Source organism: Streptomyces sp. NPDC048473 (assembly GCF_043200155.1).
GTDB lineage: Bacteria > Actinomycetota > Actinomycetes > Streptomycetales > Streptomycetaceae > Streptomyces.
In genome coordinates this window covers 57,672-173,014 of record NZ_JBICXE010000007.1, presented here as the reverse complement: position 1 = coordinate 173,014, position 115,343 = coordinate 57,672, and the positions used below count along the sequence as shown (strand labels likewise).

Annotated in this window: 89 protein-coding genes and 5 pseudogenes (2 of these 94 cut by a window edge); 32 read left to right on the top strand and 62 right to left on the bottom strand. The window is 70.3% G+C overall.

The annotated features are described in order from the left end of the window. From ACGFU7_RS15175 to sucC, 3 genes are all read right to left on the bottom strand, one after another. A protein-coding gene (locus ACGFU7_RS15175; RefSeq protein WP_393695859.1) for an aldehyde dehydrogenase family protein crosses the window boundary here: on the bottom strand, positions 1–262 show its start. Its footprint begins 1,298 nt before the window's first position; the window shows 262 of its 1,560 coding nt (coding positions 1–262); it begins with the start codon at positions 260–262; its stop codon lies off the left edge, out of view. A 297-nt stretch (positions 263–559) separates the two neighbouring features. Then, a complete protein-coding gene (gene sucD, locus ACGFU7_RS15170) occupies positions 560–1,441 on the bottom strand; it encodes a succinate--CoA ligase subunit alpha (RefSeq protein WP_393695857.1) in 882 nt (293 codons plus the stop codon). Between the two features lie 26 nt (positions 1,442–1,467). Next, a complete protein-coding gene (sucC, locus tag ACGFU7_RS15165; RefSeq protein ID WP_393695855.1) occupies positions 1,468–2,601 on the bottom strand; it encodes an ADP-forming succinate--CoA ligase subunit beta in 1,134 nt (377 codons plus the stop codon). A 164-nt stretch (positions 2,602–2,765) separates the two neighbouring features. On the opposite strand from sucC, the gene ACGFU7_RS15160 reads away from it, so the two are divergent. The 4 genes from ACGFU7_RS15160 to ACGFU7_RS15145 all read left to right on the top strand — a co-directional run bounded on the left by ACGFU7_RS15160 (position 2,766) and on the right by ACGFU7_RS15145 (position 9,302). Then, on the top strand, positions 2,766–4,448 hold the full coding sequence (locus ACGFU7_RS15160; RefSeq protein ID WP_393695853.1) for a thiamine pyrophosphate-binding protein: 1,683 nt from the start codon (positions 2,766–2,768) through the stop codon (positions 4,446–4,448). 16 nt (positions 4,449–4,464) lie between these two features. Then, positions 4,465–5,694: a formyl-CoA transferase gene (gene frc, locus ACGFU7_RS15155; protein ID WP_393695851.1), complete on the top strand. Its 1,230-nt coding sequence runs from the start codon at positions 4,465–4,467 to the stop codon at positions 5,692–5,694. A 2-nt stretch (positions 5,695–5,696) separates the two neighbouring features. Next, entirely contained in the window at positions 5,697–7,835 is a 2,139-nt protein-coding gene (locus ACGFU7_RS15150) for an acetate--CoA ligase family protein (protein ID WP_393695849.1), read from the top strand. Positions 7,836–7,904: 69 nt separating this feature from the next. Beyond that, positions 7,905–9,302 (top strand): OFA family MFS transporter, encoded by a 1,398-nt coding sequence (locus ACGFU7_RS15145; protein ID WP_393695847.1) that lies wholly within the window; start codon positions 7,905–7,907, stop codon positions 9,300–9,302. Between the two features lie 299 nt (positions 9,303–9,601). Here the strand turns inward: ACGFU7_RS15145 and ACGFU7_RS15140 are convergent, their stop codons facing one another. The 19 genes from ACGFU7_RS15140 to ACGFU7_RS15050 all read right to left on the bottom strand — a co-directional run bounded on the left by ACGFU7_RS15140 (position 9,602) and on the right by ACGFU7_RS15050 (position 33,204). Continuing rightward, positions 9,602–10,759: a sugar phosphate isomerase/epimerase family protein gene (locus tag ACGFU7_RS15140; RefSeq protein ID WP_393695846.1), complete on the bottom strand. Its 1,158-nt coding sequence runs from the start codon at positions 10,757–10,759 to the stop codon at positions 9,602–9,604. Positions 10,760–10,808: 49 nt separating this feature from the next. Further along, entirely contained in the window at positions 10,809–12,227 is a 1,419-nt protein-coding gene (locus ACGFU7_RS15135; RefSeq protein WP_393695844.1) for an alkaline phosphatase family protein, read from the bottom strand. Beyond that, positions 12,224–13,399, bottom strand: coding sequence for a metabolite traffic protein EboE (gene eboE, locus ACGFU7_RS15130; RefSeq protein ID WP_393695843.1), 1,176 nt, complete (start codon positions 13,397–13,399; stop codon positions 12,224–12,226). Before eboE ends, ACGFU7_RS15135 begins: the two co-directional genes overlap by 4 nt. Positions 13,400–13,403: 4 nt before the next feature. Then, positions 13,404–14,252 (bottom strand): TatD family hydrolase, encoded by an 849-nt coding sequence (locus tag ACGFU7_RS15125; RefSeq protein ID WP_393695841.1) that lies wholly within the window; start codon positions 14,250–14,252, stop codon positions 13,404–13,406. Then, the gene (locus ACGFU7_RS15120; RefSeq protein ID WP_393696168.1) at positions 14,252–14,911 is read right to left on the bottom strand and encodes an EboA domain-containing protein; all 660 of its coding nucleotides are present in this window, start codon (positions 14,909–14,911) and stop codon (positions 14,252–14,254) included. Before ACGFU7_RS15120 ends, ACGFU7_RS15125 begins: the two co-directional genes overlap by 1 nt. Before the next feature lie 28 nt (positions 14,912–14,939). After that, positions 14,940–15,797 carry a sugar phosphate isomerase/epimerase family protein gene (locus ACGFU7_RS15115; protein ID WP_393695839.1) on the bottom strand — a complete coding sequence of 286 codons (858 nt, stop codon included), beginning with the start codon at positions 15,795–15,797 and terminating at the stop codon, positions 14,940–14,942. Continuing rightward, the gene (locus ACGFU7_RS15110) at positions 15,794–16,858 is read right to left on the bottom strand and encodes an SCO3242 family prenyltransferase (RefSeq protein ID WP_393695837.1); all 1,065 of its coding nucleotides are present in this window, start codon (positions 16,856–16,858) and stop codon (positions 15,794–15,796) included. The genes ACGFU7_RS15115 and ACGFU7_RS15110 overlap by 4 nt, the downstream gene beginning before the upstream one ends. Beyond that, positions 16,855–17,973, bottom strand: coding sequence for an inositol-3-phosphate synthase (locus ACGFU7_RS15105; protein ID WP_393695835.1), 1,119 nt, complete (start codon positions 17,971–17,973; stop codon positions 16,855–16,857). Before ACGFU7_RS15105 ends, ACGFU7_RS15110 begins: the two co-directional genes overlap by 4 nt. A 130-nt stretch (positions 17,974–18,103) precedes the next feature. After that, entirely contained in the window at positions 18,104–21,838 is a 3,735-nt protein-coding gene (locus ACGFU7_RS15100; protein ID WP_393695833.1) for a ThuA domain-containing protein, read from the bottom strand. A gap of 354 nt (positions 21,839–22,192) precedes the next feature. Then, complete coding sequence (locus tag ACGFU7_RS15095) at positions 22,193–23,197, bottom strand: sugar phosphate isomerase/epimerase family protein (RefSeq protein WP_393695831.1); 1,005 nt, start codon at positions 23,195–23,197, stop codon at positions 22,193–22,195. Between the two features lie 12 nt (positions 23,198–23,209). Next, the gene (locus tag ACGFU7_RS15090) at positions 23,210–24,451 is read right to left on the bottom strand and encodes a Gfo/Idh/MocA family protein (protein ID WP_393695829.1); all 1,242 of its coding nucleotides are present in this window, start codon (positions 24,449–24,451) and stop codon (positions 23,210–23,212) included. A 68-nt stretch (positions 24,452–24,519) separates the two neighbouring features. Next, entirely contained in the window at positions 24,520–25,557 is a 1,038-nt protein-coding gene (locus tag ACGFU7_RS15085; RefSeq protein WP_393695827.1) for a substrate-binding domain-containing protein, read from the bottom strand. Positions 25,558–25,677: 120 nt separating this feature from the next. Further along, a complete protein-coding gene (locus ACGFU7_RS15080) occupies positions 25,678–26,727 on the bottom strand; it encodes an ABC transporter permease (RefSeq protein WP_393695825.1) in 1,050 nt (349 codons plus the stop codon). Beyond that, on the bottom strand, positions 26,724–28,250 hold the full coding sequence (locus tag ACGFU7_RS15075; RefSeq protein WP_393695823.1) for a sugar ABC transporter ATP-binding protein: 1,527 nt from the start codon (positions 28,248–28,250) through the stop codon (positions 26,724–26,726). The genes ACGFU7_RS15080 and ACGFU7_RS15075 overlap by 4 nt, the downstream gene beginning before the upstream one ends. 259 nt (positions 28,251–28,509) lie before the next feature. Further along, positions 28,510–29,691, bottom strand: coding sequence for an ROK family protein (locus tag ACGFU7_RS15070; RefSeq protein WP_393695821.1), 1,182 nt, complete (start codon positions 29,689–29,691; stop codon positions 28,510–28,512). Positions 29,692–29,899: 208 nt separating this feature from the next. Next, the gene (locus tag ACGFU7_RS15065; RefSeq protein WP_393695819.1) at positions 29,900–30,559 is read right to left on the bottom strand and encodes an NUDIX domain-containing protein; all 660 of its coding nucleotides are present in this window, start codon (positions 30,557–30,559) and stop codon (positions 29,900–29,902) included. Positions 30,560–30,589: 30 nt separating this feature from the next. Further along, positions 30,590–31,375, bottom strand: coding sequence for a DeoR/GlpR family DNA-binding transcription regulator (locus tag ACGFU7_RS15060; RefSeq protein WP_393695818.1), 786 nt, complete (start codon positions 31,373–31,375; stop codon positions 30,590–30,592). Positions 31,376–31,511: 136 nt separating this feature from the next. After that, complete coding sequence (locus ACGFU7_RS15055) at positions 31,512–32,189, bottom strand: GntR family transcriptional regulator (RefSeq protein ID WP_393695816.1); 678 nt, start codon at positions 32,187–32,189, stop codon at positions 31,512–31,514. Positions 32,190–32,253: 64 nt separating this feature from the next. Continuing rightward, positions 32,254–33,204, bottom strand: coding sequence for a beta-ketoacyl-ACP synthase III (locus ACGFU7_RS15050; RefSeq protein WP_393695814.1), 951 nt, complete (start codon positions 33,202–33,204; stop codon positions 32,254–32,256). A 166-nt stretch (positions 33,205–33,370) separates the two neighbouring features. On the opposite strand from ACGFU7_RS15050, the gene ACGFU7_RS15045 reads away from it, so the two are divergent. Genes ACGFU7_RS15045 through fdhD form a run of 5 tightly spaced genes read left to right on the top strand, consistent with a single transcriptional unit; the run spans position 33,371 to position 39,927 of the window. Then, a complete protein-coding gene (locus tag ACGFU7_RS15045) occupies positions 33,371–34,429 on the top strand; it encodes a 2-dehydropantoate 2-reductase (RefSeq protein WP_393696166.1) in 1,059 nt (352 codons plus the stop codon). Continuing rightward, complete coding sequence (locus tag ACGFU7_RS15040) at positions 34,426–36,363, top strand: molybdopterin oxidoreductase family protein (RefSeq protein ID WP_393695812.1); 1,938 nt, start codon at positions 34,426–34,428, stop codon at positions 36,361–36,363. The genes ACGFU7_RS15045 and ACGFU7_RS15040 overlap by 4 nt, the downstream gene beginning before the upstream one ends. After that, positions 36,354–38,216 carry an NAD(P)H-dependent oxidoreductase subunit E gene (locus ACGFU7_RS15035; protein ID WP_393695810.1) on the top strand — a complete coding sequence of 621 codons (1,863 nt, stop codon included), beginning with the start codon at positions 36,354–36,356 and terminating at the stop codon, positions 38,214–38,216. Before ACGFU7_RS15040 ends, ACGFU7_RS15035 begins: the two co-directional genes overlap by 10 nt. Then, positions 38,213–39,073 carry a 2Fe-2S iron-sulfur cluster-binding protein gene (locus tag ACGFU7_RS15030; protein WP_393695808.1) on the top strand — a complete coding sequence of 287 codons (861 nt, stop codon included), beginning with the start codon at positions 38,213–38,215 and terminating at the stop codon, positions 39,071–39,073. The genes ACGFU7_RS15035 and ACGFU7_RS15030 overlap by 4 nt, the downstream gene beginning before the upstream one ends. 5 nt (positions 39,074–39,078) lie before the next feature. Then, complete coding sequence (gene fdhD / locus ACGFU7_RS15025; RefSeq protein WP_393695806.1) at positions 39,079–39,927, top strand: formate dehydrogenase accessory sulfurtransferase FdhD; 849 nt, start codon at positions 39,079–39,081, stop codon at positions 39,925–39,927. Between the two features lie 97 nt (positions 39,928–40,024). Here the strand turns inward: fdhD and ACGFU7_RS15020 are convergent, their stop codons facing one another. Next, the gene (locus ACGFU7_RS15020; RefSeq protein ID WP_393695804.1) at positions 40,025–41,053 is read right to left on the bottom strand and encodes a bile acid:sodium symporter family protein; all 1,029 of its coding nucleotides are present in this window, start codon (positions 41,051–41,053) and stop codon (positions 40,025–40,027) included. Between the two features lie 118 nt (positions 41,054–41,171). Here ACGFU7_RS15020 and ACGFU7_RS15015 point away from each other — a divergent pair, with 118 nt between their 5' ends. Both ACGFU7_RS15015 and ACGFU7_RS15010 read left to right on the top strand, forming a co-directional pair. Then, entirely contained in the window at positions 41,172–42,074 is a 903-nt protein-coding gene (locus ACGFU7_RS15015; RefSeq protein WP_393695802.1) for a LysR substrate-binding domain-containing protein, read from the top strand. A gap of 367 nt (positions 42,075–42,441) precedes the next feature. Beyond that, positions 42,442–44,241, top strand: a complete 1,800-nt coding sequence (locus ACGFU7_RS15010) for an AMP-dependent synthetase/ligase (RefSeq protein WP_393696164.1) — start codon at positions 42,442–42,444, stop codon at positions 44,239–44,241. Positions 44,242–44,273: 32 nt separating this feature from the next. Here the strand turns inward: ACGFU7_RS15010 and ACGFU7_RS15005 are convergent, their stop codons facing one another. The 3 genes from ACGFU7_RS15005 to ACGFU7_RS14995 form a co-directional block, all read right to left on the bottom strand. Further along, complete coding sequence (locus ACGFU7_RS15005; protein ID WP_393695800.1) at positions 44,274–46,283, bottom strand: PQQ-dependent sugar dehydrogenase; 2,010 nt, start codon at positions 46,281–46,283, stop codon at positions 44,274–44,276. A gap of 65 nt (positions 46,284–46,348) precedes the next feature. Further along, the gene (locus ACGFU7_RS15000) at positions 46,349–47,989 is read right to left on the bottom strand and encodes a glycosyl hydrolase family 8 (RefSeq protein ID WP_393695798.1); all 1,641 of its coding nucleotides are present in this window, start codon (positions 47,987–47,989) and stop codon (positions 46,349–46,351) included. A 9-nt stretch (positions 47,990–47,998) separates the two neighbouring features. Further along, positions 47,999–49,045 carry a chitinase gene (locus ACGFU7_RS14995; RefSeq protein ID WP_393695796.1) on the bottom strand — a complete coding sequence of 349 codons (1,047 nt, stop codon included), beginning with the start codon at positions 49,043–49,045 and terminating at the stop codon, positions 47,999–48,001. Between the two features lie 319 nt (positions 49,046–49,364). Here ACGFU7_RS14995 and ACGFU7_RS14990 point away from each other — a divergent pair, with 319 nt between their 5' ends. Together ACGFU7_RS14990 and ACGFU7_RS14985 are read left to right on the top strand one after the other, a co-directional pair. After that, positions 49,365–50,201, top strand: coding sequence for an aldo/keto reductase (locus ACGFU7_RS14990; RefSeq protein ID WP_393695794.1), 837 nt, complete (start codon positions 49,365–49,367; stop codon positions 50,199–50,201). An 87-nt stretch (positions 50,202–50,288) separates the two neighbouring features. Beyond that, entirely contained in the window at positions 50,289–50,771 is a 483-nt protein-coding gene (locus ACGFU7_RS14985; protein ID WP_393695792.1) for an RICIN domain-containing protein, read from the top strand. Positions 50,772–51,127: 356 nt separating this feature from the next. On the opposite strand, the gene ACGFU7_RS14980 is transcribed toward ACGFU7_RS14985, so the two are convergent. The 4 genes and pseudogenes from ACGFU7_RS14980 to ACGFU7_RS14965 form a co-directional block, all read right to left on the bottom strand. Continuing rightward, positions 51,128–51,712, bottom strand: a complete 585-nt coding sequence (locus ACGFU7_RS14980) for a hypothetical protein (RefSeq protein WP_393695790.1) — start codon at positions 51,710–51,712, stop codon at positions 51,128–51,130. Positions 51,713–52,268: 556 nt separating this feature from the next. Then, entirely contained in the window at positions 52,269–53,345 is a 1,077-nt protein-coding gene (locus ACGFU7_RS14975) for a CaiB/BaiF CoA transferase family protein (RefSeq protein WP_393695788.1), read from the bottom strand. A gap of 170 nt (positions 53,346–53,515) precedes the next feature. Continuing rightward, positions 53,516–53,980, bottom strand: a pseudogene (locus ACGFU7_RS14970) (aldehyde dehydrogenase family protein); the annotation flags it as partial. Positions 53,981–54,062: 82 nt separating this feature from the next. Beyond that, positions 54,063–55,040 carry a class I SAM-dependent methyltransferase gene (locus tag ACGFU7_RS14965; RefSeq protein ID WP_393695786.1) on the bottom strand — a complete coding sequence of 326 codons (978 nt, stop codon included), beginning with the start codon at positions 55,038–55,040 and terminating at the stop codon, positions 54,063–54,065. Between ACGFU7_RS14965 and ACGFU7_RS14960 the strand changes: the two are divergent. Continuing rightward, positions 55,039–55,871 (top strand): annotated as a pseudogene (locus tag ACGFU7_RS14960) (NmrA family transcriptional regulator). The gene ACGFU7_RS14965 and the pseudogene ACGFU7_RS14960 sit on opposite strands and share 2 nt — an antisense overlap. Here ACGFU7_RS14960 and ACGFU7_RS14955 read toward each other — a convergent pair. Next, entirely contained in the window at positions 55,838–56,581 is a 744-nt protein-coding gene (locus ACGFU7_RS14955) for a class I SAM-dependent methyltransferase (protein WP_393695784.1), read from the bottom strand. The pseudogene ACGFU7_RS14960 and the gene ACGFU7_RS14955 sit on opposite strands and share 34 nt — an antisense overlap. A gap of 78 nt (positions 56,582–56,659) precedes the next feature. Between ACGFU7_RS14955 and ACGFU7_RS14950 the strand changes: the two are divergent. After that, positions 56,660–57,623, top strand: a pseudogene (locus tag ACGFU7_RS14950) (LysR family transcriptional regulator). A 197-nt stretch (positions 57,624–57,820) separates the two neighbouring features. Here the strand turns inward: ACGFU7_RS14950 and ACGFU7_RS14945 are convergent. After that, positions 57,821–58,126 carry a 4a-hydroxytetrahydrobiopterin dehydratase gene (locus ACGFU7_RS14945; RefSeq protein WP_114247647.1) on the bottom strand — a complete coding sequence of 102 codons (306 nt, stop codon included), beginning with the start codon at positions 58,124–58,126 and terminating at the stop codon, positions 57,821–57,823. A 63-nt stretch (positions 58,127–58,189) separates the two neighbouring features. Between ACGFU7_RS14945 and ACGFU7_RS14940 the strand changes: the two genes are divergently transcribed. Beyond that, entirely contained in the window at positions 58,190–59,053 is an 864-nt protein-coding gene (locus ACGFU7_RS14940) for a helix-turn-helix domain-containing protein (protein WP_393695782.1), read from the top strand. On the opposite strand, the gene ACGFU7_RS14935 is transcribed toward ACGFU7_RS14940, so the two are convergent. The 10 genes from ACGFU7_RS14935 to ACGFU7_RS14890 all read right to left on the bottom strand — a co-directional run bounded on the left by ACGFU7_RS14935 (position 59,043) and on the right by ACGFU7_RS14890 (position 72,305). After that, complete coding sequence (locus ACGFU7_RS14935; protein ID WP_393696162.1) at positions 59,043–59,786, bottom strand: YoaK family protein; 744 nt, start codon at positions 59,784–59,786, stop codon at positions 59,043–59,045. The genes ACGFU7_RS14940 and ACGFU7_RS14935 overlap by 11 nt on opposite strands. Before the next feature lie 137 nt (positions 59,787–59,923). Beyond that, complete coding sequence (gene secD, locus ACGFU7_RS14930; protein WP_393695780.1) at positions 59,924–62,239, bottom strand: protein translocase subunit SecD; 2,316 nt, start codon at positions 62,237–62,239, stop codon at positions 59,924–59,926. Positions 62,240–62,269: 30 nt separating this feature from the next. Beyond that, positions 62,270–62,839, bottom strand: a complete 570-nt coding sequence (locus ACGFU7_RS14925) for a hypothetical protein (RefSeq protein WP_393695778.1) — start codon at positions 62,837–62,839, stop codon at positions 62,270–62,272. A gap of 29 nt (positions 62,840–62,868) precedes the next feature. After that, a complete protein-coding gene (locus tag ACGFU7_RS14920) occupies positions 62,869–63,693 on the bottom strand; it encodes a rod shape-determining protein MreC (RefSeq protein ID WP_393695776.1) in 825 nt (274 codons plus the stop codon). A 157-nt stretch (positions 63,694–63,850) separates the two neighbouring features. After that, a complete protein-coding gene (gene ligA, locus ACGFU7_RS14915; RefSeq protein WP_393695775.1) occupies positions 63,851–65,962 on the bottom strand; it encodes an NAD-dependent DNA ligase LigA in 2,112 nt (703 codons plus the stop codon). Positions 65,963–66,009: 47 nt separating this feature from the next. Then, positions 66,010–68,109 (bottom strand): phage holin family protein, encoded by a 2,100-nt coding sequence (locus ACGFU7_RS14910; RefSeq protein ID WP_393695773.1) that lies wholly within the window; start codon positions 68,107–68,109, stop codon positions 66,010–66,012. Positions 68,110–68,209: 100 nt separating this feature from the next. Continuing rightward, positions 68,210–68,623 (bottom strand): hypothetical protein, encoded by a 414-nt coding sequence (locus ACGFU7_RS14905; RefSeq protein WP_393695772.1) that lies wholly within the window; start codon positions 68,621–68,623, stop codon positions 68,210–68,212. Positions 68,624–68,789: 166 nt separating this feature from the next. Beyond that, the gene (locus ACGFU7_RS14900) at positions 68,790–70,229 is read right to left on the bottom strand and encodes a gamma-aminobutyraldehyde dehydrogenase (protein ID WP_393695770.1); all 1,440 of its coding nucleotides are present in this window, start codon (positions 70,227–70,229) and stop codon (positions 68,790–68,792) included. Between the two features lie 84 nt (positions 70,230–70,313). Continuing rightward, positions 70,314–70,715, bottom strand: coding sequence for a YybH family protein (locus ACGFU7_RS14895; RefSeq protein ID WP_393695768.1), 402 nt, complete (start codon positions 70,713–70,715; stop codon positions 70,314–70,316). A gap of 48 nt (positions 70,716–70,763) precedes the next feature. Beyond that, positions 70,764–72,305 (bottom strand): purine-cytosine permease family protein, encoded by a 1,542-nt coding sequence (locus tag ACGFU7_RS14890; protein ID WP_393695766.1) that lies wholly within the window; start codon positions 72,303–72,305, stop codon positions 70,764–70,766. Positions 72,306–72,403: 98 nt separating this feature from the next. Between ACGFU7_RS14890 and ACGFU7_RS14885 the strand changes: the two genes are divergently transcribed. The 3 genes from ACGFU7_RS14885 (at position 72,404) to ACGFU7_RS14875 (ending at position 75,368) form a co-directional block, all read left to right on the top strand. Next, on the top strand, positions 72,404–73,855 hold the full coding sequence (locus ACGFU7_RS14885; protein WP_393695764.1) for a PucR family transcriptional regulator: 1,452 nt from the start codon (positions 72,404–72,406) through the stop codon (positions 73,853–73,855). Positions 73,856–73,968: 113 nt separating this feature from the next. After that, the gene (locus tag ACGFU7_RS14880) at positions 73,969–74,751 is read left to right on the top strand and encodes an MBL fold metallo-hydrolase (RefSeq protein ID WP_393695762.1); all 783 of its coding nucleotides are present in this window, start codon (positions 73,969–73,971) and stop codon (positions 74,749–74,751) included. Next, positions 74,748–75,368 carry a DedA family protein gene (locus ACGFU7_RS14875; protein ID WP_393695760.1) on the top strand — a complete coding sequence of 207 codons (621 nt, stop codon included), beginning with the start codon at positions 74,748–74,750 and terminating at the stop codon, positions 75,366–75,368. Before ACGFU7_RS14880 ends, ACGFU7_RS14875 begins: the two co-directional genes overlap by 4 nt. On the opposite strand, the gene ACGFU7_RS14870 is transcribed toward ACGFU7_RS14875, so the two are convergent. From ACGFU7_RS14870 to ACGFU7_RS14855, 4 genes are all read right to left on the bottom strand, one after another. Further along, positions 75,358–76,416, bottom strand: coding sequence for an MBL fold metallo-hydrolase (locus ACGFU7_RS14870; protein WP_393695758.1), 1,059 nt, complete (start codon positions 76,414–76,416; stop codon positions 75,358–75,360). The genes ACGFU7_RS14875 and ACGFU7_RS14870 overlap by 11 nt on opposite strands. Before the next feature lie 26 nt (positions 76,417–76,442). After that, entirely contained in the window at positions 76,443–77,711 is a 1,269-nt protein-coding gene (locus ACGFU7_RS14865; RefSeq protein ID WP_393695756.1) for an aminotransferase class I/II-fold pyridoxal phosphate-dependent enzyme, read from the bottom strand. Between the two features lie 134 nt (positions 77,712–77,845). Continuing rightward, positions 77,846–78,676 carry an SMP-30/gluconolactonase/LRE family protein gene (locus ACGFU7_RS14860; RefSeq protein WP_393696160.1) on the bottom strand — a complete coding sequence of 277 codons (831 nt, stop codon included), beginning with the start codon at positions 78,674–78,676 and terminating at the stop codon, positions 77,846–77,848. Positions 78,677–78,913: 237 nt separating this feature from the next. Further along, positions 78,914–79,498, bottom strand: a complete 585-nt coding sequence (locus ACGFU7_RS14855; RefSeq protein WP_393695754.1) for a TIGR03086 family metal-binding protein — start codon at positions 79,496–79,498, stop codon at positions 78,914–78,916. Positions 79,499–79,580: 82 nt separating this feature from the next. On the opposite strand from ACGFU7_RS14855, the gene ACGFU7_RS14850 reads away from it, so the two are divergent. The 3 genes and pseudogenes from ACGFU7_RS14850 to ACGFU7_RS14840 all read left to right on the top strand — a co-directional run. Next, positions 79,581–81,086: a bifunctional phosphatase PAP2/diacylglycerol kinase family protein gene (locus tag ACGFU7_RS14850; protein ID WP_393695752.1), complete on the top strand. Its 1,506-nt coding sequence runs from the start codon at positions 79,581–79,583 to the stop codon at positions 81,084–81,086. Between the two features lie 209 nt (positions 81,087–81,295). After that, complete coding sequence (locus ACGFU7_RS14845; RefSeq protein WP_393695750.1) at positions 81,296–82,105, top strand: methyltransferase domain-containing protein; 810 nt, start codon at positions 81,296–81,298, stop codon at positions 82,103–82,105. A gap of 24 nt (positions 82,106–82,129) precedes the next feature. After that, a pseudogene (locus tag ACGFU7_RS14840) lies at positions 82,130–82,477 on the top strand (VOC family protein); the annotation flags it as partial. A gap of 64 nt (positions 82,478–82,541) precedes the next feature. Here ACGFU7_RS14840 and ACGFU7_RS14835 read toward each other — a convergent pair. After that, positions 82,542–84,512, bottom strand: coding sequence for a DUF5107 domain-containing protein (locus tag ACGFU7_RS14835; RefSeq protein ID WP_393695748.1), 1,971 nt, complete (start codon positions 84,510–84,512; stop codon positions 82,542–82,544). 255 nt (positions 84,513–84,767) lie between these two features. Between ACGFU7_RS14835 and ACGFU7_RS14830 the strand changes: the two genes are divergently transcribed. Then, entirely contained in the window at positions 84,768–85,154 is a 387-nt protein-coding gene (locus tag ACGFU7_RS14830; protein ID WP_393695746.1) for a DUF6204 family protein, read from the top strand. Here ACGFU7_RS14830 and asnB read toward each other — a convergent pair. Together asnB and ACGFU7_RS14820 are read right to left on the bottom strand one after the other, a co-directional pair. Continuing rightward, positions 85,147–86,994 carry an asparagine synthase (glutamine-hydrolyzing) gene (gene asnB / locus ACGFU7_RS14825; RefSeq protein WP_393695744.1) on the bottom strand — a complete coding sequence of 616 codons (1,848 nt, stop codon included), beginning with the start codon at positions 86,992–86,994 and terminating at the stop codon, positions 85,147–85,149. The genes ACGFU7_RS14830 and asnB overlap by 8 nt on opposite strands. Before the next feature lie 333 nt (positions 86,995–87,327). Continuing rightward, the gene (locus ACGFU7_RS14820) at positions 87,328–90,963 is read right to left on the bottom strand and encodes a hypothetical protein (protein ID WP_393695742.1); all 3,636 of its coding nucleotides are present in this window, start codon (positions 90,961–90,963) and stop codon (positions 87,328–87,330) included. Positions 90,964–91,343: 380 nt separating this feature from the next. On the opposite strand from ACGFU7_RS14820, the gene ACGFU7_RS14815 reads away from it, so the two are divergent. Together ACGFU7_RS14815 and ACGFU7_RS14810 are read left to right on the top strand one after the other, a co-directional pair. Next, positions 91,344–92,651 carry a glycosyltransferase family 39 protein gene (locus tag ACGFU7_RS14815; protein ID WP_393695740.1) on the top strand — a complete coding sequence of 436 codons (1,308 nt, stop codon included), beginning with the start codon at positions 91,344–91,346 and terminating at the stop codon, positions 92,649–92,651. A gap of 173 nt (positions 92,652–92,824) precedes the next feature. Further along, on the top strand, positions 92,825–93,550 hold the full coding sequence (locus tag ACGFU7_RS14810; RefSeq protein WP_393695738.1) for a carbon-nitrogen hydrolase family protein: 726 nt from the start codon (positions 92,825–92,827) through the stop codon (positions 93,548–93,550). Here the strand turns inward: ACGFU7_RS14810 and ACGFU7_RS14805 are convergent. From ACGFU7_RS14805 to ACGFU7_RS14780, 6 genes are all read right to left on the bottom strand, one after another. Beyond that, the gene (locus ACGFU7_RS14805; RefSeq protein ID WP_393695736.1) at positions 93,547–94,116 is read right to left on the bottom strand and encodes a GNAT family N-acetyltransferase; all 570 of its coding nucleotides are present in this window, start codon (positions 94,114–94,116) and stop codon (positions 93,547–93,549) included. The two genes, ACGFU7_RS14810 and ACGFU7_RS14805, sit on opposite strands and share 4 nt — an antisense overlap. A 49-nt stretch (positions 94,117–94,165) precedes the next feature. Continuing rightward, entirely contained in the window at positions 94,166–95,995 is a 1,830-nt protein-coding gene (locus tag ACGFU7_RS14800) for a CocE/NonD family hydrolase (RefSeq protein WP_393695734.1), read from the bottom strand. A 127-nt stretch (positions 95,996–96,122) separates the two neighbouring features. Further along, the gene (locus tag ACGFU7_RS14795) at positions 96,123–97,067 is read right to left on the bottom strand and encodes an LD-carboxypeptidase (protein ID WP_393695732.1); all 945 of its coding nucleotides are present in this window, start codon (positions 97,065–97,067) and stop codon (positions 96,123–96,125) included. Further along, a complete protein-coding gene (locus ACGFU7_RS14790; protein WP_393695730.1) occupies positions 97,064–99,052 on the bottom strand; it encodes a prolyl oligopeptidase family serine peptidase in 1,989 nt (662 codons plus the stop codon). Before ACGFU7_RS14790 ends, ACGFU7_RS14795 begins: the two co-directional genes overlap by 4 nt. Positions 99,053–99,074: 22 nt before the next feature. Then, positions 99,075–100,436 (bottom strand): M20/M25/M40 family metallo-hydrolase, encoded by a 1,362-nt coding sequence (locus ACGFU7_RS14785; RefSeq protein ID WP_393695728.1) that lies wholly within the window; start codon positions 100,434–100,436, stop codon positions 99,075–99,077. After that, the gene (locus tag ACGFU7_RS14780) at positions 100,429–101,262 is read right to left on the bottom strand and encodes a M55 family metallopeptidase (protein WP_393695727.1); all 834 of its coding nucleotides are present in this window, start codon (positions 101,260–101,262) and stop codon (positions 100,429–100,431) included. Before ACGFU7_RS14780 ends, ACGFU7_RS14785 begins: the two co-directional genes overlap by 8 nt. 216 nt (positions 101,263–101,478) lie before the next feature. On the opposite strand from ACGFU7_RS14780, the gene ACGFU7_RS14775 reads away from it, so the two are divergent. Genes ACGFU7_RS14775 through ACGFU7_RS14765 form a run of 3 tightly spaced genes read left to right on the top strand, consistent with a single transcriptional unit; the run spans position 101,479 to position 103,845 of the window. Then, positions 101,479–102,423 (top strand): ABC transporter ATP-binding protein, encoded by a 945-nt coding sequence (locus ACGFU7_RS14775; RefSeq protein ID WP_393695725.1) that lies wholly within the window; start codon positions 101,479–101,481, stop codon positions 102,421–102,423. Beyond that, the gene (locus tag ACGFU7_RS14770) at positions 102,420–103,394 is read left to right on the top strand and encodes an ABC transporter permease (protein WP_393695724.1); all 975 of its coding nucleotides are present in this window, start codon (positions 102,420–102,422) and stop codon (positions 103,392–103,394) included. The genes ACGFU7_RS14775 and ACGFU7_RS14770 overlap by 4 nt, the downstream gene beginning before the upstream one ends. Before the next feature lie 55 nt (positions 103,395–103,449). Next, on the top strand, positions 103,450–103,845 hold the full coding sequence (locus tag ACGFU7_RS14765) for a GntR family transcriptional regulator (protein ID WP_393695722.1): 396 nt from the start codon (positions 103,450–103,452) through the stop codon (positions 103,843–103,845). Positions 103,846–103,938: 93 nt separating this feature from the next. Here the strand turns inward: ACGFU7_RS14765 and ACGFU7_RS14760 are convergent, their stop codons facing one another. The 3 genes from ACGFU7_RS14760 to ACGFU7_RS14750 all read right to left on the bottom strand — a co-directional run bounded on the left by ACGFU7_RS14760 (position 103,939) and on the right by ACGFU7_RS14750 (position 106,048). Beyond that, positions 103,939–104,496: a DinB family protein gene (locus ACGFU7_RS14760; RefSeq protein WP_393695720.1), complete on the bottom strand. Its 558-nt coding sequence runs from the start codon at positions 104,494–104,496 to the stop codon at positions 103,939–103,941. Positions 104,497–104,527: 31 nt separating this feature from the next. Next, positions 104,528–104,959: an alpha/beta fold hydrolase gene (locus tag ACGFU7_RS14755; RefSeq protein ID WP_393695718.1), complete on the bottom strand. Its 432-nt coding sequence runs from the start codon at positions 104,957–104,959 to the stop codon at positions 104,528–104,530. 87 nt (positions 104,960–105,046) lie between these two features. Further along, positions 105,047–106,048, bottom strand: coding sequence for an aldo/keto reductase (locus tag ACGFU7_RS14750; protein WP_393695717.1), 1,002 nt, complete (start codon positions 106,046–106,048; stop codon positions 105,047–105,049). A gap of 112 nt (positions 106,049–106,160) precedes the next feature. Between ACGFU7_RS14750 and ACGFU7_RS14745 the strand changes: the two genes are divergently transcribed. Then, positions 106,161–107,051, top strand: coding sequence for a LysR family transcriptional regulator (locus ACGFU7_RS14745; protein ID WP_393695715.1), 891 nt, complete (start codon positions 106,161–106,163; stop codon positions 107,049–107,051). 25 nt (positions 107,052–107,076) lie between these two features. On the opposite strand, the gene ACGFU7_RS14740 is transcribed toward ACGFU7_RS14745, so the two are convergent. Beyond that, the gene (locus tag ACGFU7_RS14740) at positions 107,077–108,132 is read right to left on the bottom strand and encodes a chitinase (RefSeq protein WP_393695713.1); all 1,056 of its coding nucleotides are present in this window, start codon (positions 108,130–108,132) and stop codon (positions 107,077–107,079) included. Positions 108,133–108,440: 308 nt separating this feature from the next. On the opposite strand from ACGFU7_RS14740, the gene ACGFU7_RS14735 reads away from it, so the two are divergent. Genes ACGFU7_RS14735 through ACGFU7_RS14725 form a run of 3 tightly spaced genes read left to right on the top strand, consistent with a single transcriptional unit; the run spans position 108,441 to position 112,287 of the window. Further along, positions 108,441–108,863: a hypothetical protein gene (locus ACGFU7_RS14735; RefSeq protein ID WP_393695711.1), complete on the top strand. Its 423-nt coding sequence runs from the start codon at positions 108,441–108,443 to the stop codon at positions 108,861–108,863. Next, positions 108,860–111,145 (top strand): bifunctional polysaccharide deacetylase/glycosyltransferase family 2 protein, encoded by a 2,286-nt coding sequence (locus tag ACGFU7_RS14730; RefSeq protein ID WP_393695709.1) that lies wholly within the window; start codon positions 108,860–108,862, stop codon positions 111,143–111,145. The genes ACGFU7_RS14735 and ACGFU7_RS14730 overlap by 4 nt, the downstream gene beginning before the upstream one ends. Next, a complete protein-coding gene (locus ACGFU7_RS14725) occupies positions 111,145–112,287 on the top strand; it encodes an acyltransferase (RefSeq protein ID WP_393695707.1) in 1,143 nt (380 codons plus the stop codon). Before ACGFU7_RS14730 ends, ACGFU7_RS14725 begins: the two co-directional genes overlap by 1 nt. Before the next feature lie 27 nt (positions 112,288–112,314). Here ACGFU7_RS14725 and ACGFU7_RS14720 read toward each other — a convergent pair whose 3' ends face one another. The 3 genes and pseudogenes from ACGFU7_RS14720 to ACGFU7_RS14710 form a co-directional block, all read right to left on the bottom strand. Further along, positions 112,315–113,046 carry a methyltransferase domain-containing protein gene (locus tag ACGFU7_RS14720; protein ID WP_393695705.1) on the bottom strand — a complete coding sequence of 244 codons (732 nt, stop codon included), beginning with the start codon at positions 113,044–113,046 and terminating at the stop codon, positions 112,315–112,317. A gap of 111 nt (positions 113,047–113,157) precedes the next feature. Next, positions 113,158–113,295 (bottom strand): annotated as a pseudogene (locus ACGFU7_RS14715) (ATP-binding protein); the annotation flags it as partial. Positions 113,296–113,394: 99 nt separating this feature from the next. Then, positions 113,395–115,343, bottom strand: partial view of an MFS transporter gene (locus ACGFU7_RS14710; protein ID WP_393695703.1) — the 3' portion only. 493 nt of this gene lie beyond the right edge of the window; the window shows 1,949 of its 2,442 coding nt (coding positions 494–2,442); its start codon lies beyond the right edge, outside the window; its stop codon occupies positions 113,395–113,397.

Here is a 115,343-nt window from a genome sequence, read left to right as displayed (position 1 = left end):
GGTGCTGGTCGAGGGAGGCGCGGACCGCCTGCTGGGCGGTGGGAGCGTCGAGGCGGGGAGGACCGGCGACAGGGGTGCCGTCCACAGGGCTGATGGCGGGCAGGGCGCGGCCGTCCTGCTGCCAGGTGGACGCCCAGAGGTTCAGGACGCGGTCGTCGTGGAAGGCCTCGGGGGCGGTGGTGAGGCAGCGGTGCCAGGCGTCGGTCCAGGCTGTGCCTGGTTTGAGGGTGAGGGCCGGGCTCGGGGTGATTGTCGGGGCCATGTTGTTCTCCGCTCTCGGTGCACAGTCGGGGCGGGAGCTTGGGATGGCGCGTACCGGACGGTAGCGATCCGGGTGGTCGTCGGCACGGGCGTCGGGGTGGAGGTGAGGGACGTCACGTGGGTGGGCGATGCGGGTGGTGGGGGTGGGTGGGGGGGGTGGGAAGGTGGTGCGGGTGGGCACCTGCGGCGGGCCTTCCCCTACCCGCCCCTTCCCGTAACCGGGGCTCCGCCCCGGACCCCGCTCCTCAAAGGCCGGAGGGGCTGGGTTCGTCGGCCGGGTCTGCCGGACGGGCTGGGACTACCGGCCCAGGCACTCCCGTACCAGGCGGGCCGTCTCCGTCGGGGTCGAGCCCACCGCGACTCCGGCCGCCTCCAGTGCCCGCTTCTTCGCCTCGGCCGTCCCCGACGAGCCTGACACGATCGCGCCCGCGTGTCCCATCGTCTTGCCCTCGGGTGCAGTGAATCCCGCGATGTAGCCGATCACCGGCTTGGCGATGTGCTGCGCGATGTGCGCGGCGGCCCGTTCCTCCGCGTCGCCGCCTATCTCGCCGATGAGAACGATCAGTTCGGTGTCGGGGTCGGCCTCGAAGGCGGTGAGGCAGTCGATGTGCGTGGTGCCGATCACCGGGTCGCCGCCGATGCCCACGGCCGAGGAGAAGCCGATGTCCCGGAGTTCGTGCATCAGCTGGTAGGTGAGCGTGCCGGACTTGGAGACCAGACCGATACGGCCCGGATCGGGGGCGATGTCGGCGGGGATGATGCCCGCGTTCGACTGGCCGGGCGTGATCACGCCGGGGCAGTTCGGGCCGATGATGCGGGTGCCGCGGGCGCGGGCATGGGCGTGGAAGGCGACCGCGTCATGGACCGGGATGCCTTCGGTGATGACCACCGCCAGGTCGATCCCGGCGTCGGCCGCTTCGATGACGGCCGCCTTGGCGAAGGGCGGCGGGACGAAGAGGACCGTGACGTCCGCTCCCGTCGCGTCCATTCCTTCCTGCACGGAGCCGAAGACCGGCACCTCCGTACCGTCGAGGTCGACCGTACGGCCGGCCTTGCGCGGGTTGACTCCGCCGACGATCCGGGGGCCGGCGGCGAGCATTCTGCGGGTGTGCTTCATGCCCTCGACGCCGGTCATGCCCTGGACGAGGACCTTGCTCTCCTTGGTGAGGAAGACGGCCATGTCGCTCTCCTTTCGGTTCGCAAGGACTAGTTGGCGTCGGCCAGGCGGGCCGCCCGGCGCGCGGCGCCGTCCATCGTGGTGGCCTGCTCGACCAGGGGGTGCGGGTGTGCGTCGAGGATCGCGCGGCCCTGGGCCGCGTTGTTGCCGTCGAGGCGGACGACGAGCGGTTTGGTCAGGCGTACGGACTCCAGCGCCCGGACGATGCCTTCGGCCACCGCGTCGCAGGCCGTGATGCCTCCGAAGACATTGACGAAGACGGATTTCACGGCGGGGTCGGAGAGGATCACCGACAGGCCGTCGGCCATGACGCCGGCCGAGGCGCCGCCGCCGATGTCCAGGAAGTCGGCGGGGCGGGCGCCGCAGCCGGCGACCACGTCGAGGGTGGACATGACCAGTCCGGCGCCGTTGCCGATGATGCCGACCTCGCCGTCCAGCTTGACGTAGTTGAGGCCCTTGGCGGCAGCTGCCGCCTCCAGCGGGTCGCCGTGTACGTCGTCCGCCTCGCTCCCCCAACGGGACTGGCGGAAACGCGCGTTGTCGTCGAGGGTGACCTTTCCGTCGAGTGCGAGGATCTGTCCGTCGGCCGCACGGACCAGCGGGTTGACTTCGACCAGCAGGGCGTCCTCATGGGTGAGCACCTGCCACAACCGACGCAGTACGGCGGCAGCTTCACGGGGAAGCCCGGCTGCCGCCGCGATCTGTGCGGCCTTCGCTTCCGTGACCCCTTCCGCCGGGTCCACCGCGATACGCGTCACCGCTTCCGGGCGGTTCGCCGCGACCTCCTCGATCTCCATGCCGCCCTCGGCGGAGGCGATGGCGAGGAACGTGCCCGCCGCCCTGTCCAGCACATAGCCGACGTAGAACTCGGACTCGATGTCGACGGGTTCGGCGATCATGACCGTGCGTACCGTGTGACCTTTGATGTTCATACCCAGGATCTGACGTGCGGTCAGTCCGGCCGCCGACGGATCTGCGGCGGTTTTCACCCCGCCCGCCTTGCCCCGGCCGCCGGTCTTCACCTGGGCCTTGACGACGACCCGGCCACCGAGCCGCCCTGCCGCCTCCGCTGCCGCGCCCGCACTGTCGACGACCTCGGCACGCGGTACCGCTATGCCGTGTTCTGCGAAGAGTTGCCGTGCCTGGTGCTCGTAGAGATCCATAGCCACTCCCGATCGTGCCGATTGTGAAAGTGCCGCACGCCCCCTGGACACCACCCACCGGATGCGGGATAACAAGGTTCATACAGTATTCGTCGACTGTATGCAATGTACCGCGGGAGCACTGGAGCGGCTTCCGCACCCCCTACGAAGGGACAGGGATCGCCATGCCCGAGGACAGCCAGGAACTCATTTCCGGTGGGCACTTGGTCGCCAAGGCATTGAAGGCCGAGGGGGTGGAACGCATCTACACCCTCTGCGGCGGCCACATCATCGACATCTACGACGGCTGCGTCGACGAGGGCATCGAAGTCGTCGACGTACGTCACGAGCAGGTCGCCGCCCATGCTGCCGACGGCTACGCCCGGATCACCGGCAAGCCCGGCTGCGCCGTCGTGACCGCCGGGCCGGGGACGACGGACGCGGTGACGGGTGTCGCGAACGCCTTCCGTGCCGAGTCCCCCATGTTGCTGATCGGTGGTCAGGGGGCGCACAGCCAGCACAAGATGGGCTCGCTGCAGGACCTGCCGCATGTCGAGATGATGTCGCCCATCTCCAAGTTCGCAGCCACCGTGCCCGATACCGCCCGCGCCGCGGACATGGTGTCGATGGCGTTCCGCGAGTGCTACCACGGGGCGCCGGGGCCGTCCTTCCTGGAGATCCCGCGCGATGTACTGGATGCCAAGGTGCCGGTGGCGAAGGCCAGGGTGCCGGAGGCCGGGCAGTACCGGGCCTCGACCCGTACGGCCGGTGACCCCGAGGCCGTGGAGAGGCTCGCCGATCTCCTCGTACATGCCGAGAAGCCGGCGATCCTGCTGGGCAGTCAGGTGTGGACGACACGGGCGACGGACTGTGCGGTGGAACTCGTACGCACCCTGAACATCCCCGCGTACATGAACGGGGCCGGCCGCGGCACCCTGCCGCCCGGCGATCCGCACCACTTCCAGCTGTCACGGCGGTACGCCTTCTCCAACGCCGATCTGATCGTGATCGTGGGGACGCCGTTCGACTTCCGCATGGGGTACGGCAAGCGGCTCTCCCCCGACGCCACCGTCGTACAGATCGACCTCGACTACCGCACCGTCGGCAAGAACCGGGACATCGACCTCGGGATCGTCGGCGACGCGGGGATGGTCCTCAAGGCGGTCACGGAGGCGGCGAGCGGGCGGCTGAACGGTGGGGCCGTCAGGCGCAAGGCCTGGCTGGAGGAGCTCCGTACCGCCGAACAGACCGCGATCGAGAAGCGGTTGCCCAGCCTGAAGTCGGATGCCTCGCCGATCCATCCGTACCGGCTGGTCAGCGAGATCAATGACTTCCTCACCGAGGACTCGATCTACATCGGGGACGGCGGCGACATCGTCACCTTCTCCGGGCAGGTCGTGCAGCCGAAGTCGCCCGGCCACTGGATGGACCCGGGTCCCCTCGGCACGCTCGGTGTCGGCGTGCCGTTCGTGCTGGCGGCAAAGCAGGCGCGTCCCGACAAGGAGGTCGTGGCGCTCTTCGGCGACGGCGCGTTCTCCCTGACCGGCTGGGACTTCGAGACGCTGGTCCGCTACAGCCTCCCGTTCGTCGGGATCGTCGGCAACAACTCCTCCATGAATCAGATCCGTTACGGCCAGAAGGCCAAGTACGGGGACGATCGCGAGCGGGTCGGCAACACCCTCGGCGATGTCCACTACGACAAGTTCGCCCAGATGCTGGGAGGTTACGGCGAAGAGGTCCGCGACCCCGCCGACATCGCACCCGCGCTGCAGCGCGCCCGCGAGTCGGGGCTGCCGTCGCTGATCAACGTCTGGGTCGACCCGGACGCGTACGCCCCCGGAACCATGAACCAGACCATGTACAAGTAGCAGAGGAGCCGTTGGCATGACCAAAGCTCTTGAGGGCGTGCGCGTCCTCGACATGACGCACGTACAGTCCGGTCCCTCCGCCACCCAGCTGCTCGCCTGGCTCGGCGCGGACGTGGTGAAGCTCGAAGCGCCGAGCGGCGACATCACCCGCAAACAGCTGCGCGATCTGCCGGATGTCGACTCCCTCTACTTCACGATGCTCAACTGCAACAAGCGGAGCATCACTCTCAACACGAAGAGCGAGCGCGGGAAGGAGATCCTCACCGAGCTGATCCGCCGCTCGGATGTGATGGTGGAGAACTTCGGGCCCGGCGCGGTCGACCGGATGGGGTTCACCTGGGAGAGGATCCAGGAGATCAACCCGCGGATCGTCTACGCCTCCATCAAGGGTTTCGGCGAGGGCCCGTACACCAACTTCAAGGCGTACGAGGTGGTCGCCCAGGCCATGGGCGGTTCGATGTCCACCACCGGTTTCGAGGACGGTCCGCCGCTCGCCACCGGTGCGCAGATCGGCGACTCGGGGACCGGGATTCACGCGGTGGCCGGCATTCTGGCCGCACTGTTCCAGCGCGAGAACACCGGGCGCGGCCAGCGCGTCAATGTCGCCATGCAGCACGCGGTGCTCAATCTGTGCCGGGTGAAGCTGCGCGATCAACAGCGGCTCGCACACGGCCCGTTGGCCGAGTACCCGAACGAGGACTTCGGTGACGAGGTGCCGCGCAGCGGCAACGCCAGCGGTGGCGGACAGCCCGGATGGGCGGTGAAGTGCGCGCCCGGAGGGCCCAACGACTATGTGTACGTCATTGTGCAACCGGTCGGCTGGCAGCCGCTCGCCTCACTCATCGGACGCCCGGAACTGGTGGACGACCCCGAGTGGGCGACGCCCGAGGCCCGGCTGCCCAAGCTCGGCAAGATGTTCCAGCTCATCGAGGAGTGGTCCTCGACGCTGCCCAAGTGGGACGTGCTGGAGCAGCTGAACACCCACAACATCCCGTGCGGTCCGATCCTGTCCACCAAGGAGATCGTCGAGGACGAGTCGCTGGTCGCCAACGAGATGGTCGTCCGGGTCGAGCATCCGCAGCGAGGCACGTTCACCACCGTCGGATCCCCGCTGAAACTCTCCGACTCGCCTGTGGATGTGGTGACTTCGCCGCTGCTCGGCGAGCACAACGAAGAGGTGTACATCGGCGAGCTGGGCCTCGGCGACGAGGAGCTGCGGCTGCTGAAGACGAACGGAGTCATCTGAGCATGGTCGAATCACAGGACCGAGAGACCGTACGGGCGTTGCTCGACTCCGTCCGGGCCGCCGGGCGCAGCGCACTCACCGCCCCCGAGGGCAAGATCGTCGCGGATGCGTACGGAATCGCCGTGCCCGGCGAGGAGTTGGCCCAGGACATCGACGAGGCGGTGGCGTACGCGGACCGGCTCGGCGGGCCGGTCGTGCTGAAGATCGTCTCCCCCGATGTGCTGCACAAGACGGACGCCGGTGGTGTCGTCGTCGGTGTGGAGGGTGCCTCTGAGGTACGGGCCGCGTTCTGCCGGATCATCGAGAACGTGCGGGCGTACGCGCCCGACGCCCGGATCGACGGTGTGCAGGTGCAACAGCTGGTGCCGCCCGGGCAGGAGGTCATCATCGGTGCGGTGACCGACCCGACGTTCGGGAAGGTCGTCGCCTTCGGGCTCGGCGGCGTACTGGTGGAGGTGCTGAAGGACGTCACCTTCCGCCTGGCGCCGGTCACCGCCGACGAGGCACAGTCGATGCTCGACTCGATCGGCGCGGCGGAGATCCTGCGCGGGGTGCGCGGCGCGCCGCCGGTGGACCGGTGGGCGCTGGCCGAGCAGATCCGGCGGGTCTCCCAACTGGTCACCGATTTCCCGGAGATCGCGGAGGTCGATCTCAATCCGGTCATCGCCGCGCCGGAGGGTGCGGTCGCGGCCGACATCCGCATCCTGCTGACGACCGGGGCCGTCAAGGTGCGGCGCAGTTACGGCCGGGAGGAGATCCTCGCCTCGATGCGCCGGCTGATGGAGCCGCGCTCGGTCGCCGTGATCGGCGCCTCCAACGAGCAGGGCAAGATCGGCAATTCGGTGATGCGCAATCTCATCGACGGAGGTTTCTCCGGGGAGATCCATCCGGTGAACCCCCGGGCCGATGACATTCTGGGCCGCCAGGCATACAAGAGTGTCACCGACGTTCCCGGTGAGGTGGATGTGGCGGTCTTCGCGATCCCCGCCAAGTTCGTGGCCGCGGCGCTGGAGGAGGTGGGACGCAAGGGCGTACCGAACGCGGTCCTGATCCCTTCCGGCTTCGCCGAGACCGGTGAGCAGGACCTGCAGGACGAGATCGTGGCGATCGGCGAACGGTACGGCGTACGTCTGCTCGGGCCGAACATCTACGGCTACTACTCGACGTGGCAGGACCTCTGTGCCACCTTCTGCACGCCGTACGACGTCAAGGGCGGGGTGGCGCTGACCTCCCAGTCCGGTGGCATCGGCATGGCGATCCTGGGCTTCGCGCGTTCGACGAAGACCGGTGTCTCGGCGATCGTGGGGCTCGGGAACAAGTCGGACATCGACGAGGACGATCTGCTGACCTGGTTCGGCGAGGATCCCAACACCAAGTGCATCGCCATGCACTTGGAGGATCTCAAGGACGGGCGCGCGTTCGTGGCGGCGGCTCGGGCGACCGTACCGAAGAAGCCGATCGTGGTGCTGAAGGCGGGCCGTACGAGTGCGGGGGCCAAGGCGGCCGGTTCGCACACGGGTGCGCTGGCGGGGGACGACGCGGTGTACGACGACATCCTGCGCCAGGCGGGGGTGATCAGGGCGCCGGGGCTGAACGAGATGCTGGAGTACGCACGGGCGCTGCCGGTGCTGCCGACGCCGAAGGGCGACAACGTCGTCATCATCACGGGCGCCGGCGGTTCGGGGGTGCTGCTGTCGGACGCGATCGTCGACAACGGGCTTTCGCTGATGGAGATCCCGCCGGATCTGGACACAGCGTTCAAGGCGTTCATTCCGCCGTTCGGTGCGGCGGGCAACCCGATCGACATCACGGGCGGCGAGCCGCCGTCGACGTACGAGGCGACGATCCGCCTCGGCATGGAGGACCCGCGCATCCATGCGCTGGTCCTGGGCTACTGGCACACGATCGTCACCCCGCCGATGGTCTTCGCCGAGCTGACCGCCCGGGTGGTCCAGGAGTTCCGGGACCGCGAGATCGTCAAGCCCGTGGTGGCGTCGCTGGCCGGTGACACGGAGGTCGAGGAGGCCTGCGCGTATCTCTTCGAGCGCGGGGTCGTGGCGTACCCCTATACCACCGAGAAGCCGGTCGCGGTGCTCGGTGCGAAGTACCGCTGGGCAAGGGCCGCGGGGCTGCTGACCTGACCCTTCCCAGGCACGAAGAGTTTGGACAGGGGGCGCTGGCCAGGTTCTTTCGAAGCCAAGGGGAGATTCATGAGCACATACGAACGACCGGGCGGCACGCCAGGTGTCGCGTTCCGGGAAGTGACGGACAACAAGGGCCGCGTCTATCGCGTCGGCGAGACGGACCGGGATCTCCTCGGTCACAGCCGCAAGCTCATGGTGTACCTGCCATGGATCGCGATGATGGCCATCAGTGTGTCCGAGTACGCATACGGCTCCGCGGAGGACACCCTCTCCGAAGCCCATGGCTGGACGCAGAGCAACACCTTCTGGATCCTGAGCGTCTGGGTCTTCTTCCAGGCGGGGATCGCCTTCCCCGCAGGGTGGTTGCGCGAGAAGGGGATACTCACCGCGCGGCGGGCCATGTTCATCGGAGCCGCACTCTGTCTCGTCGGCTTCGTCGCACTCTCGCACCTGGACAACGTGTTCGCCGCGATATGCGGCTTCGGCGTCATCGGCGGTCTGGGCTCCGGGCTCATATACGCCACCTGCATCAATATGGTGGGCAAGTGGTTCCCGGAGCGGCGCGGTGCGAAGACGGGATTCGTGAACGGCGGTTTCGCCTATGGTGCGTTGCCCTTCATCTTCATCTTCAACTACGCGTTCGACACCAGTAACTACAACGAGGTTCTGGACCTCATCGGCGTCTATGTACTGGTCGTGGTGGCGATCTGCGCCTGGTTCTTCAAGGACCCGCCGAAGAACTGGTGGCCCGCCGACATCGATCCGCTGAATTTCACGGGCAATACGAAGAGCGCGGCGAGCCTGGCGAAGAACCCTCCGGCGGTGAAGCAGTACACACCGAAGGAGGCCATCAGGACAGGCATGCTTCCGCTGATGTGGCTCACCATCGTGCTGACCGCGGGTGTGTCCATCTTCGGTATTTCGTTCCAGGTGGACTTCGCCAAGGAGGTGGGTTTCGGCCCGCTGGTCGCGGCCTCCTCCATGGGCATCATGTCCGTCATCAACGGTGTCGGCCGTGCCGTCGTCGGCTGGCTGTCGGACCTCTGGGGCCGCAAGCTGACCCTCGTGTTCGTCATCGTCGTGCTGGGTCTGTCCCAGTTCGGTGTGATCTGGGCCGGCAATATGCACAGCGAGTGGCTGTTCCTGTTCTTCGCCTTCCTCTCCGGCTTCGGCGGCGGCGCCTTCTACCCGATGTTCGCCGCTCTGACCCCGGACTACTTCGGGGAGAACTACAACGCCACCAATTACGGACTCGTGTACAGCGGAAAGCTGATCAGTGGTCTGTTCGGAGGCGGTCTCGGCTCCATGGTGGTCGACTCGTGGGGATACAACGGCGCCTACGCACTGGCCGGTGGGATCTCCATGGTGGCGGCCTGCATCGCCCTGATGCTGAAGCAGCCGGGACGGCCGCGGGTGCGGGACATCGCCCCGAATCCGCAGCCGATCAGCCGGGAAGTCGTCTGACCCGGCGCCGCAGGAGCTGATCTGCGGGCAGGTGGGCTCCGGTACGGGCAGCATGGTGGTGGAGGCGTGGGTCCACAAGGGCGCGTTCATCATCGCCGGATCCGGGAGAACGACCGGTGGATTACCGACCGCCCCCGGGGTCGGTCGCGCAGTTCGGGGTGCTGGTCAGGCACCGTACGCTCCTGGTGACTGCCGTGGAGCGTACGGTGCCTGACGTCACCGGGCGGGCGTTTGCGCTGTTCCCCGGTGTCAGGAATCCGGGGTGAGGCACGGACCGACCCTCCGGTGCCGCCTTGGTCCTACTTGCGCAGCGCCGCCAGGTTGTCGTAGCCGATCCGCGCATGTTTCAGGGACTGCGCGAGGTCGGTCGAGCTCGGTGCGTTGTCCTGCTCGACCATCGGGTTGCGGTAGTTCGCCTCCCCGACGCGGCGGAAGAACGTCCGGTAGTCGATGACCCCGGTACCGAAGGGGACCATGTCGTAGCCGTCGCCGCTGGTCGTGTTGACGACGCCGTCCTTGGCGTGGAACAGCGGGTAGCGCTTGTTGTGGCAGCGGACCAGTGCCGCGGGGTCGAAGATGTTCTCCCGCTGCGATCCGTCGTGCGCGGTGTAGGTGTGGAACTTGTACTGGGCGACGTGCGCCCAGAAGATGTCCATCTCCAGCCATACGGTCTTCGGGTCGGTGACCTTGAGGAAGTACTCGAGCTTGCGGATGCCGGAGCTGCGGGTGGGTCGGCCCTGTGCGTCCAGCGGACCGCCGTCGAGCAGGAAGCCGTAGGCCGCGTCGTGGTTGTGGGTGTACAGCTTGATGCCCGCTCGATGAGCGATCTGTCCCAGCGAGTTCCACTTGTCGGCGGCCACGTCCCAGTCGGCACGGTAGGCGCTGCCGGTGGGGTCGCCACCGGTGCCCATGTGGTCCATGCCGAGGATGTTCGCTATTTCGAGGGTCCGCTTGAACTGGTCCAGGTCGCTCTGGTTCAGCGGCCAGGACGACGGGATGAAGCCGTGGTTGCCCTGGGCGCGCAGACCGTAGTCGTCCAGCCACGAGCGCAGCAGCTTCGCGCCTTCCACCGTTTCGAGGTTGCTTCCGCCGGGTGCGTTGGCGTGCTGGCCGTACCCGGCGAACTCGACCTGCTTGTAGCCATAGCGGGCCAGCTCCTTGAAGACCTCGCGGAAGCCCGAGGGAAGGTCGGTGCTGAGCGGATCCCGGCCCGTGGCGTCGCGCACGGTGTACAGGATGATTCCTCGCTTCTGCGCCGGGACCAGAGCCTGGCCGTGGCCGTGGCCGTGCCCCTTGTGGGAAGCGGGCTGGGCGAAGGCCGGCGACGCGCCGAAGGCGGGCGCGGCGATCGCCGTTGCCGCAGCGGCCGTGCAGGTGCTCAGAAAGCGGCGGCGGCTGACGCCGAGGCTGCGGCGCAGGGCGCCGTCCGTTCCGGATTCGTCGTTGTACGCGGTCACGGTCTCTCTCCTTCTCGAGAATGCTCGAAACGCCGTGTGCGGACCGATCTCATGCGAGGCCGGCAAGCGTGAGGAGCAAGGACTTCACTTCGGTGGCCCGGACGGGGCCGGTGAACGCGTGGGGGGTGGAGCACAGGATGAGCGGACCTTCTTCGTCGCTCATGGGGAGGCGGCCGTGGCTGCCGCGAATAGGTGACGGGTCCAGCGGTACGACCGCCATGCGGTAGCGCATGCCGAGCTTCTTGCGGGCGACGGCCGTGGCCGCCTTGACCCGGACGTACGGGTCCTGGGGGTCCAGGAAGAGTTCGACGGGGTCGTAGCCGGGTTTGCGGTGGATCTCGACGAGCTGCGCGAAGTCGGGCGCGTGGGCGTCGTCGAGCCAGTAGTAGTACGTGAACCAGGCATCCGGGTCCGCGACGGCGACCAGCTCGCCGGAGCGTGGGTGGTCGAGGCCGTGGGCCTTCTTGCCCTCGTCGTCGAGGAGCTGCTCGATGCCCTGGAGGCCCTGGAGGGCTTCACGGGTCGCTTCGAGGTCCTCGGGGCGGCGTACGTAGACATGGGCGAGCTGGTGGTCGGCGACGGCGAAGGCGCGGGAGGCCATCGGGTCGAGGTACTCCATGCCGTCCTGGGTGTGGACCTCCAGGAGACCGGCGCGGCGCAGGGCCCGGTTGATGTCGACAGGCCGGTCGACGCGGGTGATGCCGTACTCGGAGAGGGCGACGACGGTGCGGCCTTCGCGGCGGGCGTCGTCCAGGAGGGGTGCCACGGCCCGGTCGAGGTCGGCCGCGGCCCGGTACGAGCGGGGGTCGTCGGGGCCGTAGCGCTGCAGGTCGTAGTCGAGATGCGGGAGGTAGCACAGGGCCAGGTCGGGGTGGCGGGTGTCGAGGATGTGCCGGGTCGCGTCGATGATCCACTGCGAGGAGACGAGGTCGGCGCCCGGGCCCCAGAAGTGGAAGAGGGGGAATGTGCCGAGTTTCTCGGTGAGTTCGTCGTGCAGGGCGGGCGGCCGGGTGTAGCAGTCGGGTTCCTTGCGGCCGTCGGCGTAGTACACGGGGCGTGGGGTGACGGTGATGTCGGTGTCGGCGCCCATCGCGTACCACCAGCAGATGTTGGCGACGGTGTAGCCGGGGTGGGCGCGGCGGGCGGCGTCCCAGAGTTTGTCCCCGGCGACCAGTCCGTTGTGCTGGCGCCAGAGCAGGACTTCGCCGAGTTCGCGGAAGTACCAGCCGTTGGCGACGATGCCGTGCTCGGCGGGGGTGGTGCCGGTGAGGAAGGTGGACTGGGCGGCGCAGGTGACGGCGGGGAGCACGGTGCCGAGAGGGGCGTGGGTGCCGGAGTGCCCCAGGGCCTTGAGGTGCGGCATGTGGTCGAGGAGTTGTGGGGTGAGGCCGACGACGTCGAGGACGAGGAGAGGGGTGGGTGTCGCGGGCGTGGTGGCCTGCGTGGCGGTCTGCTCGGCTGCGGTCATGGGAGCTCCTTGAGACCGAGGTCGACCAGGAGGTCGCGGGCGAGGGTGAGCTCGGCGGCGATGCCGTCGGCGAGCTGGCTGCGGGTACGGGGGCGCAGTGCGGCCGGGAGCGCCTGCCAGGTGTACGTCTCGACCTCCAGGTGCCTGGTGAGGGGCCGTGCTCCGCCGACCAGTCGGGTCAGCGTGGACCGGAGCACCGGAAGGGTGGAGGTGAGCGGTGGTGCGGGAGGTGCGTGCAGGGGGACGTGGAAGTGGGCACGCCACGGGGCGCCGTCGGGCAGGGCCCGGCCGGTGACCGCCTCGGCGAGGTCGTCGGTGCCGCGCAGCCCGGCGGCGGTGCTGGTGCGGGTCTGGTGGAGGAAGCGGGGCTCGGCGAAGGCTGCGAGCGCGGTGCGTACCTCGGGGAGGTGGGGGTGTTCGGCGTGCAGTGCGGCGGAGAGCTGGGCCTTGGCGACGGGGATGCCGGCTGCGTCGAGCGCGTCGACGGCGGTGTCGGGGTCCTCGAAGGAGGTGGCCAGATGGCAGGTGTCGATGCAGATGCCGATGCGCCGGTGTCCGACGGCGGTGAGCGGTGCGATGGCATCGGCGGTGGTCTCGACCGTGCAGCCCGGCTCGGGTTCGAGGCCGATGCGGATCGATTTGCCGGTGAGCTCGGCCAGCGCGTCGAGGCGTTCTGCGAGGGCGGTGAGCGCGGCGTGTGCGAGACCGGCCGCCTCGGTGTCGGAGTCGAAGGGGGTGCGCCAGGCGATCGGGAGGGTGGAAATGGTCCCATCGGTGACGTCGTCGGGGAGCAGACCGGCCAGGAGCCGGGCGAGGTCTGTGGTGTGGGCAAGCCGCTCCGGGTCGGTCCAGTCCGGCTTGTACACCCGGTACTTGACCTCGTCGGCGCCGAATCCCTCGTACGGGAAGCCGTTGAGGGTGACGACTTCCAGGCCGCGGCGGTCCAGTTCGGCGCGCAGGGAGCGCAGTTGGGACGGGTCGTTGATCAGGCTGCGGGCGGCGTCCCTGGCAAGCCAGAGGCCGATGCCGAGCCTGTCCCGGCCGAGGCGTTTGCGGACCGGTTCGCAGTGGTCGCGCAGTTGGGTGCGGACGCCGTCGAGCGTCTCTGCGGGGTGGACGTTGGTGCAGTACGAGAGGTGGACGGTGGAGCCGTCGGGGTGGCGGAAGCGCATCGCCTCACTCCCCGCCGCGCAGGATGGAGTTGCCCTCGTGGAGCTGATCGGGGGTGGTGAGGTCGAGCTGGAGGCGGCCGCTCTGGCCGTAGAAGGCGACGGGATTGCGCCAGAGCACCTGGTCGACGTCGTCCTCGTTGAACCCGGCGGCGAGCATCGCGTCGCCCACCTTGCGGGTCTTGAGCGGGTCGCTCCTGCCCCAGTCGGCGGCCGAGTTGACCAGGACCTTCTCGGTGCCGTGGGTCTTGAGAATCGCGATCATGCGGTCCTCGTCCATCTTGGTGTCGGGATAGATGGAGAAGCCGGCCCAGCAGCCGCTGTCAGTGGCGTCCTTTACGGTCGTCTCATTGAGGTGATCGAGAAGGACCCGCTCCGGGGGGAGGTGGGATTCGCGGATGACGTCGAGGGTGCGGTGCAGACCGGCGAGCTTGTCGCGGTGCGGGGTGTGCACGAGGGCGGGCAGGCCGTGGTCTGCGGCGAGCTGGAGCTGTGCGGCCAGGGCGGTGTCCTCGGCCGGGGTCATGGAGTCGTAGCCGATCTCGCCGACGGCGACGACGGAGTCCTTGACGAGATAGCGGGGCAGCGCGTCCAGGACGGGGGTGCAGCGGGGGTCGTTCGCCTCTTTGGGGTTGAGGGCGAGCGTGCAGTGGTGGGCGATGCCGTACTGGGCGGCGCGGAAGGGTTCCCAGCCGAGCAGGGCGTCGAAGTAGTCGAAGAAGCTGGCGGGCGAGGTGCGGGGCTGGCCGAGCCAGAAGGAGGGTTCCACGAGGGCGCGGACACCCGCGTCGTACATCGCCTGATAGTCGTCCGTGGTGCGGGAGGTCATATGGATGTGGGGGTCGAAGATGCGCATCAGGACTCCTCCGTGGGGGCGGCAGGGCCGGGAGTGGTGAGGTAGAGCACCTGGGTGAGATCGGCGGGGACGCTGCGGCCTGCGGCGATGCGTTCGGCCGCGTAGTCGCCGAGCATGCGGGCGAGTTCCGCGTCGCCGCGCGAGCGCCGCGCCAGTTGGTCGACGGCATCTACGGGGACACCGGTGAACAGGCATTTGAGAATGGCGTGGCGCCAGTTGTGCGCGTCGAGATGGGCGGCGGCATACGGGCCGACGGCCGCGGCGACCAGCCGGGTGTCATTGGTGCGCAGGGCGTCCTCGATGAGCGGAAGGGCGGTGGGACCGAGGTCCAGCCGGTGCAGGGTGAGCAGGACGGCGCGCCGTTCGGCGGCGGTGCCCTGCTCGTAGAGCCGGGTCAGGGCGGGCAGTGCGGCGCGGGCTTCGATGAGCAGCAGGGCGCGTACGGAGTCGGCGTGTTCGAGTCCGCAGTACCGGCCGGCGGCGGCGTACCGCAGCTCCCACGGTGGTACGGCGTACGGACCGCCGGGCCGTTCGGTGTCCTCGTGGGAGGCGGCGTGTTCGGCCTCGGCGAGGGCCTCGTCGAACCAGGCGCGCGCGGCTCCGCCGAGCTGTGCGTCGAGCTCCTCGCGGGTCAGCAGCGGGGTGGTCGTCGGGGTCATCGGCATGGCGTTGCTCCCTTCGGCGGATTCAGCGGCTCGACGGACTGTGCTTGCGGAGGAACTCGATGGAGGTGCGGGCGAGTTCGGGGCCGGCGTGGGAGTGACGGGGCAGTTCGACGACGGTGAGGCCGCGGTAGCCGGTGTCCGAGAGGGCGTCGAGCGCTTCGAGTACGGGCGGGAAGTCGATCTCGCCTTCACCGAACGGGAGGTGCTCATGAACACCCCTGCGCATGTCCTCTATCTGGACGTGCCGCAGCCAGGGGGCGGCGGCCCGGACGCAGTCGACGGGCAGGGCGGGCTCCAGGCATTGGCAGTGGCCGATGTCCAGGGTGAGTCCGAGCGGTGGCGGATCCCCGCTGAGGACACGCAGGTGGTGGAAGTCGGCGAGGTCGGCGAGGAGGTGTCCGGGCTCGGGCTCGATCGCCAGAGGGATGCCGGCGCGGTCGGCGGCGTCCAGGACGGGGGCGAGGGAGCCGGTGAGCCGCTGCCAGGCGGCGGAGGGGGTGGTGTCCCGTGGGGTGACGCCGCTGAAGCAGTGCAGGGCGTGGGCGCCGAGGTCGGCGGCGATGCCGACGGCCCGGACGAGCAGCCGGGTGCGGGCTGCGCGGGCCTCGGGGTCCGGGTCGAGGAGGGACGGGCCGTGCTTGCGGCGGGGGTCGAGGATGTAACGGGCACCGGTCTCGACAGTGACGCCGAGGCCCAGCTCCTGGAGCCTGGATGCCACGTGGCGGGTGCGCGGGGCAACGTCCGGGGCGAGGGGGTCGAGGTGCATGTGGTCGAGGGTCAGGCCGACCCCGTCGTACCCGAGATCGGCGAGGAGTCCGAGGGCGTCGTCCAGGCGGAGGTCGGTGAGCCCGTTGGTGCCGTAGCCGAGGCGGATCGTCATGTGAGGCTCACCTTCCGGGCGAGAGTGCGGGCGAGCGGGACGAGTCCCATGACGGCGAGCCCTGTACCTGCTGCTCCGGCGCGGGCGGCGAGGGCGGCCTGGAGCGGGATCATCGCCCGGATACCGCCGCCGACGGCGCGCTGGGTGAGTGGCGGGGACGGGTTGAGGGCGGCGTGCAGGAGGGGGCCGGCGGCGGTACGGAAGTAGGCGCCGGTGAGCGCGGTGAGGAGGAGGCGTGGGGTCGTGGAGGCGAGGGTTGCCGGTGGCCGGTGTGACGGGTGCGCCTCCCCCTTCCTGCCGCGTCCCGCATCCGAGGGCGCGTCCCCGGGTGCGCGCTTCCCGTGCTGCTCGCGCAGGGCCGCGGCGCCCAGGGCGGCGGTGGCCGCGAGTGCGACGAGGGGTGCGGTGGTGGATCCGCCCTGCGCCTCGTGCCGTGAGACGGCGGTGACGGCGTAGGTGTGCGCCCCGAGCAGGCCGGCGGCCGGGAGGGCGCCGCGAACGAAGCCACGCGAACCCGAAGCCGATGAAACCGAAGCCGCACCCGGCCCCGGACCCGAACCCCGGCCCGTGCGCGACCCCGCGCCCGCACCCGACCCCGAACCCGTCGCCCTCCTCGCACCGGTGGCGGTGGCGCCGAGCAGCAGATCCAGCCCTCGTGCCGCCGCCATCGCAGCCGGTCCCGCCGGAGTGTGCTTGAGGCGGAGGTCGTACGCCCAGACCGTCGCCGCCAGCCCGGTGGCGACCGCGAGGGCCGGGCGGCCGGCCCGTGCGGCGAGGCCCAGGCCCGCGGCCGTCAGCGCGCCCGCCGCCGCGAGGGCCGCGCCGGGAGCGATGCGGCCCGACGGAATCGGCCGGTGCGGGCGGTCGACGGCGTCCTCGTCGCGGTCGGCCCAGTCGTTGAGCGCCATGCCCGCCTCGTACAGGCAGAGTGACGCGCCGACGGCGAGCGCGGTGCCGCGGTCGGGGCGCAGGCCCGTCGCCGCCGCCCCGGCCAGCGCGTCGCCGGGGACGGTGAACAGCGCCGACACCCGCAGCAGCTCCGCCCAGGCCCGTACCGTCACTTCTCCCCCCGCAGCGTTTCGGCGAAGGCGAGCAGCGCCATGTACTGCTCGAAGAGTGCGGCGGGGCCGCCGTCCGGGTCCTTGAAGTAGAAGCCGAGCTGGGGCAAGGGACCGGTCAGCCCCTCCTCATGGGCGCGGGCCACCAGTCTGGCCAGGTCAAGGACCAGGGGGGCGGCCAGTGCGGAGTCGCACCCCTGCCAGGTCGTCTGGAGCACCATGCGCGCCCCGAGGAATCCGTCGAACGCGATGTGGTCCCAGGCCGTCTTCCAGTCGCCGAGGGCCGGTACGTCGTCGATGTGGACCTCGCCCTCGGGTGCGGTTCCCAGCGTGTCGGCGAGGACGCGTTCCTTGCCCGCGTTCTTGGCCGCCGCCGCGCCCGGGTCGGCCAGCGCCGCCCCGTCCCCGCCGCCCAGCAGGTTGGTGCCCGACCAGGCCCGTACAGGCAGGGCGCGTTGCACGAACATCGGGGCGAGTACGGAGCGGAGCAGTGTCTGACCGGTCTTGCCGTCGCGGCCCGCGTGAGGAAGTCCGCAGCCCGCGACGGCGTCCTGGAGGGCGGGGGTGCGCAGCCCGGTGGACGGGGTGAAGTTGATGTACGGGCAGCCGGCCCGGAGCGCGGCCGCGGCATAGAGCGAGCTGACGGGCAGCCGCGGCTCGCCGGGGGCCGGGACGGGTTCCGTGGAGGCGACATTGATCACGACCGTCCTGGCCAGGTCGTTCCGGTGCCCGAAATCCGCGATGTCGGCGGCGAAGGCGGTGATGAGCTCCTCGTCGCTGCGGGTGTCGCCGGGCAGCGGCCCGCCGGGCCGTATCTCCGCGTCGGCGGCGGCGAGTTCGGAGCGTACCGCCGAGGGCAGGCCGTGCGGCAGCACTCCCCCGGTGGCCAGTGCCTCGGCCCGTTTGGGCAGCGGACAGCCGACGGTGTCGTGTCCGCCGAAGACCAGTGAGGTGAGGCCGGGCAGCCCGCTGTCGGCGAACGGCGGTGTCTCGGTGACCATGCCTGCCGCCGGGTGGAGCCCTGCGGCGAGCGCCGCACACCCCGCTGTGGCGGTGGTGGCGACGGAGCCGCGTGCTCCGATGAACCAGACTCCGGTACGAACGGCGGGTGCTGACACGGGCTGCCTCCCTGGCTGGGGGTCCTGGCTGGGCAGAGCAAGTGGCGCTGTGCGACGAAGGATGAGGATCGGGTGGAGACGGCGGACGGGGAGGTCTCCCGCCCCGCCCGCCGTCGGCGGAGCAACCGCCCTACGCCGAGGGCAACTCCTTCAGCTCGATGTTGCGGAAGGACACCTGGTCGTCGGCGCCATGGTTCTGGATGCCGATGTAGCCGTCCTTCAGGCTCCGTACCGGATCGGTGTTGGTGAAGTCGTTGATCTTCACTCCGTTGAGGAAGACCTGGAGCCGCTCGCCCTGGACCTTGATCTCGTAGCTGTTCCACTGGCCGGGCGGCCTCAGGACCTGGTCACGGGCCTTGGTGTTCGCCGCCTTGAAGGTGTAGATCGAGCCCGTGGTGCGGTCGGGCGCGTCGGTGGCGTCGATCTGGACCTCGTAGCCGTTGTTCACCGCGGACCAGGGGTCGTCGGACTCCGGGAAGCCGACGAAGACACCGGAGTTGTCGTCGCCCGCCATCTTCCAGTCGAGCTTGAGCGAGTACGACCCCAGCTCCTTGGCCTGGTAGGTGAGGAGTCCCATGCCGCCCTCGGAGCGGAGTTCACCGTCGACGACGTTGAACTTTCCGGGGCCCGCCTGCTTCCAGCCTTCGAGCGTCTTGCCGTTGAAGATCGACCGGTAGCCGGTGCCGGGCTTGCAGTCGGCCTTCACCTGACCGGCCGCGTAGCGCACGCCACCGAGGAGGAGCTGGCGGAAAGCCGGTTCGGCGTACGACTCCTTGGTGTGGCCGAGGCCGGTGTAGAAGGAGCGTCCTCCCTGGTAGGTCTGGCACCAGGTGATCGGGTGGTCGCCCTTCATGGTGCCGCCGGTGTAGGTCGTCTCGTCGAGTGTGGCGAGTACCTTGACCTGACCACGTGGGTTGGTGCGGTAGTTGTACAGCTCGTCGGTGCGGTCCCACGCGTCGTCGAGGTGTGCGGTCGCCGGGTGCTTGTGGTCCTCGACCCGGACGGTGACGGGCTGGATGGCGGGGTGTCCGGCGAAGTACGCGCCGACGAGTCCGCCGTAGAACGGCCAGTCGTACTCGGTGTCCGCCGCCGCGTGGATGCCCATGAAGCCACCACCGGTGGACACATAGTTCTCGAACGCCTTCTGCTGGTCGGCGTTGAGCACATCACCGGTGGTCGACAGGAAGACAACGGCGTCGTAGCGCGCCAGGTTGCTGGTCGTGAACTGGCCGGCCTCCTCCGTGGCGTCGACAGTGATGTTGCTGTCCTTGCCGAGTTCCTTCAGTGCGGCGATGCCCTCGGGAATCGCGTCGTGGCGGAAGCCGGCCGTCTTGGAGAAGACGAGGACCCTCTTGGCGGTCCGGTCGGGGGCACTGTTGGAGAGCTCGAAGTCGTCGATGTCGTACAACGCTCCGGCGCCTCCCTTGAAGACGAGGAAGAGTTCCGTGGCCTTCTTGGGAACGCCGCGCAGCGGTACGTCGATGTCCTGGAAGTTCTCCCAGCCACCGGTCACCGGCACCGGTGCGGAGCCGAGGATCGTGCCGGTCGCGGATCCGGACCGTACTTCGAGGAAGCCGCCCGCCCCGCCGGAGGCGATCCGGGCGGTGAGCTTGGTCGAGTCGCCGAGGATGTACGGCTTGAAGGCGATCCAGTCGTCGTTGTCGATGTCGCCGACCGTCTTGCCGCCGTGGGCGGCCGCCTTGTCGTACGTCTTGATGCCGGACGACGAGGTGAAGTGCTCGGCCTGCCGGTGGCGGGGCTGGAGCTGCGACTGGTCGTGCCCGGACAGCGCGGCCTGGCCGCCGCCTCCGTTGTCGGTGTAGGAGGCGTCGATGACTCCGAAGATGTTGGCGTTCGGGTCGTGTCCGCCGTCGATCGCGGTCTTGATCGTGCCGGAGCACCCGTTGACGGTGGTGATGGGGTGTCCGTGGCTGTCGTGGCCGAGGACGAAGCGCACCTCGACCTTGGAGCAGTCGATCGTGCCGTCCTCGGGATCGGTGACGGTCACCTTGAACGGGATGTCGTCCCCGAAGTCGAACAGCTGCCCGTCACCGGGGAGTTCCAGGTTCACCTTGGGTGCCGTGTTGCCCACGGTCACATGGACGCTTGCCGCGCCGGTGCGCCCGGTGGGGTCCTTGGCGGTGACGGTGGCGGTGTAGGTGCCGTTCTTCTTGTACGTGTACGTCGGGTTGGCGGCCGTGGAGGTTCCGCCGTCGCCGAAGTCCCAAGCGTACGTGAGTGCGTCGCCGTCACCGTCCGTGGTGCCCGCGGAGGAGAACTGCACCTTCAGCGGTGCGGTGCCGGATGTCTTGTTGACAGCTGCCTCGGCGACGGGTGAACGGCCACCGGTGGCGTTCTCGATGCGGTAGAGCGCGGAGTTCTCGTCGCCACCGAACCATGAGAGGCCGTAGTCCAGGACGTACAGCGCCCCGTCCGGGCCGAAGGCCATGTCCATCACCTGGGTCCCGGACCACGGGATGTCGTTGATGGACTGGACGGCGCCGTTGCCGTCCTGCTCGATGCGCTTGATCCATTGCCGGCCGAACTCACCGGCGAAGAAGTCCCCGTCGTACGCCTCGGGGAACTTGACGGGCGAGTCGAGGTTGGCGTCGTAGTGGTAGACGGGGCCGCCCATCGGCGACTCGGAACCGGTACCGAACTCGGGCACGGAGCCGCCGTCGTACGGAATCCACGCGGGCTGCGCCGCGGGCAGGTCGACCAGGCCGGTGTTGTGCGGCGAAGTGTTCTTCGGGGCTGCGCAGTCGAAGGCGGCTCCGGAGGTCTTCGTCGCGAAGTCGTAGTCGATGAAGGGGTCGTTGTTCCCGGTGCAGAACGGCCAGCCGAAGTTGCCCGCCTTGGTCACCCGGGCGAACTCGACCTGTCCGGCCGGCCCGCGCTTGGGGTCGGCCGCGCCCGCGTCGGGACCGTAGTCGCCGACGTAGACAATGCCGGTGGCCTTGTCGACGCTGAAGCGGAACGGGTTGCGGAAGCCCATTGCGTAGATCTCGGGACGGGTCTTGTCCGTGCCCGGGGCGAAGAGGTTGCCCTCGGGGACGGTGTACGAGCCGTCGTCCGCGACCTTGATCCTGAGGACCTTGCCGCGCAGGTCATTGGTGTTGCCCGCGGAGCGTCGGGCGTCGAACGCCGGGTTGCGGTCAGGGCGCTGGTCGATGGGGCTGTAGCCGTCGGAGGCGAACGGGTTGGAGTCGTCGCCAGTCGACAGGTACAGGTTGCCCTGGGCGTCGAAGTCGATGTCGCCGCCGACGTGGCAGCAGATGCCGCGCGACGTCTTGACGTCGAGGACCTTCTTCTCGGTGGCCAGGTCGAGGGTGCCGTCCTCCTTGAGGACGAAGCGGGACAGCCGGTTCACTCCGTCGAACTTGGCGAAGTCGGCGGCGGTCCCGGTCTCGGGCGCGTCGCCCGCGGGGGTGTCCAGCGGGGGTGCGTAGTAGAGGTAGATCGCCCGGTTCTCACTGAACTCGGGGTCGATGCCGACGCCCTGGAGGCCTTCCTCGTCGTGCGAGTAGACGGGCAGGACACCGGAGACCTTGGTGTTGCCGGCGCTGTCGGTGATCCGCAGCTCGCCGTTGCGCGAGGTGTGCAGGACGCTGCGGTCGGGGAGCACGGCCAGCGACATGGGCTCGCCGGTCTCGGCAGCGCCCTTGGCCAGGGTGACCTGCTGGAATTCCTCGGCCGCCGCGTCGGCGGCGGCCGGCGAGGACGGTCCTGCCGCGGCCGCTCCGGGCGAGGCGCCCAGGGCGAGGGTGGCCGCCGCGAGCAGGCCGCCGGTGAGCAGCGCGAGGGATTTACGGACGCGGAGCCGCGCTCTGTTCCTGTTTCCGCTCCTGCTTCTGGTTCTGTGCACGAGTGTCCTCCGGAGAGTGCCGGTTGTACGGGCGGGTGCTGCCGAGCCGTTCTGCGCGGGGACTGCCGCGCAGGTCATCCGTGGCCTGCGAGGCGCCGGTGACCCGAGTCATGTCATGTACACGTTGGGGACGGTAGACCTGTTCGTCCGGGACGGAAAGCCCTTACGCAGCGGTCTTGTTGAACTTTTTCCTGCGTCAGGACAAAGGGGGGTGAGGGCAGGGCTGAGCGCGGGGTGGCGGCGGGCTCTCTCTCCGCGCTCACCCCTTCCCGAGCCGGGCCTCGGCCGGCTCAAGCCCCTCCGGCGATTGAGGAGCGGGTCCCCGGGGGCAGCGCCCCCGGACGGACGGACCCGTCAGTCCCCGCCCCCGAACGCCGCGTCGAACGACGCGGACGGCGGGTCGAAGTCATACCGCTTCAGCGTGGCAAGCGCTTCCGGCGCGCCCGCCAGCCGGTCCATCCCCGCGTCCTCCCACTCGACGGAGACCGGGCCCTCGTAATCGATGGACCGGAGCATCCGGAAGACGTCCTCCCACGGCACGTCGCCGTGCCCGGCGGAGACGAAGTCCCAGCCGCGCCGTGGATCACCCCACGGCAGGTGGGAGCCGAGGCGACCATTGCGGCCGTCGAGGCGCTTGCGCGCCTCCTTGCAGTCCACGTGGTAGATCCGGTCGCGGAAGTCGTACAGGAAGTTGACCGGGTCGAGGTCCTGCCAGACGAAGTGGCTGGGGTCGAAGTTCAGCCCGAACGCGGCCCGGTGGCCGACGGCCTCCAGTGCGCGGTGCGTGGTCCAGTAGTCGTACGCGATCTCGCTGGGGTGCACCTCATGGGCGAACCGCACGCCCTCCGCGTCGAAGACGTCCAGGATCGGGTTCCAGCGCTCGGCGAAGTCCTCGTAACCCCGCTCGATCATGTGCGGCGGGACCGGCGGGAACATCGCGACCAGGTGCCAGATCGAGGAGCCGGTGAAGCCGATGACGGTACGCACCCCGAAGGCGGCGGCCGCGCGGGCGGTGTTCTTCATCTCCTCGGCGGCCCGGCGGCGCACCCCTTCGGGTTCACCGTCGCCCCAGATCCGCGTCGGCAGGATCCCCTGGTGCCGCTCGTCGATCGGGTTGTCGCAGACCGCCTGGCCGACGAGATGGTTGGAGACCGCCCAGCACTTCAGTCCGTACTTGTCGAGCAGCTGCCGCCGCCCGTCCAGATAGCCGGGGTCTGCGAGAGCCTTGTCGACCTCGAAGTGGTCGCCCCAGCAGGCGAGTTCGAGACCGTCGTAGCCGAAGTCCCGGGCGAGCCGGCAGACCTCCTCCAACGGCAGGTCGGCCCACTGGCCGGTGAAGAGTGTGAAGGGACGGGGCATGCGCAGGACCTCCTAGAGGACTACAGGGGTGTGCACGGAGTTCTTCTCGGCGCTCTCCTCCACCGCTGCGAGCACCCGCTGCACCTGCAGTCCGTCGGCGAACGACGGTGCGGGGGCGGTTCCTTCGGCGATCGTCCGCACCAGGTCACGGGCCTGGTGGATGAAGGTGTGCTCGTAGCCCAGGGCGTGGCCCGGCGGCCACCACGCCTCCAGGTAGGGGTGTTGGGGTTCGGTGACGAGGATGCGCCGGAACCCTGCCGTGGTGGCGGGTTCGGTGTGGTCGTGGAAGGACAGTTCGTTGAGCCGTTCCAGATCGAAGGCGAGCGAGCCGCGCTCCCCGTTGATCTCCAGCCGCAGCGCGTTCTTCCGTCCGGCCGCCATCCGGGTCGTCTCGAACGAGGCCAGCGCCCCGGAGGCGAGCCGGCCGGTGAACAGGGCCGCGTCGTCGACGGTCACCGCCCCGCGCGCGGCCGAGTCCGCGGCGCCGGAGAGCCCGGCCGACGGACCGGCCGGCAGCGGCCGTTCGCGTACGAACGTCTCACTCACCGCCGACACCCCGACCAGCAGCTCCCCCGCCAGATACTGGGCCAGGTCGACGATGTGCGCCCCCAGGTCGCCGAGCGCTCCCGAGCCGGCGTGTTCCCGCTTCAGCCGCCAGGTGAGCGGTGATTCGGGGTCGACGAGCCAGTCCTGGAGGTAGGTGGCGCGGACATGCCGCAGGGTGCCGATCCGCCCCTCGGCGATCAGCTGCCGGGCGTAGGTGATCGCGGGCACCTTGCGGTAGTTGAAACCCACCATCGCGACCTGGCCGCGGGCCGCCGCGCGCTCCGCGGCCTCGGCCATGGCCTCGGCCTCGGCGACCGTGTTGGCGAGCGGCTTCTCGCACAGCACGTGCTTGCCCGCCTCCAGGGCGGCGATGGCGATCTCGGCATGGCTGTCGCCGGGGGTGCAGATGTCGACGAGCTGCACATCGTCCCGGGCGATGAGGGCCCGCCAGTCGGTCTCCGCCGCCGCCCAGCCGTGGCGGGCCGCCGCCACGTCGACCGCTGCCCGGTCGCGTCCGCAGATCGCGGCGAGAGCCGGTTTCATCGGCAGCTCGAAGACGTGTCCCGCGGTGCGCCACCCCTGCGAGTGGGCGGCGCCCATGAACGCGTATCCGACCATGCCGACGCCGAGCACCGGCGCACTCGGCATCGTCCGGTATGTCGGCGGCGGCGCTGCGGCCTCCTGATCCGTCTCTTCCCTACGGGCCATCCGGGCTTCCTCCTCGTCGGTCGTTCGATGGGTGCGGCAGGAGGGTCAGCACCCTCCTGCGGGGCGGATCAGCTGAAGCCCGTCGGCAGGTACTGGTCGATGTTGTCCTTGGTGACGACAGCCGAGTAGAGGGTGAGGCTGGTCGGGATCTCCAGTTCGGAGAGGCCGCCGATGCCCTTTCCCTGACCCAGCGCACGCGCCAGGTCGATGGCGGACGCGGCCATCGTCGGCGGGTAGAGAACGGTGGCCTTCAGCACGCTGTTGTCTGCCTTGATGGCGTCCATCGCGGACTTGGCGCCGGCGCCGCCGACCATCAAGAACTCGTCCCGGCCCGCCTGCTGGATGGCGCGCAGCGCGCCCACGCCCTGGTCGTCGTCGTGATTCCACAGGGCGTCGAACTTCTTCTGCGCCTGCAGGAGCTGGGCCATCTTCGCCTGGCCCGACTCGACGGTGAAATCGGCGGCCTGACGGGCCACCAGTTTGATGTTGGGGTAGTTCTTCAGTGCGTCGGCGAAGCCCTGGCTGCGCTGCTTGGTGAGCTCCAGGTTGTCGATGCCGGCCAGCTCGACGACCTTGGCGTTCGCCTTGTCCTTGAGCTGCTCGCCGATGTACGTACCGGCGTTGAGGCCCATGCCGTAGTTGTCGCCGCCGACCCAGCAGCGGTACGCCTGCGGCGAGGCGAAGATCCGGTCCAGGTTGACGACGGGGATGCCCGCTTTCATCGCTTCCAGACCGACCTGGGTGAGCGCCTTGCCGTCTGCGGGGAGGATGACGAGGACGTCGACCTTCTTGTTGATGAGGGTCTTGACCTGGCCGATCTGGGCGGCGGTGTCGTTGGAGCCCTCGGTGATCTCCAGGGTCACCTCGGAGTACTTCGCCGCCCGCGACTTGGCGTTCTCGTTGATGGCGTTGAGCCAGCCGTGGTCGGCCTGCGGGCCCGCGAAGCCGATGGTGACGGGCTTGCCGGGCTTGTCGTCGGCGGCGGGCTGATTGCTCTGCGCGGTCTCCGATTTCTTGGGCTCGTTGCTGGTGCAGGCGGTGAGGAGGGCGCCCGCGGAGACGGCTGCGGTGCCGAAGAGCAGTCGTCTGCGGCTGGTTTCTGGCATGGCTGTCAAACCCTTCATCCGGTGCGTGACATGTAGCGCTGGTGCATGACATGTCACATATGGCGTACGGGGCGGTGGGTGGGATGGAGAAGCTGAGCTGCCGGGAGTGCGCCCGAGGGCTCAGGTCTCCCCGTGCGCCGATGTGCGGCGCTGGACCAGGACGGCGGCGACGATGATCGCGCCCTTGGCGATCTGCTGGACATCGCTCTGCAGATTGTTGAGCGCGAAGATGTTGGTGATGGTGGTGAAGACGAGGACGCCGAGTACGGAGCCGACGATGGTGCCGCGTCCGCCGCTGAGCAGGGTGCCGCCGATGATCGCGGCGGCGATGGCGTCGAGCTCGTACAGATTGCCGTTGGTGTTCTGCCCCGAGCCGGACAGGATGATCAGCATGAAGGCGGCGATGCCGCAGCACAGCCCGGAGAGCAGATAGAGGTAGAGCCGCTGCCGTCGTACGTCGATACCGGCCAGCCTGGCCGCTTCCGCGTTTCCGCCGACCGCGACCGTACGCCGTCCGAAGGTCGTACGGTTCAGCACCAGCCAGCCGATGACGGTCACCGCGGCGAACATCATGACCAGAGGCGGGATGCCGAGGAAGTACGAGTCGGGCAGGCCCAGGTCGAGGACCGACTTGACGGTGACGATCTGGGTCTTGCCGTCGGTGATCTGGAGGGCGAGCCCGCGGGCCGAGGCGAGCATGGCCAGCGTCGCGATGAACGGCACCATCCGGCCGTAGGCGATGAGCACCCCGTTCACCAGCCCGGCACCGAGTCCGACGATCACGGCGGTGAACAGAATCCCCGCGAAGCCGTACTCCTGGGTGGCGAGCGTGGTCGCCCAGACGGAGGCGAGCGCGACCATCGCACCGACCGACAGGTCGATACCGCCACTGGTGATGACGAAGGTCATCCCGACGGTGACGACGCCGATGACGGACGACTGGGTCAGGATCAGCTGAAGGTTCCCGGTGTCCAGAAAGGCGTCGGGCTCGGTGAATCCGCCGACGGCGATCAGTACGGCGAGAACGCCGAGGAGCGAGAGGTTACGGACGTCCGCGCGCAGGCCGAAGGTGCGCGAAGGTCCGTCCTTCTTACGGGGTTCAAAGACCGGGGCGGGGGCGGCCCCCTTGTCCGGCCCGCCCTGCTGCGCCGAGGAGACAGGCTGCGTCATGACGTCGGGCTCCCTTCCATCACTAGGTCGAGTACGCGGTGCTCGTCGAGCTCCCGGGCGTCCGCCGTATGCACGACGCGGCCCTCTCGGAGCACCAGCACCCGGTCGGCGAGGCCCAGCACTTCGGGCACCTCGCTGGAGACGAGCAGCACGGCGAGGCCTTCGTCGGCCAGCCGGCGGATCACGGCGTAGAGCTCGGCGCGGGCGCCGACGTCGACACCGCGGGTCGGTTCGTCGAGCAGCAGGACCCGGCAGCCGCGCAGCAGCCAGCGGGCCAGGACGGCTTTCTGCTGGTTGCCGCCGGAGAGCGTGCGAACGGGAGTGTCCGGGTTGTCGGGGCGCAGTGAGAGTTCACGGGTGGCGGCGCGGGCCGCCCGGCGTTCGGCCCCGCGGTCCATCCAGCCGGCCCGGGAGAAGCGGGACATCGAGGAGACGGAGACATTGCGGGTGACGGATTCGAGCATCAGCAGGGCCTGCGCCTTGCGTTCCTCGGGGGCGAGTCCGATTCCGGCGGCGACGGCCGCGCTGACGCTGCCGGGCTGGAGCTGTCTGCCTGCCACGGTGACCCGCCCGGCGCTCGGTTTGCGGGCGCCGTAGACGGTCTCCAGGATCTCGGAGCGCCCCGAGCCGACGAGCCCTGCCAGGCCGACGATCTCGCCGGGCCGGAGCTCCAGGTCGACCGGGGCGAATTCGCCCTTCCTGGTCAGCCCTTCGACCTTCAGTACCGGCTCTGCCACTGCCGCCCCCGCGATGTCCGTGGTGCGCGGCGGGAAGACGTACTCGACATTGCGGCCGGTCATCATGGCAACGATGTCGCGTGTCGGTGTGGACTTGGCGGGCAGCCCCACTGCGACGGCGCGGCCGTCCTTGAGCACGGTCACCCGGTCGCCGATCCGGCGGATCTCCTCCAGGCGGTGCGAGATGTAGACGACGGCGACCCCGTCGGCGGTGAGGGCGGCGACGATACGGAAGAGGTTGTCGACCTCGTCGGGGTCGAGTGCGGCGGACGGCTCGTCCATCACGATGAGCCGTACGTCGTGGGAGAGCGCCCGCGCCATGGAGACGATCTGCTGCTGGGCGGCGGACAGTTCGCCGACCGCCCGGGCGGGGTCGATCTCCGGATGGCCGAGTCGCTTCAGCAGTGCGGCGGCCGCCGTGCGGCCCTCGCGGGTGCGGACGACGAAGCGGGCGGTGGTGGGTTCATGGCCGAGGAAGACGTTCTCGGCGACCGACAGGCCCTCGACCAGGTCGAGTTCCTGGTAGATGGTGGCGATGCCCAGGCGCATCGCGGCGATGGGCGACCTGAGCGCGGCCGGTTCGCCGCGCCAGGTGATCTCGCCGCCGTCGGGCTGGTGGGCCCCGGCGAGCACCTTGATGAGGGTGGACTTGCCGGCGCCGTTCTGCCCGAGGAGACAGTGGACTTCGCCGGCCTGGACCTCCAGGTCCACGCCGTCGAGGGCGCGCACTCCGGGGAACGACTTGGTGATGCCGGACATGGTGAGCAGGGGTGGTTCTGGTGCCATGACAAATCCCCTCGGCGAGTGGGGTCTCCCCTGCTCGAGCGCAGCCGAGAGCTTGGGGAAGGCCGGTGAGCGGGCAGGGCTGTACCAGGTGCGGTGGTGCGGGTGTTTCCGGTGTTTCCGGTGTTTCCGGTGTTCCGGTGTTCCGGTGTTCCGGTGTTCCGGTGTTCCGGTGCTTCCAGTTTTTCGGCTGTTTTGCGTGCTCCGGTGCTTCCGTGGTTCCGGCGTTTCCGGTGCGTGCCGATGTGCTGCCGGCCCGGCGTCAGGCCGGTGAGAACAGATGGTCGCTGATGAGCCGGGCGGCGCCGATCACTCCGGCGGCCGGTCCCAACTCGCCCAGCACGATGGGTAGATTGCCGGTGGCCAGCGGCAGCGACTGCCGGTAGACCTGGGTCCGGACGCTGGCGAGGAGCGTGTGCCCGAGGCCGGTCACACCGCCGCCGATCACCACCAGTCCGGGATTGAAGAAGCTGACGAGTCCCGCGATGACCTGGCCGACCCGGTTACCGCCTTCGCGGATCAGGTCGAGCGAGGTGGCGTCACCGGCGGCCGCGGCGGCCGCCACATCGGCGGCGGTGAGCTTTCCGGCCGCCTCCAGCCGGGACGCCAGTTCCGCCGACTGCCCGGCACGCGCCGCGGCCTCGGCGTCGCGGGCGAGCGCGGCGCCGCTGAAGTGGGCTTCCAGACAGCCCCGGTTGCCGCAGGCGCAGGCGCGCCCATCGGGTTCGACCTGGATGTGGCCGATGTCTCCGGCGCTGCCCGTCGTACCACGGTGGACCTCGCCACCGACGACGATGCCGCAGCCGATGCCCGTACCGATCTTGACGCAGAGGAAGTCGCCCACGGAGCGTGCGACGCCCGCGTGCTGCTCCCCCATCGCCATCAGGTTCACATCGTTGTCGACCATGACGGGGCAGCCCAGTTCCTGGCTGAGCGCCTCGCGGACCGGGAAGCCGTCCCAGCCGGGCATGATCGGCGGCGCGACCGGTACGCCTTCGGGGAAGCGGACCGGCCCGGGTACGCCGATGCCCGCGCCGTCGAAGCCTTCAGCGAGCCCGGAGGCCCGGAGCTTGGCCGCCATGGACAGCACCTGCTCGAAGATGGCGACAGGGCCTTCGCGTACGTCCATGGGGTGGTTGAGGTGGCCCAGGACCTCCAACTCGGCGTTGGTGACGGCCACATCGACGGATGTGGCACCGATGTCGACGCCGAGGAAGCGCAGCTGCGGGGCGAGCCGGATGTTGTGCGAGCGACGCCCTCCGCGCGATGCGGCGAGTCCGTCGGCCACGACGAGTCCGGTCTCCAGCAGCCGGTCGACCTCGACGGCGAGCTTGGAGCGGGAGAGATCGATCTGATCCCCCAGCTGTGCCCGTGAGTTGGGCCCGCCGTCGCGCAACAGCCGGAGCAGTCGCGCCTGATGCGCATTCGCGGGTCGTGCCGTCATACGTCTCACGCGCCCCTCCCCGCCACATCGGCCTGTCCGTCGGGCTTTCGAGGGGAACGTAGCAGCGGCTGCCGGGAGTGGGAAGAAGTTGCGCAGGAATTCGCTACAACTTTCTCCACACCGAGGACAAAGCCGTTCGGCCGGGTTGCGGGACGGTCACCGGCGCAGGTGTCCTTCGGGGCGCGTACCGGGCGGGTCGGGGTGGCAGTCAGCGGTGCCGGAACGGGCCGTCCAGGGCCGCCCATTGGAGCAGCATGATGGTCTTGGCGTCGGCGACGGCCCCGCTGCGGACCATGGAGAGGGCCTCCTCGAAGGGAAGTTCCACGGTCTCGATGTCCTCGCCCTCGGCCGCGATCCCGTGCCCGCCGGCGGTGTCAGCCGTCGAGCGGTAGGGGGCGGCGAAGAAGTGCAGGCGTTCGGTGACCGAGCCGGGGCTCATGTAGACGTCGAAGACGCGCTCGGGGGTGCCGACGAGGTGTCCGGTCTCCTCGGCCGCTTCCCTGCGGATGGCTTCCTCGGGGCTGTCGCCGTCGAGCAGCCCGGCGGCGGCCTCGATCAGCATCCCGTCGTGGTGCCCGTTGACGTAGGCGGGCAGCCGGAACTGACGGGTCAGCAGAACGGTGCGGCGATCGGGGTGGTAGAGCAGAATCGTGGCGCCGTCGCCCCGGTCGTAGGTCTCGCGCTGTTCGCGACTCCAATGGCCGTCGCTGTGCTGATAGTCGAAGGTCGTCCTGCGCAGGACGTACCAGTCGCAGGACAGCACCTCCACGTCACTGATGCGCACCCGCGGATTGCCGGTCAGGTCGCGGCCGTGCCGGTCCAGACCGGTGCGCCCGCGGCGGTCGGGGGTGTCCAGGCCTGCAGTCATGGTGTGCGCTCCTCGCGGTGGATCCGGTTCTCAGGCCAGGACGGTGTGGACGCCCGCATCGCGCAGGGCTGCCAGTGTCAGCGGGCCATTGGGGTGGGTGGCGGCATCCTGGGCCGCGCTGTCGGTGACGAACACGTCCACCGCGCCCACGGCGGCGACCTGACTGAACGCGCGGACCCCGAGTTTGGTCGCGTCGGCAACGGCGATGGTCTTGTCCGATTGCGCGAGCGCGGCCTGTTTGACGGCCGCGTCGTCCAGCGAGAACTCCGACCAGCCGTATTCGGCGTGCACACCACCGATGGACAGTACGAAGCAGTCGAAGGCCAGCGCCTCGATGGTGCGCAGGGCCAGCGGGCCGACCAGCGACTGTTCACCTGGACGGGACCGGCCGCCGACGATCAGCAGTTCGATCCCGGGCCGGTCCGCCAGGCGGACCGCGGCCTGAAGACTGAGCACCGCCACCGTCAGGGGAGCCCGTTCGGCCAGGTGCTCAGCGACATGCACGGTGGTGGTGCCCGCGTCCAGAAGGACCCGCGATCCCGGCTCCACCATCGCGGCCACGGCCGCACCGAGCCGGTCCTTCGTCGCGGCCTGCCACGGCTCACGGGCCGAGAAGCCCGCGCCCTCCTCCCGTGCGCGCGTGGCGACCGCTCCGCCGTGCACCCTGTGCACCAGCCCCTGCCGCTCCAACGCGTCGAGATCCCGGCGGACGGTCATTTCGGAGACCCCCAGGCGATGGGAGAGCTCCGACACGGAAACCCGGTCGGAGCCCTGCACCAATCGCAGGGTCAGGTCCAGACGATTGGCGACACCCATGACTCATTTCTAACACATCAATGTTCGATTGAACATCGGAACGTGAGAATCTGGCGGCGCCGGCATGGCACGGAACGCGGAAAAGGGCCGGGGCTCAAAGCCCCGACCCTTCTGGTACGAACCGTCCGGCCGCGCGCTAGCTCTCTTCGCGCTGGTGGTACGTCTTGCGGGTGTGTTCCGTATGCGTCCGCATGATCTCCGTGGCCCGCTGCTCGTCGCGCGAGGAGATCGCCGCGATCAACGAGCGGTGCTCGATCCAGGACTGGGTGCCGCGCTGACGGGCCACCGGGGTGTAGTACCAGCGGACCCGGCGGTCCACCTGTCCGGCGAGTTCGGAGAGGACGACATTGCCCGCCAGCTCCATGACCTTGGTATGGAAGGCCGCGTTGGTGGCGACCGCCAGGTCCACGTCGTCGTCGGCGACGGCCTGCTCGCCCTTGGCGCAGAGCTCCTCCAGGGCGGCGATGCCGGCCGTGCCGGAGTTGGCCGCGGCAAGACGAGCGGCCTCGGCCTCCAGGAGGGTGCGGACCGAGAGCAGCTGGTCCGCCTCGTCCTCCGTGGGTTCATGGACGAACGCACCCTGGGCGGGCCGAAGATCGACCCAGCCCTCGGTGTTCAGCCGCTGCAACGCCTCCCGCACCGGCTGCCTGGACACCCCGAGATGGCCGGCCAGCTCGCTCTCGACCAGATGCTGGCCGGGCCGGAGCGCACGCGTCGTGATGAGTTCGAGCAGCGCCTCGTACACGCGCTCGCGTAGTGGACCGGGCCGTTCCAGTTTCGGCACAGCCCCTTGCGGCAGCCCTGTGGACAACATCGCGGTCCCCCTCCGGACGACGAGCAATTGCTTATCGTCTACAGTCTACCGAGCACAACGCCCCTCAGGGACAGCGGATCACCTGACCCGCGTACGAGAGATTCCCGCCGAAGCCGAAAAGCAGCACCGGCACGCCACTGTGGACCTCGCCGCGTTCCACCAGCTTGGACAGGGCCATCGGGATAGATGCCGCTGATGTATTACCGGAATCCACGACATCCCGGGCGATGACCGCGTTGACCGCACCGATCTTCCTGGCGACCGGTTCGATGATCCTCAGATTGGCCTGATGCAGTACCACCGCACCCAGATCCTCGGGGGTGACACCGGCCCTTTCGCACACTTTACGGGCGATGGGCGGCAGCTGCGTGGTGGCCCAGCGGTATACGGACTGCCCTTCCTGCGCGAAACGCGGGGGCGTCCCCTCGATCCGTACCGCGTTCCCCATCTCCGGCACCGAGCCCCACAGAACGGGGCCGATCCCGGGCCGGTCACCGCCGTCCGGGTCCGCGACGACGACCGCCGCACCGGCTCCGTCACCGAGCAGGACACAGGTGCTGCGGTCGGTCCAGTCCGCGATGTCGCCCATCTTGTCGGCGCCGATGACAAGGACGCGCTCGGCCGCGCCCGCCTTGATCGCGTGGTCGGCAGTGGCGAGGGCGTGGGTGAAGCCGGAGCAGACCACATTGATGTCCATCACCGCGGGCGAGCCCATGCCGAGCCGGGCGGCGACCCGCGCCGACATGCTCGGTGAACGGTCGATCGCGGTGGAGGTGGCGACAAGAACCAGATCGACTTCGGCGGGCTGCAGCCCGGCCGCGGCGAGCGCCTTGGCCCCCGCGTGCGCTGCCAGCTCGTCCACCGGCTCGTCAGGGCCTCCGATGTGGCGGGTCTTGATGCCGACGCGACTGGTGATCCACTCGTCACTGGTGTCGACCATGGCAGCCAGATCGTCGTTGGTGAGTACCTTGGCGGGCTGATAGTGGCCGAGCGCCACGACACGTGAGCCGGTCATGTACAAGATCCCCTCGCTACGTATGGCAGGAACCATCCAGTCTTGGTCGCTACTGCCCGGTACGGGGGCACGTGTTCCCACAGGAATAGCACCCGGTCATTGGAGGCTTGACAACAGCCTTGACCGCCCAGAAAGCATACTGTAGACAATATTCTGTCGACTTGACATCGTCTCCTGTTCTCTCGCCCGGTCCACTCCTCGGTCCACTCACCGAACGGAGAGCCCCGTGAAAGTCGCAGTTGTCGGCGCCGGTGCCATCGGCGCCTATGTCGGGGCCGCGCTCCATCGCGCCGGCGCCGAGGTCCACCTCATCGCCCGCGGCCCGCATCTGGCCGCGATGCGCCGTGACGGCGTACGCGTCCTCAGCCCTCGCGGTGACTTCACCGCTCACCCATCGGCCACCGACGACCCGTCGGAGGTGGGGCCCGTCGACTATGTGTTCCTCGGGCTCAAGGCCAACTCCTATGCAGCGTCGGGCCCGCTGGTCCATCCACTGCTGCACGCGGACACCGCGGTCATCGCCGCACAGAACGGCATCCCGTGGTGGTACTTCCACGGGCTCACCGGCCCGCACGCCGGACGGCGCATCAACAGCGTAGACCCGGCGGGCACGGTCAGCGCCACCCTGCCGCCCGAACGCGCCATCGGCTGCGTCGTCTACGCCGCCACGGAGATCGAGGCACCGGGCGTCGTACGCCACCTGGAAGGCACCCGGTTCTCCATCGGGGAGCCGGACCGGACCGTGTCGCAGCGCTGCCACGACTTCAGTGAGGCCATGGTCGCGGGCGGACTCAAGTGCCCGGTCGAACCGGATCTCCGCAACGACATCTGGATCAAACTGATCGGGAACATCTCCTTCAACCCGATCAGCGCGCTGTCCAGGGCCACCATGGGCCAGATCTGCCGCCATCCGGACACTCGCGCACTGGTCGAGTCGATGATGCGCGAAACCCTCGATGTCGCGGCCGCCGTCGGCTGCCGGCCCGAGATCTCCGTGGGGCGGCGCATCGCGGGCGCGGAGCGCGTCGGTGACCACAAGACCTCCACCCTCCAGGATCTGGAGAAGGGCAAGCCGCTCGAACTCGATGTGCTGCTCGCGGCCGTCGTCGAACTGGCCGATCTGACCGGGTCCCCCGTACCGACGCTGCGCGCCGTGCACGCGCTCGCCGATCTCCTCGCCACCACCTCCGCGGCCGCAACGGCCCCAGCAGGGAGCACGCCATGAACGACAACCGCAACAGGCGGCCGAAGAAGCAGTACGAGCGGCTGACGCATCCCCTGGTACGTGACGCCGATGGTGTTCTGCGCCGGGCGAGTTGGGACGAGGCTCTGGAACGGGCGGCTGCCGGATTCCGGCAGACCGGCGAGGCGTACGGCCCCGACGCCTTCGCGATGCTGTCCTGTGCCCGCGCCACCAACGAGATGAATTACGTGGCGCAGAAGTTCACCCGGGTGGTGATGGGCACCAACAATGTGGACTCCTGCAACCGGACCTGTCACGCCCCCAGCGTCGCCGGGCTCTTTGCCGCCTTCGGTTCCGGCGGCGGCACCTCCTCGTACGAGGAGGTCGAACACACCGACCTCATCGTGATGTGGGGCTCCAACGCCCGTTTCGCCCACCCGATCTTCTTCCAGCACGTGCTGAAGGGCATCCGCAACGGTGCGCGGATGTACGCCGTCGATCCCCGTCGCACCTCGACCGCCGAGTGGGCGGACAGCTGGCTCGGCCTCAACGTCGGCACCGACATTCCGCTCGCCCACGCGATCGGCCGGGAGATCATCCATGCCGGGCTGGTCAACTGCGCCTTCGTGGATCGCGCGACCACCGGCTTCGAGGAGTACGCGGCCCTCGTCGAGCCCTGGACCCCGACCGCCGCCGAGAAGGTCACCGGCGTCCCGGCCGAAGCGATCCGGGATCTCGCGCACGCCTACGCAACGGCCGAACGGGCCCAGCTGTGCTGGACGCTGGGAATCACCGAGCATCACAACGGCACCGACAACGTCCGTGCACTGATCAATCTGTCGATGCTCACCGGGCATGTCGGACGGTACGGCTCCGGGGTGCAGCCGCTGCGCGGCCAGAACAATGTGCAGGGCGGCGGCGACATGGGTGCCATCCCGAACAGGCTGCCCGGCTTCCAGGACATCCTCGACCCCCGGTCACGGCAGAAGTTCGAGCGGACCTGGGACACCGTCATCCAGCCCCGGTACGGCAAGACGCTCACCGAGATGTTCGAGTCGATGGAGAGCGGTGAGGTGCGGGCCGTGTACTGCATCGGGGAGAACCCGGCGCAGTCCGAGGCCGACAGCGAGCAGGCCATCCGGCGGCTCAAGGCGCTGGACCATCTGGTGGTGCAGGACATTTTCCTCACCAGGACCGCCGAACTGGCCGATGTCGTACTGCCCGCGACGGCCGCCTGGGCCGAGACCGACGGCACGACGACCAACAGTGAGCGGCGGGTGCAGCGGGTCCGGGCCGCGCTGGTACCGCCGGGCGAGGCCCGCGAGGACATCGACATCATCTGCGCGCTCGCCGAACGGCTGGGCCATGACTGGAAGTTCGAGGACGCCGAGGCGGTGTGGAACGAGCTGCGGTCGCTGTCCCCCGATCACTTCGGGATGACGTACGACCGGCTCGAGGAGCACCAGGGGCTGCAGTGGCCCTGCCCCGACACAATGAAGCTGCCGTCGAGCTTCCTGCACGCCCGGCTGTGGGAGACCGATCCGGTACGTCGCGGCCCCGCCGCCCCCTTCGGCCTCGTCCAGCACGATCCCCCGGTCGATCTCACCGACGAACAGTACCCGCTGCGGCTGACGACCGGGCGACGGCTGGACTCGTACAACACCGGTGTACAGAGCGGTAGTTACGCATCCCCGTTGCGGCGCGGCGAATACATCGAGCTCTGCCCGGAGGACGCGGCGGCGTACGGCGTCGCGAGTGGCGAGGAGGTCCACGTGTCGTCCCGGCGGGGCACTGTCACCGCCCCCGTGTGGATCGATTCCGGGCTGCGCCCCGGGCTGGCGTTCATGACGATGCACTTTCCGGACGAGGTCGACACCAACCGGCTGACGATCGAGGCGAACTGCCCGATCGCCGGTACCGCCGAGTTCAAGGCATCCGCCGTACGGATCGAGAAGCTGGTGCCCGCATGGACCTGAAATTCACCGACGCCGCACCGACCGGAGCCGAACGGGCTGCGGTGGATGACCTGTTGGGGCCCCCGCCGTCCGGTTGGGAGGGCGGCACCGAGCGCGCGGCCGAGGAGCTGCGCTGGGCGAAGGGCGGCGCATCGGCCGCCCGGGACCGCCGCGATCAGCTGCTGCCCGCCCTGCATGCGGTGAACGACCGGATCGGGTGGATCAGCGAGGGCGCGCTGGACTACATCTGCCGACGGCTGACGGTGCCGCCGGCGGAAGCCTACGGCGTTGCGACCTTCTACTCGATGTTCTCGGTACGGCCCCGACCGGCCAAGGTCGTCCATGTCTGCACGGATCTGGCCTGCGCGGCGCGCGGATCGGCGGCCCTGTGCGTGGATCTGACCGGGGCTCTGGGCCCGGCGGGCACCCCGGCGCAGGGGGCCGTGTGGCAGGAGAGCCCCTGCCTGGGTCTGTGCGAACGCGCCCCGGCGGCACTGGTGATCCAGGCGGGCGAGGAGCCCGCCGCAGGCGCTTCCCACCACTGCACGGCGGTCATCGCCCCCGCCACCGCCCCCACCCTCACCGCCGCAACCCGCTCCCCCGAGTCCGCCCCCGCCGAACCACCCCCCGACCACGCTCTTCCCCAGGCCGGCTCCCCCGATCTCGTCCTCCTCCGCCGCATCGGCACCGTCGACCCCGCATCCCTGGACGACTACCGCGCGAACGGCGGATACAGCGCGCTGCGCCGGGCCTTCGCGCTCGGCCCCGCCGGAGTGATCCGCGAGGTGCTGGACGCCGGCCTGGTCGGCCGGGGCGGCGCCGCGTTCCCCACCGGCCGCAAGTGGCAGGCCACCGCCCAGCAGCCCGACACTCCGCACTACCTCGTCTGCAACGCGGACGAAAGCGAACCGGGCACCTTCAAGGACCGGGTCCTGATGGAGGGCGACCCGTACGCCCTGGTCGAGGCGATGACGATCGCCGGATACGCGACCGGCGCCCACCACGGCTATCTCTACCTGCGCGGCGAGTACCCGCGCGCGTACGAACGGCTCAGCCACGCCCTCACCCGGGCCCGCACCCGCGGACTGCTCGGCCCCGACATCCTGGGCCAGGGCTATGCCTTCGACATCGAGATCCGGCGCGGCGCCGGGGCGTACATCTGCGGCGAGGAGACCGCGATCTTCAACTCGATCGAGGGCCGGCGCGGCGAACCGCGTTCCAAGCCGCCGTTCCCGGTCGAGAAGGGCCTGTTCGGCAAGCCGACCGCGGTCAACAACGTTGAGACGCTGGTCAATGTGCTGCCTGTCCTGGAGCGCGGCGCCGCCGCCTACGCCGCGACCGGCACCGGCTCGTCCACCGGAACGAAGTTGTTCTGCGTATCGGGGCAGGTAGCCAGGGCCGGGATCTACGAGCTGCCGTTCGGCGCGACCCTGCGCGAACTGCTGGAGCTGGCCGGTCCCCCGGACCGTCTGCGGGCGGTGCTGCTCGGCGGCGCGGCAGGAGGCTTCGTACGCCCCGATGAACTCGACATCCCCCTCACCTTCGAGGGGACACGGGCGGCCGGGACCACGCTCGGCTCCGGAGTGGTGCTGGTCCTCGACGACTCGGTCGAACTGCCCCGCATCCTTCTGCGGATCGCCGAGTTCTTCCGTGACGAGTCCTGCGGCCAGTGCGTCCCCTGCCGCGTGGGCACGGTCCGCCAGGAGGAGGCGCTGCATCGCATCAAGGACGTCACGGGCGCCGCCGCCGCATATGACATTGCACTGCTCAGAGAGGTGGGGCAGGCCATGCGGGACGCCTCGATCTGCGGTCTGGGACAGACCGCATGGAACGCCGTCGAGTCCGCCATCGACCGTCTGGGGGTCTATTCGTGACCGCTGTGCCTCTGCAACTGCCGCGCAGGCTGATCGAGTTCACCCTGGACGGTCAGGAGACCCGAGTCCCCGAGGGCTCGACGATCCTGGACGCCTGCCGGGCCGCGGGCAAGGATGTCCCGACCCTGTGCCAGGGCGACACGCTCACCCCGAAGAACGCCTGCCGGGTGTGTGTCGTCGAGGTGGAAGGGGCCCGCGCCCTCGCCCCGGCGTGTTCGCGCCGTGCGGAGCCGGGCATGACGGTCCGGACGGACAGTGAGCGCGCCCGGCACAGCCGCAAGGTCGTGCTCGAACTGCTCGCCTCGTCCACGGACCTGTCGACGACGCCGAGGGCCGCCGAGTGGATCAAGGAGTACGAGGCGAAGCCGGACCGCTTCGGCGCGGACGCGGCCCGCTTCAACGAGGAACCGAAGGTGGACAACGGTCTCTACGTCCGCGACTACGACAAATGCATCCTCTGCTACAAGTGCGTCGACGCCTGCGGCGAGCAGTGGCAGAACACCTTCGCGATCGCCGTCGCGGGCCGCGGCTTCGACGCCCGTATCTCCACCGAGCACGACGCACCGCTCACCGATTCGGCCTGTGTCTACTGCGGCAACTGCATCGAGGTGTGCCCCACCGGGGCGCTCTCCTTCAAGACCGAGTTCGATATGCGCGCGGCCGGGACCTGGGACGAACAGGCCCAGACGGAGACCACCACCATCTGCGCGTACTGCGGCGTCGGCTGCAATGTCACACTCCACGTGCAGGACAATGAGATCGTCAAGGTCACCTCACCGCACGACAATCCGGTGACCCACGGCAACCTCTGCATCAAGGGCCGGTTCGGCTTCCAACACGTACAGAATCGGGTTTAACCGCTATGGGACGGGTCACCGAGCGTCGCCGCACCATCCGTATCCGGGACGGGGCCGTCTCCACGCGCCCCGACACGCTCGTCGCCGAGGAGCCCCTGGAGATCCGGCTCAACGGCAAGCCGCTCGCCATCACGATGCGCACGCCGGGCGACGACTTCGCGCTGGCGGCGGGCTTCCTGGTGAGCGAGGGCGTGATCGGTGACGGCTCCGAGGTGCAGGGAATCGTCTACTGCGCCGGGGCCACGGCGGACGGCGTCAACACGTACAACGTGGTGGATGTGAAGCTCGCCCCTGGCGTCCCGGTCCCCGACATCACGCTCGAACGCAATGTGTACACCACGTCGTCCTGCGGGCTGTGCGGCAAGGCGAGCCTCGACGCGGTGCGCACCACGACCCGGCATCCGATCGCCGACACTCCCCCGGTCCGGGTCGAGCCCGCCCTGCTCTCCGCCCTCCCCGACCGGCTGCGCGCCGCGCAGCGGGTCTTCGACCGGACCGGGGGTCTGCACGCGGCGGCGCTGTTCTCCGAGACGGGTGAGCTGCTCGACATCCGCGAGGACGTCGGCCGGCACAACGCCGTGGACAAGCTGGTCGGCCGGGCCCTGACCGACCACCGGCTGCCGCTGTCCCGGGCGATTCTGCTGGTGTCGGGGCGGGCCTCGTTCGAGCTGGCCCAGAAGGCGGTGATGGCCGGGATCCCGATGCTCGCGGCGGTCTCGGCGCCGTCCTCCCTCGCCGTCGATCTGGCGGCCGAGACCGGACTGACCCTGGTCGGCTTTCTGCGGGGTCCTTCCATGAACGTGTACGCGGGTGAGCACCGCATCGCCCTGGAGACGACGGTCGGCCAGGGCTGAGGCGCCCCGCCCGTCTGCACGGGTCAGGGATCCGGCCGGCGGGGAGCGCCCCCTGCGCCGGCCGGTCCCACCCCCGGGCGGGGCTCCGGGCGCGCCCTCAGCTCACCGTGACGGGCTCCCGTGACACCGCGCTGTTCTCCCGGTTCTCCTCCTGCGGATCGCGCGAGCGGCGTTTGGCGATGACCGCGCACACCATCAGCTGCATCTGGTGGAAGAGCATGAGCGGCAGTACGGCGAGCGACGCCTGCGCCCCGAACAGGACGCTCGCCATCGGCAGCCCGGAGGCCAGGCTCTTCTTCGAGCCGGCGAACTGGATGGCGATCCGGTCCCCCCGGTCGAAGCCGAGCCGCTTCGCCCCGTACCAGCTCAGCGCGAGCATCAGCGCGAGCAGCACCGCCTCGGCGCCGAGCAGCGCCCCGAGCCTGGCCGGGGTGACCTGGTGCCAGATGCCCTTGACCATGCCCTCGCTGAACGCCGTGTAGACGACGAGCAGGATCGAGCCACGGTCGACGTAGCCGAGGATCTTCTTGTGGCGGGTGATGAAGCCACCGATCCAGCGGCGCAGCAGCTGCCCGGCGACGAACGGCAGCAGCAGCTGGACCCCGATCTTCAGCAGCGCATCGGCCGAGAATCCACCGCCGCTGTTGCCCAGCAGCGCGGCGGCGAGCAGCGGTGTGAGGAAGATTCCGGCGATCGAGGAGAAGGAGCCCGCACAGATCGCCGCGGGCACATTGCCACGGGCGATCGAGGTGAAGGCGATCGACGACTGGATGGTCGAGGGGACCAGGCAGAGGAAGAGGAAGCCGCTGTAGAGCTGCGGCGTCAGGACGTACGGCACCAGGCCCTTGCCCGCAAGACCGAGCAGCGGGAACGCCACGAAGGTGCAGACGAGGACGGTGAGATGGAGCCGCCAGTGCCTGAGGCCGTCGAGTGCCTCGGCGGTGGAGAGTCGGGCGCCGTACAGGAAGAAGAGAAAGGCGACGGCTCCGGTCGAGGCGCCGCCCGCCACATCGGCGGCGGTCCCCGACGCGGGCAGTATCGCCGCGAGCACGACCGTGCCGATCAGCGCCAGGATGTACGGGTCGATCGGCAGCCAGGACGGCAGCTTCAGGGTGCGGCGGCTCATGTGCTCCACATGTTCTCTTGGTTCTGGTCGTGCCCTCCCCATCCTGCTCTTGATCATCGCGATCGGGAATCCGGCATACCGCTCTCACTGTCATCACGGTTCGCGATAACCTGGGCCCATGTACGATCCCGCGCAACTGCGTACCTTTCTCGCCGTCGCCCAGACACTGAGCTTCACCCAGGCGGCCCGTCGGCTGGGTGTGCGGCAGTCCACGGTGAGCCAGCATGTGCGGCGCCTGGAGGAGGCGACGGGGCGGCAGCTGTTCACCCGGGACACGCACCGGGTCGATCTCACCGTGGACGGTGAGGCAATGCTCGGTTTCGCCCGGACGATACTTGAGGCCCATGAGCGGGCCGCGGCCTTCTTCACCGGCACCCGGCTGCGCGGGCGGCTGCGGTTCGGGGCCTCCGAGGACTTCGTACTGACGCGGCTGCCGGAGATCCTGGAGTCGTTCCGCCGCGACCACCCGGAGGTCGAGCTGGAGCTGACGGTGGAGCTCTCCGGGACACTGCACCAGCGACTGGCTGCGGGCCGGCTCGATCTGGTGCTCGCCAAGCGGCGCGCCGGCGACACACACGGGGAGCTGGTCTGGCAGGACACGCTGACCTGGATCGGCGCACCGCAGCTGCGGATCGACCCGGACCGTCCGGTTCCGCTGATCCTCTTCCCGCCGCCGGGCATCACCCGGGCCCGCGCCCTGGAGGTCCTGGAGGAGCACGGCCGCCCCTGGCGGGTCGCCTGTACGAGCACCAGCCTCAGCGGACTGATCGCGGCTGCCCATGCGGGCCTGGGCGTGATGGCCCACAGCCGGGGACTGATCCCGCCGGGTCTGGCGCCGGTGCCGGCCAGAGCGGCTCTGCCGGAACTGGGCGATGTGGATTTCGTCCTGCTGCACGGCCGCCGCCGGGACGGGGCGCAGGAGGCCGCGGACGCTCTGGCGGCGGCGATCCTGGCGGGCGGCGACCGGCTGATCCGCGGTGTCGGCACGATCGGTTCGATCAGTGGCCGGGACGGCGCATGACCGCACGCCTGTACGGGGAGAATGGGCGGCAGCCGCAGTTCCGCGCCGCGCTCCGCCCCGCCAGGTCCGGCATGTGCAGACCCGTCTGCGGACCTGTCTACCGGGCCAATACCCCCGTACCCGCTCGGGACGGGAGTGACAGCAGCGTACAGATTCGGTGGAGATTCCGGCGCCGGCCTCTTACTCCTCGGCCGGAACCGCGCCCGAGCCTTGCCCATCTGGCCGGATATCGGTGGCTGACCAGTGCATATGCCACGTTGTCCGCCGTTACGGGGCCCTCCCGCCACGCCGCCCAGTGGGGTAGCGTCACGGCGCTGTGCGGAGCGCCACAAGGAGCAGGTCATTGCGCGAGTTCACTGTCCCACCCATGGCGGCCGCGCCCCTCGTAGGCGGGCTGGCCGATGTGGTGTTCGACTACGCCGAGGAAGATCCGCACCGGGTCGCGCTCGGCCGAAAAGACGCGAGCGGACGCTGGCAGGATGTCACTGCGGCGACGTTCCGCGACGAGGTGCTGGCGCTCGCCAAGGGGCTGATCGCGCACGGCGTCAGATTCGGCGACCGGGTGGCCCTGATGTCGCGCACACGCTACGAGTGGACGCTCTTCGACTTCGCGCTGTGGGCGGTCGGCGCCCAGTCCGTACCGGTCTATCCGACGTCCTCGGCCGAGCAAGTCTTCTGGATGCTGCACGATGCCGAGGTGTCCGCCGTCGTGGTCGAGCACGAGGACCATGCGATGACGGTCGCGTCGGTGATCGACCGGCTGCCGCAGCTCAAGCGGCTCTGGCAACTGGACGCCGACGCGGTGACCGAGCTCGTCGACGCGGGCGTCCATGTCGAGGACGAGGTGGTGCACCGCCACCGGCGCGCGGTGACGCCCGAGTCGGTGGCGACCGTCATCTACACCTCGGGGACGACGGGTCGCCCCAAGGGCTGTGTGATCACGCATGCCAACTTCATGTTCGAGACGGATACCATGGCCTCCCGCTGGAAGTCGGTCTTCCACTCCAAGCCGGGCGACGAGGCGGCCACCCTGCTCTTCCTGCCGCTGGCGCATGTCTTCGGCCGGATGGTCGAGATCACGGCGGTCCGCGGCCGGGTGAAGCTGGGCCATCAGCCGGAGCTGTCGGCGAAGGCCCTGATGCCGGACCTGGTGTCGTTCCGGCCGACATTCATCCTGGCGGTGCCGTACATCTTCGAGAAGGTCTTCAACGCTGCCCGGCGCAGGGCCGAGGCGGAGGGCCGGGTCGGGCCGTTCGACAAGGCCGTGGACATCGCGGTGAAGTACGCCGAGGCGGCGGAGGCACGGGCGTTCGGGACCGGTCCCGGGCCGTCCGCCGGGCTGCGGATGCAGCACCAGTTCTTCGAGAAGGTCGTGTACAAGAAGGTGCGCGAGGCGATGGGCGGCCGGATCCGGCACGCCATGTCCGGCGGTTCGGGGATGGAACGGCAGCTCGGGCTGTTCTTCGAAGGCGCGGGCGTCACGGTGTACGAGGGATACGGGCTGACCGAGTCGACCGCGGCGGCCACCGCCAATCCGCCGGAGCGCACCCGGTACGGCACGGTCGGGCAGCCGATCCCCGGCACCACCGTGCACATCGCCGAGGACGGCGAGGTGTGGGTGCACGGCGGCAACGTGTTCGCGGGCTATCTCGGCGACCCGAAGTCCACCGACGCGGTACTGCACGAGGGCTGGCTGGCCACCGGGGATCTGGGGGCGCTCGACGAGGACGGCTATCTGACGATCACCGGGCGGAAGAAGGAGATCCTGGTGACGTCGGGCGGCAAGAGTGTGTCGCCGGCCGGTCTGGAGGAGCGGGTGCGGGCGCATCCGCTGGTCGCGCAGTGCATCGTGGTCGGCAATGACCGGCCGTACATCGCGGCGCTGGTGACCGTGGACCAGGAGTCGGTGGACCACTGGCTCTCCATGCAGGGGCGGCCGCCGATGAGGCCGGAGGATCTGGTCCGGGATCCGGACCTGGAGATGGAGGTCCGGCGCGCGGTGGTGGCCGCCAACACGGCGGTGTCGCAGGCCGAGTCGATCCGTACGTTCCGGATTCTGGCGCATCCGTTCAGCGAGGAGCACGGTCTGCTCACGCCGTCGCTGAAGCTGAAGCGCAAGGCGATCGAGACGGCGTACGCGGCGGAGGTCGACGCGCTGTACCGCTGAGGCACTGCCGTGCCTCAGCGGTGGAGCGCGTGCTACGTGATCGAGACGCGGAACAGCTTGTCCGCGCCGTCCGGTTCGCCCCCGTTGTTGTCGCAATTGGTGGTGGAGAGCCAGAGCTGGTCCTGGCCCGGGACCTTGGTGAGCGTGCGCAGCCGGCCGTACGTACCGACGTAGTAGGCGCTCGGCGTGCCGAGGTTCTCGGTGTCACCGGTGATCGGTACCCGCCACAGCCTCTCGCCCTTCAGCGCGGCCATGTAGATGACATTGCGGACGATGGCGATCCCGCTGGGCGAGGCCTCGGAGACGTTCCAGGTCTTCTTCGGGTTGGTCATGCCGGCGGTGGAGCAGCTGCCCTCGCAGACGGGCCAGCCGTAGTTGTTGCCCGGCTTGATGAGGTTGAGTTCGTCCTTCTTGCTGTCGCCGAACTCCGCCTCCCACAGGCGGCCGTTGCGGTCGAAGGCGAGGCCCTGCGGGTTGCGGTGGCCGTAGCTGTAGACGTAGTTGCCGAACGGATTGCCGGGCGCGGCCTTGCCGTCCGTGGTCATCCGCAGGATCTTGCCGTTGAGCGAGTTCTTGTCCTGGGCGAGGTCGGGTGTCTGGGCCTCGCCGGTCGATGCGTACAGGTAGCCGTCGGGGCCGAAGGCGAGCCGTCCGCCGTTGTGGTACCTGCTCTTCTTGATCCCCTGGAGCAGGACCGTGTATCCGCCGAGCGAGCTGCCGTCGTATGTCATGCGGGCTACGCGGTTGCCCTCGGACGCGGTGTGCATGAAGTACACGTAGTGGTTGGTGGACCACTTGGGGTCGACGGCGACGCCGAGCAGGCCGCCCTCACCATTGGTCGTGACGGCGCCCGGCACGGCACCGACCTGGGTCCTGGTGCCGCCGGGGGTGACCTTGAAGACCTTGAAGCTGTCCCGTTCGGTCACCAGCGCGGTCTTGCCGTCGGGCATCCAGTAGGTGCCCCAGGGGATGGACCAGCCGGTGGAGACGGTGGCGATGCCCGACGGTACGCCGCCGTCGGTGGCACAGGCCGGGGTGGTGAAGGTGGCCGTGTTGCCCGGCGGCGAGACATTGCCCGCCGCGTCCTTGGCAACGATGTCCAGGGTGTACGGGCTGGCGCAGGCGAGTCCGGTGAGGGTGGTCGTGGTGGCCGGCGGGGTGCCGGTCACGGTCTTGTAGACGGTGCTGCCGCTGCGTACCTCGTAGGCGGTGACGGCCGTGTTGTCCGTCGACGCACCCCAGGTCAGGACGACGCTGTTGGCGGTGAGGCCCGAGGTGGCCAGGGTGCCGGGTACCGAGGGCGCGGTGGTGTCGGAGCTGCGCAGGGTGGTGCAGTCCACGATGGGGCTGACCGACGACACATTGCCGGCCGCGTCACGCGCGAACACTGTGATGTTGTACGTGGTATTGGCCATGAGCCCGGTCAGGTTCTTCGTCGTGGCGGTGCCCGCCGCCTCGGCGAACTTGTTGCCGTGTTCGTAGATGTCGTACGCGGCGACGCCCACGTTGTCCGTCGCGGCGCCCCAGTTCAGCGTGAGGCTGTCCTCGGTGATCGCGGAGCAGCTGGGCAGGCCGGGTGCGGTGGGCGCCTGGGTGTCCGATGAGGTGACCGTGAAGTCGATGTAGTCGAGGTTGGGCAGCCCGTTGGCCGTCGTGGACGTCAGCCGGATCTTGTTGCTGCCCGCCTTGACCGGGGTGGTCAGCGTGGAGGTGGCCCAGGTGTTCCAGTCGGTGGTGGCGTCAAAGGCGCGGGCGGCCGAGACGACCGAGCCTCCCACGGCGACATCCGCGGGCCGGCCGGCCGTCGTGCCGTCGGAGTACCGGATGGCGAGCTGTCCGGTCCCGGCAGAGGCCGCGGTGACGGTGAACTCCACATAGCTGCCGACGACGTTGTCACCGTTGACGAAGCCGGTCCCGGAGTAGCCGGAGTGGTTGGACTCGGCGGCGCCCTGGACGATCGTCGCGGACTCCGCCTCGTACCGGGTGGCCGCTGCGGAGGCGGACTGCGGCACCGCCTGCACCAGACCGGTACAGAGCAGCATGACCGCGAGGGCGGCCACTCTGCCTCGTAAGGTTGTGAGCTTTCTGGCTTTCATCTGAACCTCCGTCAGGGAACCCAGTAGTTGCCGGATGCGACGATCATCGACTGCAGCTGGACACTCCCGCCGTAGTAGAGCTGCGGGTCGATCGAGGTGGCGGCGAGCTTGTTCCAGAGCGCGTCGAGCCAGACCTGGGAGCCGGGGTCGGTCAGCGCGGTCACGACGAACGGGGCGGTGAATGCCATGTCGTCGCCGCTGTCGAAGGAAGTGCCGTTCAGGTGGTAGCCGGTGACGATCTTGTTGGGGTCGCCGCCCGTCTTCGACTTGATCCAGGAATTGAGCTTGCGGGCCGAGGCGAGCGAGGCGGCGTCCCCACTGGTGACGGCGTCCGCGCCGATGCGCCACGGGTCGCGGCAGGCGTTCCAGGAGTAGTCGCCGTCGTTGGGGCCTTCGAGCACCTCGCCCGCAGCGGGCTTGGGCGTGCTGTTCGTGTTGATGACGAAGTCCGCCAACAGGCCTGAGTTCGCTGCGTACTTGGACTGCTGGGAGGTGATCAGATTCTGATGGGCCGTGCGCACGGTGTCCCAGGTGCTGTCGCCCGTAGCCGTCCTGAAGGCGCGGAAGTGGTCGATCAGCCAGTCCGAGGAGCGGGTCATCCAGTAGTGGGACTCGCCGGAGTCCGACCAGTCACCGAGCAGCATGAGGTGGGTGGCCGGGTTGACCTCGCTCTTCTTGATGGCGTTGATGTGCTTGACCGCGAGGTCCTTGTAGTTGTACGTGCCCGTGGAGCCCCACTGCTTGTCGGCGAGCAGCAGCCCGTAGGCGACGTCGAGGTCCCCGTCGGTCGCCGAGTCGGATCCGTCGACGCTCTTGCAGGAGGTGTCCTGCTCGGCGGCGAGCAGGTTGGCGTTGTTGACCGAGGGGTGCGCGAGCATGTACTTCACCATGCCGTCGAAGACGGTCTTCGCCTCCGGGTCGGCTCCTGCCATCGTCGCGGTGACGACCATGCCGTAACCCTGGGCCTCGGCGACGTAGGGATGGTCGGCGTCCGGCGAGATGACCTCGTACCAGCCGTTGCCGCAGTTCTTCCTGACGAACGCGGACTTCCAGGCGTTGTACGTCTTGATCACGGCCTGGTCGAGCGTGGACTGTGAGCCGGACGGCTTCAGTGTCCCTGCGGCGTACGGGAATCGGTGGCTGCCGAAGGGCACCGCGGGACCGCCGGCGGTGGGCGCTCCGCTGTCCAGGTAGTCGAGGTTGGGGCCGCCGTTCGCCGTGGTCGCGGTGGCCCGGACGGTGTTGGTTCCGGCGGTGAGCTGGGCGGTGACGGTCTTCGTCGCCCAGGTGTCCCAGGAGCCGGTCCCGCCGAAGGCGAGCCCGGAGGCGACGACCGTGCCGTTCACGCTGATGTCCATCGGGCGGTCGGTGGTGGTTCCGTTGGCATAGCGGATGGCGAGCGAGGTGCTGCCCGCGGCGGCGTTCACCGTGAACTCCACCGACGATCCCGCGACGTTGGTGTAGTCGACGAAGCCGGTGCCGGAGTAGCCGGCGTGGTTCGTCGCCACGGCCGCCTGGGAGAGCGTCGCGCCCTCCGCCTCGTAAAGAGTGGCCGCCGCGGCCGCGGGAGGCGCGGCGAGCAGAGGCAGCAGCAGTCCGGCGGCGGCCAGTACCGTGCCGCCGATGGTCAGCTTGCTCGTGGTCGTTCGCATCGGACCTCCTCAGCCCTGGTACTGGACGACGATCTTGGTGAAGTCGTACGGGGACTGGGACACCCCGCTGCAGGCGTCCCCATCGCTGCCGGAGCCGCAGGCGCGGTCCCGGTTGACGGACCAGAAGGCGTAGCGCGCGATGTGGTGCTGCTGTGCGTAGCCGAGGATCGTTCTGAAGTCGGTGGTGGTGACGGTCTCGTCCGACTCGTCGGTCTTCCCGTTCATCGAGGAGACCCCTATGTGCCGGTAGGCGGCGTCGTCGTTGTATCCGTAGGCGCTCTCGACTGCGGCCTTGAGCCCGTCGAGTGCACTGACCGTGGCTGCGCCCATGGTGCCGGTGTGCCCGCCGAAGTCGAAGGGCATGATGACCCAGCCGTCGTTGTCGAGCCCTGCCGCGGCGCCCCGTTTGATGAGGTCCTTGCCGTTGGCGTCGGGGCCGGTCGGAGTGGTCCCCATGGTCACGTACGTCACGATGCCCGGGTTCTTCGTCTTGACGATCTTCAGGGCGTCGACCACCCGCTGTCGCACGGCGGCCTTGGAGAACTCGGTGTCCTCGATGTCGATGTCCAGCGCCTTGAGGTGGTAGGCGTTGATCACCTTCTGGTAGGCACCGGCCAGCGCGGAGGCGCTGGAACACTTCTCGCCGAGCTTGTTGCCGCTCCAGCCGCCCGCCGAGATGACGATGTCACCGCCGGCCGCCCGGATGGAGTTGATGGCGGCCTGGTCAGAGCCGCCGGTCAGTGCCCGGTCGCCGTCCCACTTCGGGTTGCAGGTGCCGTCCGAGAGGACGAAGGCGAGCGTGAACCACTTCACGCCCGTCGCCGCCATCACATCGGCCGGCTTCTGCGGGTTTCCCCAGCCGAGGTATTCGTACGGGGCCGCAGCCATCGCACCGGGGCCCGCGGCCGTCGTGGCGGTGGTCGGGGATTCGCTGCCGGGGCCGCCGTCCGCCGTGGCGGCGGAAGCCTTCGGGAGTTGGGCGAGCAGGGGCAGAAGCAGACAGCTGAGGCCGGCGAAGACGGCGAGGGTACGGCGTGGGGGGCGGTCGGCGTGCACGGGAGCTCCTTCCGGGCGACGTTAGGAAAGGTTCCTAACCATCACTGCATGGGATTCCCTGGAGAACGATCTGTCAATGCTCCGCGCGGGCCCAAATGTCAATGTCCGTCGGTGAGTTCGCACGATTTCGGACAGCTCGGGCGCCGATTGGCGGCATCGACGCGCGATCGGGACGAGGCGGAGACGGGGCCGAGTGAGGCCACGTCACCCCTGGGCCGGACAGGTACCGGCTGCGAACACCGGCCCGGCGGGGAATGCATGGCTCTCCCTGTTCGTTGACCATGAGAATCCCAACCGACGACGTAAGGATCGACCGCTCGTGAGCAAGGTCCCCTCCATCACCCTCAACAACGGCGTCGAGATGCCGCAGCTCGGTTTCGGTGTCTGGCAGGTGCCGGACGACGAGGCTGCGAAGGCGGTCGCGACAGCCATCGAGTCCGGGTACCGGAGCATCGACACCGCCGCGATCTACGAGAACGAGGCGGGCACCGGCCGGGCCATCGCGGCCTCCGGTGTCGCCCGCGAGGAACTCTTCGTCACGACGAAGCTGTGGAACGCCGACCAGGGCTACGACTCCACCCTGCGCGCCTTCGACGCCTCGCTCGACAAGCTGGGCCTGGACCATGTCGATCTGTATCTGATCCACTGGCCGGTGCCGGCCAAGGACGCGTACATCGACACGTACAAGGCCTTCGAGAAGATCTACTCCGACGGCCGCGCGAAGGCCATCGGTGTCTCGAACTTCCTGCCCGAGCACCTGGAGCGCCTGCTCGGCGAGACCTCCGTGGTCCCGGTGATCAACCAGATCGAGCTGCACCCGCAGCTCCAGCAGGCCCAGTCGCGCGCCTTCCACGCCAAGCACGGCATCGCGACCGAGGCATGGTCGCCGCTGGGCCAGGGCAAGGGCCTCCTGGAGGTCCCGACGGTCGTCGCGATCGCCCGGAAGCACGGCCGCACACCGGCCCAGGTGGTGCTCCGCTGGCACATCCAGACCGGCAATGTGGTGATCCCGAAGTCCGTGACGCCGTCCCGGATCGTGGAGAACCTCGATGTGTTCGGCTTCGAGCTGGACGCGGACGACCTGGCCGCGTTCGCCGCACTGGACGAGGGCAAGCGTCTCGGCCCGAACCCGGGCGAGTTCAACCTCGGCGCCTGAGCCGTGCCGCTGCACCGTTGAAGTACACAGACCGCCGCCCGGCTGCCGAGCCGGGCGGCGGTCCGCTGCCCAGGAAGGAACCGGAATATGAGCGGGGACACCGCGCCCGTCGTCGTAGCGGGTCGCTACCGGCTGCGCAATGTGGGCAGCGGGCTGCTGCTGGAGGTGTACGGCTGCGCCAAGGGCGGCGGCGCCCCGGTGCAGCAGGGCGAGGAGAGCGGTTCGGCGGCCCAGCACTGGGAGCTGACGCCCGTGCACGAGGGTGCCGCGCTGTACCACCTGGTCAATGTCCACAGTGGCAAGCGGCTGGACGTCGCCAATGCCTCCACCGAGAACGGCGCCGCGGTCCAGCAGTGGCGGGCCAACAACTACGGCGCCCAGGAATGGCTGATCGAGCAGCACCTGGAGGCGCCGGGGGTGGTGACCCTGGTCAGTTTCATCAGCGGGCTCGTCCTCGAAGTGGCCGATGGTGGCACAGTGGACGGTGCCCGCGTCCAGCAATGGGAGGACACCGACTCCCCCGGCCAGTGGTGGCAGTTGGAGCCGGTGCCGGACACCCCCATGGTCTAAGCCGTTTCGTTCGGATTCGATCGCAGGCCCGGTAAAGCCATCAGGAATCCGGCCCCATGCCTGGCCAGGCTCCCGGCGGCCGGGACGTGGGCGGCGTCTGCCGCGCCGGCGCCACGTTCTGCCGCCCCGGTCGCCGGGTCCTGCCAAAGGCTCGAAGGCCACGTACGGCACGGCTGTCCAGCCGGGCTGGCAGCGCCTCGCCGTCCGGCTCTAATATGGCGTGGCAGAAGTATCCAGACTGGAACCCCGGCCCGATTCCGGCGGGCCGGGGTTCTATGTCAGGCGGGTGAATCGATCACCGGCCTTTGTAGTGGTGCTCGGTTACCGGCCACCGTGATGGTGCTCGATCACCGGTCTCAGTAGTCGTCGCCGAAGTCGCCGCCACCCTTGCCGCCGTCGTGGTGGCGCTCGATCACTCGGAAGCTGCCCACGACTCCGTTGTGGACCTTCACGCCGCCCCGGACACGGCCCGGGAAGACGCCGTCACTGGAGCTCCAGGGACCGACGGTCGCCAGCGGGGCGCCGTTGTCGCAGGTGGCGCCACGGAAGACCTCGACGGTCCGGCGGCTGTCGTTGCGGATGTTGAGGCTCTTGGAACCGAGTCCGCTGACCACCGTGATGCAGCCGCCCCCTTCGGCGGTGTAGGTGCGCTCGTTGATGTGGATCCGGCCCTCGAAGTGGTCCCGGTGGCCCCTGTTCTCGTAGCCCCCGCCACCCTTGTTCTCGTAGCCCCCGCCACCCTTGCCCTCGTTGCCCTTGCCCTCGTTGCCGTTGCCGGCGTCGCCGCCGTCGAGGGCCGAAACGGGGGCGGCGGCCTGCTGGACGACCGGGGCGGCTTGGGCCGGCTCCGTGGAGGCAGCCGAGGCGTACGTGATGCCGGTGGCGGCCAGGGCCGCGGCAGCCGCAAGAGCGGCGGTAACGACGGTGGAACGCGTAACCATGTCACTTCTCCTGTCTCAGAGAGGTCGGCCGAACAGCCGACCCGAGATTGAACGTACTTACGGTCCCGATAGCTGTCATATCGGACACGTTGGAAGGTCGACGCCGGGGCGCCGATCGGGGTACACGAGACACTCGAATGCCATTTCCTGATAATCCGACAAGCTGCCAATCGCCCTTATTTGTAGGCGAATTGATGTGCCATTAGCCCGTACAGGGGACTTCCTGATGCCCTCTCACCCCTCGCGGCAGCGTGTCTTTGTTGACACGGCCCGGGCAGGAGCCGTACGCCACCGTCCTGAATACCCGTCATCCGCAGTCCCACCCGCCCTGACCTGCAGTGACGTACCGATGGAGCACATCGAAGAGCGCTGCCCGGGTTGCCGGGTGCCCGGTGGCCGCGGGTGAGCGCTCATTGCACGACGACGTCGGCCTCATCCGGTGCGTCCCTCCGTCCGGAGCGCAGTGCCCGGCCCGTGGCGTACGCGAGCAGCGCGACCGTGCTGCGGGTGCGTATCGAAATGGGTGCGGTGTACGGGTGCGGGGCCGGCCGGGCGGTCAGCTGTCCAGCCAGCGCCTGAGGTCCTCGGTGTGCTCGCCGAGCCGCGGCGGGCGCCGCTCGTCACGCGGCGGCGTACGGGACAGCCCGATGGGGCTGGCCACCAGGCGCATGGGGTCGTCGGGGTCCGCGTCGGCCGGTGTGACACGTGGGGACAGGCCCAGGCGTTCGGCGAGGTCGAAGGCACCTGCGAGGTCGTTGACCGGGCCGCACGGCACCCCGAGCGGGGTGAGCAGGTCGAACCACTCGGCTGAGGTGCGCAGGGCGGGCCGCGCCGAGATCTCCTCAGCCGGCGCATCGACGTACGTGACCCGGTCCGCGTTCGAGGCGAACCGGGGATCGGTGGTGAGCGCCTGAGCGCCCAGGCCCCGGCACAGGGCGAGGAACTGCCGGTCGTTGCCGACGGCGACGACCGGCGGCCGGTCCGCGGTCCGGTACACCTCGTACGGGGCGATGGACGGGCGACGGTTGCCGAGAATGCCCGGCACCCGGCCGGCCAGGGTGTACCCGCCCGCCTGGTTGACCATGCTCGACAGCACCGAGGACAGCAGACCGACCTCTACGTGCCGGCCTTCGCCGGTCGCGTCGCGGTGGCGCAGCGCCGCCAGGACCCCTACGGCCGCGTGCAGGCCGGTCAGTACGTCGACCAGTGCCACGCCCGTCTTGAGGGGCTGCCCGGGTGCGGGCCCGGTGACGCTCATCAGCCCGCCGACCGCCTGCAGCAGCAGGTCGTAGCCGGGAGGCGCGGTGCCGTCGCCTGCTCCGAATCCGGTCACGGAGCAGTAGACGATGCCGGGGTTGAGCGCGTGGGCCCGCGCGTAGGAGAGCCCGCACTTGTCCATCGTCCCGGGACGGAAGCTCTCGAAGAGCACAGCGGCGCAGCGGACCGGCTCGTGGGCGTCGTGGCGTCCTTCCTCCATGCCGAGATCGATGGCGAAGGACCGCTTGTTGCGGTTCACGGACAGGAAGTAGGTGGACTCGTCATTGGCGCGCGGCGGGCCCCGGGCCCGGGTGTCGTCGCCGGTGCCCGGACGCTCCGCCTTGATGACGTCGGCGCCCAGGTCCGCGAGGAGCATCGCGGCGTACGGGGCGGCCGGCACCCGCCCGAAGTCGGCGACCAGGACACCCGACAGGGGGCCGGGAACGGGGGCGTTCGCCGGGTCACCGTCCGGGACCCGCGTACGTACACCGTGGCCGTGGCGGTGAAGAAGTCCCGTGCGGCGTGGCCCTGTTCACGCGTACCGAAGCTGCTGTGCCGTGATCCGTCGAAGGGCACATGCGGATCGGCCCCGGCCGTCTGGGAGTTGATGTGCAGTATGCCGACATCGAGCCGTCGCACGGCGGCCTCGACGACGCGCAGGTAGTCGGTGAACACGGCGACCGAAGGACCGAACGCGCTGTCGCCGGCCAGGTCGAGCGCCGCTTCGTCGTCCGCGGCGCGGCGCACCGCGTCGGTGTACGGCGGACCACCTGTCAGGGGGGCCGCGGCAAGGCCCAGCCGTGCCACGTAGACGCGTTGCCCCGCGGTTGTCCCGGGCAGCCTCAGGCCGGTGGTCAGCAGCAGCTCGCCGCCGCCGCTGAGCCAGGGGGTGGGGTCGGCCAGTTCGATGCTGTGCGCCCACACCGCTTCGCGGTCGGGTGCACTGCGGCCCGCGAGCCCGGTCAGCCCGAGTTCGCGGCGACGGGTCCGCCAGTTCAGGGATACGCCCATGCGCTCGTCTCCCGCTCCCCGGTCCCCGCGCACCGGCCTGCCCGGTCCGCCGTGTCCCGGGGACCTGGCAGGTCAGCACAGATCAGCTCCGTCGGGCCAGGTGCACCGTACGGACCGTGAGCAGGAAGACATCAGGGCGGCGGCGCAGTCCGGCCGGGTCCTCGGGGTCGAGCAACCGGTCCAGTACGGCGATGTCCTCGGCCGCCAGGGACTCTTCGAACATCTCGCGCCGACGGGCGAACTCGGCGATGACATGGTCGCGGGCCGGCTCGGAGAGCGGCGCCGGAAGGTCGAGCAGGAAGCTGCGGGTGCCCTGCGGGTCCAGACCCACCGCGGTGAACAGGGCACTCCAGTCCTCGGCCTCCCGCTTGGTGCCGGGCAGTGACGCCCGCATGTCCTCGAACCAGTCCGCAGTGATCGCGTCGAGCCTGGCCTCCAGCCCGGGCCGCCCCATGCCGATGTCGCGCGGGAGCTGGCGGGGCGGCAGACCGCCCTCGACCAGGGCGATGCTCCCGCCGGGGCGCAGCAGCGCGGCGAACCCGGCGAGGACGGCGCGCTGGTCACCCATGTGGTGCAGGGCGTTGCCCACCCAGATGAGATCCGCCTCCCCCAGCTCGCCGAGGCCGCCGGGGAGGTCGGCCTGCTGTGTACGGACACGGTCGCCGAGACCGAGCCGATCGGCGCGGGCCCGGGTGCGTTCCAGAAGCGCCGGGGTGCCGTCGACGGCGACGACTTCCGCCTCGGGAAACACCTCGGCGAGCAGGCAGGCGATCACACCGGGTCCGCTGCCGATGTCGAGAATCCTGCGCACTTTCGGGGCCGTGGGCAGGGAGGCGATCCAACGGGCCGCCTCTTCGTACTGCGGGCGGCTGAGCTCGGCGTTCTGCTCCAGCAGCGGGCCCATGACGCCCCAGTCGAGGTCGGTGATGTCGTGATGATGTCCATGGGTGTTGTCGTGGTGATGAACGTGAGTGCTGTCGTGGTGATGGCTGCCAGTGGCGTTGTGCTGATGACTGCCGGTGGTGTTGTGCTGATGACCGTGGTCGGTGTGCTGGCTCATGGGGACAGCCTTGCCGCGCATCAGTCCCCTGGCAAGATCTGTTGCCGGTTCGGCAAGTCGCCACTCCGGTGGTGAGGTCCGTTTCGACTGGGCGGACGAGTCGGGCACCGGCGCTGCGGGGTGCGGATGCGTCGTATGTGACGTGCTACCCGGATCTGGCGGCGCCCGGTGCACCGGAGGCGATGGCGGCCTTCGGGCAGATTGCGGTGGAGAGCGGGGGCGGCGGCTGGTGCTGCTGTCCGGGCGGGGTGAGCCGCAGGCGGTGGCGGCGCAGGAGAGCCTGCGCGCGTCGGCTGCGGGGGCGGCGCTCACCGTCGTACGTTCGGCGTTCTTCGCGCGGAACTTCAGCGAGGGCGCGATGCTGGACGGGGTGCTCGGCAGCGAGGTGGTGTTCCCGGCGGGCGGGACCGCGGAGCTGTTCGTGGACGTCGACGATCTCGCGGATGTGGTGGTGGCCGCGCTCACCGAGGACGGTCATGCGGGTGCGGTGCATGAGCTGACCGGGCTGCTGACGTTCGACGAGGTGGTGTCGGAGATCGCGCGGGCTACGGGGCGCGCGGTGCGGTATCTGCCGGTATCCGGGCCGGCGTACACGCAGATACTGGAGCGGTACGGCGCGCCCGGCCCGAAGCCGGTTTCCTGGCCGGGCTGTTCGCGACGCTGCTCGACGGCCGCAACGCGACGGTGACCGAGGTCGTGAAGCGGGTCCTCGGGCGCGATCCGAAGGGCTTCGGGGCGTTCGCCCGCGCGGCGGCACGGGCGGGTGCGTGGGAGGGCCGGCAGATGCCCCGTCCGTCTCAATCTCTCAGACGCAGCGCCAGCAGCCGGTAGTTCGGGTCGGGGCGCGGCCTTTCGGGCTCGGGCAGCGCCGTCAGAACGGTCGCGAGCCGTTCGGCCGCCGTCCCCGGCAGGTGCAGGCGTGAAGCGTAGTAGCCCTTGCGCACCTTGCGTGCCGCGCTCGTCGGGCTCTGGCCCTGGCCATGGCCACGGAAGTGGGCCTCCCCCGCCACGTCGAGGCCGGCCTCCGAGCCGTACTTGACGATCAGGTCCGCGGGGTCGGACGGATCGGCGTCGAGATAGGGGGCGAATGCCTCGTCGATGTCGCTGCCCACGTCATGGGCCGCGTCCTTGTCGACGGTGGTGACGAACACACCGCCCGGCCGCAGCACCCGCGCCGCCTCGGACACCACTGCCCGGACATCCCCGTCCCCGCGCAGCAGATGCAGCAGCCAGATGGCGCCGACCGCGTCCACCGCCGCGTCCGGCAGCGGCAGCCGGCGTGCGTCGGCGAGCGCCACCGCGCCGATCCGCTGCCGGGCGGCCTGTGCCATGCCCTGCGAGGCGTCGGTGCCGAACACGCCGAGTCCGGGGCGGGCGAGGGCCATTCGCTCGGTGACCAGTCCCGTACCGCAGCCGATGTCCAGCAGGGTACGGGCGGGCGACGGGACCAGTCCGAGCACCGCAGCGGCTGCGGCCTCCGCCCTGGGCACGCCACCGCGTGTCGCGTCGTAGGCAGCCGCCTCGGTGTCGTAGTTCAGCACCTGGCCGACTCTAGGACACACCCGACCGCATGGACACCGCATGTTGCCGGTAGGCCGCCTGGCCCATAACTTGCGTTTATGGAGCTGGAGTTGCGCTATCGGCGTACCGTACGTGCCATCGCCGACACCGGGAGCCCGACCAAGGCGGCCGCCGCCCCCGGGCTCGCCCAGCCCGCGCTGAGCGCGCAGTTGCGACGGATCGAGAAGGCACTCGGCGGCCCGCTCTTCGAGCGGGACCACACCGGCGCCCGGCCCACGCTCCTCGGTGAGCCGGTACTCGAAACGGCCCGGGTGGTGCTGCCCGCCGTGAGCGAGCTCCGGGAGGAGGCGGTGCGGTTCGCCAATGCCTGAGGGACGATGGAGCGTCTTCCGGCTGGGCGGCACGCACGGCCCGCAGCTGGGCGGTCTCGTCGACCGCCTGGTCACCGCGCACCCGACCGCTCCCGTGACGATGTACACCTCCTGGCCGGTCGCCGAGATCACCGCCCAACCGGTCGACGGGAGACTCGACTTCGCGCTCATCGGGGCCTGTGGGGAGAGCCCGCCGCCCGCGAACGACCGGCTGACGTGGCAGGTGATCGGGGTCGATCCGGTCTTTGTGATGCTGCCGGACTCCCACCCGCTCGCCGGTGAGCAGGAGCTCGACCTCTCCGCGCCGGCGGACGAGTGCTGGGCGGATGTGCCGGGCGACGGCTGCTTCGCGGACTGTTTCGTCGGCGGCTGCGCGCGGGCCGGGTTCAGCCCGGTATCGGTGTACGAGACGGACACGGCGTCCGTCGTCCATCTCGTCCAGGTGGGACGGGCGGTCGGACTGTGCCGGGCGACGTTCCCGCCGACGCCGGGGCTGGTGACGCGGCCGCTCGTCGGTCCGCCGCTCAGGTGGCGCCGTCTGCTGGGCCGGCATCCGCGTTCGGCGGCGGCCGCTGCGGCGTCCGGCACGGTGAGCGGGCACGCCCGGGCGGCGTACGCCGAGGCGGTGGAGCGCAGCGAGAGCTTTACGCGATGGCTCGCCGCGCATCCACGGGTCGGTGCTGCGATGTGACATGTCATCGCGCATCCACGGGTTTGGTGCCGCGATGTGACATGTCATCACGCGTCCACAGGTTCGGCCTCGCGATGTGACATGTCATCGCGCATGGGCTGCGGCGCGCGCCGCAGCGTGACTGCACGCGACTGCAGGTCGCCCGCCCCCGCCGGCCGCCCGGCGCCCGGTGCTCGGCGGCGTGCTCGCCCGACCGGCTACCTCACGCCGTGCCCGGCGGCGATCGCCACCACCCGCGCGGCCAGGTTCAGATCGTTCTCGGTGACCACACCACCCGCATCGTGGGTGTTCACGGACAGGGTGACGGTGTTATAACCGAGCGTCAGATCGGAGTGGTGGTTCAGTTCGTCCTGGATCTGGGCGACATGTACGGTCAGCCCGACGGCGGCGAAGTGCGTGCGGAGCCGGTAGGTGCAGGTGATCCGGTCCCCCTCCAGCGACCAGCCGGGCAGGTCACCCAGACGGTCCTCGATCTCCTTCTGCGACAATGGTGCGGCGGGCATGCTGCGACTCCCTCACGAGCGATCGGTGCCGGTCGGCGGTGCCGGTGACGTTACGGTCTGGGTATGACAACTGTCGCGCTTGACACGGGGGTAGGGCCGCTGCTGCGCAGCTGGCGGGAGCAGCGTCGGATCAGCCAGCTGGAGCTGGCGCTCCGCGCGGATTCCTCGGCCCGGCACATTTCCTTCATCGAGACGGGCCGTTCCCGCCCCAGCGAGGACATGATCCTGCGGCTGGCCGAGCATCTCGACATCCCGGTCAGGGAACGCAACGCCCTGCTGGTCGTGGCCGGTTACGCGCCCCGCTACGCACAGACCGCGCTCGACGACCCGGCGCTGGGCGCACTGCGCGAGGGGATGGAGCGGCTGCTCCAGGGGTACGACCCCTACCCCGCGCTCGTCGTCGACGGTATGTACAACGTGGTGGCGGCCAATCGGGGTATCGCGATGCTGCTGGAGGGCGTGGCCGGGCATCTGCTGGCCCCGCCGCTGAACGCCATGCGGCTCACTCTCCATCCGGAGGGCCTGGCCCCGCGTATCCGTAATCTCCGGGAGTGGCGGGCCGACCTGCTGGCGCAGATGGAGCGCCAGATCGCTCTGGCCCGGTCGGCGGAGCTGCGTGAGCTGTACGAGGAGGTCGCCGGCTATCCCGCACCGGAAGGTACTGACAGGGCCGAGGATGCCGGGACCGAGGGAAGCGGCGGGGGCGGCGGGAGCGCTGACGGGCAGAGCGTGGGCGCCGACCCCGCGTCGTCCCTGCCCTTCGCATTGCCCTTGCATATCGAGCACGGCGGACAGGTGCTCTCGTTCGTCTCCTCCATCGCGACGTTCAATACGCCGATGGATGTGACGGTGGCCGAGCTGGCCATCGAGACGTTCCTGCCCGCAGACCGGGCCACCGCCGACCATCTGCGGTCCCTCACTTCCTGACGACCGGGCGGACCCAGGGGGCGTCGGCCCGCGCCAGGACGATCGCGGCCAGGGTCACGACGGCCAGGACCGCCACGGCGAGCAGCAGGGGAAGTCTCGGGTGCCCGTGCAGTACGGCCATGGCTCCGACGAGCGCGCCGGTCATCATGGCGGCGGCCGAGAGCACCCGCCGTCCGGCCTTGCTGCCGCCTCCGCCGGCGAAGCGGCTGTCGGAGAGGATGCCGGTGATGGTCAGGGTCAGCACGGTGGTGGTGAGGTCGGGGACCGCCAGCGCCCGGGAGACGGCGTTCTGCGCACCGAGGCCGAGTCCGAGCAGTGCGATGAGGACGAAGCGGACCCCACCCACGAACGGATGGCCGGAAGCCAGAGTGACGATCAGCGCGGCCAGGACACAGGCGGTCTCGACGAGGAGCGCGTACAACAGCATCCGGCCGCGATGCGTCAGGGCACGGTGCACGATCAGGCCGCCGAGCAGTGCCCCCACCGCGAACGCGGCGAGCGCGACGAGCGAGGCGGCGAACGAGAATCCGGGGGCTCCGGCGATCGCGAAGCCGGAGAAGACCACATTGCCGGTCATGTTCGCGACGAAGACCCGGCCGAGTTCCAGGTAACTGACGGCGTCGACCAGCCCGGTGACGACGGTCAGGGCGAGCATCATGGGCGGCAGCGGTCCATGCCGGTCGTTCATGTCCGGTACGACGGTGGACCATGCCTCACGCAGCACGACGGGCACGGGCACGCTCCGATCACGGGGTGGGTGGTCGGAATTGTGCCGCCCCGGGCGTACGGAACACCACGACCGACGCACATCGCCCCCGCCCGGAAGGAGGCTCGGTTTCTGGGGCGGGGACGGCGTGTGTTCCGGAGCGGCTATACGCGTGCCCCGTTGTCGAGCGGATCCCGGCGCGCCGCCTTCGTACCGGTCCGGCGTCCGGGGGCCCGTTTCCGGGCGGGCGGCGGGGCCTTGCTGCTCCGCTCCAGGAGGAGCGCGGCCGGTACGGCGGTCAGCACCGAGGAGTAGGTGCCGACGCAGATGCCGATCAGCAGGGCGAGTGCGAAGTCCGCGAGGGAGTCGCCGCCCAGCACGGCGAGTGCGGTCAGGATGAACAAGGCGCCCATTCCGGTGTTGACCGTTCTGGGGACGGTCTGGAGAACGGCCCGATCGGCGACCGTGGCGAGGGGGACGCGACGGGCCTTGGCCCACAGTTCCCGTAGCCGGTCGAAGACGACCACCGAGTCGTTGACGGAGTATCCGATGACGGTGAGGAGCGCGGCCAGGAAGATGCCGTCGACGGTGCGTCCGAGCCAGGCGAAGGCGCCGACCAGGATGATGACGTCGTGGACCAGCGCCCCGACCGAGGCCACGGCGAACGTCCAGCGGAACCGGATTGCCAGATACGCCAGCTGCACGAGGACGGCGATGCCGAGCGCGATCAGGGCGTTGCGCCGGAGTTCGTCGCCGAGGCTGGGGCCAATGAGTTCGTCGCGGACCTTGGTGGTTTTGCCGCCCTCCTCCGCGAGGGCGGCGCGCAGGGCGTGTTCGCCGTCGTTGTCGAGCTTTCCGGTGCGCACGGAGAGGTCGCCCGCGCCCGCCGTGGTGACCTCGGCGTCGCCGAAGCCCGCGTCGGCCAGGGCGGTGCGGGCGTGCTCCACATCGACGGGCCGGCTGGTCGAGTACTCGACCAGCCGGCCGCCGGTGAATTCGACGCCCAGGTTGACACCGCGTACGACGATGCCGAGGACGGCAACGGCGATCAGCGCCGTGGAGATCAGCAGCCAGCGGCGCGGGGAACGCATCAGCTGGGGATCGCGGCGGGTCAGCCAGGTGCGTACCCGGCCGGGGGCGGTGATGCCGTTGACGCCCCGGTAGTCGCTGACGAATCGTGAGCGTGCGGCGATCTCGGTGAGTGCGCGGGCGATGACGAGTGCGGAGAACATCGAGGCGAGCACACCGATGGCGAGTGTGACGCCGAAGCCCTTCACCGGTCCGGAGCCGAGGAAGAAGAGCAGCCCGGCCGCGATCAGCGTCGTGACGTTGGAGTCGGCGACGGCGCTCCAGGCGCCACGGAATCCGGCGGTCAGCGAGGAGCCCAGCGTGCGGCCGGGGTGCTGTGCGTGTTCCTCTCTGGCCCGTTCGAAGACCAGCACATTGGCATCGACCGCCATCCCGATGGCCAGGACGAATCCGGCGAGGCCGGGCAGGGTGAGGGTGACTCCGAGGGCGACCAGGGCCGCGTAGGAGATCAGTCCGTAGGCGGCGAGCGCGCCGGCGGCGAGCGCGCCGAAGAGCCGGTAGACGACGGTGATGAAGAGTGCGGTGGCCGCGGCGCCGATGAGGGCGGCGCGGGCGCCGGCGTCGATGGCGGCGGCGCCGAGCGTCGGGCCGACGGTCCGCTGTTCGACGGTCTCGACGGGGAGCGGCAGGGCGCCACCCTCGATGACCAGGGCCAGTTCCCGGGCATCGTCGGCGCTGAAGGAGCCGGTGATCTGGGTGGAGCCGGACGGCAGGCCGACGTTGCAGCCGACCGAGGGAGAGACCTGTGGCGAGGAGATGATCTGCTGGTCGAGGACGATGGCGACGCGGCGCCGGTCGTCCTGGACCGGGTGGCAGGCGGCCTCACCGGTCAGCCGGGTCCAGTCCCGGCCCGCGTTCTTGTGGAAGTCGAGGGAGACGGTCCAGCCTGCGCCCTGTTGGGCGTCGAACGCGGCGGTGGCGTCCTTGACACCCGCGCCGGAGAGCCGGGCCGGGCCGAGGCCGAGGGAGCGGCCCTGTTCGTCGGGGAGCGTCGGCCCGGTGCCGGCCTTGTCGTCCGCCTTGCCGTCGTTCTGCGTGGCGGGGCCCTGGACGGCGTGGAAGCTGAGCTGGGCGGTTCTGCCGATGACTTCGGCGGCCTTGCGCGGGTCCTGGACGTCCGGGAGTTCGACGATGATCCGGTCCTCGCCGGAGCGGGTCAGGGTGGGCTCGGTGATACCGAGGGAGTCGATGCGCCGACGGAGCACCTCAAGGGTGCGGTCGGTACTCTCCCGGTCCGCTTTCGCGGTGTCGGAGTCCTTGGCCTGGAGCACCATTCTGGTGCCGCCCTGAAGGTCGAGGCCGAGTCTGGGTGACATGGTCAGCGTGATGAGCACGGAGACGAGCAGAACGGCCGCAGCCAGAACCGCTCGCACCGTGGTGGCGCGAGTCATGGGTTTCCTCCGAGGGGGCGCCGGGCGCCCTCACCTCGGCGAGGACGTTCCGGCGGGTCTGTGGGACGGGGCCGGTGGCAGGACCGGTGGCCGGTGAACGGCCGTCCTCGGAGGCCCGCGTACGTCGGGGAGTGCGACGCGGAAGCGGTCGGCGGCACGAGGGGGTGCTGCGGGGGCCCGCCGGTGGGCGTGGTGCGGTACGCGGATGCCGGGTGCACCGGGCAACAGGAAGTCGGGGCCGTGCGGCGGGAGATGGTGCGGGGTGCGGGCGTGGTCGGTGCCGGCCCTGGGCCGGGGCGTCGTCGTCGGCGTCGCCCGGTGGTGGTCGGTCGCCGTGGCCGTGCGGGTGCGCCGGGTGTCGTGGGCGGTGCCCGAGCGGGCGGTCCTGTCCGCGTGCAGGGTGGGCTGATGGGCGTCGGGTGAGTACGCGGCGGAGGGCGGCACACCGGCGAACGGCCGGGCGGGGAGTACGGATCCGGCGGCTGCGGGGGCGCCGCCAACGACGGTGAGGACGGCGAGAAGGAGCGCGACGAAGACCTGCCGGGCCGCCTGTGCGGTTCTGCGGTGTGCCGGGGCGCCCGGCCGTGCCCTCGGGGGCACATTCCCCGGGGGCGGCCCCGGGAGTGGGGTCACCTCGTTCGGCCGGGCAGGGCCGGTGCCGCGCCGGCTCGGCGGAGCACGGAGCTGAGTATCAGCCCGGCGCCGCGTACGACCGTGGTCGCCGGGTCGTCGGCAAGACGTACCGGAACGCCGAGGCGGACCGCGATCCGGTCGGTGATGTCCGGGCGGGTGGCGCCGCCCCCGGCAAGCAACGGGCCCTTGCGCAGGGCCCCCAGGACGGCGCCGTGCCGGTCCTGCTTCCACATCTCGTCCACCATGTCCAGGACGGTGCGGACGACGGCGGTGGGCGGCTCGCAGGCGTCGAGGTCGCTCAGACCCGTCTCGGCCTGGCGGGCGTCGCGGACCAGTCCGTCGACGAGGAGGGTCGCCTCGGTCAGCTCGGCGCCGATGTCGACGACGAGCAGCGGGCCGCCGTCCTGCGGTCCGGCGTATGCGGCGGCGGCCCTCGCACTGTCCAGGGCGATGACGCTCGTCGGCCCGAGTGCGGCGATCAGCTCTCTTGCTGCGGCGCGGTGTTCGGACCCGGCGAGGACAGGATGGCTGAGGACGATCACGGTGCCGGTGCGGTCCGCGCCCAGGGCCGTATCGGCGATACGGCCGAGCATCCGGCCGCAGGACACGGGGTCGGCGATGCGTCCTCGCCGGACCGGGCGGCCGTGCCCCGGCCCGGCGCCGAAGTCGCCGCAGGCGTCGGTGTCGGTGATGACGCCGCGCCCGGGCATCCAGGCGCGGATCCGGGAGCTGCCGAGGTCGAGGGCGAGGCCGCGGGTGACGCCCCGGTACTCCTGGCGGACGGACCGGCCACGTCGCGGTCCGTCGTGCAGCGCACGCATCGCCCCTCCCACCGGCCTGCCAACGCAGCCGTTCGCACACCCATTGACCCGCTGGTAGCGAGGCATGACCGAGCCCTCACTATGCAATAGGGAGGCAAAGAAAGCCACTCCCTGGCAAAATCCAAGGGCTCGGGCACGGCGACGTCTCCGCCGGGTGTCACACCTCCGACGGGAGGAACCCGGCGATCAGTTCGGCGAACTCGTCCGGTGCGGCGATCCGGACACCGAGGTCCTCGGCCTTGGTGCGCTTGGATCCGGCCTTCTCTCCGGCGACCAGGAGCGTGGTGCGCTTGGAGACGCTGGACGATGACTTCCCGCCCGCTCGCTCGATCAGTTCGTTCATCTGATTCCGGGAGAGCTTCTCCAGCACGCCCGTCATGGCGCCGGTGACCACCACGTTCATCCCGTCCAGCGGCAGACCGGCGGCCCCCTCCCCGTCCGCAGCGGCAGCCGCTTCCGTGCCCTCCTCGCCCGGCTCGGGCGGCGGCGTCGCACCGGGCTCCGTCATGTTGACCCCGGCGGCCACCAGCTTCTCGATCAGCGGGGCCAGCTCCACCAGCTCCGCGACGACGCCCGCGGCCTTCTCCTTGCCGATGCCGTCGACCCGCTGGAGCTCCTCGGCGTCGGCGGCCCTGATCCGGTCCATGTCCGCGAAGTACCGGGCGATCCGCCGTGACATGGAGCGCCCGGTGCCGCGCACCCCCAGCGCGCAGAAGACCCGGGAGAGCGGCTGCGTCCGTGCCGTTTCGATGGCGGCCAGGAGGTTGTCGGTGCTGGTCTCGCCCATCCGCTCCAGGCCGAGCAGCTGCTCCCGGTCGAGGGTGAAGAGGTCGGCGAAGTCGGCCACCAGGCCGGCGTCGACGAGCTGGACGACCCGGGTGGCGCCCAGGCCCTCGATGTCGAGCTGATCACGGCCCGCCGCGTACGAGATGGAGGCGACGAGGCGGCAGTCGCGGCCGCGGACACAGCGCCAGCGCTGCTCGCTGGTGTCGATCTCGGAGCCGCACTGCGGGCATGCCTCGGGGAAGACTATGGGCTGCTCGTCACCGGTCCGCAGATGGGCGACGGGCGCCTCGATACGGGGGATGATGTCGCCCGCCTTGTAGACCATCACACGGTCGCCCAGGCGCAGATCACGGCGGGTGATGTCGGCCGGGTTGTGCAGCGTGGCGTAGCTGACGGTCGAGCCGTCGATCTCGACCGGTTCCAGTACGGCGCGCGGCGCGATGATGCCGGTCCTGCCCACGTTCCATTCGACGCCGAGGAGCCGGGTGACCTTCTCGACGGCCGGGAGCTTGTAGGCGATGGCCCAGCGCGGCGCCCTGGTCCCGGAACCGGCCTCGCGCTGGTCGGCCGCGAGATCGGCCTTGATCACGATGCCGTCGATGCCGAACGGCAACGAGGCGCGCCGGGCCGCGACTTCCTCGACCCGGCGCTGCACCTCCTCGACGGCGGTGACGGTGCGCGGTGCCACATCCGTGTCCGCCGCGGTGTGCACGCCGAGCCCGGCGACGTACTCCAGGACCTCGCTGTGCGGGAGTTCGGCGAGGGTGTCGGTCAGCTCTCCGGACTCGGGCAGCGGCAGGGCACCGTAGGCGAAGAACGTCATCTCCACCGTGTACGCGCGGTCCTTGGCGCGGAGTGTGCCCGCCGCGCCGTTCCTCGGGTTGGCGAAGGGGGCGCCGCCGTGCTCGGTCCGCACGGTGTTGGCCTGCTCGAACTGCTCGGTCGTCATGAGGATCTCGCCGCGCATCTCGATCGTCACCGGCTCGGTGAGCTGCTCGGGGAGGCCGGCCACGGTGCCGATCGCATGCGAGACGTCCTCACCCGCGGTGCCGTCGCCCCGGGTGATCAGCCGCTCCAGACGGCCCGCACGGTAACGGGCGGCGACAGCCAGGCCGTCGAGCTTCGGCTCCACGCTCCACGCGGCGACAGGCCTGCCGATCCGGCGCTCCAGCGACGCCGTCCAGGTGGCGAACTGCTCGGCCGAGAAGACGTTGTCCAGGGACAGCATCGGCACCGTGTGCGGCACGTCCCCGCTTGCAGTGCCGCCCGCCACCTTGCCGGTCGGGGACGCCTCCAGCGCCTCCTGCGGGTGCTCCTGTTCGTATGCGGCGATCCCCCGTACCAGCCGGTCGTACGCATCGTCGTCGAGCGTGCTCTCGCCCGTGGCGTAGTACGCGGCGGCGGCCTGTGACGCTTCTTCGACCGCGGCAGCGTAGGCGGCGGTATCGGCGAGCACAACAGCTGAGTTCGTCATGGCCCCCATCCTGCCGCCCACCACTGACAACGCCCTCTCAGCAGGGACAACGCCCCTCAGCCGGCCGCCTGAACCGTTCCGTCAGCCTCGTCGGCGCCACCCACCGCGCCCGGAGCGGCCAGCGGTATCTGCGGCCCCGAGCACTCCCTCAGCCAGCGCCGCAGCACCTCGTGCACCTGCTCGGCCCCCACCAGCTCCGTGCCCTGGGCCACCGGCGCCGACAGATCCGCCGGCCACAGCAGGAACGGCCGGGACTGCTCGCCGCCCAGACCACCGTGCGAGCCGATCTGCTCCTCGAAGGCGTGCACACAGCCCGTGGACCCGTCGTGCATCGAGTTGACCATGATGTCGGCGACGTGCGGGAAGGTGTCGGTGCGGCACACCGCGGCCGCCGCGCCCGGGCCGAAGGAGGCAAGCGGCCCTTCCCCGTCCTTCAGTTCCGACACCGGGACCTCGGCGCCGCCGCGGCCCAGCACCACCGATCCGTGCCGCTCGCTGCGGACCAGCAGAAAGCCGATGCCGGGGTGGTTGGCGAGGGTTCCGAGCAGTGCGGGACGGCTCCGGTCGAGCTGTTCGCGCGAGGCACGTCCCTCGATGTCGGGGAAGGAGATCAGGCCGAGGTTGCCGGAGGCGAGGACGACCGGGTCGGACGGCTTTGCGCGGTGTTCGGCCTTGCCCTCCTCGACCGGCCGGTGCAGGGCGATCCGTACCGCGTCACGCGCCTCCGAACCGCTGCGGGTGCGCTGCGCCCGACGAGGTACGGGCAGCCCGCAGCCCGCCCGCACCAGGTCCTTGAGCGTCAGCCCGTACGCCCCCGCGAAGGTCTCGCCGGGGCTCTGTCCGTGGTCGGAGAGCAGCACGATCCGGTAGGTGCGCGGGGTGTGTTCGGCGACCTTGACGATCAGGGCGAGCGAACGGTCCAGGCGCGCGAGCACCTTCTCCGCGTCGCGGCTGTTCGGTCCGGAGTGATGCGCCACCTCGTCGTACGCGACCAGGTCGGCGTAGACGGCGGCGCGACCGGCGAACATGTCCCCGATGACGGCTGCGACCACCACATCGCGTTCGACGACCGTCGCGAAGGCCCGGATGAAGGGGTAGAGCCCGCCGCGCTTGATCCGGGGCGTGTCCTTCCGTATCCGCGCCCTGGTGGACTGGCCGATCTCGCGGCAGACCTCGGCGGCGAACGACAGCGCGGTACGGACGGCGTTGGCCGGATCGGAGAAGTAGGCGAAGTACCCGGCGCGGGAGCGGCGGCCCTTGCCGAGCCGGGCCGCCATGGACAGGACGAGCGCCAGCTGGTCGGCGCCGCCGCTGAAGAGGTTGCCGCGGCTGGCACCGTCGAGCGTGAGCAGCCCGCCGTCATGGGTGCGTGCGATGGCCCGGCGCTGGAGTTCTATGGCGCTCGCGGGGCGGCTGGAGACCATGACGTCGCCGGTCTCCTTCTCGTACCAGCGGAAGGCGGGGACGTCGTGGTTGCTGCCGTGCAGGATGCCGAGCTGGCTGGCGCCGGTCTGGCTGGACCAGTCGGTGCGCCACGGGGTGAGCCGGTGGCCCTCCTTGTCGGCGAGCCAGTTCGTGACGGTCGGCATCAGGCCGGATTCGGCCGCCCGGGCGAGCACGTCATGGCCGACGCCGTCGAGCTGGATGAAGACGGTGCCCGGCGGTCCGCTGCGCCCGCTGTCCGCACCGCTGCGTCGGCGGCGGCGGTCGGCGAGCCGTGAGAGCCGGCGCCGGTAGGCGTTGTCGTCGCGGACGGCCAGCGCCGTGGAGGTCGCGGAGGCGACGGCGGACATCACGGCCGCGACGACGACCGCGGTCTCCGGGTTGGCGGCGCCGCGCCCGTCCGGGATGAGCCGCAGGGCGACCAGCAGCAGCGAGCCGTTCAGGAAGAAGACGAGCATCCCGAGGACGAGTGCGGGCACGACGAGCAGCGCCCGTACCAGGACCGGCCAGACCAGTGCCGAGAGCAGACCGAACGCTCCGGCGCCCCAGGCCGCGGTGAACGCGATCTTGGTGATGCTGTCGCCGTCGTCCGACTGGAGCTGGAAGTCCGGCAGAATCCCGGCGAGCGCCAGCATCGTGAGCGTCGAGACCGCCCACACCACAACCACTCGCATCAGGGCGCTGCCGGCTGTTCGCCATCGCCCGTCACCCACGCCGTTCCACCTCACGTCCGGACCCCGCCGTTCCGGGCCCTGTCCCCCAGCTTTTCACAGCGCGGCCGCGGGCCTCCTGCGGCAGCGGGCAGGAGACCGGTCAGCAGCCGTCGTATCCGGCGGTGGGCATGGAGAGCCTGCGGTGCACACTCGCCTTCGTACGGGCGTTGTACGGCGGCTCGTCCAGCCCCGCGATCTCCAGCCGTACGCCGCGCCGCTCGCACTCCGCGGCGAACTCCGGCACCGAGGTGAGGGCCCGCGCCAGCACCCGGTCGTTGGCGGCGACGAAGAGTTCGACATCGCCGCTCTCGACATCCGTCCACAGGGAGTGGTGGTCGGGGCGCAGCCCGTAGAAGCGCAACTGTCGGGTGACGACGTATCCCTTGTCGGCGGCCCAGCGGGCGCACATGTCGTGCTGGCTGCGGGTGTCCACGAGGAACGGATCGCTGTCGAGCTCTTCGAGCGGCGTGAGACTGGCGATGGCCGCCACCCGTACGTCCGTTGCGTCCCCCATGTCCGTTCTCCCCGTGCTAGGCGTACGGGCGACCCTACCCCTCCGGCTCCCGTACAAAAAGGCGCATGTCGGGACGGGAGGAGTGCGGAGTACGGGCACGGAACGCCGGTGCGCCCCCGCCCCGGGACTTCGCCGGACGGGGCGGGGCGCACATGGGACGGGTGGGTCAGAGCGACGTCATGACGTGCTTGATGCGGGTGTAGTCCTCGAAGCCGTACGCGGAGAGGTCCTTGCCGTACCCGGACTGCTTGTAGCCGCCGTGCGGCATCTCGGCGACGAGTGCCATGTGGGTGTTGATCCACACGCAGCCGAAGTCGAGGTTCTTGGACATCCGCATCGCCCGTGCGTGGTCCTTGGTCCATACGGAGGAGGCGAGGGCGTAGTCGACGCCGTTGGCGTACGCGACGGCCTGGGCCTCGTCCGTGAACGACTGGACGGTCATGACCGGGCCGAAGACCTCGTTCTGGATGATCTCGTCGTCCTGCTGGAGGCCGGAGACGACGGTCGGGGCGTAGAAGTAGCCCTTCTCGCCGACCCGGTGGCCGCCCGCCTCGACCTCGGCATGCTCCGGGAGGCGGTCGATGAAGCCGCTGACCTGGGCGAGCTGGCCGGCGTTGTTGAGCGGGCCGTACAGCACGTCCTCGTCGTCCGGCTGCCCCGTCTTCGTGTCGGCGGCGGCCTTGGCCAGGGCGGCGACGAACTCGTCGTGGACGGACTCCTGGACGAGGACGCGGGTCGCTGCCGTGCAGTCCTGGCCGGCGTTGAAGAAGCCGCCGACGATCAGGTCCTCGACCGCCTTCTCCAGGTCCGCGTCCTCGAAGATCACCGCCGGGGCCTTGCCGCCGAGCTCCAGGTGGACGCGCTTGACGTCCTTGGCCGCACTCTGCGCGACCTGGATGCCGGCCCGTACCGAACCGGTGATGGAGGCCATCGCCGGGGTCGGGTGCTCGACCATCGCTCGGCCGGTTTCGCGGTCGCCGCAGATGACGTTGAAGATGCCGCGGGGCAGCTCCAGCTCCTCCAGTACGCCGCCGATGATCTCGGCGATCAGAACGGTGGAGGCCGGGGTGGTGTCGGACGGCTTGAGGACGACGGCGTTGCCTGCGGCGAGCGCGGGCGCGAACTTCCACACGGCCATCAGCAGGGGGTAGTTCCACGGCGCGACCTGCGCGCAGACGCCGACCGGCTCGCGGCGGATGATCGAGGTGAGCCCCTCCATGTACTCGCCGGCCGAGCGGCCTTCGAGCATCCGCGCCGCACCGGCGAAGAAGCGGACCTGGTCGATGGCCGGGGCCAGCTCCTCGCTGCGGGTGAGGTGGAGCGGCTTGCCGGTGTCACGGCTCTCGGCGGCCACCAGTTCGTCGGCCCGCGCCTCCATCGCGTCGGCGATCTTCAGCAGGGCCAGCTGCCGTACGGACGGGGTGGTGTCCCGCCAGACGGGGAACGCGGCAGCGGCGGCTGCCATGGCCGCGTCGACGTCCGCATCGCCGGAGAGCGGGGAGGTCGCGTAGACCTCGCCGGTGCTGGGGTCCACGACGTCGAGGGTGCGGCCGTCCGAGGCGTCCGCGAAGACGCCGTCGATGTAATTGCGGAACGTGGTGCTCATGGAACCGGTCTCTCTCGTGGTCGGGCGGCGGTAGCGGTACGGGTGGGATGCTCGGTCGGGCAGTTGTACGAACGGAGCGCTCGGTCAGGCGGCTGTACGGGCGGACAGGTGCTCGTGGACCGCGGGCCAGCTGCCGTCGGCGGCGCGGGCGAACACGATCGTCTCCCGCTCGTGGACGGTCTCCTCGCCGGCCCGGGTGGCGATCGTGGTCTCCACGTCATGGCTGAAGACGGCCGTGGTGCCGTAGTGCTGGATCAGCTGTCCGGTCGAGGAGCAGCGCACGATGCGGAAGTCGTCCTGTGCCACCCACTGCTGCCACAGCGTCCGGTACTCGGCGGTGGAGCCGAGCCGCTGCGGGGTGGAGTGGAAGACGAACGTGGCGTCCGGGGCGAAGGAGCCGAAGTAGTCGTCGAGGCGGCCTTCGGCGAAGGCGGCGATCAGCGCGTCGGCAGCGGCCTGGACTTCCTGGACGTGGGTGGTGCTCATGTACAGCTCCTGGTTACGGGGCGGGGCAGGCGTCGGAGGCCGGGCCGTTCAGAGCGCGGTGGCCGGTTCGGCGGCGACGGTCTCCTCGTGCGGGCCGCCGGTGATGGACGGAACCGCCGTGTCCGAGGCCCTGACGAATCGGGGGCCGTCCGGGCCGTACACCCCGCGCGGCTCGGGGAAGAGGGTGAGCAGGCCGAGGTAGACCACGGCCGCGAGGGCCAGGCCGACCGGCAGGGAGATGTCCGCCCCGTTCGCGAGGTTGCCGAGCGGGCCGACGAACTGGCCGGGCAGGTTGGTGAACAGGAGCGCCACACCGGCGGAGAGGAACCAGGTGGACATCCCGCGCCAGTTCCAGCCGTGGTTGAACCAGTAGCGGCCACCGGTCTGGCGCCGGTTGAAGACCTGGAGCGCGTCCGCGTCGTACCAGCCGCGCCGGGTGACGTAACCGAGTGCCATCACGATCATCCACGGGGCGGTGCAGGTGATGATCAGCGTCGCGAAGGTGGAGATGGACTGGGCGAGGTTGAGCGCGAAGCGGCCGATGAAGATGAAGGCGATCGACAGGGCGCCGATGAAGAACGTCGACTGCACCCGGCTGAAGCGGGTGAAGACGCTGGAGACGTCGAGGCCGGTGCCGTACAGGGCGGTCGTGCCGGTGGACAGGCCCCCGATCAGGGCGATCAGGCAGAGCGGCAGGAAGTACCAGCCGGGCGAGATGGCGAGCAGTCCGCCGACGTAGTTGGGCGCGGCCGGGTCGACGTACTTGGCGGCCTTGGACGCGATGATCGAGGCGGTGGCGAGGCCGAAGACGAAGGGCAGCAGTGTGGCGATCTGGGCGAGGAACGCGGCGCCCATCACCCGGCGGCGGGGCGTCGTGGCCGGGATGTAGCGGGACCAGTCGCCGAGGAACGCACCGAAGGAGACCGGATTGGACAGCACGATCAGCGCGGCGCCGATGAACGACGGCCAGAACAGCGGGTCGGCGGTCGAGGCGAAGCTGCCCGCGTAGCTCGCGTCGAAGTCTCCCGCGAAGGCGAAGGCGCCGAGGACGAAGAGCGCCGATGCGGCGATCACCGCGATCTTGTTGACCATCAGCATAAAACGGAAGCCGTAGATGCAGACCACCAGGACGAGCCCGGCGAAGATCGCGTATGCAATGCCATACGTCACATTGGACTCGGGCACGCCGGCGAGTCGGTGTGCGCCGCCGACGAGTGCGTCGCCCGAGGACCACACCGAGATCGAGAAGAACGCGACCGCGGTGAGCAGCGAGAGGAACGAGCCGACGATCCGGCCGTGCACGCCCAGGTGGGCGGAGGAGGAGACGGCGTTGTTGGTGCCGTTGGCCGGGCCGAACAGCGCCATCGGGGCGAGCAGCAGCGCACCGGCGACAAGGCCGAGCAGCGTCGCCGCGAGTCCCTGCCAGAAGGAGAGCCCGAACAGGATCGGGAAGGCGCCCAGCACGCACGTCGCGAAGGTGTTGGCGCCGCCGAAGGCGAGCCGGAAGAGGTCGATCGGACGGGCGGTGCGGTCGGCATCGGGAATCCGCTCGACACCATTGGTCTCGACTTCGGTGATCGAAGCAGTCACGTGCGCTCCACCTCTTGTTCATGGGGACGGTTCCACAGTCTGTGGCCCCGGACGACGGTCGACAATTGTGCACATCACAGAGCACTACGCTGTTGTCTGTGGCCAGCGACAAACTCACCGTTGAGGATCTGCTCTCCTTCCCCGCTCTTCAGCTCTCCGTGAAGGCGGGCAGCAGCGGTCTGGGCCGCTCCGTGTCCTGGGCGCACGCCAGCGAACTCGCCGATCCGACGCCCTGGCTGCTGGGCGCCGAGGTGATCATGACGGCGGGCCTGGCGGTCCCGCGTACCGCCGCCGGACAGCGCGCCTATCTGGAGCGGCTCGACGACGCCGGTGTCTCCGCGCTCGCCCTGTCTGCGCAATTGCACATGCCACCGCTGCACGACGCTTTCTTCCGGGCGGCCGAGGAGCGCGGCTTCCCGGTCCTGGAGGTCCCGCTCGCCGTCCCCTTCATCGCGGTCTCCCAGGAGGTCGCCGCCTCGGTCCAGGAGGACGCCAGGCACCGGCTCGGCGCCCAGCTCCAGGTCTTCGGCTCGCTGCGCTGGCTGGTCGCCGAGGATCTCGACACGCCGACGCTGCTGCGCCGTCTGGAACGCCTCTCCGGTTACGACGTGTATCTCTGCACGCCCCAGGGGCGCCCCCTGCTGCCCGGCGTTCCGGTGCCGGAGCCGGGTGTCCTGCCCGCTTCCGTGGACGCTCCGCCGACCGTCCCGGGCGGGTTCGTGCTGCCCGTGCCGGCGCCCGGCGGCCCGGCGGGATTCCTCGTCGCGTACGAGCGGGAGGGCGCCCAGCCCGCCGGGCTCGCCGTCGTCCAGCACATCGCCACGGTGGCGGCGCTGCGGGTCGCGATGGTGCGCAACGAGCGCGAGACGCTGCGCCGCGAGGGCGCGGAGACGCTGGCCGAACTCCTTCAGGAGGTACTGGACCCGGAGGCGGCCCGGCGCAGACTCGCCCGGCATGCGATCGAGGGCGACACCGTGCTGATCGTGGTGCGGCAGACCACGGACGAGGCACTGCTGCGCTGTCTCCAGGACCATCCGCATCTGCTGCTCACCTGGGGTACGGACCGCTATGTCCTGGGGGCACCGCAGCTGGCCGCGGAGATCGGTGAACTGCCGGACGTGGCGGCCGGGATGAGCCGCCCGTTCCTGCCGGGCGCCCCACTGCGGGTGGCTCAGCGCGAGGCGCTCTGGGCGGTCTCGAAGGCCGTCGAGTCGGGCCGCTCCGTGGTCCGCTACGGCGACGACTCCCTGGGCCGCTGGCTCCCCGACGACCCTGCGGTCCTGACCGCGCTGGTCGAGCATGTGCTGGGCGAGGTCCTGCGCTACGACGAAGCCCATGACTCGCAGCTGCTGGTCTCGGTCCGTACGTGGATGGAGCGGGACCGCCGCACGGAGACGGCGGCTGCCGCGCTCCACATCCACCCGAACACCCTCGCCTACCGGCTGCGCCGCTTCGGCACGCTGACCGACCGTGACATGGCATCCACGGGGGCCCTGGCGGAGGTCTGGCTGGCCATTCAGGCGGCGGGGGCGCTGGGCCTCACCGACTGAGAGTGACCGGCCGAAGGCAACGACCGGACGGAGCCGGGTCACCCGTTCCGGTCACGGCACTAGGCTCGATGCCAGGGCCGGAAACAAGGAACCCGGGAACGAGGAGGCACCGCGTGCCGGTGGAAGTCACCTGGTGGGGTCATGCCACCTGCACGATCGAGGACTCCGGGGTCCGTGTGCTGACCGATCCGCTCTTCGCACGGCGCTTCGCACATCTGCGCCGCCGCCGCGGCAAGCTGCCCGGCCCCCAGGCCGCGGTCGCCGATGTGGTGCTCGTCTCGCATCTGCACTCCGATCATCTCCATCTGCCGTCACTGGCCCGGCTCGCCCCCGGCAGCCGGCTGATCGTGCCGGTGGGTGCGGTGCGCTCGGTGCCGGGGCTGCGGGTGCTGCGCTCGGTGCGCGGGCTGCGGATCACCGAGGTGGCACCGGGCGACGAGGTCCGGGTCGGCGAGGTGCGGGTACGGGCGGTTCCCGCACTGCACGACGGCAGGCGCCTGCCCATGGGCCCGCACCGCTCCCCCGCGCTCGGCTATGTGGTCGAGGGCGAGGCACGCACATACTTCGCCGGCGACACCGGGCTCTTCGACGACATGGCCCAGGCAGTCGGTCCGGTGGACGTTGCGCTGCTGCCGGTGGGCGGCTGGGGTCCGTATCTGGGCCACAGTCATCTGGACGCGGGCCGGGCCGCGCAGGCTCTGGCCCGGCTGGCGCCGCGGTCGGCCGTGCCGGTGCACTACGGCACGTACTGGCCGATCGGAATGGACGGAGTCAGGCCGCACGAGTTCCACGCACCCGGTGACGAGTTCGTCCGCAAGGCGGCGCTGCTGGCGCCGGAGGTGGCCGTGCACCGGCTGTCCCACGGCGAACATGTGCGGCCGGAGGCCGCCAGGTGATCCAGGAGGTCGTGAGACAGCTGCCCCCGGAGTCGACGCAGCAGGCGGTCGGCTATCCGTCCCTGTTCCTGCTGGTGGCGCTGGGCTCACTGGTGCCGGTGGTGCCGACGGGTGCGCTGGTGAGTTCGGCCGCGGTGGTGGCGCTGCATCAGTCGTCGCCGTTCTCGCTGCTGATCGTCTTCGGGGTGGCGTCGGCCGCGGCGTTCCTCGGCGACATCTGCCTGTACTGGCTCGGTCAGCGCGGGGTGCGGTCGAAGAACGGCTCGAAGTGGCTGAAGACGATCAGCGACCGGGCCGCTCCGGAGCGACTGGCTCAGGCGCAGCAGAAGCTGGACGAGCACGGTGCTGTGGTGCTCGTGCTGTCGAGGCTGGTGCCGGCGGGGCGGATTCCGGTGATGCTGGCCTGTCTGCTGGGCCGGATGCCGCTGCGCCGGTTCGCCCGCGGGGATGTGCCGGCCTGTCTGGCGTGGGCGGCGACGTACCAGCTGATCGGCATTCTGGGCGGTTCGCTCTTTCCCGAGCCGTGGCAGGGTGTGGTCGCGGCGGTGGGTCTGACGCTGCTGATCAGCGGGACGCCCGCGGTGTGGCGCAGGATGCGGGCGCGGTTCAGCCACTGATCGTGCGGGGGGCCGGTTCAAGGACGCGGGAGCCGCCGATCGGCAGGTCCCAGAGCCGTGTCCGGGGGTGTCCGGCCCGCTGCCAGGCGGTACGCAGTCGGGTCAGGGGTTCGAGTACCGGCTCCGCCGAGAGCAGGAAGGTGGCCCAGTGCATCGGCGCCATCGCGCGGGCGCCGAGGTCCTCGTACGCCTGCACGGCCTCCTCCGGATCGGTGTGTACGTCACCGAGCCACCAGCGCGGTTCGTACGCCCCGATCGGCAGCAGGGTCAGATCGATGCCGGGGTACCGGCGGCCGATCTCGCCGAACCAGTGCCCGTACCCGGTGTCGCCGGCGAAGTGGATCCGCTGCCCGTCGCGGCCGGCGGTGCCGATGATCCAGCCGCCCCACAGGGAGTGGCAGGTGTCCGTGAGGGTCCGCTTGGACCAGTGGTGGGCGGGCACGAAGTCGAAGCGGACGCCGTTCAGCTGTGCCGATTCCCACCAGTCGAGTTCGGTGACACAGGTGAAGCGGCGACGTCGGCACCAGCGGCCGAGCCCGGCGGGGACGAACAGCGGAGTGTCCTTGGGCAGTCTGCGCAGGGTGGGGGCATCGAGGTGGTCGTAGTGGTTGTGGCTGATGACGACGGCGTCGACGGGCGGCAGGTCCTCCCAGCGGACGCCGACCGGGGTGATCCTGGCCGGGGTGCCGAGGATGCGCCGGGACCAGACGGGGTCGGTGAGGACGGTCAGCCCGCCGGTGCGCACGATCCAGCTGGCGTGCCCGGCCCAGGTCACGGATGTGGTGCCCGCAGGGGTGGCGGGCAGGGGTTCGGGGGCGTACGGGAGCCGGTGGATGCCGCGCAGTCCCTCCGGGTCGGGCCGCAGGGCGCGCTCACGGGCCAGCCGGGACATGCTCATGACACCAGGCAGCGGTGCGGTGAGCCGGTCGGCGAAGGTCCTGGGCCAGATCCGGAGCTCGCCGAGCGGACGCGGCTCGACGACCTCGCCGAGAGAAACCTGGTGCGGGTGCGCGGTCCCGGTGGGGGAGCGCTCGGTCTGTTCCGTCATCGAGAGACTCCCGTCTCGGCGTTTCGTCATCGGAGTTCGTCGAGGGCTGCTCCGAAAATGCTCAGGGCTTGAGCGACATGCGGCAATTCCAGGGGCTCCACAGCGGTGAGGGACTCCATCTGCTGTTCCGGAGTCGACCCGAGCAGCGTCCCGGTGCCCAGCCGTACGCGCAGCGCCCCCAGTTCGTCGCCGAACCGGTGGCCGCCCGGCGCCGGTGCACCGAGACGCTCCGTCAGGTATTCCTCCAGTTCCAGGGAGTCCGTGACACCGCGGTTCGCCAGCTTGGATCTGAGCGGCCCGAGGTCGGCGTAGAGATGGCGGCCGGCCTGCGGGGGCCTGGCCAGCGCGCCCGATGCGAGGACCGCGCGGTGGGCCGCTGCCGCGACCTGCGCCTGGAGCGCGGCGGCCCGGCGGACCCGGTCGGTGACGGAATCCGGTTCGCGCAGCGCGTGGGCGGCGGCCATGGCGACGGGCCCCGCGACGTGCGCGCCGAGTGCGGTGAGGATGTCGAGAGTACGGGCATGGCGCACCGCCGCCCGCTCGGTGTCCGGGAAACGGGCGACCGCGACCGGCCAGGCGGACGGGGTCAGCGCACCGGCGAGATCACAGACGACCGTGACATCGTCGGGGCACATCTCGGCCGGACTGAGCAGGACCGTGTCGTGCGGCCGGTGCAGGGTGTCGCGCCAGGTCTCGTCGCTGACGATGTGCAGCCCTTCGGCGACCGCCGCCTCGCACGCCTCGCGCACGAGTTCCGGCGGGGCGACCGTGGCGGTCGGGTCGTCGACGACGGAGATCAGCAGCAGCCGGGGCCTGCCTCCCTCGGCGCGCACCCTGCGTACGGTCTCCAGCAGCGCGTAAGGATCGGGCACGCCGCCGCACTCGGCCGGGGTCGGCACATGGTAGGCGGGCCTGCCCAGCAGCCGGGCCTGCGGGATCCAGGTGGCTGTGCAGGGGCGCGGCATGAGCACGTCGCCGCCGTGCGCGGCGATCAGCGCGAGCAGCAGCGGCGAGGCGCCCGGGGCGGCGGCGATGTTCTCCGGGCTGCCGTGCAGTCCGCGCCGCTCCCAGTAGGCGGTCGCGGCCTCGCGCAGGGCGTCGCCGCCGCCGGTCGGTTCGGGTTCGCTGCGGCCGGCCGCGGCGGCGAGCACCTCGGCCAGCTCCGGCAGGACGGGCAGACCGGGATCGGGTGCGGGCGGCCCGTACCGGACAGGACCGCGGTCCTCCCGCACGGTATTCGCACCACTCCCGCCCCGCTCCTTGCGCCCCGCCCGTCCGGTCTGCTTCCGCGCCATCCGGGCCTCCTTCGCCGCCGCCCCGTCACCCTGTGCCGTCGTCGCGCACTCAGGCCCCTTTATACGAGGGTTCGACCGACCGCGCCCGCCCAGCGGAGCCGACGAGCCTCCCGCCCGGCAGCCGGGAGGCGGGCTCAGCCCGCGAAGGCCGTCCCGGGCATCCCGTGCCCCGCGTCCGGCAGCACCAGCAGCGAGCCGGACAGCGGATGCGGGGCGGCGAGCCCGGCGCGGGCCGAGGTGATGTAGAGGTCGCGCAGGTCCGTACCGCCGAAGGCGCAGGCCGTCGGGCGCTGTACGGGGAGTCCGACGATCCGGTCCAGGGCGCCGTCGGCCGTGTAGCGGCGCACCGCGGCGCCGTCCCAAAGGGCGACCCAGACGGCTCCCTCGGAGTCGACCGTCAGCCCGTCGGGGAATCCCGCACCTTGCTCGACGGTGGCGAACGGGCGTCGGTTCACGGCGTGTTGACCGTCGAAGTCGAAGACGTCGATACGGCGCGTGGGCGTGTCGATGAAGTACATCAGCCGCCCGTCCGGGCTCCACCCGACGCCATTTGCGCAGGCCACGACGGGCAGCACCGAGGTGACCGCGCCGTCGGATGCGATGCGGGCGAGGCTGCCGCCGGTCGCCGCACCGTCGTAGCGCATCGTGCCCGCCCACAGCGCCCCGTCCGGAGCGACCCCCGCGTCGTTGCCGCGCCGCCCGGGCTCGGGGTCGTGGACCAGCCAGTGGAAGGCGCCGTCGGGGTCGTACAGGCCGATGCCGTCGCGCAGGTTGACCACAAGTCCGCCACCGGCGCGCGGCTTGGCCGCTCCGACGTGCTGTTCGGTGGCCATCACCGTACGGCGGCCGCTCGCCGGGTCGTAGGTGTGCACGCGGGCGGAGATGATGTCGACCCAGATCAGCCGGCCGGTGACGGGATCCCAGGTCGGTCCCTCGCCGAGCTCGGCCTGCTCGTGTACGGCCATATCCAGGCGTGTGGTGGTCACTTCTGCCCCTCGCGGTGTCCGAGCAGGCCGCAGAACGCGGCGTCGCCGTGGAGGAAGAGCTCGAGCACGTCCGGAGCCCTGGTCACCGCGGGAACGAGTCGCCCCATGGTCGTGCACCCATCTCTCACGTTCGGCACTTCGGCCATCGGCCGGAATCACGAACACAAGGTAGTCGGGTGGCACTTGCCGCGACAATGCCGGTGACCGCGGGTGAGGTCAGGCCCACCGGCCGAGGAGCGGGAGCAGCTCGGTCTGCGGGTCTGCGTCCGCGGGGGTCTCGACGGGCGGAGCGAACAGGCCGCTCTGCGAGAGATCCTTCGCATACGGTCCGACCTCGCGGCGTGTGAACGCGACCAGTGGTGCGGGCAGCCGCTCGTCGGCGCCGATGGCCCGGGACAGGTCCCAGGCGTGCACCACCGCGTCGGCGACCATCTGCGCGCAGTAGGCATCGGCGGCACTGTTCCCGTACGACAGGTTCACCGTCCGCTCCAGGGCACCGGGCGCCTCGAAGGCCTGGCGCGCCCCGTCCGCCGCCCGGTCCCACACGGCTACGGGGTCGTCGCCCAGCACATCGCCGTCGAAGGCGTCACCGACCTCGGCGACGGTGCGGCCCTCGGTGAGCAGGGGTGGCACCCAGAGCTGCTCGGAGACGAGATGGGTGACCAGATCGCGGACGGTCCATTCGGTGCACGGCGTCGGTGCGGACCACTGGTCGTCGCGTACGCCATGCACCCGGTCCGTGAAGAGCCGGAGCGCCTCGCCGTGGCGGTCGAGAATTTCGCTGGTGGAGACAGATGCCATGGGGTCCACCCTCCCCGGCCCGTGACGGGCGCGCGAGCGCGCCTCCTGGTTCGGCACGTCCGGGCGGGGTATTCGCTGTCCCATGTCTTCACCGCGTGCCCCGTTCACCGTCCCGTCGTCCACCGCACTGCGCGACTGGCTGCACCGCCGCGATCTCGCCGTGTTCCATGGCCTGGCCCACCGGAACTGGCCGGGCGCCGAGCCCGTGCTGCCACGACTGAGCCGCAGCGCCGATCACGGGCTGCTGTGGTTCGGTGCCGCGGCGGGCCTGGCGGCGCTGGGCGGCAGTGCCCGGGCCCGGCGGGCCGCGCTGCGCGGGATCGCCTCGCTGGCCGTGGCGTCGGCCGCGATCAACACCATCGGCAAGGGCACGGTGCGCAGGGAGCGTCCGCTGCTGGACACCGTGCCGGTGATCCGTCAGCTCAAGCGTCAGCCGTTCACCACGTCCTTCCCTTCCGGGCACGCCGCGTCGGCCGCGGCCTTCGCCACGGGTGTCGCCCTCGAATCGAAGGGCTGGGGTGCGGTCGTCGCACCGCTCGCCCTGTCCGTCGCCGCCTCCCGCGTCTACACCGGAGTCCACTATCCGAGTGATGTGCTGGCCGGTGCGGTGCTGGGCGCCGGGGCCGCGTTGGCGCTGCGGGGTGTCGTACCGACCCGCGGACAGCTCCCGGCACCCGGCCGCCCGCCCGGCCATGCGCCCGCGCTGCCGGCCGGCCAGGACCTGGTGGTCGTCGTCAACGAGGAATCGGGCACGGCGACCGCGACGGCCTCGCTGGTACGGAACGCGTTGCCGTGCGCCGAGGTGGTGGAGTGCGCCCCCGAGGAGCTCTCCGCCGAGCTGGAGAAGGCCGCGGGACGGGGCAGGGCACTGGGGATCTGCGGCGGGGACGGCACGGTCAACCGGGCCGCGGCCGTCGCCGCCGCACACGGTCTGCCGCTCGCCGTGTTCCCGGGCGGAACGCTGAACCACTTCGCGTACGACCTGGGCATCGAGACCGTGGACGACACCTGCGCCGCGCTGACCGCGGGCGATGCGGTACGGGTCGACCTCGGCCGTTTCCGGCCCGGACCCGAGGGGCCCGATGGCGGGCACGGCTACTTTCTCAACGCCTTCAGCCTGGGCGTCTATCCGGAATTGGTACGGACCCGTGAGCGCTGGGCCCCGCGAATCGGGGGCTGGCCGGCGGGCTTGGTCGCGGCATGGGAGGTGCTGCGTGGCGAGCGCCCGCTGGAGGCGGAGCTGGAGGGTCGGCGGCGCCCGCTGTGGCTGCTGTTCGTGGGCAACGGCCTGTTCCAGCGGGTGGGTCCGGCACCCGGCCGCCGGCACAATCTCGCGGACGGCCTGCTGGACGTACGGGTGGTGCACGGCGGACGCACGCCGGGCCTGCGCCTGCTCGCGGCAGCCGTCGCGGGCCCGCTGACCCGCTCCCCCGTACATGCGGCGGAACGGCGCCGGAGGGTGCGGATCGCCGGCCTGAAGCCCGGCACACCTTATGCGTACGACGGCGAAGTGGCGTACAGCCGACGCGAGTTGATGATCGACAAGCTTCCGGAGGCACTGACGGTGTACTGCCCGATGCCGGTGTAGAGGAGCGTCCGGGAATCAGCCACGCGCGAGCGAACAAAGGGCGGCCGACTGCCGGTTGGCCGCCCCTTCCGCATACCGGTCAACCCTGGCGCGTCCATATGTCAAGACGCACATCTCATCATTCGACATTCGAGCGTACGGTGACCGCATCGATCAGCGCTTCGCGGTTCGCATTTCGCGCTCTGCGTTTTGAGAAAGGATCCACGGCCATGCCGAAGGAGACCGCCGTCTATACCCACGGCCACCACGAGTCGGTGCTGCGCTCGCACCGCTGGCGCACCGCCGCCAACTCCGCCGCGTATCTGATCGACGAACTCCGCCCGGGCATGGCCGTGTTGGATGTCGGCTGCGGACCCGGCACCATCACTGCGGATCTGGCCGCGCTGGTCGCCCCCGGCCGGGTGACCGCAGTCGACACCACTCGGGAGATCCTGGACCGGGCGGCCGAGGCCGCGTCCGAACGCGGCTTGGACAACGTCGAGTTCACCACCGCCGATGTCCATGCCCTGGACTTCCCCGACGACTCCTTCGACGTGGTCCATGCCCATCAGGTGCTCCAGCACGTGGGCGACCCGGTACAGGCGCTGCACGAGATGCGGCGCGTCTGCCGCCCCGGCGGCATCGTCGCGGCCCGCGACAGCGACTACGCGGCGATGACCTGGTACCCCGAGGTACCGGGCATGGACGCCTGGCAGGAACTGTACGCACGGGTGGCCCGCGCCAACGGCGGCGAGCCGGACGCGGGCCGCCGGCTGCTCTCCTGGGCCCGCCGGGCCGGCTTCACCGACATCGCCCCGACCGCCGGCAACTGGTGCTTCGCCACCCCGGAGAGCCGCGCCTGGTGGAGCGGACTGTGGGCGGACCGTACGGTCGGCTCGGTGTACGCGAAGCTGGCCGTGGACGGCGGCCACGCAAGCACCGGGGAGCTGGCCGCGATCGCCGCGGCCTGGCGCGAGTGGGGTGCACAGGACGACGCCTGGTTCATGGTCCCGCACGGCGAGGTGCTCTGCCGGGCCTGAGCACCGCCAACTACCCTTGTCCGCATAGACATTCTGGGAACCACGCTGCGTATCTGCGTCGACGACCTGGAGGCCGCGGTGGCCTTCCACGAGGATCTCACGGCCAGTTCTGCGCCGCGCTTCGAGCGCGGAGGGGTCTCGGTCGCGGCGATCAGCTGCTTTCTGCTGATGAGCGGCCCGGAGTCGGAGCTGGAGATCCTTCGCAAGGTGACGGCGACGATCGCGGTCAAGGATGTCGACGAAGCCCATGCCCCCCTCACCCGCGTCGGCGCCCGGATCCTCGCAGGGCCGGTACCGACGCCGGTGGGCCGCAATCTGATCGCGGTGCATCCGGACGGCCCGGTCTTCGAGTACGTCGACCGGAACCTGACCGTCCGACCCGCGGCCGTCCGACCCGCGCCGGTGGAGGTTGGCGCGGGCCGGACGGCCTTCGCCGTCACGTCCGGGGGCGCATCCGGTAGTTGTACCTGTCCGGCAGCGGCTCGTCGGTGAGCTCGGCCCACACCTCGTCCAGGATCTCCGCACCCTCGCGCAGATCCGCGACCTCGAAGCCCTCGTCGAAAACGGCCCGGGCGGCGGCGCGGTCGCCCTCGGCGATCAGCAGCCGGGCCTCCAACAGGCGTGAGCGGCCGCGCTGTTGGACAGCCGGGCGCAACCCGGTCCACACCGTCCGGGCCGCTTCGGGGCGCCCTGCCGTCAGCAGTGCCTCCATCGCCTCGCGGCCGAGCGCCGCCGTGGCGGACGTCCAGGCATCGCCGTCGTCGCGACGTTCCGCGCACAGGTCGTCGAACGCCTCGGTGTAGAGGTCGGCCGCCCGGTCCCGCTGGCCGCCCTCCTCGGCGGCGACGGCGAGGCAGCGCAGCAGCGGCCAGCGGGACGGGGCGAGAGCCAGTCCGCGTTCCCAGCTGCGGACCGCCTGGGCGCGGTCGCCGGCGTGCCACTGGGCGACGCCGAGGTGATACTCCGTGAGGGGTTCGGCGGAGGCCGTCTCCAGCATGTCGCGCCAGTGCGGGGAGACCAGGGAGGGGCCGGGCGGGGTGACCCTGCACGGTTCGGGGAAGACGCCCTGGTCAAGCAAGTCCAGCCAGGGTTCCTGTTGTTCACCCAGGGTCGACTCGGCGAACGGTGTGCCGGGGAGCTTGTACGTGCCACGCCGGACTTCGAGGGCGCCCCAGCCGGAGCCGGTGGCGAGCGATTCGCCGGGCTCGGTGTCGGCGAAGGGTCGCCAGGCGGTGTACGCGGCGTCGACATCGGCGCGCGGCAGCACCTCGGCGAGCCGTCGCTCGGTCTCGGCGCGGGCTGCCGCCCAGTCGTCTCCGTGCACGGCCCGGGGGTCCGCGGACAGCGGTCCGTACGACTCCAGCCAGCTGAACTCTGCGCCCGGTTCGAGGGGGATGTGTTCCAGCTGGGTACGGGCGAGTCCGGCCTGGATCTCGGCGTATCCGACGGTGCCGGGCTCGGTGAGCCACTCCTGCCAGCGGCGCCCGCCCGGGCCGCTGCCCCACAGGAACAGCTTTCGGCCGCGCAGCAGATCGGTCGACGTCTGGACGAGTCCGTGGCCGCCCTCGTCGAGGGAGGCGATCCAGCGACGGGCGCCGTCGGGCACCTCGTAGAAGTAGTCGGCGGGGAAGTCGCCGCGCAGCGGGTACGTACGGTCGACGGAACCGGTCTCGGGTACCGGGACCCGGGTCAGGGTCCGCTCGTAACCGAAGTGCCATGCCTCGTCGGCCGGTGCCAGGACGCGGGTGCGCTCGCCCTCGGGTACGGCGATGTTGGACCACCAGTAGACGGGTGCGGTGTGTTCGTGCGGATTGCGTATCCGTACGCCGACGTGCAGGAAGTCGGAGTCCTCGGGCAGCCAGAGGTCCACCTGGAACGGCAGGTCGCGCAGCCGCTCCCACTCCCAGAGGCGGACCATTTCACCGCCGTCGGGTGCGGGCACCCGGGCGGCGTGGACCGGGGCGCAGGACAGTGTGGTGTGACCCGTGGCGCCGATGTTCCATTCGATGCCGCCGGAGAACCATGCGCCGTTGAGCGCGAAATCGGCGGGCTGCAGGACGGGGTTGGTGTAGAGGAGTTCGCGGCCGGTCGGCTTGTGGTGGAGGGAGTGGATGCGGCCGCCGAGCCCGGGCAGCACGGTGGCCCGCAGCCGGTCGTTCTCGATGATGATCGCGTCCAGTCCGGTGGGGACGCGTTCGCGCCCGTACCCGTCGAGGATGCGGACCGGGAGCACAGTGGCCAGTGGTTCGTAGCCGATCTGGCGTGCCATGTCACGTGGCAGTCCGGCCCGGTCGCGGTCGTCGACGACATGCATCTCGTCGAGCGGCCGCAGTGCGGGCAGCGGGTTCTCCGGGCCCAGTGGTGCGGCGGGCAGAGTCAGTACGGCACGTCGTACGGTCGTGGCCAAGGCAACCTCGCTCCCTCACGCGGGCCGCCGCAGGTCCGGGCGCCCCCCGATGACCATGGAACACGCTGGACAGCGGCCCGGCCAGGGGCGTCGCCGTCAGACTTCGGCAAAGGACCACGGAGGCGACGGCCGAGGCCGCCCTCCTTGCAATGCCTCGGGGCTGCCGCCCCCGCGATAATTCGCGTGCGCCCCGTCCCCACCGCCGTAACCTTGGCCCTCGACGGTTCACGAGCGGAATGCGGAGCGGGAAACACGATGAGCACGCAGCACACCTACCGAGTGATCGTGCGCGGTACCTGGGACGGCCTGACGGATGAGGCGCGCGCCCGGCTCCTGTCCGAGGTGGACCTGCACGGCCTGAGCGCGATGCAGTTCACCGAGGAGGGCTCCCTGACGTACGACCGTGTGCTCAAGCATTTCAGCTTCCGGTTCGTGGTCGTGTCGGACGCGGAGGACGGCGAGGAGATGGCATCCGCGATCGCCGAGGACCGGGCCGAGACGCTGCTGAAGGAGCAGGGGTACGGCCATGGCGAACTGCGGTCCACGGCGACGGACATGGACACCATGAAGATCAACTACAAGGGCCGGCGCGACGACGGGGCGGCCGCCGCGCGCCCCGCCGACGGCAGCCCGCTCAGCTGAGGTCCACCTCCGGCTCGTACATGTCCAGCCACATCGCGAGGTCCAGGGTGCGTTCCAGGCCGCGGCGGGACGCCGAGGTGATCCGGGGTGCGTCGTGGTCGGCGACCCGTTGGAGCCGGGCGCGGTCGATGAGGTCGAAGACCCGGTGGTCCGGGCGCGCGAGCAGGTCGTGGGCGTGCTCCTGGAGGGCGACGGCGTACTTCGGGTCCTGGGTCGACGGATAGGGGCTCTTGGTCCGCCCGTACACGGACCGGGGAAGCAGATCCGCGGTCGCCTCGCGCAGCAGGCTCTTCTCCCTGCCGTCGAAGGACTTCAGGGCCCAGGGGGTGTTGTAGACGTACTCGACGAGCCGGTGGTCGCAGAACGGCACCCGGACCTCCAGGCCGACGGCCATGCTCGCGCGGTCCTTGCGGTCGAGCAGGATGCGTACGAACCGGGTCAGGTGGAGATGGCAGATCCGGCGCATGCGGTACTCGAAGTCGCTCTCGCCGGTGAGCCGTTCGATGCCGGCGACGGCGGAGTCGTAGCTGTCGCGGATGTACGTCTCCAGGCCGAGGGCCTGGCTCACGTCGTCGCGGAGCATGCCCGCGTCCTCGCCGAAGTGCTCGGCGAACCGCACCAGCCAGGGGAAGGTGTCGGCGCTGCGGGCCTCCTCGTCGAAGAACTGGAGGTAGCCGCCGAAGACCTCGTCGGCCGACTCGCCGGACAGGGCGACGGTCGAGTGTTCGCGGATGGCCCGGAAGAGCAGATAGAGCGAGGCGTCCATGTCGCCGAGGCCCATGGGGATGTCCCGGGCACGGATCATCCGGGCGCGTACGTCGGGGTCGGCGAGGGTGTTCGGGTCGAGCAGGATGTCGCGGTGGAGGGTGCCCGCCTGCTCGGCCACGTCGTGCACGAACGGGGTGTCGGGGGTGGTGCGCAGGTCGTCGGCGACGAAGTTCTCGGTGCGTCCGACGAAGTCGACTGCGAAGGTACGGACCTTCTCGCCGCTCTCGGCGAGCTGCTGGGCGGCGAGCAAGGTGACCGCGGACGAGTCGAGGCCGCCGGAGAGCAGGACGCAGCGGGGTACGTCGGAGACCAGCTGGCGGCGCACGATGTCGTCGAGCAGCGACCGTACATGGACGATCGAGGCGTCCCGGTCGTCGGGGTGCGGACGGGTCTTGAGCTGCCAGTAGACGTGCCGGCGCAGGCCGCCGCGGTCCACGGTGACGACCGTGCCGGGCTCCACCTCGTACATGCCGTCCCATACGGCGTGGCCGGGGTTCTTGACGAGGGTGAAGAGCTCCCGGAGCCCGTCGAGGGTCACCCGGGGCCGGGCCACCGGATTGGCGAGGATGGCCTTGGGTTCCGAGCCGAAGAGCACTCCGTCGGGCGTCGGCCAGTAGTAGAAGGGCTTGACGCCCATCCGGTCGCGGATCATGACGAGCTTGTCGTGGCGGCTGTCCCAGAGAGCGAAGGCGTACATGCCGTTGAGCCGTTCGGCGACGGCCTCGCCCCACTCCAGATAGCCGTGCAGCACGACCTCGGTGTCCGAGTCGGTGATGAAGCGGTGCCCGCGGGCGGTCAGTTCGGTGCGGAGTTCAGTGAAGTTGTACGCCTCACCGGAGTAGACGAGGGCGACGTCTCCCTCGGGTGTGCCGACGGTCATGGGCTGGCGTCCGCCGGGCAGGTCGATGATCGCGAGCCGCCGGTGCCCGAGCCCCGCGTGTTCGGCGATCCAGGTCCCCCGGTCGTCGGGGCCCCGGCAGGACATGGTCTCCGTCATCGCGTCCAGCGTCGCGACGTCTTCGGCTGCCCGCAGATCGCGGTCGAAGGAGACCCAGCCGGCGATGCCACACATACGCGTCCTCCCGATTCGGTCCCGGCCGGAAAGCGGTCGTACGCACGGTGCCGTCGCATGGGCGGCATGCCGAAGGCGAAGGCCCGGCAGAACCAGTTGTATTTAGCAGCTATGTAACGAGCCTGTGCCTGCGATTGCGTACGGTCAACACGGTCGTTCCATCGGCACAGGCCGGCACCTCATACTTTCGGCCGCCATTTTCCCCTTCCTATACGGAGTGCTGCGCTCCGCAACCCGTACGGAAAAGGCCCGCAGGCCCGGCGGGCGGCCCGAATCAGCCACGGGCAAAGACTTGCCCAATCCGGGGTGGGCCAGTGGGGTGCACCCGGCGGGTCAGCAGATGGTCCGATACCCCACATCGGGCAGATGTGCCTGCCATTCGTCCTTCGAGAGACCGCCTCGGGAGCGTGAGCAGACGGCGGCTGCCGCCCGGGACAAAGCGAGCGGATAGGTGCGCAGGGCGGTGTACGGGGTGGTGACGCGGAGCCGGCTGCCATCTGCGGCGAAGGCCAGCGCCAGCACGGGCCCGTCCGCGGCGGGCAGCGGTGCTCCCTGGGAGCCGGGGTCCTCGGTGCTCCACATACGCACGGAACCGTCGGGTGAGCCGACGGCGACGGAACGGCTGTCGGCGGAGAACGCGAGGGCCGGTTGCGGGAGCCCGCCGTCGGTGCCGGGCGCCAGCACCGCGAGGCGGCGGCGCCCCGCCCCGTCCCACAGGGTGACGCGTCCGAGGTGGTCGGCCATGGCCAGGTATTGGCCGTCGGGACTGTAGGCGGCGGTTGTGACAACGCTCTCGCCCCGCAGGACGCGCCTCGCCCGGCCCGACTCCGGTTCCACCGACTGGCCCAGCTCCGTGAGGAGTCGGCCGTCCGGGGCCGTCGCCACCACGGAGCCGTCACGCTTGCGGTACACGGTGGACCAGGCGGGGTCACCGTTCAGTTTCCCAACCTCGATGGTCTGGCCTGCGGCGGAGGAACGGGAGACGGTCACCGACCGGTCGTCGAGGGAGACGCCGACGAGGTCGCTCACGTGCAGCTGCGGTCCACGGGGGTGAACGGAGATGGTCGTGGCACCGGACTGGTAGGCGAAGGTGCGGCTGTCGGGGCTGAATGCCATCAGGCGGTCGCAGCGATCGCAGAACGGTCCGGTGTACGCGGCGTCCTGCCGGCCTGTGACGGTGTCGCGCAGCCGTACTTCGTATCTCTTGCCGTGCGGCGTGGAAAGGGTGGTTGCGGCGGCGAGGGTCTTGCCGTCCGGGCTGAACCTGGCCCTGCTGAGGGGCTGCCGCTGCCGGCCCGGGGAGAGCACTCCGTCGAGGGAAATGGACCGGACGGCGATCGCCGGGGCCGTCCCCTCCTCGTAGCGCAGGACCCGGCCCTCGATGTCCAGGGTGAGACCGTTGAAGCCCGCTCCGGACAGCGGCTGGCGGAGCACCGGGGCTGACAGGTCGGCCGTACGCCAGAGCAGGGCCTCCGTGGCGCTGAGGGTCGCCACGTAGGCGCCGTCCTGACTGAACACGAACTCGAACGGATCGGGGACGGGGATGCGGCGCCGCTCGTGTCCGGTGCGTATGTCCCACGTGCGGACCCCGGTGCCGGAGCGGAATGCCAGCCCCCGGCTGTCCGGGGTGAAGGTGAACCCGTCCATGTCGCACGCGTGCGTGCGCGCGGCCCCCGGGATGCGCAATTCGCTGCGTCGTCGGGTGTCCCACACCTGGAGCAGGCCGGTGTCCGAGCAGAACGCGAGCAGCCTGTCGTCCGGGCTGACGACGAGGCCGCGGGCTTCCAGGCTGTGGAGCGGGATCTGTGACAGCAGCCGGCCGTCGCGGAGATTCCACAGCTTGATGACGCGGTGGTGCTCCTGAACGGCGAAGGTCCGGCCACCCGGCGTGTAGCCGCCTTCGAAGGTCCAGTCGTCGGCGCCTTCGGGTGGTCCGAAGACGGGCCCGGTCGGACGGCCCGCGACCAGATCCCACATGCGGTAACCGGCGAGGGTTCGGATCACGACGCTCCGAGTGTCCGGGCTCACGTCCACGATGTGGTCCGCGTGCTTTCCCAGGCCCGGGTACGGCGGGAGTTCACGGTGCGAGGCCACGTCCCAGCGCCGGGTGCGGTCGGGGCTCACCACCGTCAGGGTGCGGCCGTCACGGCTGGTGCGGCGCCAGACGCTGTTGTCCTCGTTCGGCAGGAAGTCCGTCGTGGGAGAGGCGAACACATCCAGCTCCCGCTGGGCGGCCGCGCCGAACAACGCCTCCCGGGTCCGGGGCAGATCGGCGATCCGCCACGCGGCCACGCTGAGCCGCAGGGCGGTGCGCGGGTCGGAGTGACGCATGGTGTCCGCGACGGTGGCGATCCTCAGCGCTTCGGCCTCGGTGGCCCGGCGAGCGCTGGTGCGGCTCTGCTGCCAGGCGAGCAGACCCGCGACGACGGCCAGGCACAGCAGGAGCGACAGGGCGACGGTGAGGCCGCGCAGCCGCCGCGTCGCGCGTATCTCGGTGCGCCGGGAGCGGTCGCGGGCCTCGACGGAGGCGGCGAGGAACGCGCCCTCCAGGTCGGTGAGTTCCGCGCGCTGTCCGAAGGCCTCCCCGGCGGCGGAGAGCTGTGCTCCGCGGAACAGTGCGCCTTCGTCCCGGCCCAGTTCCTGCCAGGTGCGGGCGGCATCGGTGAGTCGGCGGTGCAGGCGCAGTCGTTCGCGGTCCTCCTCGATCCAGCCGCGCAGCCGGGGCCAGCCGAGGATCAGTGCCTCGTGGGCGAGGTCGACGGTGGTGGCGTCGGCGGTGAGCAGCCGCGCACGTACGAGCTGTTCCAGGACCAGTGCCGTGCTCGGGGACGTTCCCAGCTCGTCCCTGGGGGTGGGGTGCCTGGTGTCCTGGGTGCCGTCGCCGGGTGAGATCAGCCGCAGCAGCAGCGATCGGGCAGTCCGTGCCTGCTGCGGGGTGAAGCCGGCGAAGACCTCCTCGGCCGTGTGCGCGACGGCTCCCTGGATTCCGCCGATGGCCTCGTACGCGACCAGTGTGAGCGTCCGGCCACGCCGTCGCCGCCACACCTCCAGCAGGGCGTGGGACATCAGTGGCAAGCCACCCGGCTCGTCGGCGACCTCGGCCACGAGGCGGGCGGTCAGGGCCCGTTCGACCACCAGTCGCTCCGCGGAGGCCGGGCCGACGATCGCTTCGCGCAGCTGCGCCGGAGCCATCGGGCCCACCAGCACGGTGGCGTCGCGCAGGGCGCGGGCGAGGGCGTGGTGCTCGGCGCACCGGCCGAAGAAGTCCGCGCGTACGGCGACGAGGACCCGCAGCCGGGATGCGGGATCGCATGCGGCGAGCAGCAGATCGATGAACTCGGTGCGCTCGGCCGGATCGTGGCAGAGGGCGAAAACCTCCTCGAACTGGTCGACCACGATCATCGTGTCGCCCTCGGCGTCCGGCTCCGTCGAGGGAACGAGCAGCTCACGGTGGGTGCGGGCCGGGTACTCACCCGGGGTGAGGATGCGGATCGCGGCCAGCGGGGTGCCGGAGTCGGTGCGCAGGGCCGGGATGAGACCGGCCCGCAGCAAGGACGACTTGCCGCTGCCCGATGCGCCGACCACCGCGGCGAACCGGTACCGCCGGGTCAGCTCCCGTACGTCGTCGGTCAGCTCGTCCCGTCCGTACAGCGGGTCCCCGGGCTCGAACCGGGCGAGCCCGGGGTAGGGCGCGCCCGCCGTCCCCTGCTCCTCGGCCGCAGCCGCCTCCGAGGAGGCGGCTACGCGCCAGCGCTCCTCCCAGTGCGCCGCCTCGCCTCCGCAGGCCGCCGCATAGGCGAGGGCGACGGGCAGCGACGGCAGGCGCTCACCGGCTGCGGCGGCGGAGAGCGTGGGCGCGGAGAAGGGCGCGTGCCGGGCCATCGCACGGTAGGTGGGGCTGCCCGCCCGTCGGCGGAGTTTGCGCAGTTCATGAGCGAACATCTGCACCGCGCCGGCGGCAGGATCCACCGGTTTCTCCGGACGTCCCACCCCGTGCCCCCACCGTCGAGTTACCGAACCGACGATCACGCTATTCGCCGCCGAGTTGTCTGCGCAACGGCGCTGAACAGCGCAAATGAAATTGATTGACACCGCCTGCGGGGGCTGCCCATCAATACGACGGACGATCCACTGGGCGAGAGACCTCTCTTCGGACGGAGCACGTCATCTCTCTCATCCAGCGCACCGCCCCCGCCGTCGATTCGCGAACGGAACATCTCCCGCAATGGTCCCGGAACGCCCTGCGTCGGGCGGTCCCGTGGAGCCCCGGCCTACTGGCCCTGCTCATCGGGTTCTGGGGAATCCGTCGCCAGGGCACCCTGTGGGGAGACGAGGCGGTCACCTATGCAATGTCACACCGGAGCGTGCCGCAGATCTGGCACACCCTGGGCCATGTCGACGTCGTGCACGGCCTGTACTACCTGATCATGCGGGGGGTGTTCGGCCTCTGGGACGGCGGCCTGGTGGCGCTGCGGCTGCCGTCGGTACTGGCGATCGCCGCGGCGGCGGTCGGCATCGTACGGCTGGGCCAGCGGCTCGGAGGGACGTGGACCGGGCTGCTGGCGGGCCTCGTCCTACCGCTGCTCCCGCCGGTGCAGCGATATGCGCAGGAGGGCCGGTCCTACGCCCTGGTCTGTGCACTGATCACCTGGGCCAGTTGCCTCCTCGTCAGCAACCTCTCCCGGCCGGAACGACGGGGCTGGGTGGCGTATGGCGCCGTGATGCTGACGGCATGTCTGCTCCATGAGTTCGCCGTGCTGATGCTCCTGGCCCATGGTGTGACCGTCTTCCGGGCGCGATTGGCGCGGCCCGTGACGCGGGCGTGGAGCATCGCGGCGGGTGGGGTGCTCGCCGGCCTCCTCCCGCTCGCCGCCTTCAGCACCACGCAGTCCGCGCAAGTGGACTGGATCGGCACGCCGGACGCCGGGGAAGTGCTGGGCTTCGTCGCGACGGCCCTGCTGGGCGTCGCCTTCGCCCGCTTTGCGAGCGGTGCGCGCGGACCGATCACATTGTCCGCGCTCGCGCTCCCGCTGCTGATCCTGCCCAGCACGCTGCTCATGCTGACGAGTCCGCTGCATCCGTTGTACGTGGACCGTTATGTCCTGCCCTCCGCCGTCGGCTTCGCGCTCCTGGCGGGCTCGATGCTCGACCGGCTCCGGCAGTCGGCACGCGGTGCCGGAACAGTGCAACGTGTGACATGTGCTGTGGCACTGGCCGCGGTGTCAGCCACCCTCGTACCCGTGAGCACCGCGCTGCGGAAACCGGGGAGCCGCAAGAACGACGCGGTCGCGATCGCCCGGGCAGTCCAGGACATCGCCGAGCCGGGAGTCGGGATGCTGTTCATGCCGTCACGCAGACGCGTATGGACGCTGGCCCGGCCGGACTCCTTCCGGTCCCTGTCCGACCTCGCCCTGGAACAGACCCCGGTCGCCTCCGACACACTGTTCGGCAGGGAGCTGACACCGGACCGGATCCGCGAGCGCATCCTGACCAGCGCACGCGTCATCGCTGTGCACGACCTGGAGGGCCAGCCGCTGGACGCGAACGCGCGCGAGGCGGTCAAGCGCTCCACCCTCGACGCGTACTTCGAGGAATGCGCGAGCCGAACGGTCACGCAGGCACGCATCACCGTGTACGCCAGGCCCGGCCACTGCTGAACCGGCCCGGGTGACCGGCCCGGCTGACCGCTTCGTCCGACAGACCCGGCCGACTGCTCCGGTTGAGCTGCTCGATAGGCTGGTCACGACCTTGTTCGCGTCGGTGACCTGCGGTGTCTCCCCGGGCGGTCCGCCCCGGAGTGCCCGGCCGACCGGCTGATCCGGAGTACCGCGTGCCTATACCGCTCACTGTCGCTGTCGCCCAGCCCGACTGTGTCCATCTCGACGTCGCCGCCAACGCCGTAGTGCATGCGGAGGCGATCGGCCGGTCGAAAGCACGGCTGGTCGTCTTCCCGGAGCTGTCGCTCACGGGCTACGACCTCGCCGCCCCGGCCGTGTCGCCCGACGACCCCCGCCTCGGTCCCATCGTCGCCGCGTGCCGCGAGGCGGGTGCGACGGCCCTGGTCGGGGCGCCGGTGCGAGCCGCGGACGGGCGTGAGTACATCGCCACCCTGGCCGTCACGGGCGAGGGAACGAGCGTCGTCTACCGGAAGATGTGGCTGCACGGCGCAGAGTCCGACCGCTTCGCCCCGGGAGAGAAGCCCGAGGTCCTCGTGATCAACGGCCTGCGGCTGGGGCTTGCGGTGTGTTACGACGCCGCCGTTCCCGAGCACGCCGCCGCCACCGCCGCGCTGGGCATCGACGCGTATGTGGCGAGCACCCTGTACGGTCCCGGGCCCGAGCAGGCCGCCCGGCGCGACGGGCACATGGGCCGGGCGGCGCTCACCCATGGTGTGTGGGCAGTCCTGGCCACCGCGGCGGGTCCGAGCGGGGTGTACGCCCTCACGTCCGGCGGCTCCGGCATCTGGGAACCGGACGGAACCCCGGCCGTGCAGGCCGGGACCGAGCCCGGCGCCCTGGTGTCCGCGACCGTGGGTACGGCCCGGCCCGGGTCCTAGACGCCGTCCTGGCTCAGCATCTCGGCCGTGATCGCCCACCGCTCGTGGTCGCGCCAGGCTCCGTCGATGAAGAGGAAGTCCGGCGAGAACCCCTCGAGGCGGAATCCGGCCCGTTCGACGAGGGCGAGTGAACCCTTGTTGGCGGGCTGGATGTTGGCTTCGAGGCGGTGCAGGCCGAGCGGCCCGAAGGCGTACCGCAGGACCAGTTCCAGCCCCTCGCTCATCAGGCCGCGCCCCGACGCATGGGCGAAGACCCCGTATCCGAGCGCGCCGCAGCGGAACCCGCCGACGACGATGTTGTTGATGTTGATGAACCCCGCGATCCCGTCACCGGCCCCGCTCTCGTCAGCCCCGCGTTCGCAGACCAGGAAGCCCGCCTTCGTGGGGTCTTCGATCAGCCGGCCCGCGTAGGCGGCGTACGCGCGGGCGTCGTCGGGCGGGAAGAGCCAGGGGCCATGTATGCCCCTGCTCTCCCTCGCACGGGTGGTGAACTCTTCGGCATCCGCGAGGCTGTAGGGGCGGATCGCCGTGCGCCGCCCCTCGGCCAGACAGTCGGTCTCAGACATCCGGCCAGCCTAGGCCCTGTCGACCTGGGCCGATCATCCCCTCAGCGACTCACTCCACCCGGCCGCCCACCACCGGAAGCTCCAGCACACCGGTGTCCTCAGGGGCGCTGACGACCGTGACCGGCTTGATGCCGCGGTTGCCCGAGTACGCGCTGTCGCTCGCCGCGATCGCGAATTCGAGCCGGTGCCCCGTCTCGTACCGGTGGACGATGCCCGGCAACTGCACGGTGAACGGGCGGGTGACGTCGGGCACGCGCACCGGGGCGACGAGCCGGTTCACCAGTGTCCTGGTGCCGTCGGGCGCCACGTCGTACACCTTGGCGAACAGAACGAGCTTGTCGGCGGCGTCCCCGCTGTTCTGTACGCGCTCCGTCTTCGGCGAGACGACCTTCAGAGTGGCCTTCGGCGCGCCGACGACATCTACGGCGGAGGTCAGCGGGGCGCTGGTCCAGCCGAGGTGAGTGCCCTTGATGTCGTACGGCTTGGAGTCGGGCAGTCCGATGAGTCCGGCGAGCGAGCTCTCCGAATGACTGGTCGGTACAAGCCAGTTGGCGTACTGACGGCTGCCCCGGGTGACCTTGGAGCGATTGTCGACGAGCTTGCCGTCGCCGGAGAGGTACATCTTCTGGCTCAGGGCCGGTACGGCGGCCGCGGTGCCGTAGCCGCTCTTCCAGTCGCGGTAGTAGGCGAACTCGGCCCCGGTGTCGGTGTTCTTCTTGTGCTGGAGGTAGCGGTCGAACCAGGCGAGGACGCGCTGTCCGACGTAGCTGGTCTCCAGATTGCCCTGGCTCAGGTCGAGTTCACCGGGTACCTGCCCGCCGCTGTGCCCCCAGGCCTGCCAGATCATCTTGGTCGTGGTGCCCTGCGCCTTGAGGGTCTTGTACGTGGCGGTGGCCTCGTTCAGGTTGAAGAGGCTGTCGGCCTGGCCCTGGACGAGAAGGGTGGGTGCCTTGACCCCGCTGAGGTAGTCGACGGGTGAGACGCTGCGCGCGTAGTCGAGCATGGCGGTGGTCTTGTCCGCGGGGTAGCGGCCGGAGTTGAGCAGCCGGATGGTGTCGCAGGCCTGCGACGCGAAGTGCAGACAGGTGAGGCTGCCGAACCGGGACGGGTCGAGGCTCGCGTTGAGGATCGTCTGCCCCTCCCCCAGCAGATAGAAGCCGTTGGTCCACTGCCACTTGAAGACACCGGCGGTGTCGGACGAAACACCCTTGCGCGTACCGGTGTTGTTGGGGGCGAGCGCGTAGGCCAGGTCGTTCCAGGTGATCAGCGGTACGAGGGCGTCGACGCGGTGGTCGACGGCCGCGGTCGCCATCTGGACGGCGCCGCCGTACGAGCCGCCGATCATGCCGACCCTGGGGTCACCCTTGCCGTCCTTGGTGACGTAGTCGGCCTTCGTGCCGTCGTCGGCGGCGCGTGTCCCGGCGAGGAAGTCGATGAGTCCGGCGGCCGCCTTGCCGTCGATGGCCGGGTCGTCGAGCGTGATGAGGCAGCCCGACTTGCCGAAGCCGAGGCCGGAGTAGACGAGTCCGACATAGCCGCGGGAGGCGAAGGCCTTGCCGATGTCATCCGTCGAGCCGTCCGATTTGCTGCCGCCGAAGCCGTTGGTGGCGAGGACGGCGGGGGCGGGGTGCTGTGCGTCGGCCCCGGCGGGACGGTACAGGTCGGCGTCGACGGTGCACGAGCGGCCGCCCGCCTGAATGGTGAACTTCAGTGGGGTGACGGTGTATTGGGAGGTCTCGGCGGCGGTTGCGTGCGCCGCACCGGTGAGGACCAGCGGTGCGGCGAGCGCGGCTCCGGCCACGTACGCGACCGACTTCCGGGTGAGTGTCCGGTACCCGGACCTGGGGCGGGAAACAGCACGTGCCACGAAGACCTCCACACCGAGGGCGCCTTACCGACCAGTAAGTACTGGACCGCGCCCATGCTGTGACACGTGTCATAGTGATGTCAACGCTCAGGACAGCGTTTCCTGAAGGATGCTCAACTTCTTCGCGGTGCAGGGCCGTTCAGACCAGTGCGGGCACCTCGATGGTGAGCGTGGCGGGGCCGCCGTCGGCCGGCGCGTCCAGGACGGCGGGCACGCCGAGCGGAATCGTGAGCGCCGTCGGTCCGTGCCCGAAGCCCAGTTCCTCGACGACGGGCACGCCCAGCGGGCCGAGCCGGTCGGCGAGTACCGCCCGCACCTTGTCGTACGGGCCGCAGCCCGCCCAGGAACCGCAGGCCACCCCGGCTGTTCCGTCGAGCGCACCGGCCCTCAGCAGTTGGGTGAGGATGCGGTCGATGCTGTACGGGTCCTCGGTGGTGTCCTCGATCACCAGGAGCCCGCCCCGGGCGGACGTCCGGGCGTGCGGGGTGCCGATGTCGGCGGCGAGCAGGCTCACGCAGCCGCCGTAGGTGATGCCGCGGGCCCTGCCGGGGACCAGCACCCGCGCCGTGGGCAGGCCGAGGGTGCGCACCGACTCGGGCTCGAACAGGGTGGCCCGCAGGGACTCCTGGGTGTCCGGGTCCTTGAGGAAGGTCTCGGTGCCGGCCATCGGGCCGTGCAGGGTGGCGAGCCCCATGCGCCGGGCGAACGCCTCGTGGAGCACGGTGATGTCGCTGTAGCCGATGAACACCTTCGGTCCGGCCTCGCGCATCGCCGCCCAGTCGACCAGGTCGACCATGCGGTGCACGCCGTACCCGCCGCGGGCGCAGATCACCGCGTCGACGGACGGATCGCACCATGCCTCCTGGAGGTCCCGGGCCCGTGCCTCGTCCGTACCGGCGAGGTAGTCCAACTCCGGGTGTACGTCACGGACGTGGGGTGCTTCGACGGGGTCGAGGCCCCAGCCGCGCAGTACGTCGAGGCCCGCCTCCAGGCGGTCGGCGGGCACCGGCCCGCTCGGTGACACGACGGCGATCCTGGCACCCGGACGCAGCCGGGCGGGGCGGGTCAGGGGTGCAAGGGTCACTTCTTCAGCTCCAGCCGCGGTACGTCGGGACAGTCGATGCCGAAAGTCTGGCCGTACAGGGAGAGTTCGGCCTCCAGCGCGCGGATCATGGTGTCGGCGCGCCGGAACCCGTGCCCCTCCCCCTCGAAGGTGAGATACGCGTGCGGGATGCCGCGCCCCTCGGTCTCGGCCAGGAACCGCTCGCACTGGACGGGCGGGCAGATCGGATCGTCCAGCCCCTGGAGCAGGAGGAAGGGGGCGGTCAGACGGTCGGTGCGGGTGACCGGAGAGCGTTCGCGGTAGCGTGCCGGGACTTCGGCGAGCGGGCCCACCAGGGACTCCAGATACTGCGACTCGAAGTCATGGGTCTCATCCGTGCCCCAGCCGGTCAGATCGAGGATGGGGTAGATGATCGTGCCGCAGGCGTAGACATCGGTGCCGGTCAGCGAGGCGGCGGTGGTCCAGCCGCCGGCGCTGCCGCCCCGGATGGCGAGCCGCTGGCGGTCGGCCGTGCCCTCATCGGCCAGCGCTTCGGCGACGGCCGCGCAGTCCTCGACGTCGACGACGCCCCACTGTTCGCGCAGCCGGTTGCGGTAGGTCCTGCCGTAGCCGGTGGAGCCGCCGTAGTTGACCTCGGCGACGCCGATGCCGCGCGAGGTGAAGTAGGCGATCTCCAGGTCGAGTACGAGTGCGGCATGGCCGGTGGGGCCGCCGTGCGCCCAGACCACATAGGGCGGCAGTTCACCGTCGGGGCCGGCCCGGTCGGGACTGCGCGGCGGGTAGATGTGGGCGTGGATCTCCCTGCCGTCGGGCCCGGCGAAGGTGCGGTCCTCGGGCTGCGGGTAGTACGCGGGGTCGACGGCGTCCTCGTGCGGTGTGCCGATGATCCGGGTACGGCCGGTCGCGGTGTCCAGCTCGACGACCTCGTAGGTGCTGTACGGGCTCGCGGCGATGCCGATGATCCGGCTGCCGTGCACGGCGAGCGACTCGGCCCATTCGGTCCAGGGTCCGGCGACGTCGACGAGTTCGCCGGTCTCCGGGTCGAGTATGCCGAGCGTGGTGGTGCCCCGGCCGTGGACGGTGGCGATCAGGCCGTTCTGCAGCGGGCAAAACCAGCTGAGGCCGATCTTCCAGAGCGGTCCGGCGAACTCCTGCTCCCGGGTGCAGAGCGCGACCGCGCCCCGGTGCGGGTCGGCGCGGTACAGATTCCACCAGCCGCTGCGGTCACTGGCGAAGAGGAGCTGTCCGTCGGCGCCCCATTCGATCTGCGGCACCGATTCCTCCGGGCCGCCGCCGAAGCTCCAGGTGTGGTGGAACGTACCGTCCTCGGCGACGTCCGCGAGCATCACCTCGGTGCCGTCCCATGGCATCCGCGGATGGTCCCAGGCGAGCCAGGCCGCCCGCCGCCCGTCGGGCGAGAGCTTCGGTCCGGTGACGAAACGACGGCTGTCGTCGGTGAGTTCACGTACCGCCGACCGGTCGTCGGCCGCCGAGCCGTCCAGTGGTACGGCGGCGATCACCCGGCGCAGATCGGTGGGTGCCTCGCCGGTGAACTCCTCCAGGACACACCACACTTCACCCCGCCGGCCCCGGTCGAGGTGGAGCTGCGGGTCGACCCAGCGCAGCCCGCCGCCGACGGACGAGACCGGGGTGAGCGGCCAGGGTTCGCCGGGCCCGTCGGGGGCGTATGCGTACAGCCGCTGGTCGGCGAAGTCGACGAAGACGATCAGCGGGCCGCCCTCGGCTCGTTCGGCCCCGGCCCAGGGCTGTCCGCCGTACTCGATGACCCGGCTCCGTACGTTCCACGGAGCGGGCAGGACACAGGTGCTGGTCCCGTCCGCCCGGCGGCGGATCAGGGCGCGGCGTCCCGCCTCGGCGGGACGCGGCTCCGTCCACCACACCTCGTCGCCGACCACCCCGACGTACTCCGGACGGCCGTCGTTGGAGGCGGCCAGCCGTGCGTCGATGGGTGACGGCCACGTTCCGTAGGCCCCTGTGGACACCATGATCAAATCCCCCCGTACCGGGTCAGGCCGTGCGCAGATAGTGATCGAGGACGCGGACGCCGAAGTGCAGTGCCTCGACGGGGACGCGTTCGTCGACGCCGTGGAACAGCGCCTGGTAGTCGAAGCCGACGGGCAGCTTCAGTGGTGAGAAGCCGTAGCCGGTGATGCCGAGCCGGGAGAACTGCTTGGCGTCCGTGCCGCCCGACATGCAGTACGGCACGACGTGGCCGTGCGGGTCGAAGCGTTCGACGGCGGCACGCAGCTTCGCGAAGGTCGGCGAGTCGACCGGGGCCTGCAGCGGGACCTCGCGGTGGTGGAACTCCCAGTCGACATCGGGTCCGGTCAGCCGGTCCAGAGTGGCGTGGAACTCGTCCTCGCCGCCGGGCACCATCCGGCCGTCGACGAAGGCGGTGGCGTGGCCCGGGATCACATTGATCTTGTACCCGGCCTCCAGCATGGTCGGGTTGGAGCTGTTGCGGATGGTCGGCTCGACCAGGGCGGCGGCCGGTCCGAGCTTGCCGAGGAGCTCGTCCACGTCGAAGCCGGGGGCGTCGAGGTCGGGGCGGATGCCGTGCAGTGCGGCGATCTCGGTGAGCGCGGCGCGGACCGTCGGGGTGAGCCTGACCGGCCAATCGTGCCGGCCGATCCGGGCGACGGCTGCGGCGAGTGTGCTGACCGCGTTGGCCTTGTTGACCTTGGAGCCGTGCCCCGCCTTGCCGTGTGCGGTGAGTTTCAGCCAGGCGGTGCCGCGCTCGCCGGCGGCGATCGGGTAGAGCGGCATGTCCGGTCCGGCGTGGAAGGTGAAGGCGCCGGATTCGCTGATGCCTTCCGTACACCCTTCGAAGAGTCCGGCGTGCTGGTCGGCGAGGAAGCCGGAGCCGTCCTCGGCGCTGGCCTCCTCGTCGGCGGTGTACGCGATCACGATGTCGCGGCGGGGCCGGACACCGGCCCGGGCCCAGGCCCGGACGACGGCCAGGACCATCGCGTCCATGTTCTTCATGTCGATGGCGCCGCGCCCCCAGACGACACCGTCGCGGACCTCCCCGGAGAAGGGGTGCACGGTCCAGTCGCCGGCCTCGGCCGGGACGACGTCGAGATGGCCGTGTACGAGCAGGGCGTCGGCGGACGGGTCGGTGCCCGCGATCCGGGCCACCACATTGGTGCGCCCCGGGGTGCGCTCCAGCAGGGTGGGCTCCAGCCCGGCGGCGGCCAGCCGCTCGGCGACGTACTCGGCGGCCGGGCGTTCCCGGCAGTCGCCGCCACCGCGGTTGGTGGTGTCGATCCGGATCAGTTCGGACGTGAACGTCACCGATTCGTCGAGCGCCTGCTCGTCGACGCTCTCGGCGCTCTCGGCGCTCTCCTGGGGGTGGGTCGCCTCAGCCATACTGTTCCTCCACGGCGGACGACACGATCGTCGTCACCGCCTTGAACGTGCGGATACCTTCGTACATCGTCGCGCTGGTATAGGCGACGCGCCGTTCGCCGCTGGGCGCCACGCCGGGGACAACGGTGGCCGCCGCGGCCAGATGCTCGGCGTCGAACTCCAGCTCAACGGTGAAGGGGCCGCCCTCCACCGGGGTGTGCCGCACGGCGAGCGCGGTCGCGTCCTTGGCCGCCGCACGGATGTCGGCGGCGGTACGGGCCGGGGTGCGGCACACCGCCGCGTACCGCGACACATAGTCCTTCACGGCGACCTTGCGGGCCTCGGGAGCGTACCCGTCCGCGTCCACGCAGGTCAGGTCGTCGCCGGTGACGAGGACGACGGGAATGCCGTACTCGGCGACGACATGCGCGTTGAGGAGCCCTTCGCTGGCCCGGGCGCCGTTGAGCCAGACGCCGGTGATGGAGTTCGCCAGATAGGTGTGGGCGAGAACCCCCTCCGTACCGGCACCCGTGTGGTAGCCGACGAAGGCGATGGCATCGACGTCGCCGTGCTGGATGCCCTCCACCATGGAGAGGGACTTGTGCTTGCCGGTGAGCATCTGGACCCGGTCGTCGAGCCGCTCCAGCAGAAGGTTGCGCATGGACCAGTGGGCCTCGTTGATGAGCACCTCGTCGGCGCCGCCGTCGTAGAAGCCGAGCGCAGCCGCGTTCACGTCGGAGGTGAACATGGAACGGCACCGCTCCCACTGGGGGGTGCCCGGCAGTACATCGGCCGGCCAGGTCACGCCGGTGGCGCCTTCCATGTCCGCGCTGATCAGGATCTTCATGCGGGCTCACGCTACGCGCCGAAGAACCGCCAGGCCAGAGCCACAGAAACGTTCAATGGTCCAGTCCTCCGAAGAGAGTGCGCCCCGCACCCCGAACAGACGCATTCCGGACGCCGCGCGCCGGGCGGCGCGCAGGCCCGCTTGCGTCGCCTTGACAGTCCCCCTTCAGCCAGACCATGATTCCATTAATTGACTAATGGAATTGAGGCGAAGTGCATGGCAGACGCATTCACTCCGGGCGGCGCGTCCGGAGCATGGGCGCTGGAGGCCCGCGGCCTGGGTAAGCGTTACCGTCGCGGCTGGGCGCTGCGCGACTGCTCGTTCCGGCTGCCGGCCGGACGGATCTGTGGTCTCGTCGGCCCCAACGGCGCCGGGAAGAGCACCCTGTTGGGACTCGCGACCCGGCAGGTGCAGGCGACAGAGGGTGAACTCCACGTCTTCGGCGTGCCCGTGGACGATCCCGCGGTGATGCCGAGATTCGCTTTCCTCGGGCAGGACAAGCCGCTGTTCAAGCGGTTCACCGTGGCGGAGACGCTGCGTCTGGGCAGCGAGCTCAACCCCGGCTGGGACATGGCCGCGGCGGAGCGGATCGTACGGTCGGGCCAGGTGCCGATGCACGCCCGTGTCGGCACTCTGTCCGGTGGCCAGCGCACCCGTGTCGCATTCGCGCTCGCCTTCGGCAAGCGGCCCGACGTGCTGCTGCTCGACGAGCCGATGTCCGACCTCGATCCGCTGGCCCGCCACGACATGAGCGCCCTCCTGATGTCGGAGGCCGTGGAGCGCGGCACCACCGTGGTGATGTCCTCGCACATGCTGTCCGAGCTGGAGGACATGTGCGACTACCTGCTGGTCCTCGCCGAGGGCAGGATCCGGATGGCGGGCGACGCGGACGCGCTCGTCCCGGCCCACGCGCTGGTGACGGGACTCGCCACCGGCGGGGATCCGGCCGCCGCGCTGGCACCTCACACGGTGATCGAAGCCCGCGTCCAGGGCAGGCAGTTCCACGCGCTGGTGCGGCCGAACGGCCCGCTGTCGGCTGACTGGGTGGTCGCCGAACCCAGCCTGGAAGAAGTGCTGCTGGCGCATCTGCGCTCGTCGGACGCTCCTCCGTTGTTCACACCCGGTGCCCGTATCGAGGCCGAAGGGATCCACACCTCATGAGCGCCACCCTGACCGAGACGCCCCGAACCGGACGGGCGCCCGGGCCCCGCCTGCTGCGCGGGCTGAACTGGCTCGTCGTACGTCAGCACCGGGCCGCGCTGCTCACCATGCTCGCCATGGTGGTCCTCGGCTCGATCTGGATCGCGTACCAGCGCGGCCAGATGAGCCAGACACTCGAAGCCGCGGGCTGGCCGGAGAAGGAACTGGCGCAGCCGACGCTCAACACGACGGGACTCAGTCTCACCCTCACTGCCCTGAGTGCGCTGCCCGTGATCCTCGCCGTCTTCCTCGGCGCCCCGCTGATCGCCGGCGATCAGGAGCACAGCACCGCGCAGCTGATCACCACCCAGTCCGTGTCCCGCCGTCGCTGGCTGGTGACAAAGCTTGTCTGGTGCTACGCGACCGTGGTCGTGTCCGGCGCGGTGCTCTCGGCGTTCTTCACCTGGTGGTGGAAGCCCTACCGTTCGGTGTTCCCCAGCCTGTGGCCGGAGGGGGGGATCTTCGACAACACCGGTCCGGTGCTCCCCGCGCTCTGCCTCTTTCTGACCGCCGCCGGCATCACCATCGGCATGCTGCTGCGCCGTGTCCTCGCCTCCATGTTGATCACGTTCGTCTTCGCCGCGATCGTCGAGGTCGCCTGGGGCGAGATGCGCGTACACCTCGCGCCGTCACGCATGCTCACCTACCCGCTCAACGGCGACATGCCCGCACGGCTGAACGAGTCGCACGAGGTGGACCGCTGGATCGGCTCCGCCGACGGCCATCTCTACGGCTGGGGGCTCTGCGCCAAGGCCACCGAAGCGGCCTCGGATGCCTGCGTCAAGGAACACGGCATCGTCAACAACGTCTACGAGTACCTCGGTTACGACCAGATGCCGTCCATGCAGTGGACCGGGGCAGGCATCCTGCTCGCGGCCACTGCCGTGCTCACCGCGTTCACCCTGTGGCGGGTCTCCCGGCGCCCCCTTTAGGACATACCGCCGCAGTTACGTATCGTTTCGGCAGTCCAACGGGAGGTGATAGGCGGTGGTCGTATTCCGCATCGACAGACGCAGCGGGGTGGCAACGTACCTCCAGATCGTGCGACAGGTCGAACAGGCGCTGCGGATGGGCGCCCTGGAGAAGGGCGACCGGCTGCCCACGGCCGCGCAGGTCGCGGCGGAGACCAAGGTCAACCCGAACACGACCCTCAAGGCGTACCGCGAGCTGGAGCGCGCGGGCCTCGCCGAGGTCCGGCAGGGGGCGGGCACCTTCATCACCCGCTCCCTCGTCCCGGCCCAGGAGGGCCCCGACTCCCCATTGCGCGCCTCGCTCGCCCAGTGGCTTGACGAGGCACGGTCTCAGGGCCTCAGCGGCCAGGAAGTCACCGCCCTCTTCCGCTCGGCCTACGCGGCGGTGTATCCGCCCGAGACGGATGACTGAGCGCGGTTTCGCATGAGGAGCGGTTTCGTGTGAGGGGCGGTTTCGTGTGAGGAGCGGTTTCGTACTCCTCGCCCGACGCGTACGAAACCGAGCTCAGCCCAGTGCCGGACAGTCGCCCGTGGCGCCGTCGGTCCGTTCTCGCAGCAGGTCCGCGTGGCCGTTGTGGCGGGCGTACTCCTGGATCATCACCAGGTACACCCAGCGAAGGCTGACGAGCCGGCCACGGGTCCTCGACATGAATGTCTCGTCGAGACCGCGCCCCGCCACGGCGGACTCACACGCCTCGACCTCGGCGCGGAACGCGGCGAAGTCGCGTTCCGCGTACGCGGCGTCGACGCCGTCGATGCCTTCGTCCCCGTCGTCGGGACCGGTGAAGACGTCACCGATCGGCTCACCCGCGAAACTCCGCCGGAACCACCAGCGTTCGATCTCCGCCATGTGCCGTACCAGGCCGAGGAGAGTGAGGTTCGACGGCTCGGCGGCGGTGTGCGCCAGCTGCGCCGGGTCGAGTCCGGCGCACTTGATGAGCAGCGTCTCCCGATGCCATCGGAGCCAGCCTTCCAGCATGGCTCGCTCGTCCGCGGTGCTCGGAACGTTCAGCTGGCCGCCGTCGACTGTCGTACGTTCGATGCGAGGTGCCGTCCATGTCATGGCGGCCATCCTCACACCGGCCACGTCGCGTTCAGGTCAGTTCCCGAAGGAGCGGGCCCGCGTCCTCAAAGAGGAACAGGTGCCCGCCGTCGGGGATGGTGTGCAGCTCGGCGCCGTCGATCTGCGCGTGCGCCCAACGCGCCCCCTCGATGGGGACGTTGCCGTCCGCCTCGCCGTGGATGAACACGGTCGGTACGGAGATCGAGCCCAGTGGGCCCGGCAGCGGGCGGGAGCAGCCGGCGAGATCGGTCACGGCCTCGTCCACGCCCTGGCGCCGGGCCTCGCCCGTGTCCAGGTCGGACAGCGCCAGGAACGCGGGGGTGCTCATGACCAGTCGATCGGCCCGGGGCCAGGCCTCGAGGTTCGGCTCGCGGCTGCTCATCCTCTTGAAGATCCCCGTCCCCGCGAACATCGACCGGCCGACCGCCGGGGCCCAGCGGACGATCCGGTCCATCCATTTCACGACCGGGATCCGGTGCGTGTAGGTCTTCCGGGACGCTCCGGGAAGCCGGGCCCGACGGCGCCCCCGGCGGCAGGGGCGCCGACCGGCTCAGCGGGGGTCCGGACCCTTGAGGATCTCCTCGATCCGGGCCACCTCCTCGTCACCGAACTCCAGATCACGGACCGCCTCGACGCTGTTCTCCAGCTGGGCGACGCTGCTCGCGCCGACCACGGCGGACGTGATCCGGCCGCCCCGCAGCACCCACGCGAGCGCCATCTGCGCGAGGGACTGCCCGCGTGCGGAAGCCACCGCGTCGAGCGCCCGTAGCCGGTCCACCAGCTCCGGGGTGACCGAATCGGGCGTCAGGAAGGGGCTGTTGCCCGCCGCGCGCGAGCCTTCCGGGATGCCGCGCAGATAGCGGTCGGAAAGGATGCCCTGCTCCAGCGGCGAGTAGGCGATCGATCCGGTGCCCAGCTCGTCGAGCGCCGTGAGCAGGCCGTCCTCGACCCAGCGGTCCAGCATCGAGTAGCGCGGCTGATGGATGAGGAGCGGGGTGCCCAGCTCCTTGAGGATCCGGGCGGCCTGCCGGGTCTGCTCCGGCGAGTAGTTGGAGATGCCGACGTAGAGCGCCTTGCCCTGGCGTACCGCCGAGTCGAGCGCGCCCATCGTCTCTTCGAGCGGGGTGTCGGGGTCGGGACGGTGCGAGTAGAAGATGTCGACGTAGTCGAGGCCGAGCCGGGTGAGGCTCTGGTCCAGCGACGAGAGCAGATTCTTCCTGGACCCCCACTCCCCGTACGGGCCGTCCCACATCAGATAGCCCGCCTTGGTCGAGATGACGAGCTCGTCCCGGAGCCGGGCGAAGTCCGTCCTCAGTGCGCGTCCCATCGCCGTCTCGGCGGCGCCGGGCGGCGGTCCGTAGTTGTTGGCGAGGTCGAAGTGGGTGATGCCGAGATCGAATGCCCGCCGCAGGATCTGCCCCTGGGTCTCCGGCGTCCGGTCGCCGCCGAAGTTGTGCCACAGGCCGAGGGAGAGCGCGGGGAGCAGCAGTCCGCTGCGTCCGGTGCGCCGGTAGGGCATGGCTCGGTAGCGGTCGGCGGACGGGAGGTACATGCGGGCTCCACGGAAGAGAGGCGGTTGCGGTGCGCGGGTCCAGGTTCGCCGACAACGATCCAGCAGTCCAACAGGAGATTCCGCTTGGATTCAGCACCTATATTTCTCAATCATGGAATTGCGCCAGCTGGAACATTTCGTCGCCGTCGCCGAGGAACAGCACTTCACCCGTGCCGCCGAGCGCCTCGCGGTGTCGCAGTCCGGACTTTCCGCCTCCGTCCGGGCCCTGGAGCAGGAGCTCAGGACCCCGCTCTTCAGCCGCACCACGCGCAGCGTCCGGCTGACCGAGGCGGGACGCGCCCTGCTGGTGGAGGCCGAGCGCACGCTGGCGGGGGCACGGGCGGCGAGGGACGCCGTCGACGCGGTACGGGGACTGCTGCGCGGCACACTGTCGGTCGGCGTCGAGCAGTGCGTGCCCGGGGTTCGTCTTCCGCGTCTGCTGGCGGCCTTTCACCGTAAGCATCCGCTCATGGAGATCCGGCTCCGTCAGGAGGGCACCACGAGCCTGGTGGACGGGGTCGCCGGCGGGCGGCTCGATGCCGCCTTCGCCGCGACCGTCAGCTCCGTCGAGTGGCGCGGCGAGCTCATCCCGCTGGCGCGTGAGCCCATGGTCGTCCTCTGTGCCCCTGGCCACCGGTTCGCGGCGGCGGACCGCGTCGCGTGGGACGAGCTGCCCGGTGAGTCCTTCATCGACTTCCATCCGGACTGGGGTCCGCGGCGGGCGGCGGACGGGGCATTCACCGAGGCGCGGGTGCGGCGCACGGTGGGGCTGGAGGTGAATGACGTACACAGCCTGCTGGAGCTGGTGCACGAGGGGCTGGGGATCGCGCTCGTGCCACACCACTTCTCCCGTAAGCCCGAGGCCCGGGGACTGGTCGCGGTGGAGCTCGAAGGGCCTCGACAGCCGTTCTACGAGAGCGTCGTGGTGCTTCCGGCGGCCCGGTCCATGAGCCCGGGCGCGCGGGAACTGATGGCGCTGCTCCGGAGTGACAGCGGGCAGTGAGGGCGGCGAGGGGCGGGGCACATGATCATCCGCCCAGCGCCTTCGCGAACGCTCCCGCCTCCTGCGCGACTCCGCTGCAGGTGTCGCTCGCCTTCGAGGCGTCCTCGCCGGTGCACTCCTGATCGCGAAAGGTGGCCCACTGGGAGAGCGCGCCGATTCCCTTGCGCTGGGCGAAGGCGCGCAGGGACGCCGCGTCGGCGAGGGTGAACGTCTCCCCGGCCACGTCGTTGACGCCGATCATCACTGTGATGTGCAGCGCCCGCCAGGCCGCCGTGTCCGAGAGGCCCAGTACGTCGGTGAGCTGGTCATGGCTCGCCTCGGCGGCCTGCTGCGCGTAGTCGCTCATGTCGCCGTCGTGGGCGGAGCTGTAGTTCATCGCCATGATGTTCACTGCGGACACGTCGACGTTCCGCTGCGCGGCGTCGCTCAGCAGACCGGTCCCGGTCGCCTCCAGTCCGTCCGGCATCACGGGCAGGGTGTACGTGACATCGAGGTCCCGCTCCTTCTGGAGCAGGCGCAGCGCCTGGTCGCGGCGGACGATCGACGCCTTGTCGGTGAGTGTGTCGCCCTCGATGTCGAAATCGGCCTTGTTCGCGCCCGCCGCGTCGAGCACCTGCGCGTAGGCATCGGCCAGTTCCCGGGCGCTGTCGCAGGCGAGCGCGAGCTCGTTCCCCGCGGCCCCGCCGAAGGAGACCCGGAGGTCCGCGCCGGTCGCGGTGAGCGCGGCGATGCGCGAGGCCACCGCCTTGTCGCCGGCCTTCGCGGTACCACCCCACAGCGGGGTGCAGCGGTCGCCGTCGGCGACGACAAAGGCGAGGTTGTACGTGTCGGGGGAACCGGTCGAGTCCGTATCGGCGACGGTCGTGGCGCTGACGTACGGGGTGTACGCCGTCGAGGCGGCCGAGGCCGCGGGTGCTCCGGGGCCGGACCCGGAGCCTGCGCCGCGGACCTGGTTCGCCGCCGTGCCGGTCGCACAGGCGGAGCAGGCGAGCCCGAGTGCGAGCAGTCCGGCGACGACAGGGACGATGCGCTTCGCACGGCCGGCCGTGCCACGGGGGGAACGCTTCGGTGAAATGCGCATGCAGTTTGCACCTGCTCTCGTGAAGGTTGTCCCGAAACGGCAACAAAGAGGGACCGGAACACACCGAAAACCTCTCACATGCCGGCCCTGCCTCCACACACAGGAAATTCATTGCCTGGAGCCGGGAAGAAGCGCTGCCGGGTGACCAAGTAGCAGTTCAGGAAGACGATTTGAGGATGAGCGGAGTGCAGCGAAAAGACCGCGCCGGGGCTCACTCTCTCAGCTCGTCAACAGGTTGAACGCGCATCCACAGCGTTCGGCCAGCAAAGCCCCAGACTTCGCACATCGCCATTCGTCAGCATACGCAAATGCATTCCGTCACCGCCATCGAGAACGATCCGCCCCCGCCCGGCCGCCGTCGCAAGCACGCCGGCGTGCCCCGGTCCCGTGCCGGGGCAGGCGCGGGGACCCAGGAGGGGCCCGTATTCGTGGACAGCTCCGGGCGCCGGGCCAGGCTGCTGCGCCGCGCGGGCATAGCGCTGGGCGTCGCCTGTGTCGGTTACGCGGCCGTGCTCGGCCTTGCCTTCATGGGAGGCATCTCCATGTCGCCCTCGCAGCTGCTCCCCTTCGACAGCGCACCCGCCGCGCAGGGTGGACCGGCCGGGAACATGCCTCCGGGCGCCGAAGGGGCGCCACCGAGCGGCCGGCCCGGCGTCGGGGCGGGCGGGCCGCCGTCACACGCCGTCTCCCCCTCCCCCTCTGCCTCCGCCACCACCGGCGCCGCCCGATGAGCCGGACCCATGGCCGTTCCCCGGCCGGACGACGGCACGCCACACCGGGCAGGATCGGGCGTGTCCGTCGTCAGGCGGTCCCCAAGCCGCGGGTGGTCATCGCCCTCCTGCTGCTGCTCGGTCTGGTCTCCGTGATGCTGCTCGACGGCTATCTGCGGGCCGAAGTCGGAAACGACCAGCGGGTCCGCTCCGACGCGAGCGCGAGCAGAGTTCCGGAGAGCGTCCTCGACGGCGGTCCCTTCCTCAGCTTCGAGGGCGGCACGGCGCACACTCAGTCGGTGCCGGACAAGACGATCGTGCTCACCTTCGACGACGGCCCCGACCCCGAGTGGACGCAGCAGGTGCTCGACATCCTGGACGACAACGATGTGCCGGGCACTTTCTTCCTGGTCGGCTCGATGATCTCGCGCTACCCGGATGTGGTGCGCCGGATGGTCGACGACGGCAACGAGGTGGGCGTCCACACGTTCACGCACGTCGACCTCTCGTACCAGAGCGCCTCCCGCATCAAGCGCGAGATCGCCCAGACGCAGCTTGCCCTTGCGGGCGCTGCGGGCATCACGACGACGCTCTTTCGCGCCCCGTACTCCTCGACCGACGACGCCATCGACAACTACAGCTGGCCCGTCTACAAGAAGCTCGGCGCCATGGGCTACACCAGCGTCTTCATCGACACCGACAGCGAGGACTGGCAGAAGCCCGGCGTCAGTAAAATCGTCAAGTGGGCCACTCCGAAGAACGGAAAGGGCGCCTCGGTGCTCTTCCACGACGCGGGCGGCAACCGGGCCCAGACGCTCAAGGCACTGCCGCAGTACATCGAGAAGATGAAGGCGAAGGGCTACACCTTCACCACGGTCAGCGGCGCGCAGGCCGCACAGAACACACCGAGCACACCGAGCACACCGAGCATGCGGAGCACGCAAGGCACGCCGGAAAGCGCACCCGCCGCCCCCGGCAACGCCCTGCAGAGCAACCCCGAGCAGGCCGCTCACCGGACCGCCGACACCGCCACCCGCTGGGAGGGCCGCGCCCTCCTCGCCGCGGTGGCCGTCGCGGAGTGGACCGTGCCCGGCCTGGCCGCCGCGCTGGTGGTTGTCGGAATCGCCGTGCTGGGCAGGTTCGGCATGATGCTTCTCCTCGCCCGGCGTCACTACCGGCAGCGCAACAGAGGCCGGTTCACCTGGGGGCCCGCGGTCACCGCCCCGGTGAGTGTGATCGTCCCCGCGTACAACGAGAAGGAGTGCATCGCCAATACGCTCAACTCGCTGGCGGCGAGTACCCATCCGATCGAGATCATCGTCGTCGACGACGGTTCGACCGACGGAACCGCCGAGATCGCCGAGTCGCTGGGGCTGCCGAACGTGCGGGTCGTCCGCCAGGAGAACGCGGGCAAGTCGGCGGCACTCAACAACGGTGTGAGGCAGGCGCGTTGCGACATCGTCGTCATGATGGACGGCGACACCGTCTTCGAACCCGACACCGTGCACCGGCTCGTGCAGCCGTTCGGAGATCCGGAGATCGGCGCCGTGGCCGGAAACGCCAAGGTCGGCAACCGCAACACCGTGATCGGCGCCTGGCAGCACATCGAGTACGTGATGGGCTTCAACCTCGACCGCCGGATGTACGACCTGCTGCGTTGCATGCCCACCATCCCGGGCGCGATCGGCGCGTTCCGCCGCGAGGCCGTACTGGCCGTCGGCGGGATGAGCGAGGACACGCTCGCCGAGGACACCGACATCACGATCGCGCTGCACCGCGCCGGCTGGCGGGTCGTGTACGCCGAGCACGCTCGCGCCTGGACCGAGGCTCCCGCGTCGCTGGGGCAGCTGTGGCGGCAGCGCTACCGCTGGAGCTACGGCACGATGCAGGCGCTCTGGAAGCACCGCGGATCGGTCACGGACCGGGGGCCCTCGGGCCGCTTCGGCCGGGTCGGCATGCCGCTGGTCGTCCTCTTCCAGATCGTCACGCCCGTCTTCGCGCCGCTGATCGATGTGTTCACGGTCTACGCGATGATCTTTGTGGACCTCAGAGCTTCCCTGCTGGCCTGGCTGGCCGTACTCGTGGTCCAACTGGTCTGCGCGGCCTACGCGTTCCGCCTCGACGGTGAGAAGTACCGCTATCTGCTGATGCTGCCGCTGCAGCAACTGGCCTATCGGCAGCTGATGTATCTGGTGCTGATCCACTCGTGTGTCACTGCCGCGACCGGCGGCCGGCTGCGCTGGCAGAAGCTGAAGCGCACCGGCGAGGTCGGTACGCCGACGCTCGGAACGGGGGTGCGCTGATGGCGGGCGCACACCGCAGGGGGGCGCCTCGGCCGTCGCCGCGTACGGAGGAACCGGGGGCGCTCGTCGTCACCGGTGCGCCGGAACCAGCACCGCCCGCGCCCCCGGTTCCCGCTGCCCGAAGCGGCGGCCGTGACCGCTACTTCGACGCGCTGCGGGCCTTCGCCCTGGTGCGCGTGGTGACATATCACACCTTTGAATGGCAGTGGCTGGGGCTGGTTTTCCCGTCGATGGGCGTGATGTTCGCGCTCGCCGGATCGCTCATGGTGCGTTCCCTGGAGCGGCCCGCCGGGCAGGTGATCCGCGGCCGGCTGCGCAGGCTGCTGATCCCGTTGTGGGCGTTCGGCCTGGTGCTCGGCGTGGCGATGCTGCTGCACGGCTGGCTGCCCGGCGCCGATGTCCTGTACTGGGTGCTGCCAGTGGGCGATCCACCCGGAAACGCATGGGGCGAACAGGCGTGGGCGGTGCTCTGGTACCTGCGCACATACCTGTGGTTCGTCCTGCTGTCGCCGGTTCTGCTGCGTGTCTTCCGGCTTGCCCCGCTCCCCGTGCTCGCTCTGTCGCTCGTCCCCGTTCTGCTCCTGACGACGGTCTGGAGCGTGCCGGACGGACGCCTGGGCAGTGCGCTCAGCGACCTGTCGGTCTTCCTGTTCTGCTGGCTGCTGGGCTTCGCCCACCGGGAAGGCGTCCTCGACCGGCTGCGCCCCGCCGTCGTCGTGGCCTCGGCGCCGGTGCTGATGGCGGCGGGCGGCTGGTGGGCCTTCCATCACCGGATCGACGGTTCCTACGATCTCGACGACATCCCGCTCGCCCAGGCGCTGTGGTCCGCGGGATTCGTCCTGCTGCTCCTGCGCTTCCGGCCGGACTTCGGGTGGCTCGCCCGCCATGCCGTGGCGGACCGGATCGTGAAGGTCTTCAACGCCCGTGCCGTGACCGTCTATCTGTGGCACGAGGTCGCTCTGATGGTGAGCGTGCCGCTGATCGACCTGATGTGGAACGTGCCGGCCCTCGAACGGGATCTTCCGCTGGACAGCATGTGGTTCCAGTTCGCGGTCGCCTGGGTGCTGATCGCCGCGGCCGTGGCACTGTTCGGCTGGGTCGAGGACCTCGCGGCGAAGCGGGGACCACGGCTGCTGCCGTGACCTGCCCGCCCGCCGCTCCCTGCGATGTCAGCCGGCGACGGAGGCCGCGGCCAGCACGAACCAGCGGGCGGGCAGGTCGATTCGGGTTCCGTCGGGCAGATACTCGGTCTGGGCCAGGACGGTGTCACCGCCGGCCAGCGTGGTCAGACCGGCCGCCCGCAGCAGCTGAGGCACCTCCTCCTCCGTGGCGCTCGCCGGTTTGAGCCCGTGGTCCAGGACCCGGCGCAGCTTCTCGGGCGGGCCGTCAGGCCCCTGCGCCGCCTGCTGGAGCACCGTCTTGGAGGCCGGGGTCAGCTCGGCGACGAACGCCCGGCCCCGCTCCCCCACCATCGTCGCGACCGCCGCGGCGACGGCGGGCCTGGCCTCGGCCTCGCTCTGGTGGATCACTGCACGCATATAGACGTTGGTGTCGCCGATCCGCTCGTGCAGCGCCGCCACGGCCTCCGCGTCGACCAGGTTGAGCTGGGCGAACTCGGCGACCCCGTCGGGGTCCGCGCGGCGTGCGTGCGCGATCGCCGCGTGCGAGAGATCCACCCCGATCGCACGGGCGAAGCAGGTGGCGAGATAGCGGGTCTGGGTGCCGTTCCCACAGCCGAGGTCGGCGACGGGCAGCGAGGTGTCGGCGTACGGCAGGAGCAGCTTGCTGTGGGGTACGGAGCTGAGGGAGGGGTCGGCGTCCCAGATCGCCTCACCGGGCGTGTCCGAGGTGGCGGACCAGAAGCCCTCCCACGCCTCGCGGTATCGCTGTGACACGTCCATAAGCACTCCCAATTCCATTTGTCCTGAGGCATTTTGCTCAGGTCCGGACTAGCGCCCCGGGGCGGTCGCGGCAAGACCACGCACAGCATCAACCACCTGCGGCGGCGTCCTTCACCAGGTGTGCGACCGGGGGCGCGGGATACGGCTGAGAGCCTGTTCGAACCAGACGGTCTTGCCGTGTGCCGTGGTGCTGGTGCCCCATTCGCGGGCGAGGCTGCTCACCACCAGCAGTCCGCGGCCGTGCTCGTCGTGGGCAGCGGCGTCGAGCAGCGCCGCGCACGGAACGCCCCGCTGCGGTGCCGGGCCGGCCCGTGAAGCCACCGGCCGGCTCGCCGTTCCCCCGAACGGTCAGTCCGCGTGGCCCAGTTGGAGGTCACGTTCGGTCCGCCCGCCACCCGCGACCTGGAGGACGGTGGCCACCGGCGGATACCCGGCCGCGATCACCGTGTACTCACCGGTGGACAGGTCCACGAACCGGAATGCGCCGTCGGGCCCGGTGGTGAGCGTGTCGACCACATTGCCCGCCGCGTCCAGGAGCGTGACCCGGGCATCCTCTACGGGCCGGCCGCCGCTCGCCCGTACGACGCCGCGCAGCACCGCACCACCGGCGAGCTCGATGTCCTGCCGGGTCTCCCTGGCCGCCTGCACACTCACCGGCAGCGCGGCGGGCCGGAAGGCGGGGGCGCTGGCCGCGAGGGTGTACTCGCCGGCCACCAACTCCGTGATCACATAGCCGCCTTCGCGGCCGCTGCGGGTGGACGCGACCACTTCGCCGCGCACATCGGTGAGGGTGACGGCGGCGTCGCGCACCGGGATGCCGTCGGCGGTGACGACGGTCCCGGCAAGGCGTCCCGCACCGCCGAGCACCACATCGAGCTCGACGGGCCGTTCGCCCACGGTGACGCTGACGGCCTGCGGCTGGTGGCCGCCGGCCGCGGCGATGAGGACGTACGCGCCGGCGCCGGGCACGCTCAGCGCGTACCGCCCGTCGTCCCCGCTCGCGCCCCGTCCGACCTGCTGTCCCTGGACGTCGATGAGGGTGAGGGCGGCGCGCGGGACCTTCGTACCGTCGGGGTGCTGGACGCTGCCGCACACCGGCACACCCGACAGGTACACGGGCGGCGGCGCAGCGGCAGCGGTGGTGCGGGCGGTGGGGATCGGTGCGGACTCGGCGGCGGTTTCGGGGCTGTGGTGGGTCACCAGCGGTTTCTCCTTGAGGAAGAAGGCGAAGAACAGGCCGAGCGCGAGCACCGGCACGAGGTAGAGGAAGATCCGCGGCATCGCGTCGGCGTACGCCTGGATATAACTGTCGCGCAGCGCGGGCTCCATGGCATGGACCAGCTGCGGGGTGATCGACTCGGGGTCGGGGAGGTCGGCGCCGGACGGCAGACGGACGGCGAGCGCGTCCGCGAGGCGGCCCGCGAAGAGCGTCCCGAAGACGGCGGCGCCGACGCTGCCGCCGATCTGCCGGAAGTAGTTGTTGGCACTGGTGGCGGCGCCGAGGTCGGCGGGGATCACGGAGTTCTGCACGGCGAGCACCAGTACCGGCATGATCAGGCCGATCCCGATGCCGAGCACGGCCTGCGCGATGCTGTATTCGAGGCGCGGGGTGCCGGTTTCGAGCCGGGAGAGCAGCCACATTCCGACCACCGAGAAGGCGCCGCCGAGAATCGGATAGACGCGGTAGCGGCCGGTACGGGAGATCAGCTGACCGGAGACGACGGACGCCCCGACGATGCCGCCCATCATCGGGAGCATCAGCAGCCCGGATTCGGTGGCCGTGGCTCCGTCGACCATCTGCAGGAACGTCGGCAGGTAGCTGGCGGCGCCGAACAGCGCGACCCCGACGACCGCGCCGACGAGTGCGGTGACATTGAAGATCGAGTCACGGAACAGCCGCAGCGGAATGATCGGTTCGGCTGCCCGGTGCTCGACGACGAGGAACAGCAGGGCCGTTCCGGCGGCTCCGGCGGCGAGCCCCAGGATGGTGCGCGATCCCCAGGCGTACTCCGTACCGCCCCAGCTGGTCAGCAGCACCAGGCAGGTCGAGGCGGCCGCGAGCAGCAGCGCGCCGAGGATGTCGAGGCGGGGCCGGACGGTGGGCCTGGGGAGTTTCAGTACGACGGTGATGACGGCGAGGGTGACCAGGCCGAACGGGACGTTGATGTAGAAGCACCAGCGCCAGGAGGCATGGTCGGTGAAGAAGCCGCCGAGCAGCGGGCCCGCGACGGAGGCGAGACCGAAGGCGGCGCCGATGAGCCCCATGAACCGACCGCGTTCCCGGGGCGGTACGACAT

Bases quoted from the DNA above. Each gene is read 5' to 3' on its own strand.
- sucD (WP_393695857.1), bottom strand. From the start codon at position 1,441: ATGGCCGTCTTCCTCACCAAGGAGAGCAAGGTCCTCGTCCAGGGCATG.
- sucC (WP_393695855.1), bottom strand. From the start codon at position 2,601: ATGGATCTCTACGAGCACCAGGCACGGCAACTCTTCGCAGAACACGGC.
- ACGFU7_RS15160 (WP_393695853.1), top strand. From the start codon at position 2,766: ATGCCCGAGGACAGCCAGGAACTCATTTCCGGTGGGCACTTGGTCGCC.
- frc (WP_393695851.1), top strand. From the start codon at position 4,465: ATGACCAAAGCTCTTGAGGGCGTGCGCGTCCTCGACATGACGCACGTA.
- ACGFU7_RS15150 (WP_393695849.1), top strand. From the start codon at position 5,697: ATGGTCGAATCACAGGACCGAGAGACCGTACGGGCGTTGCTCGACTCC.
- ACGFU7_RS15145 (WP_393695847.1), top strand. From the start codon at position 7,905: ATGAGCACATACGAACGACCGGGCGGCACGCCAGGTGTCGCGTTCCGG.
- ACGFU7_RS15135 (WP_393695844.1), bottom strand. From the start codon at position 12,227: ATGACCGCAGCCGAGCAGACCGCCACGCAGGCCACCACGCCCGCGACA.
- eboE (WP_393695843.1), bottom strand. From the start codon at position 13,399: ATGCGCTTCCGCCACCCCGACGGCTCCACCGTCCACCTCTCGTACTGC.
- ACGFU7_RS15125 (WP_393695841.1), bottom strand. From the start codon at position 14,252: ATGCGCATCTTCGACCCCCACATCCATATGACCTCCCGCACCACGGAC.
- ACGFU7_RS15120 (WP_393696168.1), bottom strand. From the start codon at position 14,911: ATGACCCCGACGACCACCCCGCTGCTGACCCGCGAGGAGCTCGACGCA.
- ACGFU7_RS15115 (WP_393695839.1), bottom strand. From the start codon at position 15,797: ATGACGATCCGCCTCGGCTACGGCACCAACGGGCTCACCGACCTCCGC.
- ACGFU7_RS15095 (WP_393695831.1), bottom strand. From the start codon at position 23,197: ATGCCCCGTCCCTTCACACTCTTCACCGGCCAGTGGGCCGACCTGCCG.
- ACGFU7_RS15090 (WP_393695829.1), bottom strand. From the start codon at position 24,451: ATGGCCCGTAGGGAAGAGACGGATCAGGAGGCCGCAGCGCCGCCGCCG.
- ACGFU7_RS15085 (WP_393695827.1), bottom strand. From the start codon at position 25,557: ATGCCAGAAACCAGCCGCAGACGACTGCTCTTCGGCACCGCAGCCGTC.
- ACGFU7_RS15080 (WP_393695825.1), bottom strand. From the start codon at position 26,727: ATGACGCAGCCTGTCTCCTCGGCGCAGCAGGGCGGGCCGGACAAGGGG.
- ACGFU7_RS15075 (WP_393695823.1), bottom strand. From the start codon at position 28,250: ATGGCACCAGAACCACCCCTGCTCACCATGTCCGGCATCACCAAGTCG.
- ACGFU7_RS15070 (WP_393695821.1), bottom strand. From the start codon at position 29,691: ATGACGGCACGACCCGCGAATGCGCATCAGGCGCGACTGCTCCGGCTG.
- ACGFU7_RS15065 (WP_393695819.1), bottom strand. From the start codon at position 30,559: ATGACTGCAGGCCTGGACACCCCCGACCGCCGCGGGCGCACCGGTCTG.
- ACGFU7_RS15060 (WP_393695818.1), bottom strand. From the start codon at position 31,375: ATGGGTGTCGCCAATCGTCTGGACCTGACCCTGCGATTGGTGCAGGGC.
- ACGFU7_RS15055 (WP_393695816.1), bottom strand. From the start codon at position 32,189: ATGTTGTCCACAGGGCTGCCGCAAGGGGCTGTGCCGAAACTGGAACGG.
- ACGFU7_RS15050 (WP_393695814.1), bottom strand. From the start codon at position 33,204: ATGACCGGCTCACGTGTCGTGGCGCTCGGCCACTATCAGCCCGCCAAG.
- ACGFU7_RS15040 (WP_393695812.1), top strand. From the start codon at position 34,426: ATGAACGACAACCGCAACAGGCGGCCGAAGAAGCAGTACGAGCGGCTG.
- ACGFU7_RS15035 (WP_393695810.1), top strand. From the start codon at position 36,354: ATGGACCTGAAATTCACCGACGCCGCACCGACCGGAGCCGAACGGGCT.
- fdhD (WP_393695806.1), top strand. From the start codon at position 39,079: ATGGGACGGGTCACCGAGCGTCGCCGCACCATCCGTATCCGGGACGGG.
- ACGFU7_RS15020 (WP_393695804.1), bottom strand. From the start codon at position 41,053: ATGAGCCGCCGCACCCTGAAGCTGCCGTCCTGGCTGCCGATCGACCCG.
- ACGFU7_RS15015 (WP_393695802.1), top strand. From the start codon at position 41,172: ATGTACGATCCCGCGCAACTGCGTACCTTTCTCGCCGTCGCCCAGACA.
- ACGFU7_RS15010 (WP_393696164.1), top strand. From the start codon at position 42,442: ATGGCGGCCGCGCCCCTCGTAGGCGGGCTGGCCGATGTGGTGTTCGAC.
- ACGFU7_RS15005 (WP_393695800.1), bottom strand. From the start codon at position 46,283: ATGCTGCTCTGTACCGGTCTGGTGCAGGCGGTGCCGCAGTCCGCCTCC.
- ACGFU7_RS15000 (WP_393695798.1), bottom strand. From the start codon at position 47,989: ATGCGAACGACCACGAGCAAGCTGACCATCGGCGGCACGGTACTGGCC.
- ACGFU7_RS14985 (WP_393695792.1), top strand. From the start codon at position 50,289: ATGAGCGGGGACACCGCGCCCGTCGTCGTAGCGGGTCGCTACCGGCTG.
- ACGFU7_RS14980 (WP_393695790.1), bottom strand. From the start codon at position 51,712: ATGGTTACGCGTTCCACCGTCGTTACCGCCGCTCTTGCGGCTGCCGCG.
- ACGFU7_RS14975 (WP_393695788.1), bottom strand. From the start codon at position 53,345: ATGCTCCTCGCGGACCTGGGCGCCGACGTCATCAAGGCGGAGCGTCCG.
- ACGFU7_RS14965 (WP_393695786.1), bottom strand. From the start codon at position 55,040: ATGAGCCAGCACACCGACCACGGTCATCAGCACAACACCACCGGCAGT.
- ACGFU7_RS14945 (WP_114247647.1), bottom strand. From the start codon at position 58,126: ATGCCCGCCGCACCATTGTCGCAGAAGGAGATCGAGGACCGTCTGGGT.
- ACGFU7_RS14940 (WP_393695782.1), top strand. From the start codon at position 58,190: ATGACAACTGTCGCGCTTGACACGGGGGTAGGGCCGCTGCTGCGCAGC.
- secD (WP_393695780.1), bottom strand. From the start codon at position 62,239: ATGACTCGCGCCACCACGGTGCGAGCGGTTCTGGCTGCGGCCGTTCTG.
- ACGFU7_RS14920 (WP_393695776.1), bottom strand. From the start codon at position 63,693: ATGCGTGCGCTGCACGACGGACCGCGACGTGGCCGGTCCGTCCGCCAG.
- ligA (WP_393695775.1), bottom strand. From the start codon at position 65,962: ATGGGGGCCATGACGAACTCAGCTGTTGTGCTCGCCGATACCGCCGCC.
- ACGFU7_RS14905 (WP_393695772.1), bottom strand. From the start codon at position 68,623: ATGGGGGACGCAACGGACGTACGGGTGGCGGCCATCGCCAGTCTCACG.
- ACGFU7_RS14900 (WP_393695770.1), bottom strand. From the start codon at position 70,229: ATGAGCACCACGTTCCGCAATTACATCGACGGCGTCTTCGCGGACGCC.
- ACGFU7_RS14895 (WP_393695768.1), bottom strand. From the start codon at position 70,715: ATGAGCACCACCCACGTCCAGGAAGTCCAGGCCGCTGCCGACGCGCTG.
- ACGFU7_RS14870 (WP_393695758.1), bottom strand. From the start codon at position 76,416: ATGACGGAACAGACCGAGCGCTCCCCCACCGGGACCGCGCACCCGCAC.
- ACGFU7_RS14865 (WP_393695756.1), bottom strand. From the start codon at position 77,711: ATGGCGCGGAAGCAGACCGGACGGGCGGGGCGCAAGGAGCGGGGCGGG.
- ACGFU7_RS14860 (WP_393696160.1), bottom strand. From the start codon at position 78,676: ATGGCCGTACACGAGCAGGCCGAGCTCGGCGAGGGACCGACCTGGGAT.
- ACGFU7_RS14855 (WP_393695754.1), bottom strand. From the start codon at position 79,498: ATGGCATCTGTCTCCACCAGCGAAATTCTCGACCGCCACGGCGAGGCG.
- ACGFU7_RS14850 (WP_393695752.1), top strand. From the start codon at position 79,581: ATGTCTTCACCGCGTGCCCCGTTCACCGTCCCGTCGTCCACCGCACTG.
- ACGFU7_RS14845 (WP_393695750.1), top strand. From the start codon at position 81,296: ATGCCGAAGGAGACCGCCGTCTATACCCACGGCCACCACGAGTCGGTG.
- ACGFU7_RS14830 (WP_393695746.1), top strand. From the start codon at position 84,768: ATGAGCACGCAGCACACCTACCGAGTGATCGTGCGCGGTACCTGGGAC.
- asnB (WP_393695744.1), bottom strand. From the start codon at position 86,994: ATGTGTGGCATCGCCGGCTGGGTCTCCTTCGACCGCGATCTGCGGGCA.
- ACGFU7_RS14815 (WP_393695740.1), top strand. From the start codon at position 91,344: ATGTCACACCGGAGCGTGCCGCAGATCTGGCACACCCTGGGCCATGTC.
- ACGFU7_RS14805 (WP_393695736.1), bottom strand. From the start codon at position 94,116: ATGTCTGAGACCGACTGTCTGGCCGAGGGGCGGCGCACGGCGATCCGC.
- ACGFU7_RS14790 (WP_393695730.1), bottom strand. From the start codon at position 99,052: ATGGTGTCCACAGGGGCCTACGGAACGTGGCCGTCACCCATCGACGCA.
- ACGFU7_RS14785 (WP_393695728.1), bottom strand. From the start codon at position 100,436: ATGGCTGAGGCGACCCACCCCCAGGAGAGCGCCGAGAGCGCCGAGAGC.
- ACGFU7_RS14780 (WP_393695727.1), bottom strand. From the start codon at position 101,262: ATGAAGATCCTGATCAGCGCGGACATGGAAGGCGCCACCGGCGTGACC.
- ACGFU7_RS14775 (WP_393695725.1), top strand. From the start codon at position 101,479: ATGGCAGACGCATTCACTCCGGGCGGCGCGTCCGGAGCATGGGCGCTG.
- ACGFU7_RS14770 (WP_393695724.1), top strand. From the start codon at position 102,420: ATGAGCGCCACCCTGACCGAGACGCCCCGAACCGGACGGGCGCCCGGG.
- ACGFU7_RS14760 (WP_393695720.1), bottom strand. From the start codon at position 104,496: ATGACATGGACGGCACCTCGCATCGAACGTACGACAGTCGACGGCGGC.
- ACGFU7_RS14750 (WP_393695717.1), bottom strand. From the start codon at position 106,048: ATGTACCTCCCGTCCGCCGACCGCTACCGAGCCATGCCCTACCGGCGC.
- ACGFU7_RS14745 (WP_393695715.1), top strand. From the start codon at position 106,161: ATGGAATTGCGCCAGCTGGAACATTTCGTCGCCGTCGCCGAGGAACAG.
- ACGFU7_RS14740 (WP_393695713.1), bottom strand. From the start codon at position 108,132: ATGCGCATTTCACCGAAGCGTTCCCCCCGTGGCACGGCCGGCCGTGCG.
- ACGFU7_RS14735 (WP_393695711.1), top strand. From the start codon at position 108,441: ATGCATTCCGTCACCGCCATCGAGAACGATCCGCCCCCGCCCGGCCGC.
- ACGFU7_RS14730 (WP_393695709.1), top strand. From the start codon at position 108,860: ATGAGCCGGACCCATGGCCGTTCCCCGGCCGGACGACGGCACGCCACA.
- ACGFU7_RS14725 (WP_393695707.1), top strand. From the start codon at position 111,145: ATGGCGGGCGCACACCGCAGGGGGGCGCCTCGGCCGTCGCCGCGTACG.
- ACGFU7_RS14720 (WP_393695705.1), bottom strand. From the start codon at position 113,046: ATGGACGTGTCACAGCGATACCGCGAGGCGTGGGAGGGCTTCTGGTCC.